The 113092-nt window shown below is 73.1% G+C and carries 102 protein-coding genes (1 of these 102 only partly in view); 50 read left to right on the plus strand and 52 right to left on the minus strand.

Features of this window, described 5'->3' with window-relative positions; translation table 11 throughout:
* Positions 1-238: 238 nt before the first annotated feature.
* Together AB0C84_RS17630 and AB0C84_RS17635 are read left to right on the plus strand one after the other, a co-directional pair.
* Complete coding sequence (locus tag AB0C84_RS17630) at positions 239-1306, plus strand: histidine kinase (RefSeq protein ID WP_361067335.1); 1068 nt, start codon at positions 239-241, stop codon at positions 1304-1306.
* Positions 1297-1944, plus strand: a complete 648-nt coding sequence (locus tag AB0C84_RS17635) for a response regulator transcription factor (protein ID WP_179842613.1) — start codon at positions 1297-1299, stop codon at positions 1942-1944. The genes AB0C84_RS17630 and AB0C84_RS17635 overlap by 10 nt, the downstream gene beginning before the upstream one ends.
* A 9-nt stretch (positions 1945-1953) precedes the next feature.
* On the opposite strand, the gene AB0C84_RS17640 is transcribed toward AB0C84_RS17635, so the two are convergent.
* From AB0C84_RS17640 to AB0C84_RS17650, 3 genes are read right to left on the minus strand one after another with little or no spacing between them, the layout of a single operon-like run.
* On the minus strand, positions 1954-3759 hold the full coding sequence (locus AB0C84_RS17640) for a GMC family oxidoreductase (RefSeq protein ID WP_361066994.1): 1806 nt from the start codon (positions 3757-3759) through the stop codon (positions 1954-1956).
* The gene (locus tag AB0C84_RS17645) at positions 3756-5159 is read right to left on the minus strand and encodes a hypothetical protein (RefSeq protein ID WP_361066997.1); all 1404 of its coding nucleotides are present in this window, start codon (positions 5157-5159) and stop codon (positions 3756-3758) included. Before AB0C84_RS17645 ends, AB0C84_RS17640 begins: the two co-directional genes overlap by 4 nt.
* The gene (locus AB0C84_RS17650) at positions 5156-5848 is read right to left on the minus strand and encodes a GntR family transcriptional regulator (RefSeq protein WP_338742644.1); all 693 of its coding nucleotides are present in this window, start codon (positions 5846-5848) and stop codon (positions 5156-5158) included. The genes AB0C84_RS17645 and AB0C84_RS17650 overlap by 4 nt, the downstream gene beginning before the upstream one ends.
* A 101-nt stretch (positions 5849-5949) precedes the next feature.
* Between AB0C84_RS17650 and AB0C84_RS17655 the strand changes: the two genes are divergently transcribed.
* Positions 5950-6468, plus strand: coding sequence for a YbaK/EbsC family protein (locus tag AB0C84_RS17655; protein WP_338742645.1), 519 nt, complete (start codon positions 5950-5952; stop codon positions 6466-6468).
* 28 nt (positions 6469-6496) lie between these two features.
* The gene (locus AB0C84_RS17660) at positions 6497-7099 is read left to right on the plus strand and encodes an HDIG domain-containing metalloprotein (protein ID WP_179842609.1); all 603 of its coding nucleotides are present in this window, start codon (positions 6497-6499) and stop codon (positions 7097-7099) included.
* Here AB0C84_RS17660 and AB0C84_RS17665 read toward each other — a convergent pair.
* On the minus strand, positions 7063-8166 hold the full coding sequence (locus AB0C84_RS17665; protein WP_361067002.1) for an FAD-binding protein: 1104 nt from the start codon (positions 8164-8166) through the stop codon (positions 7063-7065). The genes AB0C84_RS17660 and AB0C84_RS17665 overlap by 37 nt on opposite strands.
* A 319-nt stretch (positions 8167-8485) precedes the next feature.
* On the opposite strand from AB0C84_RS17665, the gene AB0C84_RS17670 reads away from it, so the two are divergent.
* Positions 8486-9919 (plus strand): trehalose-6-phosphate synthase, encoded by a 1434-nt coding sequence (locus tag AB0C84_RS17670; RefSeq protein WP_361067005.1) that lies wholly within the window; start codon positions 8486-8488, stop codon positions 9917-9919.
* Here AB0C84_RS17670 and AB0C84_RS17675 read toward each other — a convergent pair.
* Positions 9900-10526, minus strand: coding sequence for an ATP-binding protein (locus AB0C84_RS17675; protein WP_361067008.1), 627 nt, complete (start codon positions 10524-10526; stop codon positions 9900-9902). The genes AB0C84_RS17670 and AB0C84_RS17675 overlap by 20 nt on opposite strands.
* Positions 10527-10721: 195 nt before the next feature.
* On the opposite strand from AB0C84_RS17675, the gene AB0C84_RS17680 reads away from it, so the two are divergent.
* Positions 10722-10952, plus strand: coding sequence for a DUF397 domain-containing protein (locus tag AB0C84_RS17680; RefSeq protein WP_179842605.1), 231 nt, complete (start codon positions 10722-10724; stop codon positions 10950-10952).
* Positions 10953-11009: 57 nt separating this feature from the next.
* The gene (locus AB0C84_RS17685; RefSeq protein WP_361067011.1) at positions 11010-12545 is read left to right on the plus strand and encodes an acyl-CoA synthetase; all 1536 of its coding nucleotides are present in this window, start codon (positions 11010-11012) and stop codon (positions 12543-12545) included.
* A 75-nt stretch (positions 12546-12620) separates the two neighbouring features.
* Here the strand turns inward: AB0C84_RS17685 and AB0C84_RS17690 are convergent, their stop codons facing one another.
* From AB0C84_RS17690 to AB0C84_RS17700, 3 genes are all read right to left on the minus strand, one after another.
* Complete coding sequence (locus tag AB0C84_RS17690) at positions 12621-14156, minus strand: DHA2 family efflux MFS transporter permease subunit (protein WP_258941557.1); 1536 nt, start codon at positions 14154-14156, stop codon at positions 12621-12623.
* A 343-nt stretch (positions 14157-14499) separates the two neighbouring features.
* Complete coding sequence (locus tag AB0C84_RS17695) at positions 14500-15447, minus strand: NAD(P)-binding domain-containing protein (RefSeq protein ID WP_361067015.1); 948 nt, start codon at positions 15445-15447, stop codon at positions 14500-14502.
* The gene (locus AB0C84_RS17700) at positions 15440-16204 is read right to left on the minus strand and encodes an IclR family transcriptional regulator (protein ID WP_361067018.1); all 765 of its coding nucleotides are present in this window, start codon (positions 16202-16204) and stop codon (positions 15440-15442) included. Before AB0C84_RS17700 ends, AB0C84_RS17695 begins: the two co-directional genes overlap by 8 nt.
* Positions 16205-16356: 152 nt before the next feature.
* Between AB0C84_RS17700 and AB0C84_RS17705 the strand changes: the two genes are divergently transcribed.
* From AB0C84_RS17705 to AB0C84_RS17740, 8 genes are all read left to right on the plus strand, one after another.
* Complete coding sequence (locus tag AB0C84_RS17705; RefSeq protein WP_361067021.1) at positions 16357-17739, plus strand: amidohydrolase family protein; 1383 nt, start codon at positions 16357-16359, stop codon at positions 17737-17739.
* Positions 17736-18812, plus strand: coding sequence for a membrane dipeptidase (locus AB0C84_RS17710; protein WP_361067024.1), 1077 nt, complete (start codon positions 17736-17738; stop codon positions 18810-18812). The genes AB0C84_RS17705 and AB0C84_RS17710 overlap by 4 nt, the downstream gene beginning before the upstream one ends.
* Positions 18813-18835: 23 nt before the next feature.
* Complete coding sequence (locus AB0C84_RS17715) at positions 18836-20692, plus strand: ABC transporter substrate-binding protein (RefSeq protein ID WP_361067027.1); 1857 nt, start codon at positions 18836-18838, stop codon at positions 20690-20692.
* Positions 20693-20741: 49 nt separating this feature from the next.
* Positions 20742-21689: an ABC transporter permease gene (locus tag AB0C84_RS17720; protein WP_361067030.1), complete on the plus strand. Its 948-nt coding sequence runs from the start codon at positions 20742-20744 to the stop codon at positions 21687-21689.
* A complete protein-coding gene (locus AB0C84_RS17725) occupies positions 21686-22624 on the plus strand; it encodes an ABC transporter permease (RefSeq protein WP_361067033.1) in 939 nt (312 codons plus the stop codon). The genes AB0C84_RS17720 and AB0C84_RS17725 overlap by 4 nt, the downstream gene beginning before the upstream one ends.
* Before the next feature lie 26 nt (positions 22625-22650).
* The gene (locus tag AB0C84_RS17730) at positions 22651-24729 is read left to right on the plus strand and encodes an ABC transporter ATP-binding protein (RefSeq protein WP_361067036.1); all 2079 of its coding nucleotides are present in this window, start codon (positions 22651-22653) and stop codon (positions 24727-24729) included.
* Between the two features lie 70 nt (positions 24730-24799).
* Complete coding sequence (locus AB0C84_RS17735; RefSeq protein WP_361067039.1) at positions 24800-25651, plus strand: tryptophan 2,3-dioxygenase family protein; 852 nt, start codon at positions 24800-24802, stop codon at positions 25649-25651.
* A gap of 11 nt (positions 25652-25662) precedes the next feature.
* Positions 25663-27054: an NAD(P)/FAD-dependent oxidoreductase gene (locus AB0C84_RS17740; RefSeq protein WP_361067042.1), complete on the plus strand. Its 1392-nt coding sequence runs from the start codon at positions 25663-25665 to the stop codon at positions 27052-27054.
* A gap of 90 nt (positions 27055-27144) precedes the next feature.
* On the opposite strand, the gene AB0C84_RS17745 is transcribed toward AB0C84_RS17740, so the two are convergent.
* From AB0C84_RS17745 to AB0C84_RS17755, 3 genes are all read right to left on the minus strand, one after another.
* Positions 27145-28980: a serine/threonine-protein kinase gene (locus AB0C84_RS17745; RefSeq protein ID WP_361067045.1), complete on the minus strand. Its 1836-nt coding sequence runs from the start codon at positions 28978-28980 to the stop codon at positions 27145-27147.
* Between the two features lie 3 nt (positions 28981-28983).
* Entirely contained in the window at positions 28984-30966 is a 1983-nt protein-coding gene (locus AB0C84_RS17750) for a serine/threonine-protein kinase (protein ID WP_361067048.1), read from the minus strand.
* 168 nt (positions 30967-31134) lie between these two features.
* Positions 31135-31542: a DUF4260 family protein gene (locus tag AB0C84_RS17755; protein WP_361067051.1), complete on the minus strand. Its 408-nt coding sequence runs from the start codon at positions 31540-31542 to the stop codon at positions 31135-31137.
* 150 nt (positions 31543-31692) lie between these two features.
* On the opposite strand from AB0C84_RS17755, the gene AB0C84_RS17760 reads away from it, so the two are divergent.
* The 4 genes from AB0C84_RS17760 (at position 31693) to AB0C84_RS17775 (ending at position 34255) form a co-directional block, all read left to right on the plus strand.
* Entirely contained in the window at positions 31693-32169 is a 477-nt protein-coding gene (locus AB0C84_RS17760) for a MarR family transcriptional regulator (RefSeq protein ID WP_361067054.1), read from the plus strand.
* Between the two features lie 83 nt (positions 32170-32252).
* Positions 32253-33230 carry an LLM class flavin-dependent oxidoreductase gene (locus AB0C84_RS17765; RefSeq protein ID WP_361067057.1) on the plus strand — a complete coding sequence of 326 codons (978 nt, stop codon included), beginning with the start codon at positions 32253-32255 and terminating at the stop codon, positions 33228-33230.
* Positions 33231-33239: 9 nt separating this feature from the next.
* On the plus strand, positions 33240-33638 hold the full coding sequence (locus tag AB0C84_RS17770) for a hypothetical protein (protein WP_361067060.1): 399 nt from the start codon (positions 33240-33242) through the stop codon (positions 33636-33638).
* Positions 33635-34255, plus strand: a complete 621-nt coding sequence (locus tag AB0C84_RS17775) for a hypothetical protein (protein ID WP_361067063.1) — start codon at positions 33635-33637, stop codon at positions 34253-34255. Before AB0C84_RS17770 ends, AB0C84_RS17775 begins: the two co-directional genes overlap by 4 nt.
* Here AB0C84_RS17775 and AB0C84_RS17780 read toward each other — a convergent pair.
* Both AB0C84_RS17780 and AB0C84_RS17785 read right to left on the minus strand, forming a co-directional pair.
* Positions 34252-35655, minus strand: a complete 1404-nt coding sequence (locus AB0C84_RS17780) for an alpha/beta fold hydrolase (protein WP_361067066.1) — start codon at positions 35653-35655, stop codon at positions 34252-34254. The genes AB0C84_RS17775 and AB0C84_RS17780 overlap by 4 nt on opposite strands.
* Positions 35652-36563: a zinc-binding dehydrogenase gene (locus AB0C84_RS17785; RefSeq protein ID WP_361067069.1), complete on the minus strand. Its 912-nt coding sequence runs from the start codon at positions 36561-36563 to the stop codon at positions 35652-35654. The genes AB0C84_RS17780 and AB0C84_RS17785 overlap by 4 nt, the downstream gene beginning before the upstream one ends.
* 89 nt (positions 36564-36652) lie before the next feature.
* On the opposite strand from AB0C84_RS17785, the gene AB0C84_RS17790 reads away from it, so the two are divergent.
* Positions 36653-37582 carry a LysR family transcriptional regulator gene (locus AB0C84_RS17790; protein ID WP_361067072.1) on the plus strand — a complete coding sequence of 310 codons (930 nt, stop codon included), beginning with the start codon at positions 36653-36655 and terminating at the stop codon, positions 37580-37582.
* 6 nt (positions 37583-37588) lie between these two features.
* Here AB0C84_RS17790 and AB0C84_RS17795 read toward each other — a convergent pair whose 3' ends face one another.
* The 6 genes from AB0C84_RS17795 to AB0C84_RS17820 all read right to left on the minus strand — a co-directional run bounded on the left by AB0C84_RS17795 (position 37589) and on the right by AB0C84_RS17820 (position 44988).
* On the minus strand, positions 37589-38410 hold the full coding sequence (locus tag AB0C84_RS17795) for an SAM-dependent methyltransferase (protein ID WP_361067075.1): 822 nt from the start codon (positions 38408-38410) through the stop codon (positions 37589-37591).
* Between the two features lie 87 nt (positions 38411-38497).
* On the minus strand, positions 38498-39247 hold the full coding sequence (locus tag AB0C84_RS17800; RefSeq protein ID WP_361067078.1) for an FkbM family methyltransferase: 750 nt from the start codon (positions 39245-39247) through the stop codon (positions 38498-38500).
* A gap of 100 nt (positions 39248-39347) precedes the next feature.
* A complete protein-coding gene (locus AB0C84_RS17805; protein ID WP_361067081.1) occupies positions 39348-40496 on the minus strand; it encodes an acyl-CoA dehydrogenase family protein in 1149 nt (382 codons plus the stop codon).
* A 3-nt stretch (positions 40497-40499) separates the two neighbouring features.
* Positions 40500-41426 carry a hydroxymethylglutaryl-CoA lyase gene (locus AB0C84_RS17810; RefSeq protein ID WP_258941570.1) on the minus strand — a complete coding sequence of 309 codons (927 nt, stop codon included), beginning with the start codon at positions 41424-41426 and terminating at the stop codon, positions 40500-40502.
* Between the two features lie 2 nt (positions 41427-41428).
* Entirely contained in the window at positions 41429-43366 is a 1938-nt protein-coding gene (locus tag AB0C84_RS17815) for a biotin carboxylase N-terminal domain-containing protein (protein WP_361067085.1), read from the minus strand.
* Between the two features lie 8 nt (positions 43367-43374).
* Positions 43375-44988: a carboxyl transferase domain-containing protein gene (locus AB0C84_RS17820; RefSeq protein ID WP_258941572.1), complete on the minus strand. Its 1614-nt coding sequence runs from the start codon at positions 44986-44988 to the stop codon at positions 43375-43377.
* 77 nt (positions 44989-45065) lie between these two features.
* On the opposite strand from AB0C84_RS17820, the gene AB0C84_RS17825 reads away from it, so the two are divergent.
* A complete protein-coding gene (locus AB0C84_RS17825) occupies positions 45066-45728 on the plus strand; it encodes a TetR/AcrR family transcriptional regulator (RefSeq protein ID WP_361067089.1) in 663 nt (220 codons plus the stop codon).
* Here AB0C84_RS17825 and AB0C84_RS17830 read toward each other — a convergent pair.
* Both AB0C84_RS17830 and AB0C84_RS17835 read right to left on the minus strand, forming a co-directional pair.
* Complete coding sequence (locus AB0C84_RS17830; RefSeq protein WP_361067092.1) at positions 45725-47098, minus strand: extracellular solute-binding protein; 1374 nt, start codon at positions 47096-47098, stop codon at positions 45725-45727. The two genes, AB0C84_RS17825 and AB0C84_RS17830, sit on opposite strands and share 4 nt — an antisense overlap.
* 13 nt (positions 47099-47111) lie before the next feature.
* Positions 47112-49052, minus strand: coding sequence for a hypothetical protein (locus AB0C84_RS17835; protein ID WP_361067095.1), 1941 nt, complete (start codon positions 49050-49052; stop codon positions 47112-47114).
* 423 nt (positions 49053-49475) lie between these two features.
* Between AB0C84_RS17835 and AB0C84_RS17840 the strand changes: the two genes are divergently transcribed.
* Positions 49476-51023: an AMP-binding protein gene (locus AB0C84_RS17840; RefSeq protein WP_361067098.1), complete on the plus strand. Its 1548-nt coding sequence runs from the start codon at positions 49476-49478 to the stop codon at positions 51021-51023.
* Between the two features lie 76 nt (positions 51024-51099).
* Complete coding sequence (locus tag AB0C84_RS17845; protein WP_361067101.1) at positions 51100-52425, plus strand: chromosome segregation ATPase; 1326 nt, start codon at positions 51100-51102, stop codon at positions 52423-52425.
* A gap of 110 nt (positions 52426-52535) precedes the next feature.
* On the opposite strand, the gene AB0C84_RS17850 is transcribed toward AB0C84_RS17845, so the two are convergent.
* The 4 genes from AB0C84_RS17850 to AB0C84_RS17865 form a co-directional block, all read right to left on the minus strand.
* The gene (locus tag AB0C84_RS17850) at positions 52536-53222 is read right to left on the minus strand and encodes an adenosylcobinamide amidohydrolase (protein ID WP_361067104.1); all 687 of its coding nucleotides are present in this window, start codon (positions 53220-53222) and stop codon (positions 52536-52538) included.
* Positions 53219-53989, minus strand: coding sequence for an ABC transporter ATP-binding protein (locus tag AB0C84_RS17855; protein WP_361067107.1), 771 nt, complete (start codon positions 53987-53989; stop codon positions 53219-53221). The genes AB0C84_RS17850 and AB0C84_RS17855 overlap by 4 nt, the downstream gene beginning before the upstream one ends.
* Positions 53986-55023 (minus strand): iron ABC transporter permease, encoded by a 1038-nt coding sequence (locus tag AB0C84_RS17860; protein WP_339156661.1) that lies wholly within the window; start codon positions 55021-55023, stop codon positions 53986-53988. Before AB0C84_RS17860 ends, AB0C84_RS17855 begins: the two co-directional genes overlap by 4 nt.
* 286 nt (positions 55024-55309) lie before the next feature.
* Entirely contained in the window at positions 55310-56227 is a 918-nt protein-coding gene (locus AB0C84_RS17865) for an ABC transporter substrate-binding protein (protein WP_258941580.1), read from the minus strand.
* A 279-nt stretch (positions 56228-56506) separates the two neighbouring features.
* Here AB0C84_RS17865 and AB0C84_RS17870 point away from each other — a divergent pair, with 279 nt between their 5' ends.
* Together AB0C84_RS17870 and AB0C84_RS17875 are read left to right on the plus strand one after the other, a co-directional pair.
* On the plus strand, positions 56507-57127 hold the full coding sequence (locus AB0C84_RS17870; protein ID WP_361067112.1) for a helix-turn-helix domain-containing protein: 621 nt from the start codon (positions 56507-56509) through the stop codon (positions 57125-57127).
* Positions 57124-57501, plus strand: a complete 378-nt coding sequence (locus AB0C84_RS17875) for a VOC family protein (RefSeq protein ID WP_361067115.1) — start codon at positions 57124-57126, stop codon at positions 57499-57501. Before AB0C84_RS17870 ends, AB0C84_RS17875 begins: the two co-directional genes overlap by 4 nt.
* Here AB0C84_RS17875 and AB0C84_RS17880 read toward each other — a convergent pair.
* From AB0C84_RS17880 to AB0C84_RS17895, 4 genes are all read right to left on the minus strand, one after another.
* Complete coding sequence (locus tag AB0C84_RS17880; protein ID WP_361067119.1) at positions 57488-58393, minus strand: LLM class F420-dependent oxidoreductase; 906 nt, start codon at positions 58391-58393, stop codon at positions 57488-57490. The genes AB0C84_RS17875 and AB0C84_RS17880 overlap by 14 nt on opposite strands.
* Positions 58394-58564: 171 nt before the next feature.
* On the minus strand, positions 58565-58900 hold the full coding sequence (locus AB0C84_RS17885) for a hypothetical protein (protein WP_361067122.1): 336 nt from the start codon (positions 58898-58900) through the stop codon (positions 58565-58567).
* A gap of 264 nt (positions 58901-59164) precedes the next feature.
* Positions 59165-60448 carry a VOC family protein gene (locus AB0C84_RS17890; RefSeq protein ID WP_361067125.1) on the minus strand — a complete coding sequence of 428 codons (1284 nt, stop codon included), beginning with the start codon at positions 60446-60448 and terminating at the stop codon, positions 59165-59167.
* Positions 60441-61013, minus strand: coding sequence for a sigma-70 family RNA polymerase sigma factor (locus AB0C84_RS17895; protein WP_361067128.1), 573 nt, complete (start codon positions 61011-61013; stop codon positions 60441-60443). The genes AB0C84_RS17890 and AB0C84_RS17895 overlap by 8 nt, the downstream gene beginning before the upstream one ends.
* 88 nt (positions 61014-61101) lie before the next feature.
* Between AB0C84_RS17895 and AB0C84_RS17900 the strand changes: the two genes are divergently transcribed.
* Both AB0C84_RS17900 and AB0C84_RS17905 read left to right on the plus strand, forming a co-directional pair.
* Positions 61102-61902 (plus strand): alpha/beta fold hydrolase, encoded by an 801-nt coding sequence (locus AB0C84_RS17900; RefSeq protein ID WP_361067131.1) that lies wholly within the window; start codon positions 61102-61104, stop codon positions 61900-61902.
* Positions 61903-61985: 83 nt separating this feature from the next.
* Complete coding sequence (locus AB0C84_RS17905) at positions 61986-62897, plus strand: hypothetical protein (RefSeq protein WP_361067133.1); 912 nt, start codon at positions 61986-61988, stop codon at positions 62895-62897.
* A gap of 905 nt (positions 62898-63802) precedes the next feature.
* Here the strand turns inward: AB0C84_RS17905 and AB0C84_RS17910 are convergent.
* The 3 genes from AB0C84_RS17910 to AB0C84_RS17920 all read right to left on the minus strand — a co-directional run bounded on the left by AB0C84_RS17910 (position 63803) and on the right by AB0C84_RS17920 (position 66475).
* Complete coding sequence (locus tag AB0C84_RS17910; protein ID WP_361067136.1) at positions 63803-64156, minus strand: MmcQ/YjbR family DNA-binding protein; 354 nt, start codon at positions 64154-64156, stop codon at positions 63803-63805.
* Positions 64157-64192: 36 nt separating this feature from the next.
* Positions 64193-64558 (minus strand): VOC family protein, encoded by a 366-nt coding sequence (locus AB0C84_RS17915; RefSeq protein ID WP_258941590.1) that lies wholly within the window; start codon positions 64556-64558, stop codon positions 64193-64195.
* Positions 64559-65533: 975 nt separating this feature from the next.
* Positions 65534-66475 (minus strand): alpha/beta hydrolase, encoded by a 942-nt coding sequence (locus AB0C84_RS17920; protein ID WP_361067141.1) that lies wholly within the window; start codon positions 66473-66475, stop codon positions 65534-65536.
* 245 nt (positions 66476-66720) lie between these two features.
* Here AB0C84_RS17920 and AB0C84_RS17925 point away from each other — a divergent pair, with 245 nt between their 5' ends.
* The 4 genes from AB0C84_RS17925 to AB0C84_RS17940 are packed head-to-tail and all read left to right on the plus strand — an operon-like array spanning position 66721 to position 70119.
* Complete coding sequence (locus tag AB0C84_RS17925; protein ID WP_179842575.1) at positions 66721-67365, plus strand: ABC transporter permease; 645 nt, start codon at positions 66721-66723, stop codon at positions 67363-67365.
* Positions 67362-68372, plus strand: a complete 1011-nt coding sequence (locus tag AB0C84_RS17930) for an ABC transporter ATP-binding protein (RefSeq protein WP_361067145.1) — start codon at positions 67362-67364, stop codon at positions 68370-68372. Before AB0C84_RS17925 ends, AB0C84_RS17930 begins: the two co-directional genes overlap by 4 nt.
* A complete protein-coding gene (locus AB0C84_RS17935) occupies positions 68369-69142 on the plus strand; it encodes an ABC transporter permease (protein ID WP_361067148.1) in 774 nt (257 codons plus the stop codon). The genes AB0C84_RS17930 and AB0C84_RS17935 overlap by 4 nt, the downstream gene beginning before the upstream one ends.
* Before the next feature lie 20 nt (positions 69143-69162).
* Positions 69163-70119: a glycine betaine ABC transporter substrate-binding protein gene (locus AB0C84_RS17940; protein WP_361067152.1), complete on the plus strand. Its 957-nt coding sequence runs from the start codon at positions 69163-69165 to the stop codon at positions 70117-70119.
* Positions 70120-70135: 16 nt separating this feature from the next.
* Here the strand turns inward: AB0C84_RS17940 and AB0C84_RS17945 are convergent, their stop codons facing one another.
* The gene (locus tag AB0C84_RS17945) at positions 70136-70651 is read right to left on the minus strand and encodes a cupin domain-containing protein (protein WP_361067155.1); all 516 of its coding nucleotides are present in this window, start codon (positions 70649-70651) and stop codon (positions 70136-70138) included.
* 2 nt (positions 70652-70653) lie between these two features.
* On the minus strand, positions 70654-72051 hold the full coding sequence (locus tag AB0C84_RS17950; protein WP_361067158.1) for a gluconate:H+ symporter: 1398 nt from the start codon (positions 72049-72051) through the stop codon (positions 70654-70656).
* Between the two features lie 137 nt (positions 72052-72188).
* On the opposite strand from AB0C84_RS17950, the gene AB0C84_RS17955 reads away from it, so the two are divergent.
* Complete coding sequence (locus AB0C84_RS17955) at positions 72189-72890, plus strand: FCD domain-containing protein (protein WP_258941598.1); 702 nt, start codon at positions 72189-72191, stop codon at positions 72888-72890.
* Positions 72891-72894: 4 nt separating this feature from the next.
* Here the strand turns inward: AB0C84_RS17955 and AB0C84_RS17960 are convergent, their stop codons facing one another.
* A complete protein-coding gene (locus AB0C84_RS17960) occupies positions 72895-73746 on the minus strand; it encodes a DUF72 domain-containing protein (RefSeq protein WP_361067162.1) in 852 nt (283 codons plus the stop codon).
* A 413-nt stretch (positions 73747-74159) separates the two neighbouring features.
* Here AB0C84_RS17960 and AB0C84_RS17965 point away from each other — a divergent pair, with 413 nt between their 5' ends.
* Positions 74160-76490, plus strand: a complete 2331-nt coding sequence (locus AB0C84_RS17965) for a LuxR C-terminal-related transcriptional regulator (RefSeq protein ID WP_361067165.1) — start codon at positions 74160-74162, stop codon at positions 76488-76490.
* 18 nt (positions 76491-76508) lie between these two features.
* Entirely contained in the window at positions 76509-77174 is a 666-nt protein-coding gene (locus AB0C84_RS17970) for a restriction endonuclease (RefSeq protein WP_361067168.1), read from the plus strand.
* On the opposite strand, the gene AB0C84_RS17975 is transcribed toward AB0C84_RS17970, so the two are convergent.
* The 8 genes from AB0C84_RS17975 to AB0C84_RS18010 all read right to left on the minus strand — a co-directional run bounded on the left by AB0C84_RS17975 (position 77132) and on the right by AB0C84_RS18010 (position 86787).
* Entirely contained in the window at positions 77132-80806 is a 3675-nt protein-coding gene (locus AB0C84_RS17975; RefSeq protein WP_361067171.1) for a CHAT domain-containing protein, read from the minus strand. The two genes, AB0C84_RS17970 and AB0C84_RS17975, sit on opposite strands and share 43 nt — an antisense overlap.
* A 105-nt stretch (positions 80807-80911) precedes the next feature.
* Positions 80912-81259, minus strand: a complete 348-nt coding sequence (locus AB0C84_RS17980) for a barstar family protein (protein WP_361067175.1) — start codon at positions 81257-81259, stop codon at positions 80912-80914.
* 16 nt (positions 81260-81275) lie between these two features.
* Positions 81276-81686: a ribonuclease domain-containing protein gene (locus tag AB0C84_RS17985; RefSeq protein WP_179842565.1), complete on the minus strand. Its 411-nt coding sequence runs from the start codon at positions 81684-81686 to the stop codon at positions 81276-81278.
* A gap of 178 nt (positions 81687-81864) precedes the next feature.
* Complete coding sequence (locus tag AB0C84_RS17990) at positions 81865-82275, minus strand: VOC family protein (protein WP_361067179.1); 411 nt, start codon at positions 82273-82275, stop codon at positions 81865-81867.
* A 106-nt stretch (positions 82276-82381) separates the two neighbouring features.
* A complete protein-coding gene (locus AB0C84_RS17995; RefSeq protein WP_361067182.1) occupies positions 82382-83281 on the minus strand; it encodes an alpha/beta hydrolase in 900 nt (299 codons plus the stop codon).
* Positions 83282-83285: 4 nt separating this feature from the next.
* On the minus strand, positions 83286-83732 hold the full coding sequence (locus AB0C84_RS18000) for a response regulator (protein WP_361067185.1): 447 nt from the start codon (positions 83730-83732) through the stop codon (positions 83286-83288).
* Positions 83729-85513 carry a CHASE3 domain-containing protein gene (locus tag AB0C84_RS18005; protein ID WP_361067188.1) on the minus strand — a complete coding sequence of 595 codons (1785 nt, stop codon included), beginning with the start codon at positions 85511-85513 and terminating at the stop codon, positions 83729-83731. The genes AB0C84_RS18000 and AB0C84_RS18005 overlap by 4 nt, the downstream gene beginning before the upstream one ends.
* A complete protein-coding gene (locus AB0C84_RS18010; RefSeq protein ID WP_361067192.1) occupies positions 85510-86787 on the minus strand; it encodes a SpoIIE family protein phosphatase in 1278 nt (425 codons plus the stop codon). The genes AB0C84_RS18005 and AB0C84_RS18010 overlap by 4 nt, the downstream gene beginning before the upstream one ends.
* Positions 86788-86979: 192 nt before the next feature.
* On the opposite strand from AB0C84_RS18010, the gene AB0C84_RS18015 reads away from it, so the two are divergent.
* Positions 86980-87207, plus strand: a complete 228-nt coding sequence (locus tag AB0C84_RS18015) for a hypothetical protein (protein WP_361067195.1) — start codon at positions 86980-86982, stop codon at positions 87205-87207.
* Positions 87208-87237: 30 nt separating this feature from the next.
* On the opposite strand, the gene AB0C84_RS18020 is transcribed toward AB0C84_RS18015, so the two are convergent.
* The 3 genes from AB0C84_RS18020 to AB0C84_RS18030 form a co-directional block, all read right to left on the minus strand.
* Positions 87238-87606, minus strand: coding sequence for an STAS domain-containing protein (locus AB0C84_RS18020; protein WP_361067198.1), 369 nt, complete (start codon positions 87604-87606; stop codon positions 87238-87240).
* A gap of 67 nt (positions 87607-87673) precedes the next feature.
* The gene (locus AB0C84_RS18025; protein ID WP_361067201.1) at positions 87674-88006 is read right to left on the minus strand and encodes an STAS domain-containing protein; all 333 of its coding nucleotides are present in this window, start codon (positions 88004-88006) and stop codon (positions 87674-87676) included.
* Entirely contained in the window at positions 88003-92178 is a 4176-nt protein-coding gene (locus AB0C84_RS18030; RefSeq protein WP_361067204.1) for a SpoIIE family protein phosphatase, read from the minus strand. The genes AB0C84_RS18025 and AB0C84_RS18030 overlap by 4 nt, the downstream gene beginning before the upstream one ends.
* 280 nt (positions 92179-92458) lie before the next feature.
* On the opposite strand from AB0C84_RS18030, the gene AB0C84_RS18035 reads away from it, so the two are divergent.
* Both AB0C84_RS18035 and AB0C84_RS18040 read left to right on the plus strand, forming a co-directional pair.
* Entirely contained in the window at positions 92459-93778 is a 1320-nt protein-coding gene (locus AB0C84_RS18035) for a GAF domain-containing SpoIIE family protein phosphatase (RefSeq protein WP_361067207.1), read from the plus strand.
* The gene (locus AB0C84_RS18040; RefSeq protein WP_338742686.1) at positions 93775-94134 is read left to right on the plus strand and encodes an STAS domain-containing protein; all 360 of its coding nucleotides are present in this window, start codon (positions 93775-93777) and stop codon (positions 94132-94134) included. The genes AB0C84_RS18035 and AB0C84_RS18040 overlap by 4 nt, the downstream gene beginning before the upstream one ends.
* 42 nt (positions 94135-94176) lie before the next feature.
* On the opposite strand, the gene AB0C84_RS18045 is transcribed toward AB0C84_RS18040, so the two are convergent.
* Both AB0C84_RS18045 and AB0C84_RS18050 read right to left on the minus strand, forming a co-directional pair.
* Positions 94177-94836, minus strand: a complete 660-nt coding sequence (locus AB0C84_RS18045; RefSeq protein ID WP_258941612.1) for a response regulator transcription factor — start codon at positions 94834-94836, stop codon at positions 94177-94179.
* The gene (locus AB0C84_RS18050; protein WP_361067212.1) at positions 94833-95975 is read right to left on the minus strand and encodes a histidine kinase; all 1143 of its coding nucleotides are present in this window, start codon (positions 95973-95975) and stop codon (positions 94833-94835) included. Before AB0C84_RS18050 ends, AB0C84_RS18045 begins: the two co-directional genes overlap by 4 nt.
* Positions 95976-96139: 164 nt before the next feature.
* Here AB0C84_RS18050 and AB0C84_RS18055 point away from each other — a divergent pair, with 164 nt between their 5' ends.
* The 9 genes from AB0C84_RS18055 (at position 96140) to AB0C84_RS18095 (ending at position 104125) form a co-directional block, all read left to right on the plus strand.
* Positions 96140-97591 carry an MFS transporter gene (locus AB0C84_RS18055; RefSeq protein ID WP_361067215.1) on the plus strand — a complete coding sequence of 484 codons (1452 nt, stop codon included), beginning with the start codon at positions 96140-96142 and terminating at the stop codon, positions 97589-97591.
* A 56-nt stretch (positions 97592-97647) separates the two neighbouring features.
* Entirely contained in the window at positions 97648-98085 is a 438-nt protein-coding gene (locus AB0C84_RS18060; RefSeq protein ID WP_361067218.1) for a cupin, read from the plus strand.
* A gap of 34 nt (positions 98086-98119) precedes the next feature.
* Positions 98120-99274, plus strand: coding sequence for an FAD-dependent oxidoreductase (locus AB0C84_RS18065; RefSeq protein ID WP_361067221.1), 1155 nt, complete (start codon positions 98120-98122; stop codon positions 99272-99274).
* Positions 99275-99331: 57 nt separating this feature from the next.
* Positions 99332-99862: an SMI1/KNR4 family protein gene (locus AB0C84_RS18070; protein ID WP_361067340.1), complete on the plus strand. Its 531-nt coding sequence runs from the start codon at positions 99332-99334 to the stop codon at positions 99860-99862.
* Between the two features lie 159 nt (positions 99863-100021).
* Entirely contained in the window at positions 100022-100429 is a 408-nt protein-coding gene (locus tag AB0C84_RS18075; protein ID WP_361067224.1) for a hypothetical protein, read from the plus strand.
* 109 nt (positions 100430-100538) lie between these two features.
* Positions 100539-101219 (plus strand): DUF4389 domain-containing protein, encoded by a 681-nt coding sequence (locus AB0C84_RS18080; RefSeq protein ID WP_361067227.1) that lies wholly within the window; start codon positions 100539-100541, stop codon positions 101217-101219.
* 89 nt (positions 101220-101308) lie between these two features.
* Positions 101309-102349, plus strand: a complete 1041-nt coding sequence (locus AB0C84_RS18085) for a zinc-dependent alcohol dehydrogenase family protein (protein WP_361067230.1) — start codon at positions 101309-101311, stop codon at positions 102347-102349.
* A 20-nt stretch (positions 102350-102369) separates the two neighbouring features.
* Positions 102370-103203 (plus strand): universal stress protein, encoded by an 834-nt coding sequence (locus AB0C84_RS18090; RefSeq protein WP_258941620.1) that lies wholly within the window; start codon positions 102370-102372, stop codon positions 103201-103203.
* A gap of 52 nt (positions 103204-103255) precedes the next feature.
* The gene (locus tag AB0C84_RS18095; protein ID WP_361067234.1) at positions 103256-104125 is read left to right on the plus strand and encodes a universal stress protein; all 870 of its coding nucleotides are present in this window, start codon (positions 103256-103258) and stop codon (positions 104123-104125) included.
* A gap of 117 nt (positions 104126-104242) precedes the next feature.
* On the opposite strand, the gene AB0C84_RS18100 is transcribed toward AB0C84_RS18095, so the two are convergent.
* Both AB0C84_RS18100 and AB0C84_RS18105 read right to left on the minus strand, forming a co-directional pair.
* Positions 104243-104668, minus strand: a complete 426-nt coding sequence (locus AB0C84_RS18100) for a pyridoxamine 5'-phosphate oxidase family protein (protein WP_361067237.1) — start codon at positions 104666-104668, stop codon at positions 104243-104245.
* Between the two features lie 117 nt (positions 104669-104785).
* Entirely contained in the window at positions 104786-107203 is a 2418-nt protein-coding gene (locus tag AB0C84_RS18105) for a glycosyl hydrolase family 65 protein (protein WP_361067240.1), read from the minus strand.
* Positions 107204-107383: 180 nt separating this feature from the next.
* Here AB0C84_RS18105 and AB0C84_RS18110 point away from each other — a divergent pair, with 180 nt between their 5' ends.
* A complete protein-coding gene (locus AB0C84_RS18110) occupies positions 107384-108271 on the plus strand; it encodes a universal stress protein (protein ID WP_361067243.1) in 888 nt (295 codons plus the stop codon).
* A gap of 20 nt (positions 108272-108291) precedes the next feature.
* Here the strand turns inward: AB0C84_RS18110 and AB0C84_RS18115 are convergent, their stop codons facing one another.
* Both AB0C84_RS18115 and AB0C84_RS18120 read right to left on the minus strand, forming a co-directional pair.
* On the minus strand, positions 108292-108816 hold the full coding sequence (locus AB0C84_RS18115; RefSeq protein ID WP_361067246.1) for a CBS domain-containing protein: 525 nt from the start codon (positions 108814-108816) through the stop codon (positions 108292-108294).
* A complete protein-coding gene (locus AB0C84_RS18120) occupies positions 108813-111536 on the minus strand; it encodes an HAD-IC family P-type ATPase (RefSeq protein WP_361067249.1) in 2724 nt (907 codons plus the stop codon). The genes AB0C84_RS18115 and AB0C84_RS18120 overlap by 4 nt, the downstream gene beginning before the upstream one ends.
* A 139-nt stretch (positions 111537-111675) precedes the next feature.
* Here AB0C84_RS18120 and AB0C84_RS18125 point away from each other — a divergent pair, with 139 nt between their 5' ends.
* The 3 genes in view from AB0C84_RS18125 to AB0C84_RS18135 are tightly spaced (each overlapping or abutting the next) and all read left to right on the plus strand, a layout consistent with a single transcriptional unit that may run on beyond the window.
* The gene (locus AB0C84_RS18125) at positions 111676-112560 is read left to right on the plus strand and encodes a universal stress protein (protein WP_361067252.1); all 885 of its coding nucleotides are present in this window, start codon (positions 111676-111678) and stop codon (positions 112558-112560) included.
* Positions 112557-113054: a flavodoxin domain-containing protein gene (locus tag AB0C84_RS18130; RefSeq protein WP_258941628.1), complete on the plus strand. Its 498-nt coding sequence runs from the start codon at positions 112557-112559 to the stop codon at positions 113052-113054. The genes AB0C84_RS18125 and AB0C84_RS18130 overlap by 4 nt, the downstream gene beginning before the upstream one ends.
* A protein-coding gene (locus AB0C84_RS18135) for a universal stress protein (RefSeq protein ID WP_361067256.1) crosses the window boundary here: on the plus strand, positions 113051-113092 show its beginning. It continues 825 nt past the right edge of the window; 42 of the gene's 867 nt are visible here — the first part of the coding sequence; it begins with the start codon at positions 113051-113053; its stop codon lies off the right edge, out of view. Before AB0C84_RS18130 ends, AB0C84_RS18135 begins: the two co-directional genes overlap by 4 nt.

The raw sequence follows: 113092 nt of genomic DNA on the forward strand, positions 1-113092 counted from the left end.
GGTCACCGAGCGGAGGCGAGAGAAGGTCACCGAGCGGAGGCGAGAGAAGGTCACCGAGCGGAGGCGAGAGAAGGTCACCGAGCGGAGGCGAGAGAAGGTCACCGAGCGGAGGCGAGAGAACTTCAACGTGATCGCGACTTTTGACGTGCCGCGCGGCGGCCCGCGCGCGGCGGGGCGGGCCGCGGCGGGCCTGCTGCTGGGCGCGGTGACCGCGGGAGTGGAACTGGTGCTGCTGGCGGTGGCGGCGCTGCTGATGGCGTACTCGATGGCGTTCTCGCGCGGGCGCCGGAAGGTCCCCGGGGCGGTCGCGGAGGGCGCCGAGCTCCTGGCCGAGCTGGAGCTGTGGAGGCTCCGGGTGTTCCTCGGCGAGGACCGGGCCGTCCGGTACGGCCCGCTGAAGGCGCTCGCGTACCTGGTCCTGCGGGTGCCGGTGGGGCTGCTCGGCGGGGTGATCCTGCTGCTGCTCGCCTACGGGGCGGCGGCCGCGGTCCGGCTGGCGGTGGGCTGGTGGATCACGGGTGACCACCTGGACGGCATCCCGCCGACCTGGTGGATCGTCCTCTACACGGCCGTCGCGGGTGTGGTGCTGCTCTTCCTCGCCGTGCAGGGCCTGGTCGGGGTCGCGGCGATGGAGCGGAGCGTGGCCCGGCGCTGCCTCGGGCCGAGCCCGCTGGAGGAGTACGAGCGCCGCATCGCGCAGCTGTCGGTGACGCGGGCGCAGGTCGTGGACGCGGTGGACGACGAGCGGCGCCGCATCGAGCGGGATCTGCACGACGGCGTCCAGCAGCGGCTCGTGGCGCTCGGCATGCTGATCGGGCGGGCCCGCCGCGCCGGCGACGGGGAGCGGGCGGCCGAGCTGCTGAGGCAGGCGCACGAGGAGTCGCAGCGGGCGCTGGCGGACCTGCGGGAGGTCACCTGGCGGGTCTACCCCGCCGCGCTGGACGGCGAGGGGCTGCGGGCGGCGCTGGAGACCGTGGCGGAGCGGTCCGCGCTGCCGGTGGCGATCGACTTCGACGTCCCCGGCCGGCCCCCGCACGCGGTCGAGACGGCGGCGTACTTCGTCGTCTGCGAGGCCGTCACGAACGCCGCGAAGCACTCCGGCGCCGCGTCGGTGCGGGTGGCCGTGGCGGGATCGGCGACAATGATCGGCGTGCGCATCGAGGACGACGGGGGCGGGGGAGCCGACCCGGGCGGCGGCGGGCTCGCCGGGCTGGCCCGCCGGGTCGCCGCGCTGGACGGGACGTTCACCGTGGACAGCCCGCGCGGCGGCCCAACTGTGATCACCGCGGAGCTGCCGTGCGGGTGATGCTGGCCGAGGACTCCACGCTGCTGCGCGAGGGCCTGGTGCGGCTGCTCGCCGAGGAGGGCCACCGGGTGGAGGCGGCGGTCGGCGACGGCGACGCGCTGATCGCGGCGGTGGCCGAGGGCCCGCCCGACGTCGTGGTCGTCGACGTCCGGATGCCGCCCAGCCACACCGACGAGGGGCTGCGGGCCGCGCTGGAGATCCGGCGGCGCTGGCCGGACGTCGGGGTGCTCGTGCTGTCGCAGTACGTGGAGAAGCGCTACGCCGCCGAGCTGATCACCGCGGACACCGCGGGCGTCGGCTACCTGCTGAAGGACCGGGTCGCGCAGGTCGACGAGTTCCTCGACGCCCTGGAGCGCGTCGGCGCGGGCGGCGCCGCGTTCGACCCGGAGGTGGTGCGCCGGCTGCTGGCCGCGCACGGCGCGCAGGGCGATCCGCTGGCGCGCCTCACTCCGCGCGAGCGGGACGTCCTCGACACGATGGCGCAGGGGCACACCAACGCCTCGATCGCCGCGCATCTCCACATCTCGCAGAGCGCCGTCGAGAAGCACGTCAACGCGATCTTCGACAAGCTCGACCTGTCGCACGCGACCGGGTACAGCCGCCGCGTCCTGGCCGTCCTGCGGTACCTGGGCTCCTGACGGCGGCGGCTACCCGATCCCCTCGGCGATGCGCAGCGCCATCGCCATGATCGTGAGCTGCGGGTTCACCTCGGGGCAGCTCGGCAGGACCGACGCGTCGGCCACGTGCACGCCCCGCACGCCGCGCAGCCGCCCGGACGGGTCCACCGGCGCCCGCCCCGCGTCGGCGCCCAGCCGCACCGTCCCGGTGGGGTGGAACCCGGCCAGGTGCAGGTCGGAGGCGGACGCCATCGCGACGGCGCGCGTGAGCTCGGCGTCGTCGCGGGCGGACGGGTGGCGGGGCAGGCCGGTGAGGACCTCCTCGGCCCCGGCCGCGAACAGGATCCGCCCCATCGCGACGAGCGCCCGCCGCAGCCGGGCCGCGTCCTCCCGGGCCAGGTCGTAGCGGACGAGCGCGCGGTGCCGGGCGCCGTGCACGCGGCCGGACGGCGCGTCGGCGATCATCGCGCCGAGCACGGCGAGGCGGTCGGCGCCCTCCAGCGCGCGGCGCAGCGCCCGCCCCACGCCCGGCAGCGGGAACGAGCTCATGCCCGGCGGGCTCGCGGTCGCCTCGATGAGGATCCCGTCGCCGTGCAGCTCCTCGACGCCGACGCTCTGCATCACCCCAGACCACGACACGACCGGCTCGGCGAACCGCCCGGCGATGTTCGTCGCGGGGTGCACGGCCATTCCGCGTCCCACCTCGGGATGCGCGCCGATCCCCGACCGCCTCAGCAGCAGCGGCGTCTCCAAGGCGCCGGCCGCGACGACGACGCGGGGCGCGAGGATCTCGAAGGCCGTGCCGTCCGGGCGGCGGGCGCGCACGCCGGTGGCGGTGCCGCGCTCGACGAGGATCCGTTCGACCCGGGCCCGGGAGACGATCTGCGCCCCCGCCTCGCAGGCCTGGGGGAGCGCGTTCAGGTGGACGCCGTACTTGGCGTTGTGCGGGCAGCCGGCGGCGCACTGCCCGCTTCCCACGCAGTCGGGCGCGTTGCGGCGCAGCGGCTCCGCGCGCCAGCCGAGCCGCTCGGCGCCCTCCAGCGCGAGCAGCCCGTTCCGGCCGAGGGGGCCCATGGGCTGCCGCGCGACCCGCAGCGTGGCCTCGACCTCGTCGAGCCGGTCGCCGAAGTCGCCGACCGGGACGCCGAGCCCCGCCCACCGCCGCAGGACGCGGTCCGGCGTCCGGTAGCAGGTGCCGCTGTTGACGACGGTCGTCCCGCCGACGGCGCGGCCCTGGGGCAGCAGCACCGGCGGCCGGCCGAGCGCGACGGTGGAGCCGCCGTCCCGGTACAGGTCGAGGAACCGGTCGAGCGGCGGGCGGTCGCGGAACTCGGCGACGGTGAACCGGCGCCCCTCCTCCAGGACCACCACCGACATGCCGCTCCGGGCGAGGGTCCGCGCCGCCATCGCGCCGCCCGCGCCCGATCCGACCACGACGGCGTCGGCGGTGGAGCACGCGGGCCAGCCGCCGGACGGCGTGCAGTCCAGGGGCGCGTCGGGGCGCGGGTCGCCGGAGGTCCGGGGGAGCGGCAGCAGCTCGGTGCCGGCCGCCAGCAGCAGGGGGATCTTCAGCGCCTCCACGAGCCGCGCCGCCGGCTCGCGGGAGGTCAGCAGGGCGCAGAACGCGTCGCGGCGGTCGGCATCCAGGCCGTCGAGCGGGTGCCCGGTGGCGAGCCGGGACAGCGCGTCCAGCGTGCCCGCGCCGGCGCGCAGGCCGAGCCGCGCGGGCGCCGGGAGCGCCCGGCCGATGGCCTCCGCGCGGGCGGTCACCCGCGCGAGGTCGGCGGCGTCCTCGATGCCGAGGAGCGCCGCGACCGTTCCGGTCAGCGCGCTCACCGCAGCCCCACCTCCGCGTGCCCGGTGCCGTCCAGCCGCCATGCGCGCTCGGTCTCCCAGCCGCGCCCGGCGCGCCGGGCCAGCACGATCCGGACGTCGGCGCGCTCGGAGTTGTGGCAGACGGCCGGGGCGCCGTCCGGGTCGGCGTAGTCGACCGAGACGGTCTCCCCGGGCGGCAGCGTCACCCGCACGTGGACGCGCCGGTCGCCGATGCGGCCGTGGACCGTCCAGACCGGCAGGCCGATGTCGGCGCGCAGCCGCAGCGCCGCGAGGAGCGGATCGCCGGAGGCCAGGTCGGCGCCGTCCACCCGGAACCGGACGAACGGCAGCGGGGGGAGCCGGTTCATCCCCGGCCGCGTCGAGACCGCCGCCACGATCTCGCACACGTCGCCGCCGCCGAGGTCGGCGTGCAGCCACGCCCAGCGCCGCGCGTTCCCGTGCCCGTAGATGCGGGCGGACGCGCCGGGCGCGGCGTCCAGTTCGAGGACGCGGTCGCCGAACCGCACCGTGCCGTCGTACGTCGCGGCCGGCCTTGGAACGATCTGCGCGGCGGGCAGCACCTCCGACTCCCACGCCCAGCGCGGGAACGTGTAGAGGGGCGGGCCGCCTCCCTTCTCGCGCAGGTCCCAGCCGACGTCCCCGGCCGTGCCGGTGAGACGTCCGTCGGCCTGCTCGACGGGCCCGGCGGCGAACGCGGCGTCCGCCGGGGGACGCCACCTCTCCGGGCCGAACCGGGCGAGCACCGGCGCCTCGCCGGGCGGGAAGACGGCGGCCCACCCGTGCGCCCGCGCAGCGCCCGTGCCCGCGTCCGCGTCCGCGTCCGCCGCGCCCCTGTCCGGCGCGACCAGCTCGTGGTGGATCCACACGCCCGTCCCGGTCGCGGGGTCGGTCAGCGTCGTGTACCAGACCTCCAGCCGCCCGGCTTGGCCGCGCCAGCGCGACCGCATGGGATCGGGTCCGGGGAAACGGAAGCCGCCGAGGAAGCGGACGAGGTCGCGGCGCAGATCGAAGCGCAGCCGTGCCTCACCGACCACGGCTCCGTCCTCGTCGGTCACCGTGAGCGGCAGGAACGTCATCGACCGGACGGGGCGCCGCGGGGTGACTGTCTTCCAGCCGTCCAGGCGCAGCCGCCGCCCGTCGCCGGCGGTGAAGCCCAGCGTGTAGCGGATCCGGCGCGCCGCGACGGGCGCCACCCGCAGCCGCCCGGACGCCGCCGGGTCGTCCGCCCAGTCCGGCACGCGGACGCGTCCGGTCAGCGCCCCTTCCGCATCGCCCCAGGGGCGCAGCACGCCCGGCAGGTCGGCGGTCAGCTCCAGCCGCATCGGGCGGTCGCGGTCCTCTCCGGCGAGCCGCAGGGACCCCTCCATCACCTCGGCGAAGACCGTGCGCCGCGCGCTCATCGCGAGCCCCGCATGATCGCCTCGGTCTCGGTGAAGTACGCGCCCGCCGCCTCGCGCGCCCGCGCGGCGTCGCCGTCGCACAGCGCCTCGACCAGGGGCGCGAGCCGGTCCGCGGCCGCCGCCGGGTCGGCGAAGGCGTGCGTGAAGCCCTCCCGGACGGCGAGGTAGGCGTTGAGCAGGGCGTTGACCATGAACCCGTAGACCCGGTTGCCGGTGGCCGCGGCGATGACCCGGTGGACCTCGCACTCGGCCAGCTGGGCCTCGTCGCCTCCGGCGGCGTCCCTCACCCGCGCGGCCAGCTCCCGCAGCCGGGCCCGTTGCTCGCCGGTGGCGTGGATCGCCGCCTTGGCCGCGACCTGCGCGCCGACCTCGCGCCGCACCTCGAAGATCTCCGCCATCCAGGCCGTCCCGACAGTGCTGACCAGCATCGGCAGCAGTTCGGGCCCGCCCAGCCGCTCGTAGTCGCGGACCCGCGTCCCGACGCCGTGCCGCGTCTCCAGCAGCCCGGCCTGCGCGAGCCGGACGATCGCGTGCTTGAGCGACGTCCGGGTGACCGCGTAGCCGGCGGCGAGGTCCCGCTCCGGCGGCAGGTAGGAGCCGGGCGGGTAGCGGCCGCCGAGCACGTCGTCGCGCAGCCGGTCGACGAGCGCGTCGACGACCGTGTCGCGGGGGATCGGGGAGGACGGCACCGATGGCCTCCAGAGGTCGAGTGGATGAGCCACTGGACCACGAGTGCGGTCCCGCCGTCAAGACCGTGGCAGGGTGGGGGCATCACGAGAGGGGATGAGACATGGTCGGCACGCTCGACTGGGGACCGGCGAACGAACGGAGCGGCCTGCTGGCGGATCCGGTGGCCGCGGCGATCGGCGGCGTTCCCGGCGCGCAGGCCGCCGAGATCGACCCGGACCTCGCCGACACGGCGGCGTTCTGCGAGCGCTACGGCGTCCCGCTCGACGTGAGCGCCAACTGCGTCGTCGTCGCCGCCAAGCGCGGCGGCGAGGTCTCCTACGCCGCCTGCATGGTCCTCGCCACCGGCCGCGCCGACGTCAACGGCGTGGTCCGCAAGCACCTGGGCGCCCGGAAGGTCTCCTTCGCCCCGATGGCCGACGCCACGTCCCTGACCGGCATGGAGTACGGCGGCATCACTCCGGTCGGCCTCCCCGCGGGCTGGCCGATCCTCGTGGACGAGGCCGTCGCCGCCGCCCCGCAGGTCGTCATCGGCAGCGGCCTGCGGAAATCCAAGATCCTCCTACCGGGCAAGGCCCTCACCGGGCTCCCCGGGGCGGAGGTCATCGCGCTGGCACAGTGAGGGGGCCGGGAGGCGCTACGGTGCCGGGATGCCCTCCCCGATCCTGCGCCGCGCGCTGACCGAACCCGGGCTCCGTCCGCTGCCGGAGCGGGCCGCCCGCCTCCTGGAGGATCTCGACGCCCCGCCCCGCCTGGCCGCCCATCTGCGGGCCGTCCACGACGTGGCCGCCGAGCTCGTCGGCTGGGCGCGCGAGCACCACCCCGGCCTGGCCGTGGACGCGGAGGCCGTGCTGTTCGGCGCGGCCACCCACGACATCGGCAAGGCGCTGCACCCGGCCGAGCTGTCCGGCCCGGGCGCCGAGCACGAGCGCGCCGGGCACGCCCTGCTCCGGGAGCGGGGAGTGGAGGAGCGGCTCGCGCGCTTCGCCCGCACCCACGCGTCCTGGGACGAGCCCGGCATCGGCATCGACGACCTGCTCGTCAGCCTCGCCGACGCGATCTGGAAGGGCGAGCGCCTCTCCGAACTCGAACAGCGGCTCGTGGAGGTGCTCGCCGCCGCGTCCGGCCGGGCGGAATGGGAGGAGTTCATGGACCTCGACGACGCCTGCGACCGGATCGCCGCGGGGGCCGACCGGCGCCTCGCCTTCCAGTCCGCCTACCCCGTCGCCGGCGGGACCGAGTCGACGGCGTAGCGGACCCCGCCGACCGCCTCGGCGCGGTCGAGCAGGGCCCGGTTGGCGGCGAGCATCTCCGCAACGGACGCGCATCCCGGCGAGGCGGTGCGCAGCATGCCGAACAGCACGGGGTCGCCCGGCGCCGCGAGCATCGGGACATGGCCGACCCGCAGCGCCTTGACCACGATGAGGCCGCCGAGGCCGATGTCCGCCGCGGTCATGCCGGCGACCGTCGACCCGATCACCGCCGCGGCCGCGGCGCCGGGCAGCAGGACGATGCCCCACGGGTGCGGGCGCGCCCACTCGCCGAGCGCGATCAGCTCCTCCACGTCGGGACGCATCCGGTCGGCGAAGTCGGCGTAGGAGAGCTCCTCGGTCTCCACCGTGCCGGCGGGGGGCTCGCCCGGCCCGTACAGGACGGCCTTGGCCTCGTACGCCCAGCCGTCCTCCGAGGGCTTGACCCGGCCCGCGATGTGCTCGGCCGCCGTCTCGCGCTGGACGCGCAGGAGGTCCGCGGCGTCCCGGCACGGGACCGTGCAGCTCAGCACCCGGTCCGGCGCCGGGACGAGCCGCAGCGTCGCCGCGGTGATGACCCCGTGCCGGCCCAGCCCGCCGCGGACCGCGTCGAACACGTCCGGGCGGACGCCGGGGGAGCAGGTCACGGGCTCCCCGTCCACGACGACCTCCAGCGCGAGGACGTTCTCGGCCTGCGTCCCGTACCGGTGGGACGTCCCGCCGATGCCGCCCGCCGAGACCGTTCCGCCGACGGTGACGTCGAGGTGGTCGGTCAGGACGGGCGGGGTCAGCCCGAGCGGCAGCGTCGCGGCGAGAACCGCGCGCCAGCTCGTCCCCGCGCCGACGACCGCGCGGTCCGGGCCGACGTCGCGCACGCCCGCCAGCCCGCCGAGGTCGAGCGAGACCCCCGAGGTCAGCGACTGCCCGTAGGTGGAGTGCCCGAGGCCGCGCGGCACCGGCTCCAGGCCCTGCGCGGCGGCCTCGCGGATCGCCGCCGCGACCTCCCGCGCCGACTCCGGCCGGACGACCCGCGCGGGCGAGCGTTCGATGATCCCCCCGAAGTCGCGCACAGCGATGCTCCCCCCGGCCGGTGGTCTTCCCCTCCGGTCACGTTAGCCCGGCGCGGCGCCGGGCGCCGGGGCATCCCCGAGTGTGATCTGGGTCACTTCTGACTTCCGCCGCCCGCGCCGCGTGACTCGGGGATCAACAGGGGTCACCTGCCGGGAAAGGAATATGGCCCGATCCAATCCCGCCTCCGGGCCGCCCCGCCCGCCTGACTTCCCCCTTTGCGGGCTTCGGGTCCTTTGCGTCGAAATGACAAGATGTTCCCGTTGGCCGTTTGTGGGCATGAGTGAGCGCTGAGAGTTTCCTGGAGAGGCGGGTCGCAGAGTGTCGCGCGGTAGTGAGTTCGTTGTGGTGGCCAACCGGTTGCCGGTGGACCGGAACGTCGGAGCCGACGGCGTCCCGCGCTGGCGGCGCAGTCCGGGCGGACTGGTCAGCGCGATCGCCCCGGTGATGAGGCGCAGGCAGGGCACCTGGATCGGCTGGACGGGCGCGCCGGACGAGGAACTGGAGCCGTTCGAGGAGGACGGCATGTCGCTGCACCCCATCGCGCAGTCCGCGCGGGAGGTGGAGCTCTACTACGAAGGCTTCTCGAACGCCACGCTGTGGCCGCTCTACCACGACGTCGTCGCCACGCCCGTCTACGACCGGGCGATGTGGGACGCCTATGTCCGCGTCAACCGGCGCTTCGCCGAGGCGGCGGCGAAGGTCGCCTCGAAGGACGCCATCGTCTGGGTGCAGGACTACCAGCTCCAGCTCGTGCCGCAGATGCTCCGCGAACTGCGTCCCGACCTGCGGATCGGCTTCTTCCTGCACATCCCCTTCCCGCCGGTGGAGCTGTTCTGGCAGCTGCCGTGGCGGCGGCGGATCCTGGAGGGGCTGCTCGGCGCCGACCTGGTCGGCTTCCAGCTCCCCGGGGCGGCGGCGAACTTCGTGCGGCTCTGCCGGCGGCTCCTGGACGCCCGCTTCTCCAAGCAGGACGTCTTCTGGGACGACCGCGTCGTGCGCGCCCGGGCGTTCCCCATCTCGGTGGACGTGGGCGAGCTGAACGACCTGATCGGCCGCGAGGACGTCCTGGAGCGGGCGCAGGAGATCCGCACCGACCTCGGTGACGCCACCGTGCTGCTGGGCGTCGACCGCCTCGACTACACCAAGGGCATCACGCAGCGGCTCCAGGCCTTCGGGGAGCTGGTGGCCGAGGGCCACATCAAGCCGGGGCAGGCGGTGTTCGTGCAGATCGCGACGCCGAGCCGGGAGCGCGTCGAGCAGTACCAGCTGCTGCGGGAGGAGATCGAGCAGCTGGTCGGGCGGATCAACGGCGAGCACGGCGAGATCGGCTTTCCGGTCATCCACTACCTGCACAGCTCGTATGACCGCGCCGAGCTGGCCGCGCTGTACCTCGCGGCGGACGTGATGGTGGTGACCCCGCTGCGCGACGGCATGAACCTGGTCGCCAAGGAGTACGTGGCCTGCCGCAAGGACCTGCGGGGAGCGCTCGTGCTCAGCGAGTTCACCGGGGCCGCCGCCGAGCTCAAGCGCGGCGCCTTCCAGGTCAACCCCTACGACATCGACGGCCTGAAGGGGACGCTGATGGCCGCGCTGAACGCCGAGCCCGCCGAGCAGGCGCGGCGCATGCGCGTCATGCGCCGCCGCGTCATCGAGCACGACGTGGACCGGTGGGCGCAGGAGTTCCTCAGCGAGCTGGAGAACCCGGCGCGCCAGGCCGCCGCGGAGCAGGTTCCTAGCGGACTGGAGAGCTGAACCGCAGGTCGAAGGCGGCCCAGACCGCCTTGCCGCCGGTCGCAAGTCGCGCCCAGCCCCACGAGTCGCTGACCGCGCCGACGACGACGAGGCCGCGACCGCCCTCGGCGCAGCGGTCGGGTTCGGTCGCCACCGGCTCGGGCGCGCGAGCGCCCGGGTCGGTCACCGACACGACCAGCCTCCTCGGGTGGCCGATCAGCACGAGCTGGATGGGGCACAGCGGCAGCGGCTGGGGCAGGCCCTCCAGGCCGTGGCGCAGCGCGTTGGTCACCAGCTCCGACACGGCGACGACGACGTCCCCGCTGTCGTCGGCCAGGCCCCACGCGTCCAGGGTGACCTGGGTGAACTCGCGCGCCGACCGGGGTGCGGTGATCTCCGCCGGGAGCACCCGGCGGGCCGTGCGCGGCGTGCCCGCGTGCGGGGCCGGCCAGAGTCCGGCGAGGCCGGGGGTCGCGGCCGGGCCGCGTGCGGCCTCCGCGGGGACGTTCGAGCCGAGCGTCATCGGCGGGGCGTCCGGCCAGGGCGTGCGGACGGCCGAGAAGTGCCGTGGCCGCCCGCCCCCCGTGGCGGCGGGGGCTGCGACGTCGTCTGCCTGGTCAACGGTCATGGTCAAACCTCAGAGGCGTGCGGGTTGGTCACCGGCGAGCGTTCGCTATCTTGCTCCCCAAGTCGTGCAGATGCAAGACCGTCTGCATGAACCAATGCAAGAACGAATGCACGTGCATCTCGTACCATGGTGTGGGGTGGGGCGAGATCGCGGTCTCCCGGGACAGGGGGGCCGAGACGCCTAAAGGGGGCAAAGATGGACGGCCACCACATGTCGGACGTCCGGGTCGGCGGGCTCGTCTGGCAGAAGAGCCGGCGAAGCAACCCGTCCGGCAACTGCGTCGAGATGGCGGAACTCCCCAACGGGGAGATCGCCGTGCGCAACTCCAGGGACCCCGAGGGAGCGATCCTCGTCTACACGCGCGAGGAGGTGGAGGCGTTCGTCGGGGGAGCCAAGGACGGTGACTTCGACCACATGCTCGTCTGATCCGCCGGCAAACCGAACGGGATTCCATTTACCGGTCCGGCCAGGTAGGTTGCGGCCATGCACCTGGGGCAGATCGCCGCTCGGACGCCCGACAAGCCCGCCGTGGTCATGGCGGGCTCCGGGCGGGTCGTCACCTTCCGGGAACTGAACGAGGAGTCCAACCGGCTCGCGCAGCTGCTCCGCGCTGAGGGGCTGCGCCCGGGGGACCACATCGCGTTCATGCTGGAGAACCATCCGCTCTACCTGGCCGTCGCCTGGGCCGCGCAGCGGTCCGGGCTGTACTACACCGCCGTCAGCTCGCGCCTCCAGCCCGACGAGCTCGCCTACATCGCGGCCAACTGCGAGGCGAAGGTCTTCATCGCCAGCGCCGCGATGGAGGCCGCCGCCCAGTCGCCGCCGGACGTGCCGCTGCGCCTGATGCTCGGCGGCACCGCCCCCGGCTACGACTCCTACGAGGAGCGCGTCGCCCGGCATCCGCCCACGCCCATCGAGGACGAGTGCGAGGGCGCGGACATGCTCTACTCGTCCGGCACGACCGGCCGCCCCAAGGGCGTGAAACCGGCCCTGTCCAAGGCGCCGATGGGCGAGGGCGGGACGCTGTACCAGCTCCTGGCGTTCCTCTTCCAACCCGACGCCGACTCGGTCTACCTCTCCCCGGCGCCGCTCTACCACGCCGCGCCGCTGCGGTACTCGCTCAACTTCCACCGGTTCGGCGCCACCGTCGTCGTGATGGAGAGGTTCGACGCCGAGCAGGCCCTCGCCGCCATCGAGAAGTACGGCGTCACCCACAGTCAGTGGGTGCCGACCATGTTCATCCGGATGCTCAAGCTGCCGGAGGAGACCCGCGCCCGCTACGACGTGTCGTCGCTGCGCTGCGCCGTGCACGCCGCCGCGCCCTGCCCCGTCCCGGTCAAGGAGCAGATGATCGCCTGGTGGGGGCCGATCCTGCACGAGTACTACGCGGGCACCGAGGGCAACTGCTTCGTCTACACGAACTCGGAGGACTGGCTCGCCCACAAGGGCACCGTCGGGCGCCCCATTCTCGGCGAGGTCCACGTCTGCGACGAGGAAGGCCGGGAGCTGCCGCCGGGAGAGCCCGGCACGCTCTACTTCGGCAACGGCCCCGAGTTCGAGTACCACGCCGACGAGGCCAAGACCGCCGCGTCCCGCGACCCCTGGGGGCACGGCTGGACCACCCTCGGCGACGTCGGCCACGTCGACGCCGACGGCTTCCTCTACCTCACCGACCGGCGCGCCTACATGATCATCAGCGGCGGGGTGAACATCTACCCGCAGGAGGCCGAGAACGTCCTCGCCGTGCACCCGAAGGTCGCCGACGTCGCGGTGTTCGGCGTCCCGGACGCCGAGATGGGGGAGGCGGTCAAGGCCGTCGTCCAGCCGCCGTCCATGGACGACGCGGGCCCCGCGCTGGAGGCCGAGCTGATCGCGTACTGCCGCGACCGGCTCGCCCACTACAAGTGCCCGCGCTCGGTCGACTTCCGCGCCGAGCTGCCCCGGCACCCGACCGGCAAGCTCTACAAGCGGCTGCTGAAGGACGAGTACTGGGCGGACAATCGCCCTGCCACGGCCTGAGACGGCCCTGAACGGCCAAACCCCGGCCGGAGCCCTTCAGGGACCGGCCGGGGTTTGGAACGCGCCAGGGGCGTTCTAGTGCATCGGCATCGGCGCGTCGACCACGGGGGTCTGCGGCTTCTTGCGCGGCAGCAGCAGCGCCGGCAGGAACGCCAGCAGCAGCAGCCCGGCCGAGTACCAGTAGGTGTGCTGGAACGCGTCGGCCATCGGCCCGGCGATCTTCTGCATGACCGCCGGCGGCACCTTCTCGGTGCTGCCGATCTCGCCGCCGCCCCCGCCGCCGAGCTCCGAGACCAGCCGGTTGGCCAGCAGCACGGAGATCAGCGCGGTGCCGATGGACGCGGACACCTGCTGGATGATGTTCAGCATCGTGCTCGCCCGCGGCACCTCGTCGTGGACGAGCGTCTGGATGGCCGCCGCCATGGTCGGCATCATCGTCATGCCCATGCCGAGGCCCATCACGAACAGGGTCCCGCCGAGGGCCCAGTAGGAGGTGTCGGCCTCCAGGATCGAGGCGAAGCCCGCCACCGACAGCACCACGACGACCATGCCGACCAGCACGACCCGGCCGGGGCCGATCCGGTCGGTCAGCTTGCCGCCGATCGGCATCGTGATCATCGCGCCGAGGCCCTGCGGGGCCAGCAGCAGGCCGGACTGCAGGGCGCCCTCGCCGCGCACGGTCTGGTAGTACAGCGGCAGCAGCAGCATCGCGCCCATGAAGGCGGCCATGAACAGCACCATCGTGCCGGACGCGGCCGCCACCGAGCGCCGCTTGAGCAGCCGCAGGTCGATCAGCGGGTTCTTGGCGTTCAGCGCGCGGAACACGAAGCCGATCATCAGCACGGCGCCGACCGCCCAGAAGGCCAGCGAGCCGGTCTTCAGGAAGTCCTTCATCTCGGCGCCCTTGGCCACGCCGTAGATCAGCGAGGCCAGGCCGGGGGACAGCAGGAGCAGCCCGATGAAGTCGAGCCGCTCGGCCGGCTTCGGCTCGTCCCGCTTGAGGATCTTCGCCGCCAGCGTCAGCGCGATGATGCCGATCGGCAGGTTGATGAAGAAGATCCACCGCCACGAGACGTCGTCGACGAGGTAGCCGCCGATGATGGGGCCGAGGATCGGGCCGAGCAGCATCGGCACGCCGACGATGCTCATCACCTGCCCGACCCGCTGCGGCCCCGCCGCCTGGGTCAGGATCGTCATGCCGGCCGGCATGATCATGCCGCCGCCCAGGCCCTGCAGCACCCGGAAGGCGATCAGGGACTCGGCGGACCAGGCCAGGCCCGCCAGCATCGAGCCGGCGACGAACAGGCCGATGGAGATCATGTAGAGGCGCTTGGTGCCGAACCGGGCCGAGGCCCACCCCGTGATCGGGATCACGGTGGCCAGCGCCAGGGTGTAGCCGGTCGCGACCCACTGGATCGTCGCCAGCGAGGTCTCGAACTCCTTCGCCAGGTCGTTGATCGCGACATTGACGACCGTCACGTCCAGGATGGACATGATCGCCCCGAGGACGACCACCATGGCCGTGGCGAGCACACCGCGGTCCAGTCCTCCTCCGGTGCCGGGTTCCTCCAGCGGGCCGTCCGCCACCTTGGGGGATGCGGGAGCGGTCAACTCTCTTCCAATCGTCAGGCCCGCATGTGGGCACGCGGGGGCCGTGGTCTCGTTGCTCAGGGGGTGTCGGGGCTCGCGCAGGGCTCGCCCCGGGTACTGCCGCAAATTACTGCAGTGACTGACACTTTCGCGAACGATTAAACTTCGAGCGCTCCGGGAGTATTCCAGCGGGGTCCGACAGATCCGCCCTGCTCCGCGCCGTCCGGCCTCCCTCGTGCACCGCGTCCGAGGCCGATCAAGTGTGACGGACGCGACATCCACGTCTCTTCGCGAGCCACGGGGCGGACCGCGGCGGACACCCGGAACTCGCCGCGCCTGAAGAAGTACGCCGCCGCTCGCGGGTTCAGAGGTTGACGGTGATGCCCAGGCCGCGGTCGCGGGCCTCCCGGTAGGCGATCGAGGCGGCCGCGACGTCGAGTGAGGCGTGGCCGGTCGACTTGAAGAGCGTCAGTTCCGTGGCGGAGCGGCGGCCCGGGTGGCGGCGGTCGAGGACGGCGCCGATCAGTGTGGCCGCGGACGGGTCGGTGCCCTGCAGTTCCCAGGCGCCGGCCGGCGGCGGCTCGGTCACGGCGCCCGGCCATTCCACGAACAGCGATGACGACCGCAGGGTCTCGTCGTCGAACTCCGGGCCGTCGGAGCCGCCGACAGAGCTGAGATGCGCTCCGTCGGCGAGCCAGGACCGGCGGACGACGGGCTCCCGGCTGGACGTGCAGCAGAAGACGACGTCGGCCGTCTTGACCGCCGCCTCGATGCCGGCGGCGGAGCCTGCGGACAGGTCCGTGACGAGACGCTCCGCCCTCTCCAGGTCGCGTGCGCCGACCACGACCTCCGCGGAGTCCAGCGCGGCGAGGACGGCGAGTTGGGCCCGCGCCTGCGCGCCGGTGCCGATCACGGCGAACCGGGTGGCGCCGGGCCCGGTGAGGGCCAGCATGGCGGCGGTCGCGGTGGCCGCGGTCCGCACCGCGGTGATCGCCTCGGCGTCCATGATCGCCAGCGGGCGTCCGGTCTCCGCGTCGAAGTGGGCGACGATGCCGCGGTGGGAGCCGCGGCCGCCCGTGGAGAAGACCGACACGAGCTTGGCGGCCAGGCCGAGTTGCGGGACGTATCCGGGCATCGCGCCCAGCAGTCCGTGGGTCGAGTGCGCCGCGACGCGCGCCGGGGCCGAGACGTCGCCCCGGCTGACGGCGACGAGAGCGGTGCGCACCGCCGCCAGCACCGCGTCCGGCGGTGCCGCCGCCCGGGTCTGCTCCCGGTCGAGGACGAGGACTCCGCCGCCCGCGGGTTCAGTCATCGCCGGCTCCGTCGCGCGTGCCGCTCAGCGCGCCCTCCAGTTCGGCCGTGGCGGAGGTCAGGTCGTCCTGGAGTTTCACGAGGGTGTCGTCGTCGAACTCGCTGTCCAGACCGACGATCGTGAGCGCGCAGATGGGCCGCCCGCTTCCGGCCAGCACCGCGCGGCTCACCGAGGCGATGACCTCCTCGTTGCGCCCGCGCTCCAGCGCGAAGCCGGTGCGCCGGGTCCGGTCGATCTCCTTCAGCAGATCGGCCCTGGCGGCCGCCGGGTGCCCCTGCTCCTCCGCGGCGCGCAGGTAGGGGGTCCGGGCGGTCTCGTCCAGTGCGGAGACCAGCGCGAGGGGGCCGGCGAACTTGTGGATCGGCAGCAGCTCGCCCAGCAGATCGTTGATCATCGCGAGCCGCGGCGGCCGGACGACGTCGATCACCCGGCCGCCGTCCGGTTCGAGCACCTGGAGGTTCACCATCATCGCGGTCCGATCGGACAGCGCCTGGAGCACCGGGCGGCTCAGCACCACCAGAGAGTTCGCGGCCGCGGCCTGGGAGAACTGGAGCACCACCGGGCCGGGCAGGTAGCGGTCCTCGCTGCGCATGATCCAGCCGCGCCGTCCCAGCTCGACCAGGATGCGGTAGGCGGTGGCGCGGTGCATCCCCGTCTCGTTCGCCAGCTCGCTGAGTCGAAGCGGGCGGTCGGCCCCGACGACGGTCTCGATGAGGTCCAGGGCCTTGTCCACGGCAGAGCTGGCCGGTCTGGGCAACTTCCCTCCACGGGCGTTGAGCGCGCTTCCGATGCTTGACGCACTTTAGCAGACGTTGCTAATGTTGTAACACTTGTTACGGTGTGCGTAACAACTTGAGGATCCACCCCCCTCACCTCGCGAGGCTCGAGAACGGAGACAGGGCGATCGCCATGGTGGACAGAGACGAACGACCGATCGCCGGCAACGACCCGGCCCCCACCCCCTTCGCCGCCGCCGAACCAGGGCAGGTCGTGCTCTACCGCGACGTGTCGCTGATCGACGGGACCGGCGCTCCCGCGCGGCACGGCATGGCGGTGGTGACGGACGGCCCGACGATCGCGGCGGTCGCGCCCGAGGACGAACTCCGCTCCTCGGACCTGTCCGGCGCCGAAACGGTCGACCTGCAGGGCGCGTTCCTGCTGCCGGGCCTGATCGACACCCACCAGCACCTGTCGACGCCGCCGAACCGCGAGCAGGCGGAGGAGCTGATGCGGCGGCAGGTGTACGGCGGCGTCACCGCGATCCGCGAGATGGCCGGCGACCTGCGGCAGATGGCCGACCTGGCGCGCGCCGCGCTGGTCGGCGAGATCCCCGGCCCGGACGTCCACAACGCGGCGCTGATGGCCGGCCCCGGCTTCTTCGACGACCCGCGCACCTGGCAGGTGTCGCAGGGGGCGGTCCCCGGCGCCACGGCCTGGATGCAGGCGATCGACGACGGGACCGACCTTCGGCTGGCCGTCGCGATGGCCCGCGGCACCGGGGCGGCGGCCATCAAGGTCTACGCCGATCTCGAGCCGGCACTGGTGGCCCGCATCACCGAGGAGGCTCATCGGCAGGGCATGCGGGTGTGGGCGCACGCGGCGGTCTTTCCCGCGATGCCCCGCGACGTCGTCGCGGCCGGGGTGGACGTCGTGTCGCACGCCCACTACCTCGCCTACGATCTCGCCGGCGACCGGCCGGTGACGTACCGGCGCCAGCGCGAGCACCTCGCGGACGCCTACGAGCGCTTCATGGCCGCGCCGGAGGATGCCGTCGACGGGCTGCTGGACGACATGCGGCGCCGCGGCACGATCCTCGACGCCACCGCGAGCCTCACGGCCAGGATCCCGACCAGCGCGCCGGGCGCGGCCGAACTCGCGCCGGACGTCATGCGGCGGCTGATCGGCCGGGCGCGGGCGGCGGGCGTCACGATCTGCACCGGCACCGACTACGAGTCCCCGCCGAGCGACCCTTACCCGTCGCTCCACGACGAGCTCCGCTTCCTGGTGGAGGCGATGGGCATGCCGACGCGGGAGGTGATCCGCGCGGCCACGCTCGCCGGAGCGGCCGGCGTGGGGTTGGAGAACACGATGGGCGCCGTCCGTCCGGGCATGCTCGCCAACCTCCTGATCGTCGCCGACGACCCGCACGACGACATCGACCACCTCCGCGGCGTCATCACGACGGTCAAGCGCGGACGGCGCCACGACCGGGCCGACTACGACCGGGCCGACCACGACCGCGCGTCCGCCACGAGGGCCGGCGCGACCGTCGAAGAGGGGGCGCCGGCGTGAGCGTCGACATCGCGGACTTCATCGTCGTCAACGCGCTGGGCGGGCTGGACAACCCGAACGCCCCGGCGTCGCTCACCGCCTCCGGTGCGCTCGTCCAGACCAGCGAGCAGCTGACCGTCGACGCGCGCACGCTGGCGGACGCGCACGCCTCCGGCGTGACCGCGATCAACGTGACGCTGGGCTACACGATGGGCGACCTTCCGCCCTACGAGCACACGCTGCACGAGATCCGCGCCTGGGACGCGATCATCGGCGCCCACCCGCGGGACCTGGTGCGGATCGACACCGCCGCGGACCTCGCCGAGGCGAAGCGGCAGCGCAGGATCGGCATCATCTACGGCTTCCAGAACGCCGCCGCCGTCGAGGACCGCGCCGAGCGGATCGGCACGTTCGCCGGGCTCGGCGTCCGGGTCGTCCAGCTGACCTACAACCAGGCGAACCAGATCGGCGACGGCTCGATGGCGCCGGAGAACCGCGGGCTGACGCCGCTCGGGCGCGACGTCGTGGCCGCCCTCAACGAGCACCGCGTCATGGTCGACCTCTCGCACAGCGGCGAACGTACCTGCCTGGAGGCGGCGCGGATCTCCGCGCAGCCCGTCTCGATCAACCACACGGGCTGCCGCGCGCTCGTGGACCTGCCGCGCAACAAGACCGACGAGGAACTGCGGCTGGTCGCCTCGCGGGGCGGCTTCGTCGGCATCTACTTCATGCCGTTCCTCAACGCGTCCGGGCACGCCACGGCGGCGGACGTCGTGGAGCACATCGCGCACGCGGTCAACGTCTGCGGCGAGGACCACGTCGGCATCGGCACCGACGGGACGATCACCGCCATCGACGACCTGGACGCCTACCGCGACCGGCTCGCCGAGCAGGTGGCGCGGCGCCGGGCGGCCGGCGCGTCCGCGGCCGGCGAGCGGAGCGACACCTACCCGTTCGTCGTCGACCTGCGGGGCGTCGACCAGTTCCGGGAGCTGGCGCGGCTGCTCACGGAGCGCGGTTACTCCGCGAGCCGGATCGAAAAGATCCTCGGCCTGAACTTTCACAACTACGCGAAGGCGGTCTGGGGCCGATGACACTCTTCACGAGAGGCGGAGCCATGCGGCGCTTCCCGCTCATCGCCGGGGCGCTGGTCGCGCTCCTGCCGCTCGCGGCCTGCAGCGGCGGCGCGACGTCCACCGCCCAGAAACCGGGGGCCAAGACGTTCGGGTCGCTGCCGGCGCAGACGGGCACGCCCAAGGACGGCGGCGCCATCGACATCGGGCAGCAGCCGGGGGCTGGACCGTTCTACATGCTGCCGGTCGTGCCCGGCGCGTTCAATTCGACCTTCGTGACCTACCAGTTCCAGCGGCTCATGTACCGGCCGCTCTACTGGTTCCCGCAGGGCGCGAGCCACAAGGTCGACGAATCGCTCAGCCTGGCCGCCCTGCCGGAGTTCTCCGACGGCAACAAGACCGTGACCATCAAGCTGCGGGAGGGTCACAAGTGGTCCGACGGCAACCCGGTGGAGGCCGATGACGTTGTTTTCTTCATCGACCTGGTGAAGGCGGCGCTCAAGAAGAGCCCGGCCAACTGGGCCGACTACACCCCGGGCCAGTTCCCCGACAGCATCGCCGGGGTGGAGGCGACCTCGAAGAGCACGGTGACGCTGAAGCTCAAAGAGGCGTACAACCCGGAATGGTTCACCGCCAACCAGCTGACCTCCATCATCCCGCTCCCCGCCGACCAGTGGTCCCGCGCTTCGGCCGACGGGCCGATCCTCGACCACTCCTCGCCCGAGAACGCCAAGGCGATCTACGCCTACCTCGACAAGGCGTCGCGGGACCCGGCCACGTTCGCGACGAACCCGCTGTGGCGGACGGTGAACGGCCCGTACCGGCTGAGCAGCTTCGACGTGACCACGAACGCGTACTCGATGACCGCCAACGAGGCGTACGCCGGACCGCAGAAGCCGCACATCAAGACGCTGAACTTCCGGCCGTTCACCTCCGAGACGGCCAAGTTCAACCAGCTGCTCAGCGGCAAGCTGACCGTGGCCACGGTCGACCAGAACAACGTCGGGCAGGTCGCGGCGCTCAAGGCCGCGGGCTACCACGTCTACGGCGCGCCCAGGCTGGGCTTCAGCTTCATCATGCTCAACTTCAAGGACACGACCGGCAACGTCGACAAGCTCTACGCCCAGCACTACGTCCGGCAGGCGCTGCAGCATCTGATCGACCAGCCCGCCTACATCTCCAGCAAGGGGATGTACAACGGCGCGGCTGTCGAGAGCTATGGCCCAGCCCCGGCGAGTTCGCCCTATGTGTCCGGGAACGTCGCCACCGCGCCGTACCCCTACGACCCGGCCGCCGCCCGCAAGCTCCTCGAGGACCACGGCTGGAAGGTGGTGCCGGACGGCGCCACGACGTGCGAGCGCCCCGGCACCGGGCCGTCGCAGTGCGGAGCCGGGATCCCGCAGGGGCAGACGCTGAAGTTCAACCTCTTCTACCGCAGCGAGCCGCAGCTGCACAGCGCGGTGAGCACCGCGTTCGCCTCGGCGGCGCGCAAGCTGGGCGTGACCGTCACGGTCGCGCCGAAGACGTTCAGTTTCCTGATCCAGAACTTCAACGTGCCCGCGGCGCCCTCGAAGGCCGGTGAGTGGGCCATGTCGACCTGGGGCGGCTTCAGCACGAAGCCGTACCCGACCATGTCGGGCGTCTTCGACACCAAGGGTTCGGGCAACGTCGGCGCCTACAGCGACCCGAAGACCGACGAACTGATCCGGAACTCGGTGCACGGCGCGGACCGCAAAGCCGTCCAGGCCGAGATCGAGCATCTGCGGACCGAGCTGCCGGTGCTCTGGCTGCCGAACGCGCACACCATCTGGGCCTGGAAGGACACGCTGTCCGGTCCGTCCGACTCCTTCGCCAACCTGCCGGCCAGCGTGCTCACCCCCGAGTACTGGTACCTGAAGTAGCCGGGCCCGCCGGAGCCGGAGACGGCCATCGAAAGAAAGGAGGCGGGGCGTGGTCCAGTACGTACTGCGGCGGCTGGGGACATCGGCGATCGTGATCCTGGGCGTCTCACTGATCACCTTCCTGCTGCTGCACGGGATGTCGGGTTCCCCGGGCCGGGCGATCCTCGGCGTCCAGGCGAGCGCGGAGGCGGTGGCCGCCTTCGACCGGGAGCACGGCTACGACCAGTCGCTCGTCATCCAGTACTTCGACTACCTGGGCGGGTTGCTCCACGGCGACCTCGGCCATTCCTACAAGCTGAACCAGAGCGTGAACGCGCTGCTGGCGGAGAACGCGGGCCGGACGGCGATGCTGTCGGCGGTCGCGCTCGCCCTCGCGATCTGCGTGGCCGTCCCGCTCGGCGTCTTCCAGGCGGTGAAGCGCAACACCGTCGGCGACAACGTGCTGACCACGCTCACCTTCGTCGCCTACTCGATGCCCGTGTTCCTGCTCGCGATGCTGCTGATCCAGCTCTTCGCGATGGGGCTGGGCGTGCTGCCGGCCCAGGCGGCGCAGTCCAGTTCCAACTTCGTCGTCTTCACCGAGCCGCGCGCCATGCTGCTCCCGGTTCTGACGCTGACCGGGGTCACGGTCGCGATGTACTCCAGATACCAGCGGTCCGCGGCGCTCGACCAGCTCGCGCAGGACTACATCAGGGTGGCGCGGGCGAAGGGCCTGTCCATGCGACTGGTGCTCACCCGGCACCTGCTGCGCAACGCCTGCGTACCGCTGGTGACCCTGATCGGCATGTCGATCCCGCTGCTGCTGGCGGGGAACCTGGTGGTCGAGTCCGTCTTCAACTACCCCGGGCTGGGGCTGCTCTTCTTCAACGGCCTGAACAACCAGGACTATCCCGTCCTGCTGGGCTACACGCTGGTCGCCGCGATCCTGACCGTCCTCGGGAACCTCGTGGCGGACGTGCTGGTGGCGGCCACCGACCCGAGGACGCGGCGCACATGACCGAATCGGTGACCGACAAGACCGGCAAGACCGGGAGCACGGCGGCTCGCACCGCGCGGGACGACCGCGGAGCGCGCCTGCCGGAGACCACGAGCGGATGGCGGCTCACCGCGCGGGCGTTCCTGCAGAACAGGCTCGCCGTCACCGGCCTCGGCATCATCGTCTTCTTCGTCCTGTTCTGCTTCGCCGGGCCGTACCTGTACGCGACCGACCAGGTCACCGTCGACCCGGTGAGCAGCCTGCTGGCGCCCGGCGGCGGGCACCCGCTCGGCACCGACGCGCAGGGATTCGACGTGCTCGGCCGGATCATGCTGGGCGGCCGGGCGTCGCTCCAGATCGGGCTGTTCGCGGCGCTGATCGCCACCGGGATCGGCACGCTGTACGGCACGATCGCCGGGCTGGCCGGCGGTGTCGTGGACGGGTTCATGATGCGCGTCGTCGACACGCTCCTGTCGATCCCGTTCCTGTTCATCGTGCTGATCGTCGCCACCCGGTTCAGCTCCACGGTCCTGTCGCTCAGCCTGATCCTGGGCGCGTTCTCCTGGCTCGCGCCGGCCCGTCTCGTCCGGGCCGAGGTGCTGACGCTGCGCTCGCGCGGGTTCGTCGCGGCGGCGACGGTGATGGGGGCGACCAAGGCGCGGATCGTCGTCCGGCACCTGATCCCGAACGCGCTGGGCGTGGTGATCGTCAACATCACCTTCCAGGTCGCCGACGCGATCATCGCGGTCTCGCTGCTGGGCTTCCTCGGCTTCGGGCTCAACTACCCGGACGTCGAGTGGGGGACGCAGCTCTCCGCGGGGGTGTCCTACCTGCTGGCGGGCTCCTGGTGGCTGATCTACCCGGTCGGCGCCTGCCTGGTTCTGGTGGTCATGGCGTTCAACTTCGTCGGGGACGCGCTGCGCGACTCGATCGACGTACGGCTGAGGCGGCGCTGATGCCCGCCCACGCAGGGAGGTCGCACATGAATCCCGACGCTCGTCCGGCGCCCCACGACGACTGCGTCCTGGCGGTCGAGGGCCTGTCCACCAGCATCCGGCTGCGCAAGTCGGACGTCGGCGTGGTCGGCGGCGTCGACCTGCGCCTGCACCGGGGCGAGACGCTCGGGCTGGTGGGGGAGTCCGGATGCGGGAAGTCGATGACCGGACTCTCGGTCATGGGCCTCCTCCCGCCCGGCGGACGCGTCGCCGGAGGGTCGATCAAGCTCGCCGGGCAGGAGCTGGTCGGCCTCCCGGAGAAGCGCTACCAGCGGATCCGCGGCAACGAGATCGCCATGATCTTCCAGGATCCGATGACGTCGCTCAACCCCACCAAGACGATCGGCGACCAGGTCGCCGAGCCGGTGCGGCTGCACCGCGGCGCGAACCCGAAGGAGGCTCGCGACCGGGCGCTGGAGATGCTCGCGCTGGTCGGCATCGCCCGGCCCGCCGAAAGGCTCGGCCAGTACCCGCACGAGCTGTCCGGCGGGCTCCGGCAGCGCGTCATGATCGCCATGGCGCTGTCCTGCGAGCCGAAGGTGCTGATCGCGGACGAGCCGACGACGGCGCTCGACGTGACCGTCCAGGCGCAGGTCCTCCGGCTGCTGCACGACCTCAAGGACCGGCTCGGCATGGCCATGCTGCTGATCACCCACGACATGGGCGTGATCGCGCAGTGGGCCGACCGGGTCAGCGTCATGTACGCCGGCGGCATCGTCGAGAGCGCCGGTACCGGCGAGCTGTTCACCGGCATGCGGCACCCGTACGCGCAGGCCCTGCTGGCCTGCACGCCGCGGCTGACCCAGCCGCGCGCGCAGGCTCTCTACTCCATTCCCGGCTCCCCTCCGGATCTGGCCCACCCGCCCGCGGGTTGCCGCTACGCCGGCCGGTGCGCGCACGCCACCGACCGCTGCCGGAGCGAGGAGCCGGTGCTCGTCGAGGAGCGGCCGGGGCACGCGCTGGCGTGCTGGAACCCGGTCGACGGCCCGCTCGGCGCGCCCGCGCCGGCCGCGTCCGGCGCGGAGACGGTGCCGGTGGTCGCGGGGGCGCCGCGGCGGCCGGCCGGACCGGTGCTCGCCGCCGACGACCTCGCCAGGGAGTACACGGCGGGCAGGTCGCTGCGGGGCGGTGCGCGGCGCGGCGTCAAGGCCGTGTCCGGGGTGTCGTTCGAGGTCGAGGCCGGCCGGACGTTCGGGCTGGTCGGGGAGTCCGGCTGCGGGAAGAGCACCCTCGCCCGGATGATCGTCGCGCTGGAGAAGCCGTCCTCCGGCGGTGTCACCGCCCTCGGCGCCGAGCTCGGCGGGCTGCGCGGGCGGGCGCTGCGCCGGCACCGCCGCGACCTCCAGATGATGTTCCAGGACCCGTTCGACGCCCTCGATCCCCGCATGCGGATCGGTGCGATCCTGCGCGAGCCGTTCGCCGCCCAGGGGATCGGGTCGGCAGGGGAGCGGACGGCCGCGATCCGCGACCTGCTGGACGAGGTCGGCCTGCCGCACAGCGTGCTGGAGCGCTACCCCCACGAGTTCTCCGGCGGCCAGAGGCAGCGCATCGCGCTGGCCCGCGCGCTGGCGCTCAACCCCCGTGTGATCGTGGCCGACGAGCCGGTGAGCGCGCTCGACGTCTCGATCCGCTCCCAGGTCCTCAACCTGATGAAGCGGCTCCAGGCCAAGCACGGGCTCACCTACGTGGTGATCTCCCACGACCTGACCGTCGTGCGCTACCTGGCGGACACGGTCGGGGTGATGTACCTGGGCAGGCTGGTCGAGATCGGCTCACCGGACGACATCTACCTCCGCGCCGCGCACCCGTACACCGCCGGGCTGATCGCCGCGATCCCCGAGCCGGACCCGGCCGCCGAACCCCCCGGCGACCAGGACGGTATGGACGCCGAGATGCCCAGCCCGTTCGACCCGCCGTCCGGCTGCCGGTTCCGCACCCGCTGCCCGCGCGCGCAGGCCCGGTGCGCCGAGGAGGAACCGGTGCTGCGCGGCTTCGACCCGGGCCATACAGCCGCGTGCCACTTCCCGCTGCGCGAGCCACAGCCCGCAGCAGCCCAGGCCGGCTGACGCAGACCGCCGACCGCAGACCGCAGAAGGGACACCGGTGAACACCGACCTCGAACCCTCGATTTGCCCTGTGACGGAGCAGGAGCGCGTCGACCGCGCGGCCGCCGGCGGGGGAGAGCCCACACTGGCGTTCACCGGTCGCGTGCCGTACGACGCCTACATCCACGCCGGCACCCTGCACACCCTTCAGCAGACGCTGAGCGACGATCCCGGAGAGATGTCGTTCCTGGTGATCAGCCAGGTGATGGAGCTGTACTTCGGGCTCGTCCGCCATGAACTGCGCGAGGGGCAGCGCCTGATCCGGGAGGACGACGTGTGGGGCGCCCTGCCGCCGCTGCGCAGGGCCTCCCTGCACCTGGAGGGGCTCAACGCGGCCTGGCGCGGCCTGCGCTGGATGACACCGACCGACTTCAACCGGTTCCGCGACAAGCTGGGCGAAGGGTCAGGCTTCCAGTCCGCGATGTACCGGCACCTGGAGTTCCTGCTGGGACTCAAGACGGCGTCGCTCGTCCGGCCGTTCAGGCGGCAGCCCGACGTCCACGCGGAACTGACGGAGGCGCTGGGCGCGCCCAGCCTCTGGGACGACGCCGTCGCCCTGCTCGCCCGGAAGGGCCACGACATTCCCGTCGACCTGCTCGGCCGGGACCAGTCCCTGGAACACCAGCCGCACTCGGCGGTCGAGGGCGCCTGGGTGGAGATCTACACGGACACCGGACCCGGCAACCACCTCCGCATGCTCGGTGAGGCCCTGACCGACGTCGCCGAGCGTTTCGGCGACTGGCGCTACCAGCATCTGATGTCGGTCCGCCGCGCGATGGGCGCGAAGGCGGGCAGCGGCGGCTCGAACGGGATCCACTGGCTCCAGCGCAGCATGGCCAGGGAGGTCTTCCCGGAGCTGTGGTCGGCCCGCACGTACATGTAGGGGGAGCAAGGATGACGAAGGTCGACGTCGCCGTGGTCGGAGCCGGCCTCACCGGTTCCCTCCTCGCCTGCTATCTCGCCAGGCGCGGCCATCAGGTCTCGCTGTACGAGCGCAGACCCGACCCGCGTGCCGGCGGCGGTGAGCGCGGACGCTCCATCAACCTCGCCCTGTCCGAACGCGGCCTGGACGCCCTCCGCCGGATCGGCCTGGAGCAGCAGGTCATGGCGGACGCCCTGCCGATGCGCGGACGGATGATCCACCCCGTGGCCGGGCCTCAGGACTTCCAGCCGTACAGCCGGGACGGCGACAAGGCGATCAACTCGATCAGCCGGGGCGCGCTCAACAACGCGCTGATCGACGCCGCCGAGGCCGCGGACGGTGTGACGCTGCACTTCGGCCACCGGCTCACCGGCCTCGACCCCGCGACCGGCGCGCTCCGGTTCGAGACCTCCGGGGGCACGGCAGGCGTCAGCGCATCGGTCGTGCTGGGCGCCGACGGCGCCGGATCGGCCACCCGCGCGCAACTGGTGGCGGCCGGCGTGATCCGGGAGGACGTCGAGTTCCTCGACCACGGATACAAGGAACTGACCATTTCCGCGGTGGACGGCGAGTTCGCCCTGAACCCCGAAGCGCTGCACATCTGGCCGCGCGGGAACGCGATGATGATCGCCCTCCCCAACCCCGACCGGTCGTTCACCTGCACGCTGTTCTGGCCGTACGAGGGCGCGTCGGGATTCGCCTCGCTCGACGGCCCGGCCGCCGTGAAGGAGCATTTCCACGCCCACTACCCGGACCTGCCGCCGCTCTCTCCCGGCCTGGTGGAGGACTACCTCGGTAATCCCGTGGGCCGGCTCGGCACGGTCCGGTGCGACACATGGCACGTGCCGGGCGGCCGGACGGCTCTGATCGGCGACGCCGCACACGCGATCGTCCCGTTCTACGGGCAGGGCGCCAACTGCGCCTTCGAGGACGTCGTCGAACTCGACCGCTGCCTCACCGAAACCGCCGGCATCTGGGAACTCGCCCTGCCTCGGTACGAGAAGCGGCGCAAGCACAATGCCGACGCCATCGCGCGGATGGCGCTTGAGAACTTCATCGAGATGCGCGACAAGGTCGCTTCCCCGGTCTTCAAGGTCACCCGGAAGACCGAACTCGCGCTGCAGAAGGCCTTGCCCGGGGTGTGGGCGTCACGCTACGAACTCGTCTCGTTCTCCACCAAGCCTTACGCACGGGTAGAACGCCGCGCGAAGCGCCAATGGCGCTTCCTGGCAGGGGCGGCGACGGCGGCCGGGATCGCGGCCGCGATCGGCCTGCGGCGCATCGTTCTCCAGGACGCCGCCCCTGTCGGCCGCTCCGGCCGGGTGTTCCAACGGGCGGCCACGGCACGGGGCCAAGAGCTCTGACCGGGCTGTGACCGCACCGCAGCCGGAACCGCCCTGCGCGCGGGACCGCCGGCGCGGGCCCGACAGGTCGGGCCGGCATGCTCCCGGGTGTCAGGCGGGGGCGAAGGTCCAGAGGTGGGTCGTGCCGGCGCCGCTGGTCGTGGCGAAACTCTGGCCGTCGGGGGAGAAGGCCACGGACTGCTCGTCGTCGGAGTCGCCCGGGAGCGTCGCCGTGTTGCGGCCCGTCGGGACATGCCACAGGCGGATGTTCTTCTCGTCGGCGGTGACGAGGGTGTCGCCGTCCGGGCTGAAGGCGAGGGCCTTGACCTCGCCCTTGAGGTCCCTGACGCTGGTCTTGAGCCGTCCGTCGTCCGCGTTGTGGAGTTCGTAGCCGTAGTAGCCGCCGGTGGAGGCCGCGACGACCTCTCCGGCCGGGCTGAAGGCGAGACACGGGACCTCGGTGGCGTTGAGGGGCGAGACCTCGGTCCCGCCGCCGTCCGAGACGTTCCAGAGGGTGAAGCGCCCGGAGTAGGAGCGGGCGCCGGCGAGTCTCCTGCCGTCCGAGGAGAAGGCGAGGGCGTTGGCGTAGTAGTCGGCCTTCATCGGGACGGTCCTCCCGGTGACGGTGTCCCAGATCTGCACGTAGCCGGGGCCGTTTCCGCTGCTGACGGCGAGTGACCGGCCGTCCGGGCTGAACGTGAGCGCCTGGACGCCCCGCGATCCGGTGAAGGTCTTGCGGATCCGCCCGGACGCCGCGTCCCAGAGGTGGACGGCTCCGTCGGTGCCGCCGGTGGCGAGCGTCCCGGCGTCCGGGCTGAAGACCATGGGCCGCCGGTAGGTCTGGTCGGTGTCCTTCATCTCGCGAACGGTGGCCTGGGCGGTGGCCAGGTCCCAGCGCAGGATCGAGGAGAAGCCCGCGCCCCACAGGGACCTGCCGTCGGGGGAGAACGCCACGTCGAAGAGCGCGACCTCCGAGCTCGGCAGGACGACGCCGGTGGGGACGCCGATCGGGGTCTTCGGGGCGTTCCGGTTGCCGGTAGGCGCGTCCGAGGGCCACAGCAGGACGGCCGGGACGCCGGCGGCGGTGGTCGCCGCCACCGCCGCGCCGCCGAGCAGGAACGCGCGGCGGGGCACCCGGCGCGACGGTTCGGCGGTGAGCCCGGTCAGGACCTCCTGGACGGACGGCCGCCGCGCGGGGTCCTTCTCCAGGCAGCGGACGATCAGGTCGCGCAGGGGCGGGTCGGTGAGGCCGGCGACGTCCGGCGGCGAGCCGATGATCTTGTGGACGATCGCGGGGATGGCCGGCGCGTCGAACGGGCCGCGGCCGAGCGCCGCGTAGGCGAGTACGCAGCCGAGCGAGAACACGTCGCTCGCCGGACCGGTGGCGTCGGCGCGCACCTGCTCGGGCGACATGAACGAGAACGTGCCGACGACCGCGCCGGCCGAGGTCAGCGCGGTCGCGTCGGAGGCGCGGGCGATGCCGAAGTCGATGATCCGGGGGCCGTCCGGGGCCATGATGACGTTGCCGGGCTTGAGGTCGCGGTGCACGAGCCCGCACGTGTGGATCGCGGCCAGACCCTCGGCGAGCCCCCGGCCCAGTACGCGGACCGCGGGCGGCGCGAGCGGCCCCTGGCGCGCCACGACCTCCCGCAGGGACGCGCCGGGCACGAACGCGGTCGCCATCCAGGGCGACGCGGCCTCCGGGTCGGCGTCGACGACCTGCGCGGTGTGGAACCCGCCGACCTTGCGGGCGGCCTCGATCTCGCGGGCGAACCGCTTGCGGAACCCGGGATCGGCGGCGTACTCGGCGCGGACGACCTTCACCGCGACCTTGCGCCCGCTCGGCGAGGAGCCGAGGAACACCTCGCCCATGCCGCCGGCGCCCAGCCGTCCGTCCAGCCGGTGGGGGCCGATCTGGCGGGGGTCGTCACTGCGGAGCGGATCCAAGGGTCAGACCTTCCAAAGGGTCACGGTGCCGTCGGCCTTGGCGCCGCCCACGCCGGCCACGGTCCGGCCGTCCGGGGTGAGGGCGATCCGCTCGACGGTCTGGGCGTGGCCGACGAGCGTCGCGGTGAGCACGCCGGTGGCGGCGTTCCAGATCCGGATGGTGCGGTCGGAGCAGGCGGCGAGGACGGACGAGCCGTCCGGAGAGAACCTCGTGTCCTTCACGGTCGCCTCGCCCGCCTTGATGACGCGCACGGCGCGCCGGGACGCGAGGTCCCAGAGGCGGACGGTCCTGTCCGCGCCGCTGCTCGCCAGCCGCTTCCCGTCGGGGCTGAACGCCACGCCGGTCAGGCTCGAGGTGTGGCCGACCAACTGGCCGCGCTTGCGGAGCGTCCGGCCGTCGAGCAGTTGGACGGTGTTGCCGGGCGGCTTGTCGTGGTACCCGTCCACGCCGGCCGCGACGAGCCCGCCGTCCGGGCTGTAGGCGACCGCGTTGACGCCGCTGTTGCGCAGGTCGAACGACGCCAGCCGGCGGCCGGTGGCGGCGTCGAAGAGCTGGGCGTCGGGCTTGACGCCCGCGATCGTGCGCCCGTCCGGGCTGTAGGCCAGCGAGTTCAGGCCGAACTCGCCGCTCCGCACGTTCACCCTGAGGCGGCCGGTGGCGGCGTCCCAGACGAGCAGAAGGCCGGGGGTGTTGCAGGAGCTCGCCAGGGACCGGCCGTCCGGGCTGAACGCCAGCGCGCTCACCCAGCCCGTCTTCTTGATCGTCCGGAGGACGCGTCCGGTGGCGACGTCCCACAGCGTGATCGTGGAGTCCAGGCCCCCGGCGGCGACGGTCCGGCCGTCGGCGGTGATGGCGACCTCGTTGAGGGACTTGACGTCGGGGGCGGTGAGCGACCCGCTGGGCGACACCAGGCCCTTCGGGCGGGGGGCGGGCGCCGGGGGCGCCGCGGCCTCCTGCCTTCCGTCCTCCCTGGTCAGGAACAGCGCGGCCGGGACGGCCACGGCGGCGGCCGCCGTGACGGCGCCCGCGCCGACGAGCAGCACCCGTCGGCCGACGGGGGCCGGGCCGGCCGGCGCGGCGGTCGGGGCCTCCTGCTCCCGGGTCGCGACGCGCGTCGCGTTCGCGTGCGTGACGACCCCGTCGTCGTCCGGGAGGGACGGGCCCGCCGCCGCCGGAGCGGGGGCTTCGATGCTCCCCGGCGCGCTGATGAGCGCGTCCAGTGTGGGCCGCCGCCCGGGATCCTTGGCCAGGCACGCGGCGATCATGTTGCTCAGGTCGCCGGGCAGCCCCGGCAGGTCCGGCTCCTCGTGCAGGACGCGGTGGACGATCGCCGGGATGGACGTCGCGTCGAAGGGGCCGCCGCCGGTCGCCGCGTAGGCGAGCACGCAGCCGAGCGAGAACACGTCGCCGGGCGGGCCGGGCACATCGCCGAGCACCTGCTCCGGCGACATGTAGGCGTAGGTGCCGACGACCACGTTGTGTGAGGTCAGCGCGGTAGCGTCGGTCGCGAGGGCGATGCCGAAGTCGATGATCCGGGGCCCGTCCGCCGCCATGATGACGTTGCCGGGCTTGAGGTCGCGGTGCACGAGCCCGCACGCGTGGATCGCGGCCAGGCCCTCGGCCAGCCCCGCCGCGAGCGCCCGGACCGCGTCCGGATCGAGCGGCCCGCGCTCGGCGACCACCTCCCGGAGGGACGGCCCGGGGATGAACGCGGTCACCAGCCACGGCGGGTCGGCCTCCGGGTCGGCGTCGACGACCTGCGCGGTGTGGAACCCGCCCACCCGGCGGGCCGCCTCGACCTCGCGGGCGAACCGCCGCCGGAACCGCGGATCCTCGGCGTGCTCGGCGCGGATGACCTTGACGGCGACGCTGCGGACGCCGGGCGAGACCCCGAGGAACACCTGCCCCATGCCGCCGGCGCCCAGCCGTGCCTCCAGTTCGTACGGTCCGATCCGCCGGGGATCACCGGGATGCAGGGGTTCCATGTGCCACCCGTCGTTGGGCCTGGAAGCGTCCGGGATTTTCTAGCAGACAGAAGTGTTTCTTCGACAGCGCCTCGAACCCGGTGTGACGCACGGCATGACCCCTACCGGTCGCCCGGCTCTCCGTGAGGGTGATTCCGTCGCCCGATCTTCACCGAACCGGGCCTGCGCTCAGGTGCGCTGGAAGCCTTCCCTGGTGCGCAGGCCGTAGCCGAAGGCGCGGTCGAAGGAGATGTGGGCCAGCCAGCCGCAGAGGCCGGCGAACAGGGGAGGCCAGGTCATCGGCGTGAACGGGTAGACCACCATCAGCGCGAGCGGCACGAGGGCCCGGTGCGCGGCGTTGTAGAACGGCACGGCGCGCGGCTGGAGCCGGCCGCGCTCGACGGTGCGGGCGTCCCGCAGCCCGACGAGGAAGGTCAGGTCGGGGGTGATGAAGAAGGCGAGCGCCAGGAGCGCCGCGAGCCACCCGTGGTTGACGCCTTCGAGGACCGCGAAGGCCGTCCAGAAGAGCGCGCCGGCGAACCACGCGGCGCGCCGGAGGGTGCGGATGCCGGAGTCCCGGACGACGGCTGCGTTCACGATGACGGCCCTTCCGAACGTTGGCTAATGACGTTAGCCAACCGTAAGGCTAAGCATGTTAGCTGTCAAGCTACTGGCCGCCGACCGTGGGGCGGTGTGCGGTGATGGCGCGGTAGTTCGTCGCGCGAACTGCCGGGCTACCCTGGGCGGGTGGGCAAAGAAGGCGAAGGCCGGATCGGTGTAGTGGCGGCGCTGGTGCGAGGCGCGTTCCTCGTGAACGCCGTTTATGGCGAGTCGGCGCGGGAGTACGGCATCACGGCGCAGCAGGGGCAATTGCTGTGCGTGCTGATGGCGCGGCCGCGGGGGATGGGGGAGCTGGGCGCGATGCTGGGGCTGGCCAAGTCGAGCCTCACCGGCCTGGTGGACCGCACCGAGCGCAACGGCCTGGTCCGGCGCGAGCCCGAGCCGCGGGACCTGCGCGCGGTGAGGGTCGCGCTGACCGCCGAGGGGAGCCGGCTCGTCGAGGAGTTCTACGCCGAGACCTGCCGGCGGATCGACCGGCTGCCGGAGGGGCTCAGTGACGCCGAGCGCGGTGCGCTCGCCGATCTGCTCGGCCGGGTCGTGCTGGACAACGAGGTCCCGGTGGTGTTCGCGGAGCCCGGCGAAGGGCATGCCGGGGAGCACTGAGACGGTCGACGAGTGTTGAAGTTCGTGTCACGAACTAATATGGTTCGTGACACGAACTGCAACCTGTCGTGGGAGAGTCCAGAATGATGAGTGCTACGGTTCCGGCCGCCGGTGAAGGCGTGCCCCTCTTCGGGTTCGGCGCGCACACGAGCATCGAGGACGTGCCCGGCCTGCTGCGCATGACCCGGCAGGCCGACCGCGACGGCCTCGATCACTTCTCCCTGTCGGACCACCCCTACCTCGGCGATCGCGTGGACGCCTACGCCGCCATCGGGTTCGTGCTCGGACGCACCGAGCGCATCGCGGGCTTCGCCAACGTCACGAACCTGCCGACCCGGCCGGCTCCGCTGCTCGCGCGGGCGGTGACGTCGCTGTCGGCGCTCTCCGGCGGCCGCGTCGTGCTCGGCATGGGGGCCGGCGGGCTGTGGGATCGGATCTCCGACATGGGCGTCCCGCGGCTGTCGCCCGGCGACGCCGTGGACGCCTTCGAGGAGGCGATCGTCCTGGTCAGGAAGCTGGCCGGCGGCGGCCCGCCCGTCACCCACCACGGCCGCCACCACCGGGTGGAGAAGATCGAGCCGGCTCCCGTGGACGCGCCGCCCGTCTGGACCGGGTCGGTCGGCCCGAGGTCCCTCGCCGCGACCGGCCGGGTGGCCGACGGCTGGATCCCCGGCCACGCGGCGGACTGGCTCAGCGAGCGCTACCGCACGTCGCGGCCGGTGATCGACGAGGCCGCGGCCACCGCCGGACGCGACCCGCGCGAGATCCGCACGATCTTCAACCTCCCCGGGCGCGTGACCGACCGGCCCCTGGCGGCCACGCGCGACCGCGACGGGCGCTGGATCGGCGGCTCCCCCGAGCAGTGGGCCGAGGAGCTGACCGGGGCGGTCCTGGAGCACGGCGCGTCCGGCTTCACCCTCTTCTCGCCCAGCGGCGGGACGCAGGACCTCGCCTCCATCGGCCGCTGGGGGCAGGAGATCGCCCCCGCCGTGCGCGAAGCGGTCGCGAAGGAGGGCGGCCCCTCGGCGGAGGCGCGCCGCCAGGGGCCGGTCCGCCGCTAGCATGATCGGATGTCGCAGACGGTGGGGATCGCGTGGTTCGTCCGGCAGCCGAGTGACCTGGGCGAATGCCGGGCCGGAACCGACCTGATCGGCAGGGACGAGGTGCAGGCGTTCCTGGGGAGCATCACCGATGTCGACGCCGCCATGGCGGAGCTCGCCGCCGCGTTCGAGTCCGGCGACGTCTTCCGCGCGGGGATGATGGCCTTCGTCTGCGGGGTGCTGGTCGAGCGGGGCGGCTCGGTGACCGTCCCGGTGGACGCGGTCATGCGGGTGACGGAACGCTACCTGCACCTGGCGAAGGAGTTCGTGGCGCAGGGCGGGGTGAGCGCCGAGGACCAGCTGTTCCAGGTGTCTCCGACCTTGTCCGGGCCCACCACACCCTGCCGTTCGTCCTCCTCGCGGCCATGACGATGCTCAGCCGCGACGAGGGCGCGCGGCGGCGTCTGCGGGCCCGGCCCCAGGTCGCTCCGCTGGCGGAGGAACTGGAGGACCACTACGAGACCCTCTACTACGTCCGCGAGGTGCTCGCCCTCCTGGACGACCGGGAGATCCTGCTCCTCGACCCGCGCGGCCGGCGCGGCTTCGTCCTCGGCCTGACCGGCGTCCAGGACCGGATGTACCACTTCTTCGCGCTCGCGCAGGACGCTCTCGAACGCCACGCGGGCCCCGGGTACCTCGGAGCCGAGCCGACCGACCCCGCGAGCGTGCGGTACGCGCGGAACCAGGGCCTGACCCCGCAGGAGCACCAGGAGGCCCAAGAGCTGATCGACCACCAGCGGATCGGATTCCACTACCCGGGCGCCGGCGCGAAACCGGCCCTGTTCTTCCCCGGTTCCGCGCTCTTCGAGGCGATTCCCGTGGTCGACGGCCTTCCCACCCTGTTCCTGGACGAGAAATCGATCCATGCCCAGTGGTCCCCGACGAACATGTATCCGGTTTTGCACGAGGCGCTGGAATCGCGGGTCAGCCTCCGCGAGCTGGCCCCCGGCGAGGTGGAGGCGCGGCTCGCGGTCTTCGCGGGCTAAGAGCCGAACAGGGTGCGTTCGACGTGCTGGGTGTCGGTGTACTCCCGGACGCAGGTGATCTTGCCGTTCCGCACCGTGAACACGCCGAGGCACCGGTTGTCGTAGGCGCTCCCGCCGCGCGCCGTCCCCCGTGACGTCCACTCCGCCACGACCTGGTCGCCGTCGGCGACCACGTTGGTCAGGGCGACCTCGGGTTCGCCCCCCGGCAGGAAGAGCCGGCCGGCGCCGCCGAGGAAGTCGTCGACGATCGTGTCCCGGCCCTTCCAGGCTCCCGTCAGAGGAAGGTCGCCGGGGTAGATCCAGGTGGCGTCGTCGGCGAAGCTCCCCTTGATCGTTTCTAGGTCGCCGTTCGCGACGGCCTCGACGTAGCGGATGACGACGGACGCGGGGTCGTGGCCGTGACCCAGCCGGGCGGCGAGCCAGTCGAGGGTGCCGGGAAGCCAGGCCCAGCGGCGGTTCTCCAGGAGGTGGTTGCCCTCGGGTATCAGGACGTACTCGCCGTCCGTCGCCCGGCGGGCCAGTTCCGCGCCGTTGGCGACGCCCGGGATGACGTCCAGCCCGCCGTCTAGGACGCGCAGCGGCTGCGGAACCGCGGGAGCGGTCACCCGTCCGGCGAACTCGCGGGCTGCCGCCTCCCCACCCATGCGCAGGACGAACGACTCCGTCACGTACGGCGGAAGCTCGTCCCAGGTGAGGGCGGTGGGCCCGCTGACGGTGACGACGGCGCCGATCCGCGGTTCGTGCAGCGCGGCGACGGAGGCGAGGAAGCCGCCCATGCTGAGCCCGGCCAGTCCGATGCTGGAAGGCAGACCGTCCACCGCGTCGAGGGCCTGCCGCACGATCCGCTGGTAGTCCGCGACCCAGGGGCCGCGGACGGCGAGCTCTCCCTGCCCGGGCCCGTCGATGGCGAGCACGGCGAGGCCGCGGTGCAGGAGCGCCTCGGCGATCGGCATGAACTCGACCTTTCCGGAATTCATGCCCGGCACCAGGACGACCAGAGGGGCGTCCGGGGACGGGCGCCGCAGGACGCCGGTGAAGTCGGGGCCGGTGAGGTGCTCGGCGTCGGGTGCAAGGCGGGCGAGCGAGCGGCGCAGGGCGTCGGCGGACGCGGCGGCGGCCCGCCCGTGCTCGGCGAGGTCGGGATTCGGCAGCACCGTGGCGAAATGGAACCACAGTGCGGCGTCGCGGAACGCCTCGCCCGCCGAGCGCGGCAGCCGCGCCTCCCCGGCGAGGGCGAGGTGCTCCCGCCCGGTTCGCGTGAACGCGTCCGTCCACTCGCGCAGGGAGGCCAGGCCGGCGGTGACCTCGTCGTACTGGTGGGGGTCGACGCCGGCGGCGACGGCGCGCGACCGGTTGGCGGCGGCGAAGGGCGCGACGGGCTCGTCGAAGAAGGCGGTCATCGGTTCTGCTCCAGGGTGAGGACGGCGTTGCCGCGTACGCGGCGCTCGCGGAGATCGGTGAGGACGGCGGCGGTCTCGCTCCAGTCGGCGACGCGACCGAGCTCGGGGTGCAGGCGCCCGGCCGCGGTCAGCCGGACGAGTGTCGCGAGATCCTCCCCGTACGGGGCGCCCGCGTAGTGGAAGTGCCTGATGGATGCGGATTCGGGGCCGTCGAAGAAGGCGAAGAAGTCGAGCGTCACGGGCCGGCGGCTCGCCTGACCGAACCAGATCAGCGTGCCGCCGGGCTTCACGCGCGCCAGCGCGAGCGGCAGGACGTCCCCGCCCGTGGACTCCAGGGCGACGTCGAACGGGCCGACCGCGTCCCGCACATCGTGGACGACCGTGGCGCCCAGCTCGGCGAGCCGCCGCCCGCGATCGGACGTGGCCGTGACGGCGGTGACCTCGGCTCCCGCGGCGGCCGCGAGCTCGACCAGACAGTGCCCGACCCCTCCGGACGCGCCGGTCAGCAGGACCCGCGTCCCCGCCGTGGCGCCGGACGCGCGCAGCAGGCGCAGCGCGGTGAGCCCGGCCAGCGGCAGCGCGGCGGCCGACCGGACGGACACGGAGGCGGGGATCTCGGCGAGCGACGAGGTGGGGACGGCGACGTACTCCGCCCAGCCCGCCGACGGCGGATGCCCCACGACCCGGCTGCAGGCCGGCGGCCCCGACCCGTCGGCGGCCGCCTGGACGACGAGGCCCGCGACGTCCTTGCCGGGCCGCCAGCCGGGCCGGTCGGACTCCAGCTGGAACAGCTCGCCCCGGTTCACCGAGAACGCCGCGACCTTCACCAGCGCCTCGTCCGGCCGGGGCACCGGCTCGCCGGCCTCGCCGAACGCCACCGATCCCGCTTCGGGAAGGAGTGCTCTCATGCCCGGCAGGAAACCGGACGGGCGGCGGACCGGTCCAACAGCCGCCGGGCGAGGTTGACAACCATCGGTTGTCGCCCACGATGGGAGGCATGGACCTCGACCTCGGCCAGGTGCGCGCGTTCGTCGCCGTCGCCGACCACCTGCACTTCGGGCGGGCCGCCGAGGAGCTGTCGATCAGCCAGCAGGCGGTGTCCAAGCGGGTGGCCAGGCTGGAGGCGGCGCTCGGCGTCGCGCTCCTGACCCGCGGGAACGTGGAGCCGACCGAGGCGGGGCGCCGTTTCCTGGAACCGGCGCGGGAGGCGCTGCGGGCCGCGGAGGCCGCGGCCGGCGCGGTCCACGCCGCCGGCCGGCCGCTGCGGATCGACGTCTGGGGCCACCTGTACGGCCCGTCCCGGACGGTCGCCCCGGTGATCGACGCGCGGCCGGAGCTCGACGTCGAACTCGGCATGAGCCGCGACCTTCCCGCCGCGGCGGCGGCACTGCTGCGCGGCGACATCGACGCCGCGTTCGGGCGCGTGCACCCCCCGCTGCCGGACGGGCTGACGCACCGCGTCGTCCGGCTCGAACCCGTGGACGTCCTCGTCGCCGACGGGCATCCGCTCGCCGCCGCGTCCGGCGTCCGCCCGTCCGACCTCGCCGGACGCGACCTGTGGTTCCCCGCGGCAGCCGACCGGCTCGACTTCATCAGCCGCTTCTGCGACGAGTTCGGCGCCCGCGCCGCGTCCGGCGGAGCCAACCTCGGTGTGGAGCACCTCCTGGCAGGCCTGCTCGCCGAACCGGGACGGATCACGCTGTTCCCCGCCGACGCCCGGCTGCCGGGCGTGCCGGGCGTGCGGGCGATTCCCCTCGTCGACCCCGTCCCGCTCTACGCCTGGTCGCTGATGTGGCCGCGGCAGGCGCCGCACCCGATGATCCCCGCGCTGGTCAGGGGGTTCGCCGAGCACGGGCGGCGGCACCGCTGGCTGGAGTACGACCCGGCCCGCGACTGGCTGCCCGGCGAACCGGGCCCCGCGGACTGACCCGGGTCAGGGTTTGCGGGCCAGCCCGCCGTACATGGACACCTGGCCGTCGTCGATCGCGCGGGCCCTCTCGTCCGGGCGCCAGCGGTGGACGGGGGCCACGCCCGGGGCGAGGAGTTCCAGGCCGTCGAAGAAGGCCGCCACCTGCGCCCTGGTACGGCCCTTGGACCTGATCCCGCGCGCGTTGTACTTCTTCACGGCGTCCCCGACCTCTTCGGGCGCGCTGTCGATGGTGATCGTGGAGAGCGCGAGGAAACTGCCCGGCGCGAGGGGCTCCAGGAGCCGCCGGACGACGTCGTGCGCCCGTTCGTCGTCGTGGACGAAGTGCAGGACGGCGATCAGGCACAGCGCCACCGGCTCGCCGAAGTCGAACGTGGCCCGGACCTCGGGCGAGGACAGGATGGCATCCGGGTCGGCCAGGTCAGCGTGGATGTAGCGGGAGCGTCCCTGCGGGGTGCCGGTCAGCAGGGCGCGGGCGTGCGCCAGCACCATCGGGTCGTTGTCGACGTACACGACGCGGCCGGACGGGTCGACCTCCTGGACGACCTCGTGCAGGTTCGGGGACGTCGGCAGCCCGGTCCCGACGTCCAGGAACTGCCGGACACCGCACTCGGCGGCCAGGTGGCGGGCGACCCGGACCATGAAGTCGCGGTTGGCCCGCACGGAGGTGCGCATGTACGGGGCGACCCTGACGACCTCTTCGGCGGCGTCCCGGTCGGCGGCGTAGTTGTCCTTCCCGCCGAGCAGGTAGTCGTAGACCCGGGCCGAGTGGGCGACGTCCGTTCTCAGGTCGGCGGACGTCGGTTCACGGACGGTCTTGTCCGGCACGTTGGGCCCCCGGTGGCTCGGCGTGCTGGCATGCACCAGCATTAGTAAGTCTTGTTATCTAATCGGATGTCCTTCCCGGCGTCGACGCTATCGGCCGGATTCGCGGAGGCGGGCGTAGATGTCTCCCGACCGCCCGCGCGGCCGGATCCTCTCCAGCCGCCGCCGCAGTTCGGCCGCGTCGAGCCAGCGGGGGCTGGCCAGCCGCATCGTCTCGATGGGGGAGTAGTTGTAGGCGTAGTCGCCCAGCCGGTCCACGAGGTCCAGCGCCTCCAGGGCGGCGTCGTGCGCGGACGGCACGTACTCGAACGACAGGGCCGGCAGCGGCCGGGACAGCCCCGCCAGCACGTCCGCCTCGAAGCCCTCGACGTCGATCTTGCAGAAGGCCGGCACGCCGTGCACGGCGATGAGCTCGTCCAGCGTGGTCACCTCGACGCCGACCGAGCGGTCCCAGCGGACGCGGGCGAAGCCGCGGTCCGTCGTCACCGCCTTGATCCAGCCGGGCGACATCGAGGACACCGTCGGCGTCGCGGTCGACAGGGCCAGGCGCGCCCTGCCGGGCTCGGCGCCGGCCGCGCCCGGGACGAGGGCCACGCCGCGGTCGCGGCCGAAGAACAGGCGCAGGACGCGCAGGCAGTCGGGCTGCGGCTCCACCGCGACGACGCGCGCCCCCAGCCCCCGCCACACGCGCACCCGCCCGCCCACGTGCGCGCCGATGTCGAACCCCACGTCGCCGGGCCCGAGGAACTGCCCGTAGAGGCGCGACGCGCGCCGGTGCCGGCCCGGAACTCCGTGGTACATGACCAGTGAGCGAGCGATCCCGTAGGCGCGCAGCAGCATCCGCCGACCTTACCGCGCCGGGCCCGGCGACCGGCGGAACTCCGCACGTGGCGCGGGGGGCACGTGCGGCCGGCCCGGCGGCGTCCGGGCCGGCCGCACGTCAGGACGGCGGCAGGCCGAGGGCGCGGGCGATCAGCATGCGCTGCACCTCCGAGGTGCCCTCGCCCACCTCCAGGATCTTCGCGTCGCGGTAGAAGCGGCCGACGGCGTACTCGTTCATGAAGCCGTAGCCGCCGAAGACCTGCGTGGCGTCGCGGGCGTTGTCCATGGCGGCGTTGGAGGCGACCAGCTTGGCGATGGCGGCCTCCTTCTTGAACGGCTCGCCCGCCAGCATCCGCGCGGCCGCCGCGTAGTAGGCGAGCCGGGCGGTGTGCGCCCGGGTCTCCATGTCGGCGATCTTGAACTGGATGGCCTGGTAGCGGCCGATCTCCCTGCCGAACGCCTCCCGCTCGCGGACGTAGCGCAGGCACTCGTCCACGCAGCCCTGGGCGAGGCCGACCGACAGCGCGGCGATCGCGATGCGCCCCTCGTCCAGGATCCGCAGGAACTGGGCGTACCCCCGGCCGCGCTCGCCGACGAGGTTCCCGGCCGGGACGCGGACGTCGTCGAACGACAGCTCCCGCGTGTCGGACGCCGACCAGCCGACCTTGGAGTACTTGCGCCCGACCGTGAAGCCCGGCGTCCCGTTCGGGACGATGATCGTGGAGATCTCGCCCTCGCCGGTGAACGCGGTCACGGTCACGAACGCGGTGATGTCGGTGCCGGAGTTGGTGATGAACGACTTGGACCCGTTGATCACCCAGGAGTCGCCGTCCAGCCGGGCCGTGGTGCGCATGCCGCCGGGGACGTCCGACCCGCCGCCCGGCTCGGTCAGCCCGAAGCCGGCCAGCCGCTCGCCGGAGGTGAGCTGCGGCAGCCACCGCTCCTTCTGCTCCGCGGACCCGAACCGGTAGATCGGCATCGCGCCCAGCGACACCCCGGCCTCCAGGGTGATCGCGACGGACGAGTCGACGCGCGCCAGCTCCTCCAGGGCCAGGCAGAGCGTGAAGTAGTCGCCGCCCATGCCGCCGTGCTCCTCGGGGAACGGCAGCCCGAACAGCCCCATCTTCCCCATCGCGGCGACGATCTCGTAGGGGAACTCGCCGCGCTCGTACAGGTCCCCGATCACCGGGGCGACGCTCTCGCGGGCGAACCGCTCGACCGTGCGCCGCAGCTCCTCCTGCTCCTCGCCCAGCGTGAAGTCGATCATTGGCTACTCCGATTCAGGTGACAGGGCTTGCACTACGCGGGACGGGCTGGGACGGCCCAGGCGGCCCGCCATCCAGCGGCTCGTGGCCACCAGCCCGGCGAGATCGACGCCCGTCTCGACGCCGAGGCCGTCCAGCATCCAGACGAGGTCCTCGGTGGGCAGGTTGCCGGTGGCGCTCTCGGCGTACGGGCAGCCGCCGAGGCCGCCCGCCGAGGCGTCCACGACGGTGACGCCCGCGCGGAGCGCGGCGAGGGTGTTGGCCAGTGCCTGCCCGTAGGTGTCGTGGAAGTGGACGGCGAGCCGGTCGGTGCCGATGCCGGCCTCGCCCAGCGCCTCGATGAGCGCGGTGACCTGGCCGGGCGTGCCGACGCCGATGGTGTCGCCGAGGCTGAGCTGGGAGCAGCCCATGTCCATCATCCGGGACGCGACGGACACGACCTGCTCGACGGGGACGTCGCCCTCCCACGGGTCGCCGCACACCATCGACACGTAGGCGCGCACCCAGAGGCCCTCGGCGCGCGCCCGCTCCACGACCGGGGCGAACATCGCGAGGGACTCGTCCACGGTGCGGTTGAGGTTGCGGCGGGCGAACGTCTCGGTGGCGCTGCCGAAGATCGCGATCTCGGTGACGCCGTTGGCGAGGGCCCGGTCCAGGCCCCGCTCGTTCGGCACCAGGACGGGATACCGCAGGTGAGGGGAGCGCGGCAGGATGTCGAGCAGCTGCTCGGCGTCGGCCAGCTGCGGCACCCACTTCGGGTGGACGAAGCTGGTCGTCTCGATCGTGCGCAGCCCCGCGTCCGCCAGCCGGGTCACGAACTCCGCCTTGACCTCGGCGGGGACGACCGCCTTCTCGTTCTGCAGCCCGTCCCGCGGCCCGACCTCGTAGATCGTGACCCGCTCGGGCAGGCCGGAGAGGGGAACCACCGCCACCGTCACGCCTCCTCGATCACGGCCAGCACCGCGTCGAGGGCGACCTGCGCGCCCGCGCGGACCGGCAGCTTCGCCACGACGCCGGCGAGCGGCGCGGTGACCGTGTGCTCCATCTTCATCGCCTCGACGACCACGAGCGGCTGCCCGGCCTCGACGCGGTCGCCCTCGGCCGCCTTGACCGCCAGGACCGTCCCGGGCATCGGGCTGCGCAGCACCCCGTCGCCCGCGGCGCCGGCGTCGGCTCCGCCCTCGGCGCGGACGTGCTCGCCCAGCGCCCACGCGTGCCCGTCGCGGCCGAGCCACAGCGTGCTCCCGTCCCGGGCGCTCGCGAACGAGGTCGTCCTCCCACCGTAGGTCAGCGTGAACGGCCTGGTGAGGGACGCGGCGACCGGCGGCTCGCCGCCGACGGCGACGCGCGCGGACGCCGCCCTGCCCTGCACGCGGACCTCCACCGGGTCGCCGCCGGACGGGGTGATGATCCACGGGGCCCAGGCGTGGGCGCCGGGCCTCCATCCGTCCGGGACGTCCCACGGGTCGTCGCCGGACTCCAGGTCGAGCATCCGCTCCAGCGCGGCGGCGGCGAGGACCTCGGGTGGGACGGCCGTTCCCGCGACCAGGTCGTCCAGGGCGCGCTCGACCAGGCCGGTGTCGAGGTCGCCGGAGACGACCGAGGGGTGCCGCAGCAGCGCGCGCAGGAACGCGACGTTCGTCGGGACGCCGAGCAGCGTGTAGGACGCGAGCGCGCGATCGAGCTTGTGCAGCGCCTCGGCGCGGTCGGCGCCGTGGACGATGACCTTGGCGAGCATGGGGTCGTAGGAGCCGCCGACCTCCGTCCCGACGTCCAGCCCGGAGTCGACCCGCGCGGCCTCGGGCTCGGCGAGGGCGAGCACCCGCCCGCCCGTGGGCAGGAAGCCGCGCGCCGGGTCCTCGGCGTAGACGCGGGCCTCGATCGAGTGCCCGTCGAGGCACACGTCGTCCTGCGTGAACGGCAGCGGCTCTCCCGCGGCCACCCGGAACTGGAGCTCGACCAGGTCGAGCCCCGTGACGAGCTCGGTGACGGGGTGCTCGACCTGGAGCCGGGTGTTCATCTCCATGAAGAAGAACTCGTCGGGGCGGTCGGCCGAGACGATGTACTCGACCGTCCCGGCGCCCACGTACCCGACGGCCTGCGCGGCGGCGACGGCGGCGGCGCCCATCCGCTCGCGCGCGGCGGCGTCCAGCAGCGGGGACGGCGCCTCCTCGACGATCTTCTGGTGCCGGCGCTGGAGGCTGCACTCGCGCTCGCCGAGGTGTACGGCGCCGCCGCGGGCGTCGGCGAAGACCTGGATCTCGATGTGCCGCGGGTTCTCGACGAACCGCTCGGCGAGCAGCGTGTCGTCGCCGAACGAGCCGCGCGCCTCCCGCCGGGCGGACGCGATCGCCTCCGGCAGGTCCGCGGCGTCCCGGACGAGCCGCATGCCCTTCCCGCCGCCGCCCGCGGACGGCTTGAGCAGCACCGGCAGCCCGACCTCCAGCGCCGCGGCCTCCAGTTCGGCGTCGGACAGGCCGGGCTCGTCCCGCCCGGGGACCACGGGGACGCCGGCCGCCGCGACGGTCCGCTTCGCGCGGATCTTGTCGCCCATCGCGTCGATCGCGCCGGGCGGCGGTCCGATGAACACCAGCCCCGCCTCGCCGCACGCCTTCGCGAACGCCGTGTTCTCGGCGAGGAACCCGTACCCGGGGTGCACCGCCGACGCGCCGGCGTCGCGGGCGGCCGCGATGACGGCCTCGATGTCCAGGTACGAGGGGATGAGCAGTGCCTCGTCCGCCTCCCGTACGTGGCGCGCCAGGGCGTCGGCCCCGGTGTGGACGGCCACGGACCGGATGCCGAGCCGCCGCAGCGTGCGGAACACGCGGACGGCGATCTCCCCGCGGTTGGCGACCAGGACGCTGTCGAACATCAACACCCTCACATCCGGAAGACGCCGTAGCCGACCGGCTCCAGCGGTGCGTTGGCCGCGACCGACAGCCCGAGCCCGAGCACGCGCCGGGTGTCGAGCGGGTCGATCACCCCGTCGTCCCACAGCCGCGCCGTGGAGTAGTACGGGTTGCCCTGTGCCTCGTACTGCTCGCGGATCGGCGCCTTGAACCCTTCCTCGTCCTCGGCGGGCCACTCCTCGCCGCGCGCCTCCATCTGGTCGCGGCGGACGGTGGCGAGGACGCTCGCCGCCTGCTCGCCGCCCATGACCGAGACGCGGGCGTTCGGCCACATCCACAGGAAGCGCGGCGAGTACGCCCGGCCGCACATCGCGTAGTTGCCGGCGCCGAACGAGCCGCCGATCACGACGGTGAACTTCGGGACGCGGGCGCACGCGACGGCGGTCACCATCTTCGCGCCGTGCTTGGCGATGCCGCCCGCCTCGTACTCGCGCCCGACCATGAACCCGGTGATGTTCTGCAGGAACACCAGCGGGACGCTGCGCCGGTCGCACAGCTCGATGAAGTGCGCGCCCTTCTGCGCCGACTCGCCGAACAGGATGCCGTTGTTGGCGACGATCCCGACCGGGTGCCCGTGAATGCGCGCGAACCCGGTGACGAGCGTCGCGCCGTACTCCTTCTTGAACTCCTGGAAGCGGCTGCCGTCGACGATGCGGGCGATGACCTCGCGCACGTCGTAGGGGGTGCGCGAGTCCGGCGGGACGATCCCGTACAGCTCGGACGGGTCGGCGGCCGGCTCCTCGGGCGGCGCGACCTCCCACGGGCGCGGCTCGCGCGGACCCAGCGTGGCGACGATGTCGCGGACGATCCGCAGCGCGTGCGCGTCGTCCTCGGCGAGGTGGTCGGTCACGCCGGACGTGCGCGAGTGCAGCTCGCCGCCGCCGAGCTCCTCCGCCGTCACGACCTCGCCGGTGGCGGCCTTCACCAGCGGCGGCCCGCCGAGGAAGATCGTTCCCTGGCCGCGGACGATGACGGCCTCGTCGCTCATCGCCGGGACGTAGGCGCCGCCCGCCGTGCAGGAGCCCAGCACCGCCGCGATCTGCGGGATGCCGCGGCCGGACATGGTGGCCTGGTTGTAGAAGATGCGGCCGAAGTGCTCGCGGTCGGGGAACACCTCGTCCTGGCGCGGCAGGAACGCGCCGCCGGAGTCGACCAGGTAGAGGCAGGGGAGGCGGTTCTGCAGCGCCACCTCCTGCGCCCGCAGGTGCTTCTTCACCGTGACCGGGTAGTACGTGCCGCCCTTGACGGTGGCGTCGTTGGCGACGATGACGCATTCGCGGCCGGAGACCCGCCCGACGCCGGTGATGATCCCCGCGCCCGGCGCCTCGTCTCCGTACATGCCGTTCGCGGCCAGCGGCGACAGCTCCAGGAAGGGCGAGCCGGGGTCCAGCAGCGTGTCGACCCGGTCGCGGGGCAGCAGCTTGCCGCGCGCCACGTGCCGCTCGCGGGCGCGCTCGGGTCCGCCGCGGCCCGCCCGGTCGACGCGGTCGCGCAGCTGCGCGACGAGCGCCTCGTTGTGCGCGGCGCTCGCCTTGAACGCCTCGCCGCCGGCGTCGGCGTGCGAGCCGATCTCGGGTCCGCTCATGACCCCCCTTCCCGGTTAACGCTCATTAACAATGCTGATGTTAACGGTCGTTAACAACTCTAGTCTAGACTGGGCGCATGACGTCGCATCCGGCCGAGGCGCCGCCGGGCCCGCCCAACCCGCGCCGGGCCGAGATCCTCGGCGCCGCCGCCGAGCTGTTCGCGCGCCGCGGCTACCACGGGGCGTCCATCGGCGACCTCGGCCGGGCCGTCGGGCTCACCGGCCCCGCCCTCTACCGCCACTTCAGCGGCAAGGAGGCCGTCCTCGCCGAGATGCTCCTCGACATCAGCGAGCGGCTCCTCGCCGAAGGCCTGCGGCGCGCCGCCGAACCCGACCCGGGGCGCGCCGTCGACGCGCTGCTGAGCTGGCACATCGCGTTCGCCCTCGACAACCCCGCGCTGATCACCGTGCACGAGCGGGAACTCGACAACGTCCCCGAGCCGCAGCGCCACCGCATCCGCCGCCTCCAGCGCGCCTACGTCGAGGAGTGGGTCGCCGTCCTGCGCCGCCTCAGCCCGCGGCTTCCGGACGAGCGCATCCGCGCCGCCGTCCACGCCTGCTTCGGCCTGCTCAACTCCACCCCGCGCAGCGCAGCGCAGGGCCTCGACCGCGCCGCGATGGCCGACCTCCTGCACGGCATGGCCCGCACGGCCCTCGCCGCCGCCGCGGACTCTCTCCTACCGGAGAGCGCCTCTCCGGACGGCCGGGCGGGGACGGCGCCTGCCGCCGACCGGGGCTAGCAGGAGGCCGTCTGGCCGTCCAGCGAGCGGCGCACCGCGCGGGCGAACGTCCGCTCACCGACGGGCTTGTTGTTGATCATCTTCACGACGCAGCCGCGGAACGTGCGGCTGAACGTGCTGTAGTGAGCCGTCACCGGCCGCGGTGACGCGCCGGGCAGCGCGGTCACGATCGCCCGGCCGAGCTCCTGGAGTTGTTCGTGGTCGAGGACATGCGTCTCATCCAGGCCGGTCATGCTCCTGTCGAGTTCCGAGCATTTGGCGATCGGCCAGTTCTCGGGCACCTTCTGGCCGGGCCGCAGGCCGAGCGCCGAATAGCGGGCGGGGGCGAGCCCACCACACGCGAAGAGCTCTTTCTGGTTCTTCACTTCGGTGAGGAACTTGACCAGCCTCTCGGCATCCGCGGCGTGGGGGGACCGCTTCGCGACGGCGAGGTTCTGCCCGCCGAGAACGGTGCGGCCGGGCAGGGCGCTCACCTCGAACCTCAGACCTCCGTCCTTCTGCATCTGCGGCTCGGCGGCGAGCGTCGAGAACGCGTAGGGCCAGTTGCGCATCAGGCGCGCAGTGGAGGAGCGGGCCTTCTGCGAATTGGAGGCGAACGCGTCGATGCTCTCTCGCTCGTGATACTTCCGTGCCTCGAGATCGGGCTTGGCCCTCGTAGCGAATTCCTCCAGCGCCTGGTAGACGTTCTCACGGAGGTACTTCTCACCCCGACCGCCCTCTCCCGTGAAATCGGCGCCTCCGCTGTTCCACACCCTTTCGAGTGCGTTCACGGTCAGGCCTTCGTAGTCGGCGAGTTGCATGATGACAGGGGAGTCGATGAGACGAGCCCATGAGTCGGGCTGTTCCGTTTTCGTCGGCATGTCGGTGCGGCGGTAGAGCAGCCCGACGTCCACGTTGAACGGGACGGCGTAGAGATCGCCGTGCCACCAACCGGTCCGGAGCGCGTTGGGGAAGAAGTCCTCCGGGTCCTCGGGATCGTCGAGGGGACGCAGGTACCCGCTCTCGGCGAACTGCGCGGTCCACGTGTTGTCCATGATCAGTACGTCGTAGGCGCAGCCGCCGGACTCCTCCATGGCCTTGATCTGGCTGTGCTGCAGGTCCGTGGAGTCCGACACCTCGACGAGCGTGGCGTGCCGATGCTCCTCGTTCCACTGCGAGATGAGCCTGCGTCGCTCGTAGTTGAGGCTGATGTCCGTGCCGCCCACGACGAACAGTTCGCTGTGCTCGCACTTCGAGGACAGCGGGGTGTAGGAGGAGGCCGGGTAGAGGAGTCCGGCGGCCCCGGTGAGCAGCGCGACCACCGCCCCGCCGGTGAAGAAGATCCAGGACCGGCCGTGCGGCCGGACGGGGAAGCGCGGCCAGGAGGTCATCCTCATGCTCCCCTCATGCTCGCCCGCCCCATCTGAGGTCCGACAGGATTCTCGCGGCCTGGGTCGCCTCCGGCGCGTCGTCGAGCTCCACGCAGGTCCCCGCGCGGTCCGGAAGCGAGGCGACGATCTCGCGGACGGGGGTGTCCCCGCAGGTGGCCGGTCCCGTGAGTACCACGGTCAGCCGCAGGCGCCCGTCCGGAGCGTGCCGGCGGAAGAAGTCGGACAGGCGTGCCGTGCGGGAGTCGAGCCCCGGGGTGCTCTTCGGCCCTTGCCCGTCGGTGAGCAGGACGATCACCTGCTTTCCCCGGGCGAGATCGGTCGCCCGGGCGATGTCGTCGAGCGCCGTGTCCCTGCCGGTCGCCGACATCGCCTGGAGGTTCCTCATGATCGTTTCCTTGTTCGCGGAAGCGGCGTTCTGCTCGACGCGGAAGCCGCCGAGCCCGATCGAGGGGGACGTGGCCGAGAACTGGAGGTCCACACGATCGGTCGACTGGAGCTGGGACACCAGGTTCTGCAGGACGGCCGCTCCGCGACCGAGCCGCGAGCCGCCGTTCCCGCCGGAGGCGCTGCCCATCGACGTGGACGCGTCCACCATGAGATGGATCGAGCTCTTGGGGCGCGCGTTCTTGATCCGATCCAGGATCTCCTGAAATCCCGTCCGTCCGGGGTAGGGCACTTTCTTTGGCAACTTACTGTATTCCAGGAAAGTCTGAATGTTTGGCAGCGTGTCGTTTTCCTTGTCCTCCGCGGATGCCGAGGGCGCCTTGCCGGAACGGTCCCGGAACCCGCGCATGGTCAGGGGATTGTCCTTCAGCCAGCGCCGGAACTCGTTGACGGCGGCGTTCCGCTCCTCCGAGTCCTGCCCCTGCCAGCGGACCTTGACGAAGGGGTAGTCGAGCAGTGGCAGGTCACTTGCGTAGTGCGGATACAGCTGCCATTTCTTGTACTTCGGATCCCGGTCGAGGAGGTCGACCCGGTGGCAACGGTCGTCATCGCCGAGCGTGAAGCCCATGTCGTAGTCGAAGAGCACCTGTTCGGGAGCGATCACCGCGACGTCGTCCGGAGGCCCGTCGCCGGACGCGGCCATCTGGAGCCGGAAGCGGCACAGCAGCGACACCGCGTCCGGGGTGACGAGGTCCGCGGGCTCGGCGAACCGTTCGGCCTCCGCGGCCTCAGCGTCCCCTGCGCTTCTCGGGCCGTACAGCACGGGCGTCACCGCCAAGGCGGCTCCCGAGGTCTCCGGGACGGGGCGGGCGATATTGCGGAGCCGAACGCCGGCATCCGAAATGGTTTTCAGCAGATCCTCGGTCGAGGAATTGATGGGATCCGTACGCGAGTCGGCAACGGGCGCGTTGGCCTTGGGGAACAGCGCGAGTACCAGCGGTGACGTTCCGAGCGAACCGCAGAGTTCCAGGCTGTGGGTATCGTCATCGGGATGCTTCGCCGTGGGCGGACAGGACTGGGTCAGGCGTCCACTCTCGGAGACGGCGGCGTGCGAGACGTACTCGTACTCGGCGGTTGACGACGGGATCCAGATATCGGGCTGCGGGCCGAAGAGCTGCTCGTTCTCCGCCGACACGCTGCTCCGCCACAAGCGGGCGAATCCATCGGAGAGCGCGACCGGGCCCGGCTCCGGGACGACGGTCACGCTGTACTTGCGGCAGCCCCGTTTCCCCGTGTCGCGCTCGAAATCCTGGGCCGCCCCGCGCAGCGCCGTAAGCGAGTCCTGGCCGGTCAGCATGCGCAGTTCCAGCGGCTGGCCGCACGGCCGCGCGCCGTCCCACAGGTTGTACGCGCCATAGCCCGCGAGAAGGACCAGGGCCATCGTTGCCGCCCCGGCCAGCGTCCACGCGGTCGCGGGCGCGGTCAGGCGCAGCGCCTTCCACGTCCACTCCAGAACGCCGTGCATCGTGCCGGGAAAGACCACGAACAGCAGGACGGTCGCGAGCATCACCGTGGCCATTGTCGCGAGTGCGTTCCACCAGGAGAACGCGTCGAAGACTCTCAGGCCGCCGCTGATGACGAGGGTGCAGCAGAAGTCGATCAGCAGACCCTGGAGTATCCGCTCGGGCCACTCCTGCGGCTCGTCCCGGCGTCCGGAATTCCGGGACCCGTCACCGTCGTACGGTCCGCTCATTCATGCCCCATCGCCGCGCAGGTATCGACTTGTCGGCCCCCCGGCAAACGCGACCTCATGATACGTAGCCCGATGCGGGGCGTCATGGAATGTGACTGACCGGGGTCGGCCGATCTTGGTGGACCGCCGCCGGGGCGGACGCCGCCGTCGGCCCCGGCGGCCTTGACTGGGCCGGCGGAGGATCGGTCATATGGAACCGAAGACCATTCGGTCGTCGGGCCCGGACCAGAGGAGAGCCGTATGGGCGTCGAGGGTGTCGGCTTCTACGAGATCGCGCGCCACGACCCGGACCGTCCCGCCGTGCTGGCCCCCGGCGTGCCGATGTCCTACGGCGAACTGCACGCCGAGGCGAACCGGCTGTCCAACGCCCTGGCCGGGCTCGGGCTGGGTCCGGGCGACACTCTTGCCACCGTCCTCGGCAACCGGCCCGAGTTCCTCACCGTCCTGCTCGCCGCGCTCCAGTCGGGCCTGTACCTGGTTCCGGTGAGCCGCCACCTGACCGCGCCGGAAATCGGCTACATCCTGGGCGACAGCGGCGCGAAGGCCGTCATCACCGAGAGCGCGCTGGCCGAGGCGGTGGCCGGCGCGGCCGGCGAGGCGGGCGTCCCGGCCGAGGGACGGGTGAGCGTCGACACCGGCGACGGGTACCGGTCGATGGCCGCGCTCTGCGCGACCGGCAGCGCGGAACCGCCCGCCCGGCGGCGCATGGGTTCGGTGATGCTCTACACCTCCGGGACGACGGGACGGCCGAAGGGCGTCCGGCGGCCCCTGCTCGACATCGCGCCCGAGGTGCTGATGGACATCATGCGGCGGACGCTGGCGCGGCACCTCGGGCTGGAGCCCGGCGACGAGGTGCACCTCGCCGTCGGGCCGCTCTACCACTCCGCGCCCTGCGTCCACGCGATGATGGCGCTGAACCTCGGCCACGCCGTCGTCGTCGCCCCGCGCTTCCACCCCGAGCACACCCTGGAACTGATCCAGCGGCACGGCGTCACCAACACGTTCATGGTGCCGACGATGTTCCACCGGATGCTGGCCCTGCCGGCCGGCGTCCGGGCCCGGTACGACCTGTCGACTCTGCGGCAGGTGTACCACAGCGCCGCTCCCGTACCCGTAGAGACGAAGCAGAAGATGATGGAGTGGTGGGGGCCCGTCCTCTACGAGTACTACGGCTCCACCGAGAGCGGCCCGGTCGTCGTCGCGACCCCGCACGAGTGGCTCGCCCGTCCGGGGACGGTCGGGCGAGCGGTCGACGGTGTGCAGATCAAGATCCTCGATCCCGAGGGGGCCGAGCTGCCGCCGGGGGAGACCGGCCTCATCTACGCGGCCGGGCAGCCCGGCTTCGAGTACCACGGCGACCCGGCCAAGACCGCCGCCGCCATGCGGGACGCCTACTACACCCCCGGCGACCTCGGCCGCCTCGACGAGGACGGCTGGCTCTACATGAGCGACCGCCGCACCGACCTCATCATCTCCGGCGGAGTCAACGTCTACCCCGCCGAGATCGAGGCCGTCCTGCTCCAGCATCCGGCGGTCGGCGACGTCGCCGTCATCGGCGTCCCGGACGACGACTGGGGGCAGCGCGTCGTCGCGCTCGTCGAACCCGCCGGGGACGCCGAGCCGGGTGAGCGGCTCGCCGCCGAACTGCTCGCGCACTGCGGGCCGCGGCTGGCGAAGCTGAAGCACCCCCGCCGCCTGGAGTTCCGCGAATCGTTGCCGCGCACGCCGTCCGGCAAACTCAGCCGCCGCCGCGTGCGGGAGGCCTACCTGCGCGAACACGGGGACTGAGCCGCCGGGACGGCCGGGGCGCAACTCGTCGCCGAGACCGTCGAACGCCTCCGGGCCGCCGTGCGTACAACGGCACATGGAAGACCAGAAGGTCGCCCCGTTCGACAACGTCGCCCCGACCCCCGCCGCCCCGACGCAGACCGACCTTCCCGTCATCACCGACCCCGCCTCCTACGCCGAGCGAGAAGATCCGGCGGGCCCGCGCGGGTCTTCCGCCGCGCTGCCCGACGCCCCGCCGGCCGGCGCGGCGGGGCCGCCGGCCACCGAAGACGACCGTGCCGGGATCGCATGCCTCGGTGACCCGGTCGCGGTCTGGCCGTGCGCCGGCTGCGGACGGCCCGTGCCGCAGCCGGTGCGCGGCGCCCGCACCGTCCGCTACTGCCAGGACGGCGACGGCGCGTGCGAGCGGGCCGCGCGCGAGAGCCGGGAGCGCGGGCTGGAGTCGCCCGGCCTCACCGGCCAGGTCGCCTGGACGTGGGAGATGGTCGACCGGCTGGAGGGCCTCGCCGACCGGCTCGCCGGGTCGCTGATCGCCGAGCTGAGCGTCGCGGGCGTCGAGCGGCGGATCGCCGAGGCCCGCGCCGAGGCCGCCGGGCTCGTCGCGCTCGCGCAGCGGGAGCGCGACGCGTCCCAGCGGCAGGCTGAGGTGGCGTGGCGCGAGACGGCCACCGCCCGCGCCCGCGCCGAGGCCGCCGAGCAGGAGGCGGCGTCCGCCCGCGCCGAGGCCGAGCGGCTCGCGGCCGAACGGGACGCCGCGCGGCGGGAGCGCCAGGAGGCCAGGGACGACGCCGACGGCGCGGGCGCCGCCCGCCTCGCCGCCGAGCGCGAACGCGACCGCGTGGCCGCCAGGGAGGGTGAACTGCTCGCCTCCCTGGAGAGCGCCCGCGCCGAACTCGTCACCCTGCACGGGCGGCTGTCGGAGGCCGAGACCCTCGTCGAGGGGCAGCGCGTCGAGGCCGCCGCCGCGACCCGCGCCGCCGAGGACCTGCGCTCCGCCGTCCGCGACGCCGAGGCCAAACGGGGGCAGGCCGTCGCCGACCGCGACCAGATCCAGGCGCGGGCCCGCGAGCTGGAGCAGCACAACTGGCAGCTCGGCCGCGCCACCGAGGAGCTGCGCGCCGCGGTGCGGGCGCTGACCGCCGAGCGGGACGCCGCCCGCGCCGAGGCCGATCGCGCACGCCGCCGCGTCGACGCGCTCACCGCCCTGTCGGAGGGGCGCGCGGACGGCCCGGCCGGGCCGCGCCCGGTCGTCGACCGGGAACCGCCGACCGGGCTGCACTCCCTGCCGCCGATGAACGGGTCCCTGCTGGACGGCGGCGACCCGCTCGCCACCGACCCCCTGCGCCGCAACGGATACGGACACGGGGGGCACAACGGGCATCGTCTTCCTCACGCCGGCTGACCGTCATGCCGGCCGCGCGACCCACAGGGAGGAGGTGAGGCCCGACCCCCCAACTGCACTGGCCCTGAGACCGGCCGCCGTACCGCACCGGGGTGGTACGGCGGCCGGCCCTAGCCGCGCGCCTCCAGCCGGGCGGCGTAGTCCAGGGCCCCGGCGTTGACGGCGGCGTGCACGGTCCGGGCGATCCGCGCGCCCCAGGTGGAGCGGGGCCCGGCGAAGACCTCCGGCGCTCCGCCGGTCGCGGCCGCGACGCAGATCGCGTCGGACGCCGTGCCCGTGCACGGGAAGCCCGCTTCGAGCAGCGCCTGCGTCTTGGCCTCGGTGGCGGTGACGACCGCGTTCACCAGTGCCGCGTCGCTCATCGCGACGGGGACGGCGACCACGATGTTGATCGTCCCCGGCCTGTAGGCCCGCGTCCCGTCCCCCTCAAGCGGGGCCAGTTCGGCGTCGGGCGTCCCGGCGGGGGAGGCCGCCCAGGTCGGGACGCGCAGCCCGACCGTCGCCGACACGCTCACGCCCTCGCCTTCCCGCCGCACCGTGCGCGCCACCGAGGCCGCCGTGAGCATCCCGACGCCGGGGCCCTCCAGGCCTTCCGCCGCCGCGAGTTCGGCGAGGTGCGCGACCGGGTCGGTGCGCGCGTAGGCACCGGGCACCTGGGCGTTCAGCACCCAGCGGGCCGGGCCGATCCCGCCGCCCAGCATCGCCGAGGAGATCATCCGATGGCCGGGGCCGGCCCGCCACACCGTCGAGGCGAGCCGCCTGCCGTCCTCCACCCGCCACACCGTCTCGAGGTTCACGGACGCTCCAGCGACAGGATCGGCCGGCCGCCCGGCCCGGGGGTGACGCTCACACGGGCGTCGAAGTGCTCCTCGACGGCGTCGCGGGTGAGGACCAGGCCGGGCGGGCCGGACGCGGCCACCCGCCCGCCGGAGATCAGCACGAGCCCGTCGGCGTACTGCCCGGCGAGCGTCAGGTCGTGGATCGTGGTCACCACGGTCAGCCCGTCCGACAGCCGCAGCCGGTCGATCAGCTCCATCACCTGCTGCTGGTGACCGATGTCGAGCGCGGTCGTCGGCTCGTCCAGCAGCAGCACCGAGGTCTGCTGCGCGAGCGCGCGGGCCAGCACCACCCGCTGCCGCTCACCGCCGGAGAGGTGGTCCAGGGGGCGGTCCGCGAAGGGCGTGAGGCCCAGCCGGTCGAGGACCTCTCCGGTGATGGCCCGGTCGCGGGCGCTCTCCCGGCCCAGATGCGGCACGTAGGGGGAGCGCCCGAGCAGCGTGTAGTCGTACACCGTCATGCCCACCGGAAGGTTCGGGCTCTGCGGGGCGTAGGCGACGAGCCGGGCACGCTGCCTCGGCTTGAGCGACTGCAGGTCCGCGCCCGCGAGGGTGATCTCGCCGCGGGACGGCACCAGGCCGAGGACCGCGCGCAGCAGCGTCGACTTGCCCGCGCCGTTCGGCCCGATGACGGCCGTCCACGAGCCCGCCGGGACCTCCACCGACACGCCCTCCAGCACCTGCCGCCCGCCGAGCGAGACGTCCAGGCCCCGCACCGAGACGGTCACGTGTCCACCTGCCGGCGGGACGCGCGCAGCACCACGACGAAGAACGGCCCGCCGACGAACGCCGTCACCACGCCGAGCGGGAGCTCCCCGGGCCTGATCACGGTCCGCGCCACGAGATCGGCCACCTCCAGGAACGCCGCGCCGCCCAGCAGCGACAGCGGCAGCACGATCCGGTACGACCCGCCTGCCAGCCGCCGCACCACGTGCGGGACCACGATGCCGACGAACGCGATCAGCCCGCTCACCGCGACCGCCGACGCCGTCGCCAGCGACGCCGCCACCAGCACCGTCAGCCGGACCCGCGACGCCGACAGGCCGAGCGAGGCCGCCTCCTCGTCGCCGACGCTCAGCACGTCCAGCAGCCGGCCGTGGGCGAGGAGCACCACGGTGGACACCAGCGCGTACGGGAAGACGAGCGCCAGCTGGTGCCAGTCGGCCGACCCGACCCCGCCGAGGATCCACGAGTAGATCCGCTGCAGTTCCTCCGCCCTCATCTGCTGGATCAGCGTCTGCACCGCGGCGAGGAACGACGACACAGCGACGCCGGCCAGCACCAGCGTCGCCGTCCCGTTCCCGCGTCCCGCCGCGGCGCTGCCGAGCAGGTACGCCAGGGCGACCCCGCCGATCGCGCCGACGAACGCCGCGAGCGGCACCGCGTACCCGGGGTCGCCCGGCACCAGCGCGATGACCATCGTCGCCCCGACACCCGCCCCCGCCGCCGCGCCCAGCAGGTACGGGTCGGCGAGCGGGTTGCGGAACACGCCCTGGTACCCGGCGCCCGCGACGGCGAGCATCCCGCCGACCAGCGCCGCCATCAGCGCTCGCGGCACCCGCAGCTGGAACAGCACGTTCTCGTCGATGACGCCGAGACCACTGTCGACGTGCACGAACGGGATCCTGTCGGCCAGCGCCTTCAGGACCCCGCCGACGGGCAGCCCGGCCGACCCCACCAGCACCCCCGCCAGCAGCGTCGCGCCGAGCAGCCCGACCGCAACGGCCAGCGGCAGCGGCCGCAGCCTGGCCTGGCCCCGCAGGCCGTGCGGCGCGCCGGCACCGTCCAGAGCGGCGACGCCTGCGAGACGCGTCCGTGCCTTGGCGCGGCCGCCGGAGGTCTCGGCCGCCTGCCCGGAGACGTCCTCGGAGTCCGCGCGGGCGACCCGGAGATTCGCGCTCTCGCCGTCGCCCGGCTCCCGACCGGAGACGTCCTCGGGACCTGTGCGGACGTCCGGGGACGTCCCGGCCGCGTCCTCAGGATCGGCCGGGACGTCCCCGGTGTGCGGTCGGCGCCTGCTCACGGGCGGGCGCCCTCGGCGGCAGCGGTCACTGAACCTTCTGGACCGCGTCGCCGATCGCCTTGACGAACTCCGTCAGGCGCGGCCCCCAGCGGGAGGCGATGTCGTCGTCCAGCTCCACCACGCCGTCGTGCCCGACCGCGTCCAGGTCCGACCAGCCGGGGCGCTTGGTGAGGGCGGCGGCGTTCTGCCCGCAGCACTTGGTGTCGGCCAGGAAGATCAGGTCCGGGTCCTGCTTGAGCAGGTACTCGCGGGACAGCTGCGGGTAGCCGCCGGACGCCTTGTCCGCCTTGTCGGCGATGTTCTGGAGGCCGAAGAGCCCGTACACCTGGCCCACGAAGGTCTGGGAGGTCACCGAATGGAGCTGGTTGTCCAGCTCGTGGTAGTACGTGAGGCCCTTGGCCTTGGACGACGCGGCGACCGTCTTCTGGATGTCCGCGCGCATGCCGTCGGTGACCTTCCTGGCCTCGGCCTCGTGCCCGGTCGCCTTCCCGAGGTCGCCGATCTCGTCGTAGGCCTCGTCCAGGTTCTTCGCCGCCGGCTCCAGCAGGACCGGGACCTTCACCTTCTCCAGCGACTTGACGATGCCGTCCATGTCGTCGGACAACACGACGAGGTCCGGCTTGTGGGCGATGATCGCCTCGGCGTTCGGCTTGAAGCCCGACAGCTTCGTGCGCGGGGTGCCGGCCGGATAGTTGGAGTAGTCGTCCACCGCGACCACCTGCGGCCCGGCGCCGATGGCGAACAGCGTCTCGGTGTGGGTGGGGGAGAGGGAGACGATGCGCTTCGGCTTGGCCGGGACGTTCACGGCCCCGTTGGCGGCCTGGACGGTGACGGCCTTCCCGTCCGGCGTGCCGCCGGACTTGCCGTCGTCGCCGCCGCATGCGGCGGCGAGCGTGACGACGCCGATCGCCATCACCGCGCCCAAGGTGCGTACGGGTCTCACAGGAGCCTCCTGGCTGGTGCAGGGAAGCCGCGGCCCGTCATGACGGATCGCCCTTCCACGAGGTCGACAATCGTCGGCGCGCGAGGAGGCGACCTGGCTCGGCCACTTCGAGAGGGGCACCACAGTTGCGGGACAGCGCCGGATTTTCCACCGGACTTCGCTCCTGGCGCGCAGCATCGCAACGGTATCAGCCACCGTATGCTGATCTGTCGGGTTGTGCGGAGTGAGTACTCACTTCGGTGTTGACGGAGTGAGTACTCACTCCGTACCGTGGCGGGCATGGAGGACAAGAGCCGCCGGCGCGCCCCCGGAATGAGCCCGGAGCAGCGCCGCGAGATGATCATCCGGACGGCCCTGCCGCTCGTCGCCGAGCACGGCATGGCCGTCACCACCGCGCAGATCGCCCGCTCCGCCGGCATCGGCGAGGCGACGATCTTCCGGGTGTTCGCCGACAAGGACGAACTGCTCGACGCCTGCGTCGCCGAGGCCCTGCGGACCGACCACGTCCTCGCCGAGATCGGCGCCATCCCGCTCGACCAGCCGCTGCCCGCGCGGCTCGCCGAGGCCGCCGCCGCGATCGACGCCTACCTCGCCCGCATGGGCCTGGTGATCGGCGCGCTGCACGCCACCGGGCGCCGCGAGCGCCGCGAACCCGGCGCCGGCGAGCCCGGCCCCGACCGCGCCGCCGCCATGACCCGCACCCGCGAGGCGCTCGCCGAGCTGTTCGAACCCGAACGGGACCGGCTGCGCCTGCCCGTCGAGCAGATCGCGGGCCTGTTCATGGGCTTCGTGTTCAGCCGCGCCCGGCCCGCCGCCGGCCCCGAGACGCAGCCCCTCTCCGTCGAGGAGTACCTGGACGTCTTCCTGCACGGCGCGCTCAAGGAAGGAACCGCCGCATGACGATCACCCTGAACCACACCATCGTGACGGCCGCCGACAACGACGAGGCCGCCCGCTTCTTCGCCGCCGTCATGGGCCTTGAGTACACCGGCCCGCACCCGCACGCGCGGCACTTCGTCCCGATCCGCGTGAACGACGGCCTCACTCTCGACTTCATGACCGTCGCCTACCCGCAGGGCCACCACCTGGCCTTCGACGTGGACGCCGTCACCTTCGACACGGTCGTGGACCGCCTCGACGCGCGCGAGATCCCCTACGGCGACGAACCCGCCCACGCCGACAACGGCCGCGTCGACGAGAACCACCCGCTCGGCGGCCGCGGCCTCTACTTCTCCGACGCCAGCGGCAACCTCTACGAGCTCATTTCGCCGTGACCGTCTTCAGGAACTCCCGGGTGCGCCGGTCGCCCGGCACGTACTCGGCGGCGACGAAATCGGTGACGCCCGCCTCGGACAGCTCCTCCAGCTTCGCCGCGACCGCGTCCTCGTCCCCGACGACGGCCATGTCCTTCGGCCCCTCCACGCCTTCCCGGTCCATCATCGCCCGGTAGGACGGCAGCACCCCGTACACCTCGAACGTCTCCCCGGCCTGCTCCCGCGCGCGCTCCACGTCACCGGTGACGCACACGGGCAGGACGCACACGACCCGCGGCGCGCCGCGTCCGGCCGCCTCGGCCGCCGCCGTGATGGTCGGCACGATGTGCTCGCGGACGGTGACGGGGCCGGTCATCCACAGCACCGTCCCGTCCGCCCGCTCCGCCGCCAGCTTCAGCATCTTCGGGCCGAGCGCCGCCAGCACCAGCGGAACCCGCCCCTCGTTCGGCACGCTCAGCCCGATGTGGCCTCGCAGCGTCTCGCCCGTGAAGGCGGCGTTCTCCCCGTTGAGCAGCGGCGCCAGCACCGACAGGTACTCGTCCATGTGCCGCAGCGGCCTGCCGAAGTCGTACCCGTACATGTCCTCGATGACGATCTTGTGGGACAGCCCGACGCCGAGCGTGAACCGCCCCCGCAGCGCCAGCGCGGTCGTCCTCGCCTGCTGCGCCAGTACGGCCGGATGCCGCGGATACGTCGGCACGACCGCCGTCCCCAGCTCGATCCCGGGCACGCCGCTCCCCGCCACGGCCAGCGCGGTCAGCGCGTCCACCCCGAAGATCTGCGACATCCACGCCGAGGAGAACCCGTCGTCCGCCGCGCGCCGCACGTCGTCGGCCAGCTTGCCCAGCGCCTCCGCGCCGCCCCGCTCGTTGAGCAGAACCCCAACCCGCACAAGGACCTCCCAGAGAGCCTTACATGACCTTCCTACCTAAGCGCCCCGCCCCCGACGGCCACAATGCGGACACCCGGCAGGCCCGGCACCGCGGGAGATGCCGGGCCTACCACGGGCGCTCAGGAGCGGGCGGGAAGGCGGTCGGCGACTTGCCTGAAGGACGGTGGTCTTCTAGGGAGCATCGGGTTTGTCGCCGTGGGGTGCGTGTTGTCGGGCCAGCTTTCTGTCATTGTCGGCCCATCGGCGGTGCCGTGCCGCTGACTGGAGGTGCAGCTCGGCCTCCTCGGGATGGACCGTGGCCATCTCCTCCAGGAGCAGCGCTGCGCGGTCGTGGGCTCGCGCCGAAGAGACCATCGCCTGCTGCGCGTACTCCCCGGCCTCACGCCTGCACGCCGAGGCCGCCGCAGAGGCTTCGGGAACGTCCGGCAGCCGCGCTGTCGCTCCGCCCTCGCCAGCGCGCCGCGTACGGCGTGCCTTCACCTGCAGCGTGCGCTCTTCGCTGTCCATACCAGCCAATCCGACGCCAAAGCCCGTCGACCAACCAGCCCACCAGACACGTTCGATTTCTACCCAGCACCCTGTCCTTTCAGCCCACTCCGGCGGACACATACCTAAACCGTCATTTCCCTATGGGTGGCCATGGGGTCGCTGATGCACGGGACCACGCGCTGGGCGTGATGCGGGCTGGGGCGGCCGTAAGGAGGATGTTGACGTCCGTCGCCCTCGTGACCGTGGCGGGGGCCGGAGAGAAGCCGAGTTTGGTGTGGAACGTCAGTGCTGGCCCAGGTAGAAGCGGCTCCCTTGGTCGTCGGTGCATTCGGAGGTGATCCCGTAGGGCTGCCGGGCAGGGGCGGTCGCGGTGCCGCCGGCCTCCCGGACGCGGGCGACGGCGGGCTCGATGTCGTCGACCGTGTACATGGGGATCACCACGGGACGGTCGGCGCCGCCGTACATTCCGGTCATGGGGCGGACTTCCGTTCCGCCGAGGCGGACGCTCCAGCCGCCCGGTGTGTGGCCCGGCGCGAACTCCCAGTTCAGCACTTCGCCGTAGAAGGAACGCGCGCGGGCGATGTCGGGCACGCCGATGGTGAGGTAGGAGATCTCACCGTGGTGAGCGGTGAGGCCGGGCTCTTCCGCCTGCCCGCTCTCGACGGGGCCGACCGCCTCCGCAGGCTGGTAGACCGAGAAGCGCAGATCCTGGTCGTCGGTGCACGCGGCGCTGAGGCCGAAAGGCTCGTCGGTCGGCTCCTGGGCGTCGCCGCCGGCATCGCGGATACGCCGGACCGCTTCGTGGACGTCCTCGACCGCGAAGGCCAGATGAACGGTTCGGTGCTCCTGCCCGCCGAAGAGACCGATCTGCTGTTCGGGCAGTCCTTCAACGCGACGACCGGCCGCCACGCCTTCGGGAACCGTGTGCCAGCCGAGGACAGAGCCATAGAAGGCGGCGGCGCGGTCCACATCCGGAACCTGGACCGAGGTGTATCCGACATCGCCGTGCCGTAGCCGTGGATGTGCGGGCACCAGCGGGCTCGAAATGACCCAGCGGTGGCCGAACGGGTCCATGACGACGCCATTGCGCCCGTAGGGGTGATCTGCCACGGGACGGTGGGCCACGGCACCCATCTCGACGGCGTGGGAGAAGACGATGTCCACGTCGGGGACCTTCAGGTAGAGCGACTGGCTGGGGCCGCCACGTGCCTTCGGGCCGAGCAGACCGTTCTCCGGCCATTCGTCGGCGAGCATCAGGACGGAGTCGCCGAGGACGAGTTCGGCGTGGCCGATACGTCCGTCTTCCATCACCATCGGTTCGCCCCGGAGTTCAGCACCGAACGCATCCGCGTACCAGCGCAGGGCGCGCCGTCCGTCGTCGACGCACAGGTAGGGGGTGAGTGACCGTACCTCGGCCTGCGTCTCCTGGATGGTGGCCGTCGCCATGATGTCTCCTCTGGGTTGCAGCAGCGCATGCCGCAGGCGTTCACGCAGCCGCGCCGCGAAGGCGGGGTCGGGATCGACCGGGACGACCGGTGTGCGGAGAGCCTCCAGCGGATCAGTCATCGTGGCCCTCCTTTCCGCCGGGTTGCCGGGGGACCCGATTCCCTGATGGACAGTGGTCTGTGTAGGCCTGGCGAAAGGCCTTGCGCGCCCGTGTCAGCAGTGCCTCGGTGGCGTGGAGCGTCCGGCCGAGGTGCTCGGCGACCTGCGGGACGGGCAGCCCGTCGAGGTAGCGCAGCGTCAGAGCCGCCCGATGGTGAGGTGCCAGCGTGCCGAGGACGTCTCGGGCGACGAGCGCGTCCAGGCGTTCGTCCCACGGGTCCGCCGCGGGGTCTGAGACGCCCCCGTCCAGGGCCTGAAGGCCGCGCTGCTCCCGGGCCGCCCGCCTCCAGTGGTCGGCCAGTTTGTGCCGCGCCACGCCGACGAGCCACGCGACCGACAGCGCCGGGGGCGGCTCCTTGCGTACCGCCTCCACGGCGGCCAGGAAGGTCTCGGCCGTGAGGTCCTCCGCCAGGGCGCGCCGGCCGCACCTGGGCAGCAGGTAGCCGTAGACCTCGGGCAAGGCCGTGTCATAGAGAGCGAGCAGGGCCGGCCCCGGGTCGGGCTCCAGCTTTCCCGGGTGGTTCATACCCCTCCATCGTTCGGCGGGCCGCTTCTCCAACGGGCCGGGGCAAAGTTTTTTCGAGCCGCCGCAGCCGATGCGCGATCATTGAAGCGTGGGGAATCCCGAACCGCTCACCCTCTACACCACCGATGGTGTCCGGATCGACGCAGGTCACACGCCCTTCGGTGGCGAGGTCTGCTTCATCTTGGCGCACGGATTCACCTGCTCGTGGCGCCTGCCCGCGCTTCGCCGCATCGCCGCGGCCCTCGGCCGCCACGGCGGTGTCATCGCGCTCGACTTCCGCGGCCACGGCCGGTCCGGCGGTCACTCAACGGTGGGTGACCGGGAGGTGCTCGACGTCGACGCGGCGGTCGCGGCAGCCCGCCGACGGGGATACGAGAGAATTGTCCTTACGGGGTTCTCCATGGGCGGCGCCATAGTCGTCAGGCACGCTGCGCTGTACGGCGGGGTGGACGCGGTGGTCTCGGTCAGCGCGCCCGCGCGCTGGTACTACCGCGGAACGGTGCCGATGCGGCGCGTGCACTGGGCGATCGAACGGCGCGCGGGCCGAATGGCGGTCCGCATGGCACGCGGCACACGGATCGCGCCCAAAGGCTGGGACCCGGTTCCAGAGGCACCGCACGAGGTCGCCGGACGGATCGCGCCGGTGCCGCTGCTGGTCGTCCATGGGGCCGCGGATCCGTTCTTCCCCGTCGAGCACGGCCACCAGCTCTATGAGGCGGCGTCCGACCCGAGGGAACTGTGGATAGAACCGGCCTTCGGCCACGCCGAGGTGGCGGCCACTCCCGACTTGATCAACCGCCTGGCCGCGTGGGCGACGAAGGCGGTCTCCGCAACGCCGGCCCCCTCGGCGCCCGATGCGGAACCGCCAGACCACCGAACTCGCGACTAGCTCACTGACCTGCGAAAACTCGGAGTTATCCACATTCTTGCGGTCGCCTTCCTGGAACCGCCGGGCAAGGCATCCTCGATCCCATGGACGGATTCACCCTCACCTGGAAGCGAACAGGCGCCGACTCGATCATCCCCATCGGCCCGGACGCATATCTCGTCCCCGTCAAGGGAGCCGGTCTCGCCGCGCGTGCCGCGGCGTTGAGCAGCCTCCTTCCCCAGGAGGTCGTCATCGCGCGGCGCACGGCCGCATGGATATGGGGCCTGGACGTATTACCTCCGGGGGTGAACGAGCTCGACTGGGACGTCGAACTCATCGCCTCCCGAACCTCCGAGACTCCGCCGGCCCCGTCTCCGATCACGCCCGACAGTGTCGAACTGCCACCCGAACACGTAGTGAGGGAATCCGATGTACGCCTCACATGCCCGGCCCGCACCGCACTCGACTGCGCCCGCTGGCTCCCTCGCTACGAGGCGGTCGCGGCCCTGGACCAGTTCCTGCGGCGAGACGTGGACGTCGGGGAACTCACCGCGATGGCCCGGACGCTGCGTGGATACCGCGGCAACAATCGGCTGCGTCAGATCCTCCGACTCGGTGACCGTGGCGCGGCCTCCCCCGGCGAGAGTTGGGTTCGCGTCGCCGTCGTGGATACGGGCTTCCCGCTCCCTGAAACACAGATCCCCGTGCAGGGCCCGCAAGGCCACTCGCTGTACATCGACCTCGGCTACCGCGAGTTCCGCGTCGGCCTCGAATACGACGGCGAACGCCACCACACCGGCCGAGAGGCCAGGAACCACGACGCACGCCGCCGAGACTGGCTCGCCAAGGAGATGGGCTGGGACGTCATCCCCGTCACCAAGAACTTCTTGACCCGCCCGGCCCCTTACCTGGGCGCTCTCCTGACAGCGCTGCTCCAGCGCGGCTGGCAACCCGGCAACGCCACGATGGAACATATAGCCGCCCGCCTAGCACGCCTAGAACGCCGACCACATTGAACGCCAAGAGCTGCCGGCGTGCCCGCGAGAGGAGGTGCCATGCGCGAGCCAGCCGAAGAGTGATCGCGGGCGGTCGGCGGTCCCAGAACGCGCGAATCGAGCAGCCGGACCGCACCGCCCCGAACGCACCCAATCCACCCCGGCCAACGGGCTCGGCCCCCTCCGGCGGCCCCGGCCCCCTCCGGCGGGCGTTCAAGACAGCTCCGGCACCCCCACCTCGTCCAGCGCCGCCTCCACCTCCAGACGTTCGCTCCTACAGCACCGTCGCCAAGATCCGCCCCGCCTTGTCCGGCTCCGGTACGGCTGCCTCGTTCAGCGCCGCCTTGTCCTTCAGACGTTGGCTCTTGCAGCACCGCTGCCAGGATTCGCCCTGCCTTGTCCGGCTCCGGCACGCACCCCCAGGTACGCCGGCCTCCGGCCGTGGCCGACTTGCCCTGGCGGTACGGGGGCGGGCCGCTGCGGGGCGCGTTGGAGGAGGAGGCAGCGTCGGTGGCGCTGGGGAGTTCGCGGTGTTCGGGGGGTCTTGTGGGACATGGGGTTGTGGCTGCGGGGCTGGGTGCTGCACGAGCGCTGCCGGACAACGCCCCGACGTCCTGCTAGCCGGGCGGCCATCCGGACTCACGACCTCCGAGTTGCCCTGCCGGATGCTGGACGCCAGGGCGAGTCACGGGAACGAGCTGTTCGGCCAACGGCGCCGAGCCTGGCGACGAGCCGTGCTGGTCGGGTTCGCGCTGCCTGGCGACGACGGCGAGCTCTACCCGGTGGGCGTGTGCGCGGGCGCGACCAGTCCCAGCATGGCCCTCGGCGACCGCGTCGGGGGCATCGGACGATGCCGTTGCGGGGCAGGGGCGTGCTCCATCAGATCCGCTGCTTGGGCGACTCGGTGCCGTTGGGCTCGACGGGGCTCAGTTGTCGAGGAGATTGGCCAGGCGCTTGGGGGCGACAAGCCTGTAACTGTCCTCGATCAGCTCGGCCATCTCGTCCCAGTCGTGGTCGACGTCGAGTCGTGCGCCGACCCACCCCTTAACGCCCACGTACTTCGGGACGAAGAAGCGCTCGGGAGCCTCTGCGACCAGGGCATCCTGCACACCGGGCCCGGCCTTGAACGTCAAAGACAGGCCGTCCTCGGAGGTCATTGCGAACAGCTTGTCGCGAACACGGAAGGAGGGTGCCGTGTGGCCGCCGAAAGGCTTCTCCGTCGCCTCTGGAAACGACATGCATATTTCTCGTATCCGAACCAGAGAATCCAAGTCGCTCATCGCCGGTTCCTCTTCTGTAGCAGGGTCGCAAGAAAATTATTCGATGAGGGAGGTGTGAGGCCGCAACACGCAGAATTCGTTGCCCTCGGGATCCGCAAGCACGACCCACGACACGTCGGTGGACTGGCCGATGTCGGCGCGACGGGCGCCCAGGGCGAGTATGCGCTGCACCTCGGCCTCTTGGTCGTCCGGGTCGAGGTCTATGTGCAGCCGGTTCTTCGTGGTCTTCGTGCCGTCGTCACGGAGGAAGCACAACCCGGGATAGACGTGAGGGTCCGCGCCGACGATGACTTCGTCGTCCGAGCGGTAGAGGACCGGCTGATCGAGGACGGCCGCCCAGAACTCGGCGAGCGCGGACGGCTCCCGAGAGTCGATGACCAGATGATAGAAGCGCGATGCCATGCGCAGAGGCTAGCCGCAGGGCCTGACACCGCGAGGGGAGGGCAGCGCGGTCGCGCCCCTCCGAGAGCGCATGCCAATGCGCGGTCCCGGTGTCACCGCTGCATGGCGGGTGGGAGGGGTGGCGGGTTGAGTTGTGCACGATCCGGGGTGGTGACTGCTGGTTCTTGGTCGACTTCGTGTCATGCGTGCCCGAGTTGCCCGCCGCTGGGGATGTGTTCGCTCGGCTTCATGTTGCTTGGGGTTTGGTGGGTGGGGATGGGCGCGGCCCTGGGAAGCGGGGGGGCCGCGTCCATCCCGGGCTCGGTGACGGAGCCTGCTGCTTGTCAGCGGCTACCGCGTTGACGGTGGAGGTGCGGGGGGCTTGGGCACGGAGCTCTCGGTCATGCGGGGGACTCGAATTTTTGCGGGTTGGTTGGCGTGGGAGGGGGTGTTTCTTCCGCTCTGCGGAAGGCGGCTAGCGCGGAGATGGGGGCGCGGGCGCTGATTTCGGTGTGTGGCTGCAGGTAGACGGCGGCCAGGGGCGGCAGGAGGCCGAGGAGTCAGAGGCGTTCGGGTGCGTCTGGCGCCTCGGCGCGACGGCGGTGACCACCCCATGACCCCGGCGCCTGTCCCCCGCCGAGGAAGCGGGCGGGCCGATGGCGCCGGGGAGGGACACAGTGCGTCAGGTCAGGCTTGCGTGCTGGCGCAGGGGCGCTTCGCCGGGGTGGTGGGTTGGCTGATGGCGTCGGGGAGGGGCGCGGTGCGCTAGGTCAGGCTTGCGTGCTGGCGCAGGGGCGCTTCGCCGGGGTGGCGGGTCGGTCGATGGCGTCGGGGAGGGGCGCGGTGCGTCAGGTCAGGCTTGCGTGCTGGTGCAGCGGCGCTTCGCCGCCTGCGGCCTTGCCTTGTTCGCCGGGCGCGACTACGTCCTGCCCGGCTGCGTCCGCGCCGTCGTGGCGGGGCTGGAGGGGCGGGGCCCTGTTGTGTGGATGTGGGGCGTTAATGGGTGGGGTGTAGAGCCTGGCGGAGGGCGGTTGTGCGGTCGGCGGCCATGCGTTTCGTTATGGGGGCTTCCGTGATCATCGTGGAGCCGTGGAAGGTGCCGGGGTAGTGGTGCAGTTCGGTCGGGACGCCTGCCTGGATCAGTCGTTGTGCGTAGGTCAGGCCTTCGTCGCGCAGCGGGTCGAACTCGCAGGTCGTGATGTAGGCGGGCGGTAGGCCGGAGAGGTCGTCGGCGCGGGCGGGGGCCGCGTACGGGGAGACGGCGCCGGTGCCGCGCACGCCCTTGCCCAGGTAGTAGTCCCAGCTCAGTTCGGCGTTGGGGCGGTGCCAGATCGGTGTGTCGGTGAAGGCGCGCATGGACGGGGTGTCGAGCCGGTCGTCGAGTTCGGGGACGCCGAGGAGTTGGAAGCACAGTGGGGGGCCGCCCCGGTCGCGGGCGAGGAGGGCGACGGCCGCGGAGAGGCCGCCGCCCGCGCTTTCGCCGCCCACGGCCAGCCGGTCCGGGTCGATTCCGAGGGCGGCGGCGTTCGCCGCCGTCCAGATGAGGGCGGCGTAACAGTCATCGAGTCCGGCTGGGAAGGGGTGTTCGGGGGCGAGCCGGTACTCGACGGACACCACCACGGCGTTCACTTCGGCTGCGATGGTGGTCGCGTCGTCCGACGACATGTCGACGCTGCCCAGGACGAAGCCGCCCGGATGGAAGTAGACGAGTCCTGGGAGGGTGCCCGCCCGGTTGGCCGGTGCGTAGATGCGGAGGGGGACGTCCGGGGGTCCGGGAATGGTGAGGTCGCGGGTCTCGACCGGGGCGGGAGGGACGTATTTCGGCAGGCCGTCGAACAAGTCCTTCTCGTCGCGGCGGGTCTGCTCGATGTCGGCGATCGACAGCCGCGGGACCTGCGGGATCCAGGGGAGGAGTGCCGGGTCGTAGGCGTAGGGCACCTCGGGGCTCCTTTCTGCTGTGGGATCAGTGTCGGACGATTCCCTCCGCCTGCCCAGCCGATGCCCACCGCCGCCGGCTGTGGAGACGGTGTCAAGGGCGGTGCGGATGCGTCGGAGGGTGCGGTCTCACCGAATCCGTTATTGCCAGACTGATCATCCGTAGGCAGCCTCTGAGGTATGGGAGACGCGAACCCCACCGTCCTTGCCCGGGCTCCCGCCGCCGCGCGCGGCGACGGGAGGCGGCGATGAGCTTCTCCGAGTACCTCTCCGAACGCTGGCCCACGATCGCCCGGATGATGGGCGAGCACGCCGAGGTCGTCCTGATCGCCGTCGCGATCGCGGCGGTGGTCGGGGTCGGGCTCGGCGTCGCGGTCGAGGGGCGGCCGAGGGCGAGAGGGCTGGCCCTCGGCGTCACCGGCACCATGCTGACCGTCCCGTCGCTGGCGCTGTTCGGGCTGCTCATCCCGCTGTTCGGGCTGGGGCTGACCCCGACGATCACCGCGCTGGCGCTGTACGCGGTGTTCCCGATCCTGCGCAACACCATCACCGGGCTGGACGGCGTGCCGAGCGCGGTGGAGGAGGCGGCGCGGGGGATGGGGATGAGCCCGCTGAGCCGGATGCTGCGGGTCAGGCTGCCGCTGGCCTGGCCGGTCGTGCTCACCGGCGTCCGGGTCGCCACGATCATGACGGTGGCGATCGCGGCGATCGCCGCGGCCGTGGCCGGGCCCGGGCTGGGCGAGCTGATCTTCGGGGGGCTGTCGCGCATCGGCGGCGCCAACGCGCTGAACGACACCCTCGCCGGCACGCTCGGCGTCGCCGTTCTGGCGCTCGTCCTGGACGCGCTGTTCGTCCTGCTGTCCAGGCTCACCACCTCCAGGGGGCTGCGATGACCGAACCCGCCGCGACCGAGACCGCGCAGGCCGCCCCGGCCGGACGGGAGATGATCCGGCTGGAGGGCGTCACCAAGCGGTATCCGGGGCAGGACGCCCCCGCCGTCGGCGACCTCACGCTCAGCGTCCGGGACGGGGAGATCGTCGTGCTGCTGGGCCCGTCCGGCTGCGGCAAGACGACCACGCTGCGACTGATCAACCGGCTGATCGAGCCGACCTCGGGCCGCATCCTGCTCGACGGGGAGGACGTCACCCGGGTCGACCCCGACCGGCTGCGCCGCCGCATCGGCTACGTGATCCAGCAGGTCGGGCTGTTCCCGCACATGACGATCGCCGCGAACGTCGGGCTCATCCCGCGGACGCTCGGCTGGGACGGCAGACGCGTCCGCGCCCGCGTCGACGAGCTGCTCGACATGGTCGGCCTCGACCCGGGCACGTACCGCGGCCGGTACCCGAAGGAGCTGTCCGGCGGGCAGCAGCAGCGCGTCGGCGTCGCCCGCGCCTTGGCGGCCGATCCGCCCGCGATGCTGATGGACGAGCCGTTCGGCGCGCTCGACCCGATCACGCGGGAGCGGCTGCAGGACGCGTTCCTGGAGCTCCAGGCCCGGATCGGCAAGACGATCGTGCTGGTCACCCACGACCTCACCGAGGCGCTGAAGCTCGGCGACCGGATCGCGATCCTCGGGGAGGGGGCGAGGCTCGTGCAGTACGACACCCCCGCGGCGATCCTGGCCGAGCCGGCCGACGGGTTCGTCGCGGAGTTCGTCGGGGCGGGCGCGGCGATGCGGCGGCTGCGGCTGGTCGAGGTCGGCTCGATCGAGTTGCTGCCCGCCGGGGAAGGCCCCCCGGCGGCGACCGTCCGCGCGGAGCAGTCCCTGTACGAGGCCCTCGACGCGATGCTGCGCGCCGGGGCGGAGACCGCCACCGTCCTGGACGAGGACGGGCGGCCCGCGGGCGCGGTCTCGTGGTCGGCGATCGTCCGGCGGACCCCGGAGCCGCGGCCATGACCGTCACGGCGGTGCCGGAGCGGACGAGGCCGGGCGACGAGACCGCCGGACGCTCCCTTGCCGGGCTCCTCGTCACGCCCGTCTTCCTCGTCGCCGTGTCGGCGGCGCTCTACCTGTACGTGCGCGGCCTGGATCTCGACGCGATCGAGCGACGCTCCCTCAACCGGTCCGAGATCACCCACCAGTTCCTCCAGCACATCAGGCTGGTCGCGGTGTCCACGGCGCTCGTCCTCGCGATCGCCATCCCGCTCGGCGTGCTGCTGACCCGGCCCCGGCTGAACCGGCTGTCGGCGCCGTTCCTCGCGCTCGCCAACGTGGGCCAGGCCGTCCCCTCCATCGGGGTCCTCGTCCTGCTCGCCGTCACGGTCGGCATCGGCTTCCAGAAGGCGGTGGTCGCGCTCATCCTCGTCTCCGCGCTGCCGGTGCTGCGCAACACGATGGTCGGCCTGCAGGGCGTCGACCGGTCGCTGATCGAGGCGGGCCGCGGCATCGGCCTGTCCAGGGCGGCGGTCCTGTTCCGCGTCGAGCTGCCGCTCGCCGTCCCGGTGATCCTCGCCAGCGTCCGGGTCGCGGTGATCCTCAACGTGGGCAGCGCGACGCTCGCCGCGTTCACCAACGCGGGCGGGCTCGGCGATCTCATCAACACCGGCATCTCCCTCAACCGGACCCCGATCCTGCTCACCGGAAGCGTCCTGACCGCCGTGCTCGCGATGGCCGCCGACTGGCTGATCGGCATCGTCGAGTCCGTTCTGCGCCCTCGCGGCCTCTGAACCCCTTGAGGAGAGTTACCATGCGCAAGCTCCCCGTCGCCGCGTCCCTCGCCGCCGTCGCCCTGACCGCCGGATGCTTCAGCTCGGCCGGCACCGACGCCAAGGCGGGGAGCCTGGCCGAGGGCAACTCGCTGAAGGGCGTCACGCTCACCGTCGGGTCCAAGGAGTTCACCGAGCAGCTCGTCCTCTGCCAGGTCACCGCTCTCGCGCTGCGCTCGGCGGGCGCGACCGTCAAGGAGAAGTGCGGGCTCCAGGGCAGCAACACCACGCGGGCCGCGCTGACGTCCGGCAGCATCGACCTCTACTGGGAGTACACCGGAACCGCCTGGATCAACTACCTCAAGCAGACCGAGCCGATCGGCGATCCGGCCAGGCAGTACGCGGCCGTCGCGCAGCAGGACCTCGCGAAGAACAAGGTGAAGTGGCTGGCCGCCGCGCCCGCCAACAACACCTACGCCCTCGCGGTGAAGACGACGACCATGCGGCAGCTCGGGATCGCGGACCTGTCGGGCTACGCGAGGCTGGCGAAGAGCGACCCGGCGAAGGCGTCCACGTGCGTGGCGAGCGAGTTCGCCGGACGCAGTGACGGGTGGCCCGGCCTGCAGAAGGCCTACGGGTTCAGCCTGCCGAAGTCGGACGTGGCGACACTTGCCGAGGGCGCCATCTACGACGCCATCGGCAAGGGCAAGCCGTGCGCCTTCGGCGAGGTCGCCACCACCGACGGGCGCATCAAGGCGCTCGGCCTTACCCCGGTACCGGACGACAAGAAGTTCTTCCCCGTCTACAACCCCGCCCTCACCGTCCGGGAGTCCGTCCACAGGGACGACCCCGCCATCGAGAAGATCGCTAACCCGATCGCCGCGGCGCTCACCGACGCGGTCCTCCAGGAGCTCAACGGCGAGGTCGACATCAAGGGAAAGGAGCCCGCGGAGGTCGCCGAGACCTGGCTGAAGTCCAAGGGCTTCATCGGCGGGTAGCAGCGGCGACCCGGCGTCACACCATGTACTGGTCGTGGCGCCGGTACAGGTCCGTCCACTCCTCGTCGCTGAGCCGCCGCCCGGTCGCGGCGATCTCGGCGAGCTCCTCGAAGTAGGCCTCGCGGGGAGCGCCCGGCGTGAAGAGCAGGAGCATCGCCGCCGGTTCGCCCGACTCGTTGCGGAACCCGTGCACGCCGCCTTCGGGGACGAAGAGGAAGTCGCCGGCCGAGGTGTCCTTCCACCCCGTCCCGTCGTGCAGCCGGACCGTCCCGGACAGGATGTAGAACGACTCGGTGATCGTCCTGTGGAAGTGCGGCATCGGGCCGGACGGCTTCGGCCCCATCTCCCAGCGGTAGAGGCCGAAGGCGCCGTCGGTCGAGCCGCCGGTGCCGAGGTAGTGAACCCGCGTCCCGCGGTGGACGTGGTCGCTGTCGGCGGCGCCGATGAGGAGGTCGGGCGCCGCGCCGGCGGGACGGAACGTCCCGCTGCTCTCGCCGCCGTCCCCGAAGTAGCGGGCGTCGGGATAGGTCATGGCTACACCACCAGGTTCAGCAGAAGGACGAACACGAGGCCGCAGACCGAGATCGCGGTCTCCATCAAGGACCATGTCCTGATGTTCTGCCCCACGCTGAGCCCGAAGTACTCCTTGACCAGCCAGAAGCCGGCGTCGTTGACGTGGGAGAAGAACAGCGAGCCGGCCCCGATCGCGAGGACGAGCAGCGACGTCTGGCTGCTGTCGAGTGTTGTGGCCAGCGGCGCGAGGATCCCGGCCGCGGTGACCGTGGCGACGGTCGCCGAGCCGGTGGCGAGCCGGATGAGGACGGCGACCAGCCACGCCAGGAACAGCACCGACAGGTCGCTGTCCTTGACCCAGTCGGCGACGAGGTCGCCGATCCCGGTGTCGACGAGCGTCTGCTTGAAGCCGCCGCCGGCGGCCACGATCAGCAGGGGGCCGGCGATGGGCGGCAGCGATCCGGCCAGCGAGGAGGCGATCGCGTCCCGGTCCATGCCGGAGCCGCGGCCGAAGGTGAACATGGCGACGACGACCGCGATGATCAGCGCCACCAGCGGGGTGCCGAGATTGTCCAGGACGGTGCGCACCCGGCCGCCCTCGTCCAGGGCGATGTCGGCGACGGCCCTGCCCAGCATCAGCACGACCGGGAGCAGCACGGTGCACAGGGTGACGGCGAAGGACGGGCGGCGCCGCGACTTCAGGTCCACGGCGTCGTCCTCGGCGTCCCGCTCGTCCGCGCCGGTGACGTAGAGCTCCGGCGCCGGGACGTCCACCCAGCGGGACGCGAACCGGGCGAACACCGGGCCGGACAGCGCGATGGTGGGGAGCGCGACGACGATGCCGAGGGCGAGCGTGAGGCCGAGGTCGGCCTTGAGGTTGTCGATCGCGACGAGCGGCCCCGGGTGCGGCGGGACGAGCCCGTGCATCGCCGACAGGCCCGCCAGCGCGGGGATCCCCACCGCGATGATCGACATCTGCGCGCGGCGCGCCACCAGCAGGATGACCGGCACCAGCAGGACGAGCCCGATCTCGAAGAACATCGGCAGCCCGATCAGCGCGCCGGCGAGGGCCATCGCCCACGGCAGGAACCGGCGCCCGGTGCGCCCGATGATCGTGTCGACGATCTGGTCGGCGCCCCCGGAGTCGGCCAGGAGCTTGCCGAACATCGCGCCGAACGCGATCAGCGCGCCGACCCCGGCGGCGGTGTCGCCGAACCCCTTGACGAAGGCGTCGACGGTGTCGGCGACCGGCAGGCCCGCGCCGATCCCGACCAGCAGCGAGCCGAGGGTCAGGCTGAGGAACGGGTGCACCTTGAAGTAGGTGATCAGTACGACGATCAGGGCGATGCCGGCGAGCGCGGCCGGGACGAGCCTCCCGCTCGACGCCGCCGGCGCCGCGGCCAGCACGATCGGGTGCATGCGTCATCCTCCTGGGAGCCGGAGCGAACGATGATGGTCGCCCGAGTGTGGCGCCTATAACCTGCCGTTAACAAGGGATAGCGCCGTAAAATCATATCTTTGTCGGAAGTTGTCTAGCTTCGTGTGATGATTAGCGCATGGTGGAGACGCCCTCGGCGGGCCTGCACGGCAGCGTCCTCGACCGCCTCGGCATGCTGATCACGTCCGGCGCGCTGCCCGCGGGCGAGGTGCTGCGGATCGAGGAGTTGGAGTCGCGGTTCGCGGTGTCCCGGTCGGTGATCCGGGAGGCGATCCGCGTCCTGGAGTCCATGGGCATGGTCAGGAGCCGCCGCCGGGTCGGCGTGACGGTCGCCGCCCGGTCGGGCTGGAACCTCTTCGACCCGCAGATCATCGGCTGGCGGCTGGAGGGCGACGGCCGGGCGGAGCAGCTGCGCTCCCTCGGCGAGCTGCGCCGCGGGCTGGAGCCGGTGGCCGCCGCGCTCGCCGCCCGGCACGCGACACCGGACCAGTGCGGCGTGCTGACCGGCGCGGTCATGGAGATGGCGGTGCACGGCAGGTCCGGCGACCTTGAGGCCTACCTGGCCGCGGACATCCGCTTCCACCGGACGCTCCTGGAGGCGTCCGGCAACGAGATGATGGGCGCGCTGAGCGGCGTGGTCGCCGCCGTCCTGGCCGGGCGCACCCACCACGACCTGATGCCCGCGCACCCCGAACCGGCCGCGATCCGCTGGCACGCCGAAGTGGCGCAGGCGGTGCAGGCCGGCGACGCCGACGACGCCGAACGCGCCATGCGCGACATCGTCGAGGAGGCGACCCGGGCGATGCTGGAGCCCGGCTGACCGATCAGAACAGGGTCGGCGGCTCCGCCGGGACGGGCTCCGGCAGCGGCTCCACCCCGGGGACGCGGGCCCTCACCTCGTCGTGGAAGCGCCGGGCGAGCTCGGGCGCGTCGGCGTTGTCCGGCGTGTGGACGAACACGGTCGGCGAGCGTCCCTCGGCCAGCCATCCGGCGACGCGGCCGACCCAGAACCGCCAGCCCTCGACGGTGCGCTCGGTGTCGTCCCGTCCGAGATAGCGGACGATCGGACGGTCCGTGAGCGCCGTCGCCCTGCGCGGCACCCGCGGCTTCTTCGTCCAGGCGTCCCGCTCGGCGTCGCTGGTGGGACGGTCCTGGAAGAACGCGGTCGTGTCGAACGGCACCCACTCGGCACCGGCGCGGGACAGGAGCCGCTCGAGGTCGCGCACGGATCCCGCGTCCTCGAAGAACGCGCGGTGCCGCACTTCGACGGCGTACCTGTGCGCCGAGGGCAGCCCGCGCAGGAACGCGGCCAGCGAGCCGAGGTCGCCGGGGCCGAAGGAGCCGGGGAGCTGTACCCACAGCGCGTGCGCCCGCGACCGGAGCGGCTCGATCGCGTGCAGGAACGCCCGCAGTTCCTCCTCGCCCCCGGCGAGCCGCCGCTCGTGCGTGATCGTCTTCGGCAGCTTGACCACGAAACGGAAACCGGGGCCGGTCTGCTCCGCCCACGACTCCACGGTGCTTCGCGCGGGCGTCGCGTAGAAGGTGGTGTTGCCCTCCACCGCGTTGCACCAGCTCGCGTAGGCGCGCAGCCGTTCGCCCGGAGGCAGCGACGGCGGGACGAAACGCCCCTGCCACCGCGCGTGAGCCCACATCGCGCACCCCACGTGAAGCCGCATGCCCCGACGCTACCGGTGATCTGGAACGGCCGTGCCCCTCACCGGTGCGGGCCTCCGGGGGCGCACGCCGGAGTTCCGGCGGCCGAGGGTCCCCCAAGAGCCTCGGCCGCCGGCCGGCGAACCGTCGCGGATCGCCGGCGGACGGGATCCGGGCCGCCGCGGAATCGCGGGAGCCGCGCTCACTCCACCCGCCCCCGAAGGGCGAGAGCCCCCCGCGAGACGACCTTCCCCCGTCCGGCTGTAGATCATCCTGTCGGCCGGCCGGGGCGCGCGCATCGGTAGATGAACCGATCCGCGTACCGATCCGCGGTCCGATCGGCTTTGGGAAAGTCATAGCGGTACGTATTGGTGTGACTACAATCCAGAAGACCCTCTGGAGCCGGAGACCCCGGCGGTAGCTGACTGGAGACGCCGTGCCGCTGACCGCGACGCTGGAACGACAGACGGGGCGACTGCCCGCGGAACTCACCAGCTTCATCGGCAGACAGGCGGAACTGGAGCAGGCGCGGCGGCTGATCGACGGTCACCGGCTGGTCACCCTGACCGGGGCGGGCGGGGTGGGCAAGACCCGGCTCGCGGTCCGGGCGGCCGGGCTGGCGCGCGCCGCCTTCCGCGACGGCGTGTTCTTCGTCTGCCTCTCGGACCTGACCGAGCCGTCCCTGCTCGCGCAGGCGATCTGCGAAGCGCTGGGAGTGGGGGAGCGGGGCGACCGGCCCGCCGCCGCCTGCCTCGCCGACCATCTCGACGACCTGCGGGTCCTGCTCGTCCTCGACACGTGCGAGCACATGGTCGACGAGTGCGCGGCGCTGAGCGAGGCACTGCTGCGGTCGGCGCCGGAGCTGCGGGTCCTGGCGACCAGCCGGCAGCCGCTGGACGTCATGGGCGAGTACACGTTCACGGTTCCACCACTGGGCGGGCCGCGAGCCCCCCGCGACACCGTCGCGGACGGCCGGGAGTGCGACTCGGTCACGCTGTTCGCCGAGCGCGCGGCGGCGACCGTCCAGGGATGGACGCTCACCCGCGCGAACCGCGACACGGTGGTGCGCTTGTGCGATCGCCTCGACGGCATCCCGCTGGCGATCGAGCTCGCCGCCGTGCAACTGCGCACGTTCTCGCTCGACCAGGTGCTCGCCCGCCTCGGAACCCATCTGTTCCGGGCCGGCGGGCGGCGCACGGGCCTGCAACGCCATCAGACGCTCCGCGCGACGGTCGACTGGAGCCACGCGCTCTGCTCGCCTGAGGAACGGCTCCTGTGGGCGCGGCTGTCTGTGTTCGCGGCCGACTTCGACCTGGCCGCGGCCGAGAACATCTGCTCCGGGGACGGCCTGGACGCCGAGCACGTCGCCGAAGTGCTGACGGGGCTGCTGGAGAAGTCCATCGTGCAGCGCGCCGACCGCGGCGCCCGGGTTCGCTACCGGATGCTCGACACGCTGCGGGAGTACGGCGCAGAACGCCTCGCCGCGCGGCACGGCGGCGAGGCGGGCCGGCTGCGGTCCCGCTGCTTCGAGTGGTACGCCGGTCGGCTGGAACGTGCCCGCAAGGAACTCGCCGGCCCCGAGCAGGTCCAGTGGCTGGAATGGTTCGACTGCGAACGCGCCAACGTCCGCGACGTGCTGGGCAGGGTGCTCCCGACGGCCCAGCCCGACACGGTCCGGGGCGCGATGGAGACTCTCGGGCGGTTCTGGGTGCTGAAGGGCGTGCTGGGCGAGGGCCGCCATTGGATGGACCGGCTGCTCGAAACCCGCGACACGACGGGTCCCGGCTGGTCAGGGATGCTCACGATGGCCGCCCTGGCGAGCACGATGCAGAACGACCTCGCCGGAGGCGGCGCGCTGCTGGAGCGGGCATTGGCCCAGGCCCAGGCGGAGGGCGATCGGGCGGCGGTCGCGGACGTCCGCTTCTGCCAGGGCGTCGCCGCCCTGTTCGCAGGCGACTTCGACCTGTCGCTGGAAGGGCTCGACAGGGCGGACGAGCTCTACCGGGAGACCGGGTGCGACGACGTGCTCAGCCTGCTCGTCGAGGTCTTCCGCGCCGCGGTGCACCTGTTCGAGAACGACTTCTCCGCCGCCGTCGAGCACGCCGACCGGGCCGTCCGGTTGGGCGAGGAGCGCGAGGAGTTCTGGGTCCGCTCCTACGGGATGCTGGTGGGCGGGCTCAGCCTGTGGCTCGCCGGCGACCTGGACGGGGCGGTGCGGAGGCTCCGCCGGGCACTGCGGACGAAACGCGACCTCGGCGACCGGCTGGGCATCACCCTGGGCCTCGAAGCGCTCGCCGGCTGCCTGTGCAGCGGAGGCGACCACGTCCGGGCCGCCCGGCTGCTCGGCGCCGCGGACCGGATGCGCGAGTCCACGCGGACGTCCTGGTTCGGCCCCTACCACGCCGTCCTCCGGGACCTGCACATCGACAAGACCGTGGAGGCCCTGGGCGAGGCGCGGTACCGCGCGGCGTTCGAGGAGGGCGAGCGGCTGCCCCTGGCCCTCGCGATCATGGAGGCGCTGGAGGAGCCCGCGCCCGCCGTGTCCGCGGCCGCGGACGGGATGGACGGCGACGGCGCGTCCCCGCTCACCGAGCGCGAGCGGCAGGTCGCGGAGCTCGTGGCCGAGGGACTGTCCAACCGCGGCATCGCCGAGCGCCTGACGATCGCGAAACGCACCGCCGACTCGCATGTCGAGCACATCCTCGCCAAGCTCGGCTTCTCCTCCCGCGCCCAGATCGCCGTGTGGATCAGCGAGCGGGACCGGTGACCCCGTAGGATCCGGCACGTGAGCGAGGAGGAGACCCGGGTGGCGCCGCCGGCCGCGTCCCGTCCCGGCATCACCCCCGCGGAATTCGAGGAGTTCGTCGCCGAACGGCTCCTCGGATCGGCCGCCCCGCACGTGAGCGGGCTGAGCGTCACCTTGCACGAGAAGGTGGCCGGCTCCGACGGGACCTACGACCTCGACGCGACCGTCCGCTACCGGTTCGCGGGCATGGACTTCCTGGTCGTGGTCGAGGCCAAGCACCACCGGAATCCGATCAAGCGGGAGCTGGTGCAGGTGCTGCACCAGAAGGTCCAGAGCGTCGGCGCGCACAAGGGCGTCATGGTGTCCACCGCCGCGTACCAGAGCGGTGCGGTGGCGTTCGCGCGGGCGCATGGCATCGCCCTCGTGACGGTCACCGACGCCCGGTTCCTCTTCGAGACGAGGGACGCCACGCCGGTCGAGGGGGACGCCGGTCCCGGTCCGTCCTCTCTCATCGTCCACTGCCATGGCCTTCCCGGCCGGCGGCCGGGCACGTCGCGGACCCTGCTCATGGTGCCGGACGACGACGACTACCCCCGGCAGGCGGCGGAGACCCTGCTGGGCTGCCCCTCCGAAGGGTGCGCGCCGGAGCACGGACGGCTCGGTCAGGCACCGACGTGGACGTGCGACGCCCACACCGAGGGATAGTCCGGCCACCGGTCCCGCATCTGGCGGGTCGCGGCGTGGACCGCGCCGGCGACGTCTCCGCCGCCGGTGACGGCCGTGTAGACGAGGTCGGCGATGTCGACGGCGTGCCGGTCCCCGATCGGCCACAGGGTGCCGATCACGTGCCGGTAGCCGGCGAGCTGGAACGCCGACGCCAGGTGGATCGCCTCGTCCGCGAGGCGCGCCCCCGGCCGGGCGGTCGAGCAGGCCGACAGGAAGGCGAGTTCGGCGCCGTCCATGCGGAGCCCGGCGAGGTCCGCCACCGTCAGCGGCCGGGTCCGGTGGTCGGCCAGGAGCAGATGGCTGGACGACGGGTCGGCCAGGTCGCTGTGCCCGTGGCAGGCGAAATGCGCCCACCGGGCCTTCGGCAGCGCCGCGAGCACCGCCTCGTGGGTGGCGGACGAGCCGGTGAGGACGTCCACCGGGCCCGGGAAGCGCCGGCCGACCAGCGCCGCCTCGGCCTCCGCCCCCGGCAGGTCGGACCGGGCGCCGGGCGTCCGGGGCATCGCCACGGCGACCGCCCGGCCGTCGCCCGGCCGCACCGCGTCCGCCGCGCCGCGCCGCGCGTGGGCCAGGGCACGGACGGTCGGGGTCGTCGAGCACACGACCCGGTCGATCACCGTTTCCGGAGCGGCGCCGGCCATGGTGTCGTGGTATCCCGCCGCATGCACCGGGAGGAACGACAGCAGCCCTGACAGGCACCACCACAGCCGGGGCCAGGGTTCGCCGTCCCGGGGCGGCCCGCCGGCACCGGCGTGATCGAGCACCGGGCCGGCCACCGCGTCCCACAGCCATTCGAGCGTCCGCGAGATCCGGCGCTGCCCGGCCGCCCACGATCGGGCCTGCCGCGCGCCGGTCTCCTCGACCGCCGCCAGGAACGCGCCGACCTCCGCCGTCACCGCGGCGGGGGTGAGCGCGGGCAGCGGCACGACCGTGGCGCCGGCACCGGCGCGCAGGACCAGCGCGTGCGACCCGAAGTCCGACACGTTGACGATCACGACGTGGCCGCCGGGCGGTACGAGGTCGCGGACGGCGGGCGGACGCAGGAAGCGGTCGAAGCCGGGCAGTTCCCTGATCTCGGCGACGAGCCGGTCGAACTCCGCGGCCGCAGCGCGGCGCTCCACCGACGCCTGGGGCGCCGGGGCGGCGCCACTGCCGGGGACTCCCGCCGCGGGCGCGGGACGGTCGAGTTCCGCGCAGAGGGCGGTGAACCGCGCGGCCCGATCCGGGTGCCGTCCGGAGAGCGCGGTGAGGTCGGTGCGGGTGTCGAGCGCCTGGCCGAGCAGCAGCCCGCGTCCCTGCTCGAACAGTTCGACGCCGTACTCGGCCTGTCCGGCGCGCACGCAGCAGGCGGCGGCGTCCGATCCGATGCCGCCCATATCGCTGAGGAGGATCTCCTGGCCGCGGCGGTCGAGGCCGCGCGGGACCGTGCGTCCCATCAGGTCCACGACCGTCGCGTAGCCGGACACGGCGTCCTCCCACCGTCCGGCCCTGGCGGCGAGCCTCGCCCAGCGGGCGGCCGCGACCGCGCGGACGCGGGGCGGGGCGGCTTCGGCGCCCGCTCCTTCCCGGCACGCGGCGAGCGCCTCGTCCAGGTCGAGGACGGCGCCCGCGCGGGCGAACCGGGCGCCGAGCGCCTGGCCCAGATTGGCCAGGTGGCCGGCGCGGTCGGGATGGTCGGGGGCGACGGCGGCGACCGCGGCGCGGGCGGCGCCGATCGCCGCGTCCACGTCCGCGGCCTCGCCGGTGTGCTCGAACCGCCGGTGCAGCACGATCGCGCGGTTCGACAGGACCGAGGCGCGGCGCGGGTGGCCGTCGGGGACGGCCGCCGCGGCGGCCTGGACGGTCTCGGCCGCCTCGTCGATGTCGGCCCGCTCTCCGCCGACCGAGAACCGGGCGTGCAGGGCCGTGCCGAGGTTGGACAGGCGAGCCCCCCGGCCGGCATGCCCCGCCGGGGTGGCGAGCACCGCCTTCCGGCAGGCGTCGACGGCCTCGTCGATGTCCTCGCGGCGCCGCACGGAGTCGAACCGGCTCTGCAGCGCGCCGCCCAGGTTCGCCAGCATCGTCCCGCGGTCGGGGCTCGCGTCCGGGGCGGCCGCCACCGCCATCCGGAGCGCGTCGACCGCCTCGTCCAGGTCCGTCTGGGAGCCGCAGCCGCGGAACCGGGAGAACGAGGCCGCCCCCAGGTTGCCGAGGTAGGCCGCGAGGTGCGGATGCCCGGGCGGCGCGGCGGCCACCCCGGCGCGCCCGGCCTCCACCGCGGCGTCGATGTCGGCCTCCTCCCCGGTGCGCTCGAACCGCACGCGGAGGATGTCGCACAGGTTCGACAGGCGCGAGGGGCGGTCGGGATCGTCCGCCGGAGTGGCCGCCTCGGCCTGCCGGGCGAGCGTGACCGCCTCGTCCAGTTCCCTCCGGCCGCCGGTGCGCCGGTGCAGCTCGCACAGCGCGTTGGCGAGGTTGGACCGGCGACCGGGCAGGCCGGGATCGCCGGCGGGGGTCGCCGCCACCGCGGCCCGTCCCGCCTCGACCGCGTCGGCCAGGTCTTCTTCACCGCCGGTCTGGACGGACCGGATCCGCAGGACGTCGCTGAGCTCGGACAGGTGGGCGGGACGCCCGGGGTCGTGCGGCTCGGCGACGGCGGCCGCCTCCCGATGGGCCTCGACCGCCTCGTCCAGATCCGCCGGGTCCCCGGCGCGGTCGAACCGGGCCAGCAGCGCCCGGCCGAGCTGGGCCAGCTGCGCGGCGTGCGCGGGGTGGTCGGGCGCGGTCGTGGTCACCGCGTCCCGCGCCAGGCCGATCAGCTCGTCCACCTCGGTCACCCGGTGGACCAGCGCCTCCTTCGTCCGTAAGGCGAGGTCGAGGTTGGACGCCATGGCGGCCCGGTCGGGGTGGTCGGGCCAGCCGGTGACCGCGGCCCGCCCGGCCTCGATCGCGGCGTCGAGGTCCGGCTCGCCGCCGAGGTACTCGAACCGGGTCAGCAGGGCGTTGCCGAGGTTGGACAGGTAGAGGGCGCCGTCGGGCTCGCCCGGTCCGGCGCTCTCGGCCGCCGCCAGGCCGGACGCGATCGACTCCTCCAGGTCCGGCGGCGCCCCCGTCCGCTCGAACCGGGTCAGCAGCGCACTGCTGAGGTTGGTCCGGCAGCGGCCGTACTCGGCGTGGCCCGGCCCGGTGGCGCCGGCCGCCAGCCGGAACAGCTCGACGGCCCGGTCCAGGTCGCCGGCGTCCTGCGAGGCGAGCGTGTCGCGGTAGAGCATGCGGCCGAGGCGGGCCAGCAGCCCGCCGCCGTCCGGGGCGGCCGGAGGCTCGCCGTCGAACAACTCGCCGATCAGCGAGGGGACCCCGGCCGGAACCAGCCGGTACACCGGATTGAGCAGGTCCAGGGCGACGGAGAGGTCCGGCTCGCCCTCGGCCGAACCGCGGGCGGCGAAGCGCAGCCAGAACAGCCATCCGGCGGCCTGCGCGACCTCGACGTCGTCCAGCGGGTCCCGGACCGAGCAGATCAGATCCACCGCGTCGGCGACGGCTCGGGGGGTCAGGACCAGGGTCGCGTCATGCCCCGCGTTGAACCGGTCGACCCGATCACGCACCTGTGCGAGCAGACGCGTTCGCACCACCGACGCTCCAACCATGTCGACAGCCGGGAGAGCAGCAGTGAGGAACCATATCCGTTCCGGCGGTGGGAGGTTCCCGCGCTCTTCGCCTTCCCGGTCGGGTGCGGATCAGGGGAGGGCGGCGGCCAGGCGGGTGCGCAGGGCTGGCATGCGCTCGGAGGCGGCGGCGAGGGTCGTGGGCACCTCCCACTCGGCCAGGATCTCCAGCAGGATCGCGAGCTGCCGGAGGTCTTCCTCGGCCAGGAGTTCGTCGGCGTGCGCCACGGTGAGGGCGGGACGGTCGAGGTCGCGCAGGCAGTCCAGGAACGCGTCCCAGTTGTGCCCGAAGTAGTCCGGGAAGCCGAGGGCCCGCGCCGCCGCGCGGAAGAAGGCGGCGCGGGTCCGGCACGCGTGCCCGTCGACGGCCGCCCGCACCGGATCGCTGGTCAGCGTCAACCAGGGAGGCAGCGAGATCATCGGACGGGTCCCGTCTCTAGGAGAGCTTGTAGAAGTTGGAGTAGTGGTCCGGCGAGAAGTAGACGGTGCCGGTGCTGCTGTGCACGATCCGGTAGGCGTCGCGCGAGGAGCCCTTCGTCCGCGAGTAGACGTCGTACTCGTGGTAGGTCGCGCTCGCCGGGAGCTGGCCGTCGTAGTTGTGGTAGACGCCGCCGGTGTAGTTGTACAGACCGTCCGGCCAGGAGTACCAGCCTGAGCTGGACGGCCATCCCTTCCCGGCCCACACCGAGGCGGCGTACCGGCCGTCGGAGCAGCGTGAGATCGTGCAGGAGCCGTAGACCGTCGCGCCGGCCGGGACGGTGGCGGTGACGCCCGTCGCGCACGTCGCGGCCACCAGGGTGACGGCGGCTCGTTTCGTCCAGGACGGCCGGGAGCGCTGCTTGAGCACAGGTACCTCCTACGAACGAGTGCGTCCCGAAGGGGACGATTTCCCCCGGACCCGGACCGCGCCGGAATCGGGGGCGACCAGCCGCCATGATGACCTCGCGTCAAGGCTTAGTCGATACAGAGCCGACAAGTTTCTATGAACAGCTCCCGACCGTTCATCTCGGCAATTTCGTCAGGAATTAGCGCAACTCCTGGATACGGATCAGATTGCCCGCGGGATCCCGGAACGCGCAGTCGCGCATCCCGTACGGCTGCTCGATCGGCTCCTGGACGACCTCGGCCCCCGCGGCCTGCACCCGGTCGAAGGTGTCGTCGAGGTCGGGGGAGGCGAGCAGGATCCAGCCGTAGGTCCCCTTGGCCATCATCTCGGCGATGGTGCGGCGCTCGTCGTCGGTGATGCCGGGATCGGTGGCCGGCGGCGCCAGCAGGATCGAGGTGTCGGGCTGCTTGGGCGGACCGACCGTGATCCAGCGCATCCTGCCGCCGCCGACGTCGTTGCGGACCTCGAAGCCGAGCGTGTCGCGGTAGAAGGCCAGCGACGCGTCCGGGTCGTCGTGCGGGAGGAAGCTCGTGTGAATGGTGATGTCCATGCCGATCACGCTAGCCCCGGCTTCTTCATCCGCGCTTCTCGATTCCTGACCGGTCTCGCCACGGGCCGCAAGGGCATCGCAATCGCGGCGGCACGGCGACCGTCTCTCAGGGCGGCGGGCCTTCCGTCCGGTCCCGGCGAACGTGACGGTCGAGGAAGCCGCCGATCGCACCGGCCACGGATTCGGGTGCCTCCTCGGCCATGTGGTGGCCGGAGTCGATGGGACGGCCGCGGACGTCGTCGGCCCAGGCCCGCCAGATCCGCACCGGATCGCCGTAGAGCTCCTCCAGGTCGTCCCGGGCGGACCACAGCACCAGCGTCGGGCACCGGACACGGCGGCCGGCGCGGCGGTCGTCCTCGTCGTGCCTCCGGTCGATGCCGAGACCGGCCCGGTACTCCTCCAGCATGCCGTGCACGGTCGCCGGGTCGTGGATCGCCTCGCGGAAGTCGGTCCATGCCTCGGGGGCCATGTGCTCGTCGGACGCGAGGTACCAGGCGTCGGGGTCGGCGCTGATGATCCGTTCTGCCGGTTTGTCCGTCTGCCCGAAGAACCACCAGTGCCACCACCGCGCGGCGAAACGGGCGTCGCAGCGCTCCAGGTGCTCGACCACCGGCAACCCGTCCATCGGGACCAGCGCGGTGACGGCGGCCGGGTGGTCCATCGCCGTCCGGAACGCCACGAGGGCACCGCGGTCGTGGCCCGCGACGGCGAACGACTCGTGGCCGAGCGCCCGCATCAGGGCCACCATGTCCCCGGCCATCGCGCGCTTGGAGTACGGCGAGTGGTCGGCGTCGGTCGGCGGCTTGGACGACTTCCCGTACCCGCGCAGGTCCGGGCACACCACACTGAACCGGTCGGCGAGGAGCGGCGCGACCCTGTGCCAGGTGGCGTGCGTCCGGGGATGACCGTGCAGCAGGAGGACGGGCGGCCCCGCCCCGCCGTGCCGCACCCTCAGCGTGACCTCGCCGACGCCCACCCGGTCCAGCGTGAAGCCGTCGAAGAACACGCGGTCAGCGGCGGGTGGGGAGGCGGACGACGGTGACGAAGAAGTCGTCGATCTGCCGGATGGCCTTGATGAACTGGTCGAAGTCGACGGGCTTGGTGACGTAGGCGTTGGCGTGCAGCTTGTAGCTGCGCAGGATGTCCTCCTCCGCCGACGACGTGGTCAGCACCACCACCGGGATGGAGGCCAGCTCCGGATCGGACTTGATCTCTTCGAGGACCTCGCGGCCGTCGCGCTTGGGCAGGTTGAGGTCGAGCAGGACCAGGTCGGGGCGGGGCGCGCCGACGTGCTCCCCCCGCTTGTACAGGAAGTCCAGGGCCTCCGCGCCGTCGCGGACGACCTGCAGGGTGTTGCCGACCTTGTTGTGCTCGAAGGCCTCGCGGGTCATCAGCTCGTCACCGGGGTCGTCTTCGACCAGCAGGACGGTGATGGGCTGCACGGCGGTGCTGGTCACGAACTGGCTCCTTGGAGGTCGGTGGTCGAGGAGGGAACGTCTCCGCCGGCCGCTTCGGCGGCGGACGCGCCGGAGCCGTCCGGTGCCCCGCCGGCCGGGGCCTCGTCGGAGGCCTCCGCGCCGTCGGGGGCGGCGGACAGGGCGTCGGCCGCGAGGGTGAAGTGGAAGCGGGAGCCTTCCCCGCGGTCGGGGTCGAGCCAGATCCGGCCGCCGTGGTACTCGACGATCTTCTTGCACAGGGCCAGGCCGATGCCGGTGCCGGCGTAGGCGTCGCGGCTGTGCAGCCGCTGGAAGATGACGAAGATCTTGTCGGCGTACTCGGCGGGGATGCCGATCCCGTTGTCGGTGACGGTCAGGTGCCAGTGCCCGTCCTCCCGCTCGCAGGTGACGCGGACGACCGCGTCCCGGTCGGGGGAGCGGAACTTGACCGCGTTGCCGATCAGGTTCTGCCACAGCATCACCATGAGGGTGGGGTCCGCGGTGAGCTCCGGCAGGTCGTCCGGTCTCTCGACGCGTGCGCCGGCCTCGGTGAGGGCGCCGTCGAGGTTGGCCAGCGCCTGGTCGAGCGGCTCGCCCAGCGAGAGCGTCCGCTGGTGCTGGTGCAGGCGGCCGACCCGGGAGAACGTCAGCAGATCGTTGATCAGCACCTGCATGCGCTTGGCGCCGTCCACCGCGAAGGCGATGTACTGGCGGCCCCGGTCGTCGAGCTGGTCGGAGCAGCGGCGCTCCAGCATCTGGCAGAACGAGGCGACCTTGCGCAGCGGCTCCTGCAGGTCGTGGCTCGCGACGTAGGCGAACTGCTCCAGCTCGGCGTTGGAGCGGCGCAGCTCCACGGTCTGCGCGTCCAGCTCCGCGGTCCGGCTCTGCAGCAGGCGCTCGCGCTCGGTGGACTCCTCCAGCGCCATCGTGATCCGGCCGCGCATCGCCTCCACGGCGAGGGCCACGTCGCGCACGTCGGCGGGGCCGTGCGCGCCGATGACATGGGTGAAGTCGCCGTCGGCGACCCGGCGCGAAGCGGAGCGGAGCATGCGCAGCGGCCGGTCCACGGCGTAGTGCAGCAGCATCGCCAGCAGCGCGGCGGTCACCAGCAGCGCGATGAACAGGGCCGTCAGCGTCCAGTCGCGCATCGTGCGGGTGTGGCGCAGGTCGGCGCGGCTCTCGGCACGGACCTGGCTCAGGTGACGGTTCTGGGTCGCCCAGGTGGCGCGGACCTCGTCGAAGGCGGGTTTGCCCCGCGCCGCGGTGGCGGCCGCCTCGCCGCCGGGCCCCTGCTCGGCGACCTGGTCGATGACGACGCCGCCGTAGTCGCGGCGCCACACGTCGACCGCCCGCTGGATCGCGTCGAGGTCGGCGCGCAGCTCGGGCTCGTCGGCCAGCAGCCGCCGCAGCCGCGCGAGGGACGCCTGCTCGGTGGCCAGCCCGTCGGTGTAGGGCTGCAGGAACTGCCGGTCGCCCGCCAGGGCGTAGCCGCGCACGCCGGTCTCCTGGTTGAGGATGGCCATCTGCATCCGGCTCGCCTCGACCTGCGCCGGTGCGATCCTGTCCACCAGCCGGTCCGAGGCCCGCGCGGTCTCCTCCAGCAGGCCGTGGACCACCACGGCGCCGGTGACGGTGAGCGCGACGATCAGCAGCGCGGCCAGCATGAACCATGTCCGGACGGCCAGTCCCCTCCGTCGCGGGGGCCCGGTCGTCGGCGCCCGTGCGGCGGGATCGGCGGATTCGGCCGGCTCGGCGGATTCGACCGTCTCGGCGTTCCGCACCGGCTGGGGCGGTGTGCTCATGTGGGGGTCCATCCAAGGTGTATGACGGCGACGTCGTCGGCCAGGCCACCGTGCTGGAGCGAGGCCGCCTCGACGTCGGTGATGAGTGTGTCGACGAAGTCGCCGGCGGGGAGCGTGCAGTGGCCTTGGGCGAGCCGGAGGAGGCCGGTCAGGTCCAGGCGCCGGCCCTCGGTGTCGATCTGGCCTTCGAACAGGCCGTCGGTGAACAGGACGAGCGAGGACCCCGGCGGCAGCGGGACGTCGTGCTCGCGCCAGCCGGCGAGCCCCGGCACCATGCCCACGCCCAGCCCGCCCGGCGGCTCGACCAGCTGCACCTCGCCGTTCCCGTGCATCAGGAACCCGGGATGCCCGGCGCGCACCACCCGCGCCACGGGCCGGTCGGGGAACAGGGTCGCCGTGATGAGGGTGACGAACATCTCCGAGCCGCCGTGCTCCCCGGCCAGCAGCTCTTCCAGGAGCTCGACCACCCGCGCTCCGCGCGCTCCGGCCAGCACGAACGACCGCCAGGCCACCCGCAGGCTGACGCCCAGGGCCGCCGAGGCGGGGCCGTGCCCGGCCACGTCCCCGATCACCGCGTGCACCAGGCCGTCGCCGGTCTCCACCACGTCGAAGAAGTCCCCGCCCAGCAGGGAGTGGGCCCGCCCCGGCCGGTACCGCGAGAGGACCCGCAGGCGAGGGTTCGACACCCTCGGGCGCGGCAGCAGGCCGCGCTCCAGCCGGGCGTTCTCCTGGGCCATCATCTGCTGGACCTGCAAGGCCGCGACCGCCTGCTGGACCTGGCGCCGCTGCACCGCGTACCGGATCGCCCGGCCGAGCCGATCCGCCTCCAGTTGGTCCTTGGACAGGTAGTCCTGCGCGCCGGCGGCCACCGCCGCGGTACCCGCCTGCGACTCCGCGAGCCCGGTCAGCACCACCACCGCGGCGCCCGGCGCCCACTCCAGCACCTGCCGGAGCACCGCCATGCCCTGCGACTCGCCCAGATGCAGGTCGAGCAGCACGCAGTCGGGCATGGGATTCGCCGACAGGGGGCCCCGCGCCTCGGGAAGCGAACGCACCCACTGCAGCGACGCCCGCAGCCCGGTGTCGGCGAGCGTGTCCTCCACCAGGAGGGCGTCGGCGGAATCGTCCTCGACCAGCAGCACGCGCAGCGGCCCGAGTTCCGGTCCGCCGTCGGCGGCGCCGGTGATCGCGACCGGGACGCGCGGACCGGGCGGCGTGGAGGAGGTCGCCTCAGGGCCGGTCGTGCCGAGACCGTGCGACATCAGTCCGTCCACCGCCCTTCCCCTCTCCGCCCCGCCGGTGCCGCGCCGATAGTAGTTGCCTTATGGCAAATACGCATACGCGGCTCACCGCTCCGTGACGCATCCGAGTCCTGCGTGACCTGCCAGACCGCGACCGTAACGCACCGGTGGCCGTGGCCCGCCGGCCGGTCCGCCACCGCGCCGGCGGAAGCACCACGGCCGGCCGTGGACTTCCTGGACGACCACGCGCGGATCTGGACCGTCCTCGCATGCGACCCCGACCTGCGGATCCGCGACATCGCCCATGACATCGGCACCACCGGGCGCGCGGCCCAGCTGATCACCACGGATGAGGAGGGAAGGTCGGCCGGGGCCGCCCGGGAGAGGGGCCGTGCTCAGAGCGTCATCATACGAGCATTCGTTACGGAACGAAATTTCCTGGACCGAACGTGACGCATCGCTTTTCGGCGCCTTCCCCCGGGCTCAGCCGTTCCGCAGATCGGCGCCCGGCGGCAGCGGCTGGGCCAGCGCGTCGTCGAGGGTGGGATGGATGGTCAGGCGCTCGTCGACGTGCGTGATCTGCAGGACGCGGCGGACCGCTTCCTGCAGCGGGCCCGCCAGCACGGCGCTGCCGCCGCGTCCCTCGGCCGCCAGGTAGAACCGCATCAGCAGGCTGAGACCCACCGAGTCCAGGTACCGCAGGCCGCTCAGGTCGAGCACCAGGTGCTCGCCGTGCTGGCTGCGCAGCCGGCGCATCCGCTGCTCGGCCTGCTGTGCGGAGTCCAGCGCCAGATCCCCGGTCATCGTGATCACTGTCCGGCCGTCACGCGCGCGACCGGTCACCTCGGCCATGGCGTTGCCTCCACGTCGTTCCGCTTTCTGTGGGTCGGGGTCCTGCGCCGCCGGCGCGCCGGGGACGTCAGGGGGCGTCGGCCGCGGGCGGCGCGGCGTCGGACGGGGCGAGGTGGACGGTGGCGAGCTCCGGGAGCCCGGAGAGGGTCAGCACCGGTTCCAGGAGTTGCGGAGCGATCAGTTCGAGATGGTCGGCATGGGCGAACAGGACGCTCAGCCCCGCGCTATCAAGGTACTGGACCGCGGTGAGGTCCAGGACGAGTTCGCCGCCGTTCTCGCGCGCGGTGCCGAGCGCGTCGGCGAGGGCCCCGCTGTTGCTCATGTCGATCTCGCCGACGGCCGTCACGAGCGCCCTCCCGTCCGGGTGCCGGGCGGTCGTGAGGGTCAGGGGTGTGCTCATGAGCCAATCCTGGTGTGCATGTGGACGGTGGTGCCGTCCGGTCCGGGCGTGATCGTGAGCTTGCTCATCAGCGCGCGCATCAGCGCGGTGCCGCGCCCGCGGTTGAGGTCGGCGCCGCCTCCGGGCGGCTTCCAGCGGCCGGTGTCGGCGATGGTCAGGTGCACCTGGTCGACCAAGGCCTCGGCGCGCAGCCGGACGGTGTGCACGCCGCCGCCGGGCCGGCCGTGCTCGACGGCGTTCGCGCAGGCCTCGCCGGCGGCGACCAGGACGCCCTGCGCGGTGCGGCGGGGGAGCTGGCACTGGGCGAGCCAGCCGCGCAGCGCCTCCCGGAGCGGGGCGAGCTGCGAGGACTCGGCGGGGAAGCTCACGTCCAGCGGCGCGGGGTGCCGGTACAGCATCAGCGCGACGTCGTCGTCGTAACCGTCCGGCGGGGCCATGGTCGTCATGACGTGGGTGGCGAGCTCGTCCACGCCCCGCTCGCCGCCGTCCTGGACGGCGTGGCCGACCCGGTCGATGCCCTCGAGCAGGGAGCGCCGGCGGCGTTCGATGAGCCCGTCCGTGTACAGCAGCACGGTGCCCCTGGCGGGGATGGTGGTCGCGGCGTCCGGCCGGGGCCGCGGGGGGCCGGCGGCGATCGGGACGGACCGGCCGCCTTCGAGCAGCTGGGTGGTGCCGTCCGACCGGGCGAGGATGGCGGGCGGATGCCCGGCGCTGGAGTAGGTGAGGTCGCCGGTCGCCGGGTCGAGGACGCCGCAGAAGACGGTGGAGCACCGGGCTCCGGGGATGCCGGCGGCGAAGCGGTCGAGGGCCGTGAGGGTCCCCGCGGGGCCGGCGTCCTGGAGCAGCAGGGCCCGGCTGGCGCTGCGCAGCTGGCCCATGACGGTGGCCGCCTCCAGCCCGCGGCCGACGCAGTCGCCCACGATGATGCCGATGCGGCCGTCGGGGAGGGCGAAGATGTCGTACCAGTCGCCCCCGACCTCCAGCGGCCGCGCCGCGGGCTCGTACCGGACGGCGAACCCGTTCGGCAGCTCGGACGGGCCGAGGATGGCGCGCTGCAGGGCCAGGGCGGTCTCGCGCTGCTGGTCGATCAGGTTGGCGCGGGACAGGCCCTGGGAGAGGCGCCCGGCGAGCAGGGACAGCAGCAGCCGGTCCTGGTCGGTGAACGGGCGCCGCTCGCTCAGGTCGATCCAGAGGACGAGGGTGCCGCGGGGGTGTTCGAGCGTGATCGCGGTGGCGTGCCCGGCGATGGGGGTGAGGGTCGGGTGCTCGCGCAGCGCGGTCAGCTCCCCGCGGCGGTCCTCCGGCAGGCTCTGCCAGGTCTGCCCCGGTTCGGTGGAGGTCAGCTCGGGCGGTCCGCCGCCGAAGACGGCCGCCAGCACCCGCTCGGCGTGCCAGAGGTCCCGGAGCTCCTCCAGCGCGCCCGCCAGGGTGTCGGGCAGGTTCACGGCCTCGGTGAGGCGCATGCTGAGGGCCGCGAGGGCGCTCTCGCGCTGGATGGCGTAGTGGTCGGCGGTGACGTCGCGGAAGGTGCCGACGATGACCCGCCGCCCGGTCTCGGGGTCGTGGACGTGGTTGAAGGCGACGCTGACCCAGACGCGGTCGCCGTCGCGGTGCCTGACGGGGATGTCGAAGGTGCCGCGTTCCCGCAGGAGCATGCCGTCGAACGCCTCGGCGACCTGCCGGTGCGCTTCGGGGTCGCTCTTCTCGTCCGGCCACCAGGGCGGACGCGGCGGGTAGGGGAGCCCTGCGGCGTCGTAGCCGAGGATGTCGGTGAAGGCGGTGTTGAACTCGACGACGACGCCGTCCTCGTCGCAGACGAAGAACGCCTCCTGCAGGGAGTCGACGAGCGCGGCGCGCCACCGGGCGTGGTGCCCGCGCAGCCGGGCCAGCTCCACGTTCGCCCGCACGCGGGCCAGGAACTCGGCGGCGGCGAAGGGCTTGAGCAGGTAGTCGTCGGCGCCCGCCCGCAGGCCCTCGATCGAGGCCTCCTGCCCGGCGCGGGCCGACAGCAGCAGGACCGGCAGGGCGGCGGTGCGCTGGTCGCCGCGCAGCGCGGCGACCAGCTCCAGCCCGTCCACGTGCGGCATCATCACGTCGCTGACCACCATGTCGACCGCGGTCTCGCGGACCGTCTCCAGGGCGGCCCGGCCGTCGGCGACCGTGTCGACCTCGTAGCCGGCGCCGCGCAGCAGCCGGGAGAGGTACTCGCGCATGTCGGCGTTGTCGTCGGCGACGAGCACCCGCGCCGCCGCCTCGGGCGCGGGCGCCGCGACCGGTTCGGCCGGCGTCGGGTCGGTCGAGTTCGGGTCCCCGCCGGGATGCTCGGCGGGCAGCCAGCGCAGCGCCTCCTGGACGTAGGGGTCGGCGGTGACCGACGCCGCCGTGGAGGGGCGCGCCGGGGCGACGGCGCCGGCGGGCAGGTGGTCGGCCCCGAACGGCAGCCGGACGGTGAAGCGCGTGCCCTCGCCCTCGCTGCTCGCCGCGGCGATGGTCCCGCCGTGCAGGCCGACGAGCTCCTTGACCAGGGCCAGGCCGATGCCGCTGCCCTCGTTGGACCGGGCGCGGGTGTTCTCGACGCGGTGGAACCGCTCGAACAGGCGCGGCACCTCGTCCGCGGCCACCCCGACCCCGGTGTCGGCCACCGTCACCTGCGCCAGGCCGTCCTCGACCTCCACCCGGACGTGGATCGCCCCGTCGAAGGTGAACTTCAGCGCGTTGCTGAGCAGGTTCAGGATCACCTTCTCCCACATGTCGCGGTCGACGTACACCGGCTGGGGGAGCGGGTCGCACTCGACGACGAAGGCCAGGCCGGCCCTGTCCACGGCGGAGCGGAAGACGCTGGCCAGCTCGGCGGTGACCTCGGGCAGGTCGACCGGCTCGAAGCGCGCCTGCATCCGCCCGGCCTCGATGCGGGAGAAGTCCAGCAGGGAGTTGACGAGCCTGCCGAGGCGCAGCCCGTTGCGGTGGATCACGTCCAGTTCCCGGTGCACCTGCTCGCCGGCGCCCTCCAGCCGCGCGCGCAGCTCCTGCACCGGGCCCATGATCAGAGTGAGCGGGGTGCGGAACTCGTGGCTGATGTTGGAGAAGAACGTCGTCTTGGCGCGGTCGAGCTCGGCGAGCTCCTCGGCGCGCCGCCGCTGCGCCTGGTAGCCGCGGGCACTGCCGATGCCCGCCGCGACGTGCCCGGCGGCCAGTTCCACGAAGCCGCGGTAGGCCTCGTCGAGCCTGCGGTACGGGTTCAGCGCGGCCACCAGGAACCCGTAGGGCGCACGGCCCTGCCGCAGCAGCGGCACCACCAGCGCCTGGTCGGGGGGCTGGGGCCAGTCTCCGGAGGGAGGGACCCCGAACTGAGGATCGTCGAGCTGCATCAGGACGGATTCTCCCCGCGCGAGCGCCGCCGCGGGCCAGATTCCGTCGGGTTCGTCCGCCGCCAGCTCCGCGGGGGCCGCCGGATGGTCGCGGGGGACGCCGGTCGCCCCCGCGAGCCGTGCCGTGCCGCCGTCCTCGAACAGGTAGGTCAGCGTGAAGGGGAGGTCCTTGCGGTTGCGGTCGAGCTGCCCGCCGGCGAAGGCGAGCGTCTCCTCCTCCGTCCGGATCATGCTCGGATCGGATCCCAGGTCCCGCAGCGTCGTCATGCGCCGCTCGCCGATGACCCGCTCGGTGTCCTCGTTGACCACGCACAGCATGCCGACCACGTCGCCGGCGTCGTCGCGCAGCGGGCTGTAGGAGAAGGTGTGGTAGGTCTCCTCGGGGTACCCGGACCGTTCGAGGAACAGCAGCAGCCCCTCGTCCCACGTCGCCTCGCCCGTGCTGAGCACGGTCTCGATCCTGGGGGAGACGTCGTTCCAGGCTTCGGCCCACACCTCGCTCGCGGGCCGGCCGAGGGCCCACGGGTACTTGCGGCCGAGCGTGTCGCGGCGGTAGGAGGCGTTGCAGAAGAACGTCAGCTCCGGGCCCCAGGCCATCCACATCGAGAACCGGGACGAGAGCAGGATGTCGACGGCCGTCCGCAGGTTCTGCGGCCAGGCGTGCGGGGGGCCGAGCGGCGTCGCCGCCCAGTCGACGGCGGCGAGATCGGGGCCGATCTCCCGGTCGGCGGCGAAGACGCCCGCCTCCGCCCGCGGCTCGCGTCCGGCCTTCTCAGAACGCCCGGCGTCCTCCGAAAGCGCCACCGCACCCCTCTTCCACTCTGGCGATCACCCACCGCATCCGGCGGACGCCCGCACACGCCCGCACCCCGCATGGCCAAGCCTTTACCCCGGAAAACCCGGAGGCAACAACCGTTTCCACGGCATCTGGGCGGCCGTCGCGCCGTGCGGCCGCGGCGTGGCACCCCTCTCCGGCTCCGCCGTCCATCCTGGTCAATGGCCGAGGTGATAAGTAGACCAAACAGGGTAAAGCCTTCCTTCTGGCGGGACTGCCGCCGCCCGGTCCCGACCAGAGGAGGTGACGGTGACGGAGCCTGCCCGCCACCTCGAATCCGTGCCCGCACCCGCCGCCGAACGGGAGCGGCTCGCGGCCGTCCGCCGCTACCGGATACTCGACACCCCACCCGACGGCACGTTCGACACCATCGCGTCCCTGGCCGCTCGCTGCTGCGACGCGCCGATCGCCACCGTGGCCATCGTGGACAGGGACCGTATCTGGTTCAAGGCGGCCCATGGTCTGCACGGCGTGTCACAGATCGACCGCGATCCCGGGCTGTGCGCCTCCGCCATCCTCCATGACACCCCCTACGTCGTCACGGACGCGCTCACCGACCCGAGGACGGCCGCCAACCCCCTCGTCCACGGCGAGCTGGGCGTGCGCTTCTACGCGGCCGCCCCCATCACCACCGCGGACGGCCACCGCCTCGGCACCGTCAACGTGCTGGACACCCGTCCCCGCGACGCGTCCGAGGCGCAGCTGGACATCCTGGGCGACCTGGCCGCTCTGGTCGCCCAGGAGCTGGAGCGGCGACTGTCGTCGATCTGCACCATCACCGCCGAGCGGACCATGCGCACCGGGGCCGAGCGCCTGGTGCGCACCCTCCAGCGCACCCTGCTGCCGCCCGCCCTGCCGAAGGTGCCGGGCCTCGACGCCGCCGCCGCGTACCATCCGGTCTCCCAGGACGAGGTCGGCGGCGACTTCTACGACCTGTTCCCCCTGAACGACGGCCGCTGGGCTTTCTTCCTCGGCGACGTGTGCGGCAAGGGCGCCGAGGCCGCCGCCCTGACCTCCCTGACCCGCTACACCCTGCGCGCCGCCGCCATCTACGAGCCCGACCCGTGCGCCGCGCTAGGCAACCTCGACGCCGTCCTCAAGGGGGAGTACCAGGGCGACCCGCGCTTCTGCACCGCGCTGTTCGGGGTCCTCGCCCCCGAGCCGGACGGTTCCTTCGCCGTCACGCTGGCCGGGGGCGGCCATCCGCCCGCCCTGGTGGTCCGCGCGGACGGGACGGTCGAATCCGTCGACACACCCGGCGGGCAGCTCATCGGGATACTGCCCGACCCGGTCTTCGGGCAGGCGGAGGTCCGCCTCGCCCCCGGCGACGCCCTCCTGCTGTACACCGACGGCCTCACCGAGGCCCGCACCCCGGACGGCGCGATGCTCGGCGACGAGGGCCTCACCGCCCATCTGACCAGCGCGCCCTATGAGGGAGCGGATAATCTGCTGGCGAACGTCCATAAACTGCTCACGGAACTGGGCGCGGGAGTCAGCGACGACACGGCTCTGCTGGCTCTGTCCGTGCCTCGCCGTGCCGAATCGTCCGGACAGGAGCCACTTCGGTGACCGACCACACCTTCACCGTCAGCCTCCCGTCCGAGGGGGCCGAGGTCCCCGTCCTGCGCGTCGCGGGAGACCTCGACTACCACACGGCCCCGCGCCTGCGGGAGGCCCTCGAAGCCCTGCCGCTGGCCTCGGGCGGCGGCGCCGTGCTCGACGTGACGGAGCTGAACTACTGCGACTCCACCGGCATCACCGTGCTGATCGCCGGCTACCGCAGGGCGCAGGCGGCCCAGAGCAGGATCGTGCTCGCCGGGCTGAACCCCGACCTCACCCGGGTCTTCGAGATCACCGGACTCGACCAGGTCTTCGCCTTCCACCCCACCGCCGACGAGGCCGTCAAGTCCCTGGGCGAGCGGTGAGGCGACCGCGCCGAGACCGCGGGGCGAGGCCGCCGGGCGGGGTCAGCCGCGCCGCGGAGTGACGAGGCCGGACTCGTACGCGAACACGACGAGCTGGGCGCGGTCCCTGACGTGCAGCTTGGCCAGCACCCTGCTGACGTGCGTCTTCGCGGTGGCCGGGCTGATCACCATGTGGGCGGCGATCTCGTCGTTGGACAGGCCGCGGGCCACCAGCACGAGGACCTCCCGCTCCCGCCTGGTGAGCATGTCGAGCCCCTCGGGGGCGGGGTCGGGACGGCGCGCGACGTACTCGCCGATCAGGCGCCGGGTGATCGCGGGGGACAGCAGCGCGTCGCCGCGGGCCGCGACCCGCACGCCCCGCACCAGGTCCTCGGGCTCGGTGTCCTTGACCATGAACCCGCAGGCGCCGGCGCGCAGCGCGTTGAAGACGTACTCGTCGAGGCCGTAGTTGGTGAGGATCACGACGTGGACGCCGCTCAGCCGGGGGTCGGCCGCGATCAGCCGGGTCGCCTCGATGCCGTCCATCACCGGCATCTGGACGTCGACGAGCGCGACGTCGGGCCGGTGCTCGGCGGCGAGCGCGACGCCCAGCTCGCCGTTCGCGGCCTCGGCCACCACCTCGATGTCGTCCTCGATCTCCAGCAGGGCCCGGAAGCCGCCGCGGATGAGCGCCTGGTCGTCCACGAGCAGTACGCGGATCACGAGGGTTCCCCCAGGGGAAGTTCGGCGCGCACGGTGAAGCCCCCTTCGGGCCGGGGCCCGGCCCGCAGCCGGCCGCCGAGCGCGGTGACGCGCTCGCGCATGCCGAGCAGGCCGGTGCCGGGCACGGGCGGCGCGTCCGGGTCGGCCTGGCCGTCGTCGTCGACCTGCACGACCAGTTCACCGCCCGCGTAGTCGACCCGCACCGCCGCGGCCGCGCCGCCCGCGTGCCGGGAGACGTTGGTGAGCGCCTCCTGGACGATCCGGTACGCGGCACGGTCCACTTCCGCGGGCAGGTCGCACCGCGTACCGGAGATCGTCACCGTGGCCGGCAGCCCGATCGAGCGGGCCCGCTCCACCAGGTCGTCGAGCCGGTCGAGGCCGCTGGCGGGGGACTCGCCGCCGGAGCGGTCGTCGTCGCGCAGCACCTCCAGCGTGGCGCGCAGCTCGCGCATGGCGTCGCCGCTGGCCTCCTGGATGGCCAGCAGGGCGGGCGGGACGTCCTCGCCGCGTCTGCGCGCCAGGTGGACGGCCACCCCCGCCTGGACCTTGATGATCGAGATGCTGTGCGTGAGGGAGTCGTGCAGCTCCCTGGCGATGCGCAGGCGCTCCTCGCCGGCGCGGCGCAGGGCCGCCTCCTCGCGGGTGCGCTCGGCCTCGGCGGCCCGCCGCTCGGCCTCCTCGAGGTAGGCCTGCCGGTGCCGGGTCACCGTCGCCGTCACGCCGGCCGCCACGAACCATCCGACCAGCAGCGAGAGGCTCTGCAGGTCGCGCAGGGAGCCGTCCGCGCTGGGCAGCCGCACCATCAGGCCGGCGCCGAGGAAGGCCGCGCCCACCAGCGCGGTGGCGAGCCGGTGGCCCGCCCTGAACGCGGCGAACACGGCCACGATGACGGGGAAGGCGGCCGCCGGGCCCGGCCGGACGTGCGCGGCGAGCGCCAGCATGCAGCCCGCGCTGACGACCAGGGCCGCCAGGGGCGCCCGCCGCCAGGCGACGAGCGCGAGCGAGCCGGCCAGGGCGGCGGCGAGGTCGAGCGCGCCCGCGTGCGGGGTGATGGCCACGACGACCGACAGGAAGAGGGCCATCGCCACGGCGAGCAGGCCGTCCTGGGCGAGCGGCCGCCACCGGTTCATGGAGCTCATCCGTGCAGATTAGGACCGTTTTCCCCGAGATTCCTCGGCGGCATGGCGGAGAAATCACTACATCCTGCGGTGTAGTGCCACTGATCGTACGCCGCGGGCGTCAGCGCGAAAGGCCATCTCCCGAGCGATGTGCGCTGACCTGCTCGAACATCACCATTTCAGGCATGCAAACGATCGAGGAGAAGGCCGGGGCCCGCCCCGGGATGACACTGGCGGTGGTGGCCGTCGTGCAGTTCATGGTGTCGCTGGACCTGTCGGTGGTGAACGTGGGCCTCCCGCGGATCGCCTCCGGCCTCGGGTTCGGCGCGGTCGGCGTGACCTGGGTGATCCACGCCTACGCGCTCTCCTTCGGGGGGCTGCTCCTGCTGGGCGGCAAGGCCGCCGACCGGTACGGCCGCAAACCCGTCCTCCTGCTCGGGCTCGGTCTGTTCGGCCTGGCCTCCCTCGCCGGCGGCCTGGCTCAGGAACCCGGCCATCTCGTCGCCGCCCGCGCCGCCCAGGGCGTCGGCGCGGCGGCGCTGGCACCGGCCGCGCTGGCGCTGCTGACCGCGACGTTCCCCTCGGGCCGGGCGCGGGTCCGGGCCTTCGGGATCTGGAGCGCGACGAACGCCGCCGGAGGCGCGCTCGGCGTCCTCATCGGCGGCGTGCTCACCGAGTACGCCGGCTGGCGCTGGGTGATGCTGGTGAACGTGCCGATGGCCGCCGGCGCGCTGGCACTGGCCTGGCGCGGAGTCGCCGCCGGACCGCCCCCGGACCGCGGCGGCCGCCCGGACGTCCTCGGCGCCGTCCTGGCCACCGCGGGCATGAGCCTGCTGGTGTTCGGGATCGTGCGCACGGACCGGCACGGGTGGACCTCGCCCGTCACCCTGACGACCCTGGCCGTCGCCGCCCTGCTGCTGGCCGCGTTCCTCCACCTGGAGCGGACCACCGCCCGCGACCCGCTGATCAGACTCGGCCTGTTCGCCAACCGCTCGGTCGCCGGCGCCAACGCCTTCAACCTCCTGGTCGGCGCCGCGATGGCCTCGTCCTTCTACTTCATGTCCCTCTACCTGCAACGCGTGCTCGGGCACGGAGCGGCGCTGACCGGGACCATGTTCCTGCCGTTCGCGCTGGGGGTCGTCGCCGGATCGTTCCTGGCCGTCAAGCTCGGCTACCGGCTGGCCCCCCGGACCCTGCTGGTCGCCGGCGGGCTGCTGGCGGCGGCGGGGTTCGCCTGGTTCGGCCTGATCAGTTCGGACGGCGCCTTCGGCACCGACGTGCTGGGGCCCTCGATCGTCGCGAGCGTGGGCTTCGGGCTCTGCCTGGCGCCGGTCGTGTCCATCGCCACCGCCGGGGTCGCGGCGCGGGAGACCGGCACCGCCTCGGCGCTGCTCAACAGCTCGCGCCAGATCGGCGCCTCCCTCGGGCTGGCCGCCCTCGGCACCGCCGCGCAGCACCGCAGCGGCGACGTCCCTACTCCTCAGGCCCTCAACAGCGGGTACGCGCTCGGCCTCACCCTCGGCGCCGCGCTCCTGGCCGCCGCCGCCCTGGTCGCCTTCACCGTGCTGCCCCGGACCGCCCCGCCGTCGCCGGCCGGGCAGATCGACGACCGCGACCCGCTGACCGTTTCCGGTTGACCGGACCGGCGAGACCCTCGCCGCCGAGCAGCCCACCCCAGAAAGGACGTCCCGGCATGACCGTCGCCCCGATCGATCTCTTCTCCTGCTTCCTCCACCTCCGCCAAGGCGGCGGGATCGAGGCCGCCCCGCGCGCCCTCGACGACGAGCGCGACGGATGGCGGCTGACGGCCTTCCACGCGAAGACCGACGCCGACGTCCACGCCGACCACTGGGAGGTCCACCCCGAGGCCGAGGAGGTCGTGTCCTGCCTCATCGGGAAGCTGCGCCTCTACCTCCGTCCCGAGGAGCCGGGCCTGCAGGAGGAGGAGATCAGGCTGACGGCCGGAACCGCCGCCATCATCCCGCGCGGACGATGGCACCGCATGGAGCTGGACACGCCCAGCAGCATCATGGCCCTCACCCTGCCCCGCGGCAGCCGCCTGGAGAAGCGGACCGCCGGCCGTCCCCGCGGCCCGGAACCTACCGCCGTCCACCGCGCCGCCCTACGGTGATGAACCTGGTCCAGGGTGGGAAGGAAGCATCGCGATGGGCACGTACGTCGTCGTCGGAGCCGGGCTCATGGGCGCCGCGACCGCCTGGCAGCTGGCAAGGCGCGGGCACGAGGTGACGGTGCTGGAGCGTCGCGCGCCGGCCAACGCCGAAGGCAGTTCCCACGGATCCGCGCGGATCCTCCGGTACGGCTACGCCGACCCCTTCTACGCCCAGATGGTCGTCGACGCGCGGCGCGAATGGCGGGAGCTGGAGCGCCTGTCCAGCGAGCGGCTGTTCACCCGCACGGGTTCCCTGGACGCCGGAGCGGCCCGGGATCCGGCGGCCCTGGCCGAGGTGTTCGCGAAGGTCGGCGTCGATCACGAGCTGCTGACCGGCGCCGAGGCGGCCGCGCGCTGGCCGCGGTTCCGCTTCGGGGAAGGCGACGTGCTGTGGCATCCGGCCGCCGGCGTGGTCGACGCGGAGGCCTCGGTGGCGGCCATGCTGCGGCTGGCGCGGGCCGAGGGCGCCCGGGTCGAGACCGGCCGTCCCGTGTCGTCGGTCGAGCGGGCGGGCGGCGGCCACCGGATCGTGGGCCCGGACGGGCGGGCGGAGGAAGCCGAAAAGGTCGTCGTCGCCGCCGGTGGCTGGCTGCCCGACCTGCTCGGCGGCCTCCCGCTGCCGGACTCGTTCCTGGCCGCGTTCCCGCCGCTCCAGGTGATGCAGGAGAACGCCTACCACTTCCCCTATCGCGACGCTCCGGAGGAACCCTGGCCGACGTTCATCCACAAAGAGTCGGACGCGCTGGTCTACGGCCTTCCCGGCGGCCGTGACGCAGACCTCCCCGACGGCCGGAGCGGCCAGAAGGTGGCCGAGTTCAACGGCGGGCGGCCGATCCGGAGCGCGGCCGCGCAGACCGGCGCGATCGACCCGGCCAACCGCGAACGGATCGTCGCCTACGTCCGGCGGGCCCTGCCCGGCGTCGTCCCCGAGCCGTACGCGGAGACGACCTGCCTGTTCACCAACACCCCCACCGAGGACTTCGTGGTCGACGGCGCGGACGGGATCACGGTCGTCTCGCCGTGCTCGGGGCACGGCGCGAAGTTCGCGCCGCTCCTCGGCCGCATCATCGCCGAGGCGGCGTCGGGGGAGCGCCCGGCCCCGGACCGGTTCCGGGTGCGGGCCGGCCGCGCGGCCCCGCCTTCGCGCTGACCCGCGGCCGCCGCCCCGGTACGGGTGAAGATCGCCTAGCCTGCCCGGGTGACGAACATGCCTGAGGATCTCGCGCTGCCCGCCGCTCTCACCGAGGTGGCCGCGATCGGCTTCGAATGGGAATGGGACGACGAGACCGACGAGGCGCGCGGCTGCGACTTCGAAATGTACGACCACTTCGAGGACCCCGCGAAGACGGCGTGGTGGTTCCGCCTCTGGACCGGCAACCCGGACGCGGACGGCGGCGTGTTCCGGTTCTTCGGCTCGACCGGGGCGGGCGACTACGCCGGTTTCTGGCTGGTGCGGCCCGGCGCGCCGGTCACCGGCCAGCCCGTGGTCTACCTCGGTTCCGAGGGCGACCGCGGCGTGATCGCGCGCGATCTCGGCGACCTGCTGTGGCTGTTCGCCGCCGGCCTCGGGCCCGGGGAGGCGTTCGAGGACCCCGAGTCCCCCGAGGAGCCGAACGACGCCTTCCGCGCGATCGCCGAGCGCCACGCCCCCGGCCGCCGTTCGCCTGCCGAGATCGTGGCCGCCGCGCGGGCGGAGTTCCCGCACTTTCCGGACCTCATCGCCGCGCTGTGCCGCTGACCCCGTAGGCGCCGGGCGGTTCGGGACCTTCGTCCCCCGGACCGGGACCTCCCTCCCTACCCGTCCCTCGCCGGGGGCGGGGATCGTCGATGTGCGCGACGGCCATGCCGCACGGCTGGGCACGACGGGGCCGGCGTGCCGCCACGAACGGGAGGGAACATGAGCGGCACTGGGACGGGTGTGGCCGATCCGGCGCTCCTGGAGGACCGGCTGCGCCGGCACCACCGGCGCTGCCTGCCCGCGCTGAGCAGGCTCAGGCTGGTGGCGAGGAGCGGCCTCGGAACGGGCGTCGACGTGCGCGCCGCCACCGCCGAGGTCATGGCCGAGCTGCGCGCCGCCGAGGCGATCCTGCTCGACACCCTGTCCGGGAGCGTGCGCCGCGAGGCGCTCGCCCACTTCCTGGCGTGCCGCGTCAACCGGCTCACGATCGTCGCCGAGCACGCCGCCGCGACGGCGTCCGCCGGAGACCTGCCCGCCCTGCGGCGCCTGCTCTACCAGTTCCACGCGCTGGCCGAGGCCATGTGGAAGGTGCAGCTGGGCCTGCGGACCCCTGACCTTGGTCCCTGAGGGGCGCGGACGTTCCTCCCTACGCCGCCGAGGCGCGAAAGCCGACCGTGGTCCTAGGACATGCCCGGTGACCATCAGGTCGCCGGACGCTCGGCTGAGGGAGGACGAGATGGACGGCCGAGACACGCCGGTCCACGTGGAGGGACGGCTGGAGGAGCCTCTGTCGCGGTGGCTGTGGCTGGTGAAGTGGCTGCTGCTGATCCCGCACTACATCGTGCTGTTCTTCCTCGGGATCGCCTTCACCGTGCTCACGGTGGTCGCGTTCTTCGCGATCCTGGTCACCGGCCGCTACCCGCGGCCGATCTTCGAGTTCGACGTCGGGGTGCTGCGCTGGGCGTGGCGGGTGGCGTTCTACGGCTACGGCGCCCTGGGCACCGACCGGTACCCGCCGTTCACGCTCGGAGACGTCCCGGACTACCCGGCCCGGCTGCGGATCGACTACCCCGAGCGCCTGTCGCGGGGGCTGGTGCTGGTGAAGTGGTGGCTGCTGGCGATCCCGCACTACCTGGTGGTCTCGCTGTTCACCGGCGGCGGCATGGGCGGGGAGAACTGGAACTCCCCGGGCGTCGTCGGGCTGCTGGTGCTCATCGCCGCGATCGCGCTGCTGTTCACCGGGGGCTACCTGCGGGGCGTCTTCGCGTTCGTGATGGGGATGGACCGGTGGGTCCTGCGGGTGGCCGGCTACGCCTTCCTGATGACCGACCGCTACCCGCCGTTCCGGCTGGACATGGGCGGCGCCGAGCCCGGTGCCGAACCGGTGCCCGCGGCGCCGGACGCGCCGGGACGTTAGGCCCGCGCCCTGGGACGTTAGGCCCTGCCGCCGCCGTCGCCCCCGTTCGACCCTGGTAGCGAACCTGAGGACGACGAGGGAGGCTCGCCATGCGGGCGCTGGTGTACCACGGACCCGGCCGGAAGTCCTGGGAGGACGTGCCCAAGCCCGAGATCGTCGCGGACGGCGACGCGGTGGTGCGGGTGGACGCGGTGACCATCTGCGGCACGGACCTGCACATCCTCAAGGGAGACGTCCCGGCGGTGACCGAAGGGCGGATCCTCGGGCACGAGGCGGTCGGCACGGTCGAGGCCGTCGGTTCCGGCGTGCGGACGGTCGCGCCGGGCGACCAGGTGCTGGTGTCGTGCATCACCGCGTGCGGCACGTGCCGGTTCTGCCGCGAGTCCCGGTACGGGCAGTGCCTGGGCGGCGGCGGCTGGATCCTCGGCCACAAGATCGACGGGACGCAGGCCGAGTACGTCCGGGTGCCGTTCGCCGACACCTCGGTGCACCCGCTGCCGTCCGGCGTGCCCGCGCAGGACGTGCTGATGCTGGCCGACATCCTGCCGACCGGCTACGAGGTCGGCGTGCTCAACGGAGCCGTCCGTCCCGGCGACGTCGTGGCGGTGGTGGGCGCCGGCCCGATCGGGCTCGCGGCGATCATGGGGGCGCGGCTGTTCAGCCCGAGCCACGTCGTCGCGATCGACCTGGCCGACAGCCGGCTGGAGGCGGCCAAGCAGTTCGGCGCCGACGCCACCGTCAACAACTCCCGGCAGGACGCCCTGGCGGCGGTGCGCGACATGACCGGCGGCCTCGGCGCCGACGTGGCCATCGAGGCCGTCGGCGTCCCCGAGGCCTTCGAGCTGACGGTCGCGCTGGCCCGCCCCGGCGGCCGGATCGCCAACATCGGCGTGCACGGCGCCCCGGCCGCGCTGCACCTGGAAGAGCAGTGGATCCGGGACATCACCATCACCACGGGACTGGTGGACACCTTCTCCACGCCCACCCTGCTCAGGCTCGTCGCCGGGCACCAGCTCGACGCCGGGCGGTTCGTCACCCACCACTTCGCGCTGGAGGAGTTCCCGAGGGCCTACGAGGTGTTCGCCGACGCCGGCCGCACCGGCGCCCTCAAAGTCGTCCTGACCCGCTGAACCCGAACCGAGGAGAGGCCATGCCGACCCAGATCATCGTGGGCGTCGACGGCTCCGCGCACGCCTGGCGGGCCCTCGACTGGGCCGCCGACTACGCCGTCCGGCACCGCAGGCCGCTGGAACTGGTGCACGCCTCCCGCGCGCTGGTGGACGACGGGGCGATCCCGAAGGACGCGCTGCGCCGGCTGGTCGCCGAGCGGGAGGACCTGCTCGCCGAGGCGCGGCAGTACGCGCTGAAGGTGAATCCCGACCTCGACGTCGCGACGCGGCTGGTCCGGACGGACCCGGGCGGCGCGCTGGTGGAGGGCAGCGAGCACGCCGCGCTCGTCGCCGTGGGGTCGCGCGGCATGGGCGGGTTCGAGGGCCTGCTGTTCGGGTCGGTCGGGCTGTACACCGCCGCGCACGCCCGGTGCCCGGTGCTGGTGGTGCCGCGCGAGGCGCCCTACCCCGCCGAGGCCCCGGCACGGATCGTGGTGGGGATCGAGGACCGCCCCGGCGAGATCGCCATGGCCGGCTGGGCCTTCGAGGAGGCCGCCTCGCGCGGCGCCGGGATCCTGGCGCTGCACGCCGTGGGCGGGGAGTTCGGGTCCCCCCGCCGGCGGGTGATGGAGGACCTGGAGCTGTCGGAGGCCCTGGCGGGCCTGCGCGAGCACCACCCGGACGTCCGGGTGGAGCAGCTCGTCTCCGACCGGGCGGCGGGCCAGGCCCTCGTCGAGGCGTCGCGGTCGGCCGCCCTGGTGGTGGTGGGCGCCGCCCGCCGGACGGGCCGGATCGGCATGGCGCTGGGCCGGGTCAACCACGCGGTCCTGCACCACGCGCACTGCCCCGTGGTCGTCGTGCCCATCGACAGGTGACCGGCGCCGCCCCGGCGGGACGTCCACCGGGGGAAGCGAAGAGGAGTTGACCATGTCCGATCCGATCATCGTCGGAGCCGACGGCTCCGTCCCGTCCGAGCGGGCCGTCGCCTGGGCCGCCGACGAGGCCGCCCGCCGCGGCCGCCCCCTGAAGATCCTGCACGCGGTGGAGCGGTGGGGGTTCGACATCCCGCTCAACACCGCACCCGGCGAGGTGGTCTCGCTGAGGCGGGAGGGCGAGGAGGTGCTGATGGCCGCGGAACGCGTCGCGCACGCCCGGCGGCCGGAGGTGCCGGTGAGCCTGGAGCTGGCGTCCGCGCGCACCGTCCGGGCGCTGGCCGAGCACTCCGAGGAGGCGTTCGAGGTGGTGGTGGGCAGCCGCGGTCTCGGCGGGTTCGCGGGCCTGGTCCTCGGCTCGGTCGGGCTGGGCGCGGTCCGGCACTCCGCCTGCCCCGTCGTGGTGGTGCGCGGCGAACCGGCCGCCGAGCGCCGCGAGATCGCCGTGGGCATCGGCCTCGGCGACGACGACTCCGCCGTTCTGGAGTACGCGTTCCGGGCCGCCGCCGCACGCGAGGCCAGGCTCCGCGTCGTGCACGCCTGGCCGTTCCCTGCGGCCCTGGACGAGCCCGGAGCGGGCCTCGACATCCGCCGCGTCGAGGAGCGGGCCCGGTGGCGCGTCATCGAGGCGCACGCGCCGATGCGCAAGAGCTTCCCGGGAGTGGAGGTCGTGGAGGACCTCGTGCAGGACAACCCCGCCGCCGCGCTCGTCGCCGCGTCCCGCGACGTCGATCTGGTGGTCGCCGGCTCGCATCCCCGCGAGGGCCTGACCGTGCCGCGCAGCCGCGCGGTGATGCACGGCCTCCTGCACCACGCGCACTGCCCGGTCGCCGCCGTTCCCGCCGTGACCGCCCCCGCACCGTGAGCGCGACACCGGACATGGTCGCCTGGACATGACCGCCGCATTCGAAAGGCCCGGCAGCCGCCGGGCCTTTCAGCGATGAGAGGGCGGGCGCCGGTCCGAGCGGTGCGCCCCGGCCGTTCAGGCCGCGGTCTCGCGGTCGCCGGCCATGACGACCCCGACGCGTTGGCCGCTGATCCGCCCGCAGGAGACCAGGATGAACTCGGCGCCCGTTCCCGCCGTCCAGGGCCGGAGGGCCTCGCGGGCGCGGTCCCCGGGATCGCGGACGACCCGCGCCCGTCCGACGACGGTGACCGACCACCCGATGCGGTCGGCGGCGTCCAGGTCGTCGGCCTGGAAGGCCACGATCGCGCCGCGGGTCGCGGCGACCAGCCCGGAACCGCGCGACACCGGGATGACGACGTCCTCGCCGTCGACGACGAAACCGACCGGAGCCACGGCGGGCAGCGCCTGCCGGGTGAAGACGATCCGGCCGACGGCGGCGGTGCCCATCAGGCGCAGGCACTCCGCTCGCGTGAGGCCCGCCGCCTCGTCCGCGCTCCTCATGGCTTCCTCCCTCATGACTCCATGCTCCGCGCCGCCCGCGGCGGGCGGGAGGGGCCCTAGGTCACCGCGCCGGTCGCCGTCCGTCCCCTTCCGGCCGGGCCCTTCGAACGGCCCGGCTCAGCCGCCGGCCGGCGGCGGCCTGCCGGCGAGCAGGGGACTCTCCCAGGACGCGCCGGGCTGGATCTCGATGTCCTCGGCGCCGTAGGAGATGCGGATGGGGGAGGCCGCGCCGGGGCGCAGCGCGACGCGGACCAGGTCCTGGCGGCAGGTCAGGTCGATCCCCCAGTGGCCGCGGTAGCGCAGCCCGAGGCGCAGCTCGCCGATCGCCGAGGGCAGGCGCGGCTCCAGCCGCAGCGCGCCGCCCCGGGTGCGGACCCCGGCGTGGCACCGCTGGACGAGGTCGACGGTGCCGGCCATCGCCCCCAGGTGGATCCCCTCGGCGATGGTGCCGCGCTGGATGCCGGTGATGTCGGTGAACAGCGAGTCGAGGAAGACGTCCCAGGCCTCGTCCCCGTCGGTGTAGGCGAGGAGCCAGGCGTGGACGAGCGAGCTCAGCGTCGACCCGTCGCAGGTGCGCGGCAGGTAGTAGGCGATGGTCCGGGCGGCGATTTCGGGCCCGTGCTTGTATCCGAGGTTCCGCAGGACGGCGTCCAGCTCGCCCGGCGAGAGCACGTAGAAGAGCATGAGCACGTCGGCCTGCTTCGAGGCCTTGTAACGGTTCGGCGAGTCGCCCTCGGCCTCCAGGATCCGGTCCAGCCTGCGGATGTCGCCGTAGCGCTCCCGGTAGCGGGCCCAGTCGAGCTCCTCCAGGTCGCCGTAGCCCTCGAACTGGCTGATCACGCCGGAGTGGAACGGGACGTACATCTTGCGCGCCACGTCCTCGAAGCGGGTGATCTCCTCGCGGGTCAGCGCGAGCCGCTCGCGCAGCTCCCCGCGGCGGTCCTCGGGGAGGACCGCGAGCGCCTCCAGCGCGCGCTCCAGCAGCCAGGCGGCGAGGACGTTGGTGTAGGCGTTGTCGTCCAGGCCGGGCCGGTCCCGTCCCGGGTAGGCGTCGTGGTACTCGTCCGGGCCCATGACGCCGCGGATCCCGTACCGGTCGGTGGAGTGGTCGTAGACCGTCAGGTCGGCGAAGAACCGGGCGACCTCCAGCATGATCTCCGCGCCGTACTCGGCGAGGAACTCGGCGTCGCCGGTCGCCTCGTAGAAGCGCCAGACGTTGAGCGCGATGGTCAGGCCGACGTGGCGCTGCAGGTGCGTGTGGTCGGGCAGCCACCGGCCCGACCGCGGGTTGAGGTGGACGAGCTGGGTCTCCTCGCGGCCGTCGGCGGCGCTCTGCCACGGGTACATGGCGCCGCGGCGCCCGGCGTCCGCCGCCGCGCGCCGGGCGGCGGGCAGCCGCCGCCACCGGTACATCAGCAGCGCGCGGGCGATCTCGGGGAACCGCATGGTCAGGAACGGGAGGATGAACACCTCGTCCCAGAAGACATGGCCGCGGTAGGCCTCCCCGTGCAGGCCGCGTGCGGGGACCCCGACGTCCAGGTCCACGATGTGCTCCGACACGGTCTGCAGCAGGTGGAAGATGTGCAGGTTGAGGACGCGCTGGACCTCGACGTGATCCACGCTCAGCTGGCAGCGCCGCCACAGCCGGTTCCACGCCAGCGTGTGCCGCTCCAGCAGGGCGTCGAAGCCGCCCGCCCCCGCCGCGGCCCCGAGCGCGGCCTCGCCGGCCTCCTCGACGGCGCGGTCGCGGGAGGTGAACACCGCCGCCACCTTCTCGACCGTGACGTGCGCGCCCCGCTCGGCGTCGACGGTGAGGTCCTGGGCGGCCCAGCCGGCCTCGGTGAGCCGGGATGCCTTGGCGGGGACGGACACGCGGGTGCGGGCCGCGACCCCGATGCCGATCTTCGATGAGACGGTCGAGGCGCGCAGCAGGAGCAGCTCCGGGTCGCTCTGCGGCGGCGGCTCCTCGCGGGTGAGGTGGGTTCCGGGCAGGCCGCGGTACCGCTCGACGCCGGCGTTGGCGACCCGTCCGTCCAGCGCGGACCGGATATGTAGGGCGCCGCTCCAGTCCTCGGCGACGATCGTGGTCTCCAGCGCGGCCAGGTGCGGGTCGTCCATGGAGACGATCCGGCGCTGGGCCAGGCGGAACGTCCGCCCGGCCCGGTCGCGCACGCGGACGAGCCGGGTCAGGACGCCGCGCCGCAGGTCGAGTTCCTGCCGGTAGGACAGGAGCCGGTCCTCCCTGAGGGCGGCGTCCGGATCGAACCACTCGCCGTCCTCGGCGCGGAAGGTCAGCGGCAGCCAGTTCGGCATGTTGACGAGGTCGGCGTTGTCGGCGTGCAGCCCGCCGATCTCGGCCTGGAGCCGGTCGTAGCAGCCGGCGACGTAGGTTCCGGGGTAGTGGACGCCGTCGGCCGGCGACTCGGGAGCGGCGCCCCGGGTGGCGACGTAGCCGTTGCCGAGGGTGCACAGCGCCTCCCGCAGCCCCTCCGTCGCGGGATCGTAGCCGTCATAGGCCAGGACCCACCGGCTCATGGCGTCTCCTCACACCGTCGAGGCCTCCGGGGGACGTTCCCTCCACCCACGCTGTCATCGGCCCGCCGCCGTCCGGCAGTACCGGACGACCCGGCGCGGGGGGACCTTCGGCCCCTGCCTCGCGCGTTCCGGCGGGCCGAGACTGTAGTCGGGACCCTGTTGGAGGAAGGGGGCGGGCGGATGGCGGCGCTGACGAGGGCCCAGAGGTCCAACGTCCTGTTCGGCTACGACGGGACCAAGGAGAACGACCCGGCGCTGCGCTGGGCGGTGGAGGAGGCGCGGCTCCGCGGGCTCGACCTGATGCTGTGCTACTGCTGGCACTGGCCCTACCCGAGCGGTCACGTGGACGCCGGCGTGCAGGCGGTGCTCCAGCGGGCGGGCGAGAACCTCCTGCGCAAGGGAGCGCGCCGCGCACGCGCCCTGGGCGCGCAGGGGAAGGTGCGCACGCTGCTGAGGCGGGAGCCCGCCTGCGACACGCTGGTGTACGAGTCCGACGACGCGGAGCTGATCGTGGTCGGCTCGCACGAGCGGCACCGGATGCCCGCGGGCTCGACGGCGACGGAGCTCCCGTCGCGGACCCGCCGTCCCGTGGTGGTCGTCCGCGGCGCGGACGGCGGTCACGGTCTCGTCGTGGCCGGCGTCGACGCGTCGGAGAGCGCGGACGCGACGGTCGGCTTCGCCATCGAGGAGGCCGCGCTGCGCGAGTGCGACCTGCGCGTGGTGCACGGGGCGTGGGAGCCGGGCGCCGTCCCCGAGAGCGACCTGCCCCTGTTCGCCGACAAGGCCAAGCTGTTCCAGGCGCGGGCCGCGATGCTGGAGAAGGTCGTCCATCCCTGGCGGCGGCGTTACCCGAAGGTCCATGTGGACGTCATGCCGCTGCTGGAGCGTCCCCGTGAGGCGCTGCTGGACGCCGCCGGAACCGCCGACCTGCTCGTGGTCGGGGACCGCGGCACCGGAAGCCTGGACCCGCTGCTGCTGGGGGCGACCAGCTCGGCGATGCTGCACCACGCCCCCTGCACGGTCGCCATCGTCCCGGCGCCCCGGTACGCCGCCCAGAACGCCGCGTGAGGAGCGCCCGCCGGATCGGATCAGTCGGGGCCGATGCTGCTCCGCCCGGGATGGGGGGCGGGCGTCGCGCGCGGGAGCACGGGTTCGATCCGGTACAGCGACGGCATGCCTCCGGTCCGCGCCGGGATCTCGCGGTGCACCCCGGCGAGGGCGCAGACCAGGTCCCGTGCGGTGACGAGGCCCGCCAGGGCGCCGTTCTCGTCCGTCACCGCCACGTAGTCCCTGTCCGACTCCAGCATGGCCAGGGCCGCTTCGGCGACGGTGGCCGACGGGCGCACCGTCGCGGGCGGCCGGGACGGCAGGAGGGCCGTGACGGGGCGGCGGGCCTCGCGGGGGACGGCGGCGTTCCAGGACGAGGTGAGGGTCTGGGCGTCCAGGACCCCGAGGAAGCCGCCCTCGACGTCGGTGACCGGCAGGTGGTGGATCTCGGCCCGGCACATCAGCTCCCAGGCCATGATCACGGACTCGTCCGCGGCGATGGTGAGCAGGTCGCGGCTCATCAGCTCGGTGACGGCGCGCTGCTCCAGCGGTGGGCTCGACGTCATGGCTCCTCCTCCGGGCTGGACGGCTTACCTCCGCCTCCAGACTCCTCGCGGGCGCCGGCCGCCGGCAGGGGCGAACGTCCCGCGCCGCCCTGCCGGAGGGCCGGATCAGCGCGCCGCTGGACGTACTTGAGGATCTCGACCACCACGTAGGAGACGGCGGCGATGACGACGATCCGCGCCCAGGCGGCGGCGCCGAGCGGGGCGGAGCGGAACAGGTCGTTCATGAAGGGCGCGTAGGTGTAGAGCGCCTGGATGGCGATCAGGGCCAGGACGCTGGCGCCGACCCAGGGGTTGCGGCGGACGCCGTGCCACAGCAGCGGCCGGTCCAGCGACAGGCAGTTGAAGAGGTAGGTGAGCAGCGTCAGCGCGAAGACGTTGACGACCACCGTCTGCGCGACCGCCGGTGTGGCGCCGTGGGCGCGTTCCCAGTGCTGGAGGCCGAACGCGCCGGCGAGCAGGATCGCCGAGACCGCCAGGATCCGCAGCGTCATCGCGCGGGTGAGCAGCGGCAGGGACGGGTCGCGGGGCGGGCGGCTCATGATGTGCTCGTCCTTCGGCTCGACGGAGAACGGCAGGCCGAGCACGAGCACCGCGGTCATGTTCAGCCAGAGGACCTGCAGCGGCAGGACGGGCAGCGCCGTGCCCGCGACGATCGCGGCGACCAGCACGAGCCCGAGCCCGATGTTGGACGGCAGCGCCCAGACGATGAACTTCACCAGGTTGTCGAAGACGCCGCGCCCCTCCTCGACGGCCTTCTCGATCGAGGCGAAGTCGTCGCCGGTGAGGACCATGTCGGCCGACTCCTTGGCGGCGTCGGTGCCGGTGCGCCCCATGGCGACGCCGATGTCGGCCTGCTTGAGCGCGGGCGCGTCGTTGACCCCGTCCCCGGTCATCGCGATGACGTGCCCGCGGTCCTGCAGGATCTGGACGAGGCGGAGCTTCTGCTCGGGGGAGACGCGGGCGAAGACCGTGGTGGCCTGGACGCGTTCGGCGGAGACGTCGCCCGTGAGCTCGGCGCCCGTCATCACCTCGCCGTCCAGCCCGACGCGGGTGCCGACGGCGCGCGCGGTGGCGGCGTGGTCACCCGTGATCATTTTGACGTGGACGCCCGCGTCGTGGCAGGTCCGGACGGCCCGGGCGGCGTCCTCGCGGGGCGGGTCGAACATGGCCTGCAGGCCGAGGAAGGTCAGCGGGGGCGGCTCGTCCAGACCGGCGCCGCCGGCGTGCCCCCGGGCGAAGGCCAGCACGCGCAGCGCCTGGCCGCCGTAGGCCTCGGCGCGCGCGGTGACCGCCGCGCGGTCGAGCGGGACGGGCGTGCCGTCCGGCCCGGCGGCGGTCTCGCACAGTTCCAGGATCCGCTCGACGGGGCCCTTGACGTAGACGGTGCCGTCCTCGTGCAGGGTGGCCATGTAGCGGCGTTCGGCGGAGAACGGCAGCGTTGCCGTGCGATCCGGCACCGCGTCGACGCCGGCCTTGGCCGCGCTGGTCAGCAGGGCCCCTTCGGTAGGGTCCCCGGTGATCTGCCAGCCGTCCCGCCGGTGCAGCTGCGCGTCGTTGCAGCCGAGGCCGGCCCGGAGCGTCTCCCTGAGCGCGGGGTGGCCGGCGAGGTCGATCTCCCGGCCGTCCCGCCGGATCGTCCCGTCGGGCGCGTAGCCGGCGCCGGTGACGGTGTAGTCGCGCCCTCCGGCGGACACGGCGGTGACGGTCATCTGGTTCTGGGTGAGGGTGCCGGTCTTGTCGGTGCAGATGACGGTGGTGCTGCCGAGCGTCTCGACGGCGGGCAGGTGCCGGACGATGGCTCCGCGGCGGACCATGCGCGAGACGCCGAGCGCGAGGGTGATCGTGACGACCGCGGGCAGCCCCTCGGGGATCGCGCCGACCGCGAGGGCGACCGCGGCCGTGAGCATCTCGGTCGCGCCGCGCCCGCGGAGCACGCCGATGAGGAAGGTCAGCGCGGCCAGCGCCAGGATCGCCACCGTCACGATCTTGCTGAAGTGGGTGATCTTGCGGGTGAGGGGCGTCTGGACCGCGCCGGTGCCCTCCACCAGCCGGTGGATGCCGCCGAGCTCGGTGTCCGCGCCGGTCGCCACCACCAGACCCGCGGCGCTCCCGGCCGTCGCCAGCGTGCCGGAGAAGGCCATGCCGGTGCGGTCGGCGAGGGCCGCCTCGCCCTGCGCCGCGGTGTCCTTGGCGACGGGCACCGACTCGCCGGTGAGCGCCGACTCGTCCACGGCGAACTCGTCGGCCCGCAGCAGCCGCAGGTCGGCCGGGACCTTGTCGCCGGCCTCCAGCCTGACCAGGTCGCCGCGCACCAGCTCGGCCGACGGCACGCGCCGTGCGGCGCCGTCCCGGACGACCAGCGCCGCCGTCCGGGCCATTGCGGCCAGGGCGCCCAGCGCCTTCTCCGCGCGCGACTCCTGGACGAACCCGACGACGGCGTTGACGACCACCACACCGAGGATCACCAGCGCGTCCACGTGCTCGCCGAGCAGCCCGGTCACCGCCGCCGACACCAGCAGCACGTAGATCAAAGGACTGTTGAACTGGAGGAGGAACCGCGCCACCGGGCCGCGCCCGCGTGCGGCGGGCAGCGTGTTGGGCCCGTCCCGCTCCAGCCGCCGCGCCGCCTCGTCGGACGCCAGCCCGTCGGAGGCGTCGCCGCCGAACTCGCGCACCACGTCTTCGGCCGTCCGCCGGTAGGGCGCCGGAGCCGTCGTCATCGTCGCACCTCCTGCCGCCCTCAGCATGGCGGCACGCGGCGACGCGGATCAGGGCCGAAGGTCCCGGCGTCGGCGGACCCACGCCTCTGACCGCCCGCCGCGGGGGTTGTGAGGCTTGGACATCTGGAGGTGGAAGACGATGGACGGACCACATGTCCTGGTCGGGTTCGACGGTTCCCCCGCCGCCGGGCGCGCCCTGCGCTGGGCGGCGCGGGAGGCGTCCCTGCGCGGTGTGCCCCTGCGGGTCTGCCACGCCTGGAACTGGCCCTATCCCGCGGGGCCGCAGGGGGACGAGGCTCTGGAGATCGTCCGCGGTATGGGCGTCATCGCCCTGGAGGACGGGGTCCGGATCGCCCAGGAGACCGCCCCCGGTCTGGACGTGCGGTCGCTGCTGTCCAAGGGAACGCCGCCCGCCGCGCTGCTGGCGGCGTCGCGGGACGCCGAACTGATCGTGGTCGGCGCCCGCGGGGCGGGCGGGTTCGACCGGCTGCCGCTCGGCTCGACCGCCGTCCACGCCCCCGCGCACGCCGACCGCCCCGTCGTCGTGGTGCCCGCCCACGAGCCGGCGCCGTCCGGGAAGCGGATCGTCGTCGGCATCGACGGGTCGCCCGCGAGCCAGGCCGCGCTGAGGTTCGCCCTGTGCGAGGCCGCGCTCTGGCACGCGTCGGTGACGCTGGTGTGCGCGTGGTGGGACCCCGCCACCCTCCCGGGCCCGGACCGGCTGCCGTTCAGCGATCCGCAGGCGCTCAAGGAGCAGGCCAAGGCGCGGTTCGCCGCGGCGGTCGCGCCCGCCCTCGCCGCGCACCCCGAGATCGCCGTCGAGCGGCGCTTCGTCCTGGAGCGGGCGGGGCGCGTCCTCGCCGACGAGGCCCGGGACGCGATGCTGCTCGTGGTCGGCGTCCGCGGGATCGGATCGTCCCCCAAGACCATGCTCGGCGCCGTCACGCGGTTCGTGCTGCACGAGGCGCCGGGTCCGGTCGCGGTCGTCCACGACCGCGACCCGCACGCGAAGGAGCCGTCATGATCCGGGTACTGGTGGCGTTCGCCTCCGAGCGCGGAGGGACCGCCGAGATCGCCGAATGGGTGGGCGCCGCGCTGCGCGATGCGGGCGTGACGGCCGACGTGCGCCCCGCCGGAGAGGTCGAGAGCCTCGACGGGTACGACGCCGTCGTCGTCGGCGGCGCCCTGTACGTCGGGCGCTGGCACCGGGAGGCGCGCCGCTTCGTCCGGCACCACGCGGACGGGCTGGCGCACCGGCCGGTGTGGCTGTTCAGCAGCGGCCCCCTGGACCGGAGCGCGCAGGAGCGCGCGATCGATCCCGTGCCCGGCGTCGCCAAGTTCGCCCGCCGGGTCCACGCCCGGGGGCACGCGACCTTCGGCGGGCGGCTCGCTCCCGACGCCCGGGGCTTCATGGCCGCCAAGGTCGCCCGGACGGCGTCCGGGGACTTCCGCGACCGCGACCGCGTCGGCGCGTGGGCCGCCGGCATCGCCCGCGACCTGCGGAGCGTGACCGTATGAACAGGATCATCGTCGGGGACGACGGTTCGGAGCCGAGC

It is taken from the genome of Actinomadura sp. NPDC048955, from assembly GCF_040649435.1.
In the GTDB taxonomy this organism is placed as follows: Bacteria; Actinomycetota; Actinomycetes; order Streptosporangiales; family Streptosporangiaceae; genus Spirillospora; species Spirillospora luteofluorescens.

Excerpts from the sequence above, each read along its gene's own strand:
- AB0C84_RS17645 (WP_361066997.1), bottom strand. The coding sequence starts at position 5,159 with ATGAGCGCGCGGCGCACGGTCTTCGCCGAGGTGATGGAGGGGTCCCTG.
- AB0C84_RS17655 (WP_338742645.1), top strand. The coding sequence starts at position 5,950 with ATGGTCGGCACGCTCGACTGGGGACCGGCGAACGAACGGAGCGGCCTG.
- AB0C84_RS17660 (WP_179842609.1), top strand. The coding sequence starts at position 6,497 with ATGCCCTCCCCGATCCTGCGCCGCGCGCTGACCGAACCCGGGCTCCGT.
- AB0C84_RS17675 (WP_361067008.1), bottom strand. The coding sequence starts at position 10,526 with ATGACCGTTGACCAGGCAGACGACGTCGCAGCCCCCGCCGCCACGGGG.
- AB0C84_RS17680 (WP_179842605.1), top strand. The coding sequence starts at position 10,722 with ATGGACGGCCACCACATGTCGGACGTCCGGGTCGGCGGGCTCGTCTGG.
- AB0C84_RS17685 (WP_361067011.1), top strand. The coding sequence starts at position 11,010 with ATGCACCTGGGGCAGATCGCCGCTCGGACGCCCGACAAGCCCGCCGTG.
- AB0C84_RS17695 (WP_361067015.1), bottom strand. The coding sequence starts at position 15,447 with ATGACTGAACCCGCGGGCGGCGGAGTCCTCGTCCTCGACCGGGAGCAG.
- AB0C84_RS17705 (WP_361067021.1), top strand. The coding sequence starts at position 16,357 with ATGGTGGACAGAGACGAACGACCGATCGCCGGCAACGACCCGGCCCCC.
- AB0C84_RS17715 (WP_361067027.1), top strand. The coding sequence starts at position 18,836 with ATGCGGCGCTTCCCGCTCATCGCCGGGGCGCTGGTCGCGCTCCTGCCG.
- AB0C84_RS17725 (WP_361067033.1), top strand. The coding sequence starts at position 21,686 with ATGACCGAATCGGTGACCGACAAGACCGGCAAGACCGGGAGCACGGCG.
- AB0C84_RS17730 (WP_361067036.1), top strand. The coding sequence starts at position 22,651 with ATGAATCCCGACGCTCGTCCGGCGCCCCACGACGACTGCGTCCTGGCG.
- AB0C84_RS17740 (WP_361067042.1), top strand. The coding sequence starts at position 25,663 with ATGACGAAGGTCGACGTCGCCGTGGTCGGAGCCGGCCTCACCGGTTCC.
- AB0C84_RS17750 (WP_361067048.1), bottom strand. The coding sequence starts at position 30,966 with ATGGAACCCCTGCATCCCGGTGATCCCCGGCGGATCGGACCGTACGAA.
- AB0C84_RS17765 (WP_361067057.1), top strand. The coding sequence starts at position 32,253 with ATGATGAGTGCTACGGTTCCGGCCGCCGGTGAAGGCGTGCCCCTCTTC.
- AB0C84_RS17770 (WP_361067060.1), top strand. The coding sequence starts at position 33,240 with ATGTCGCAGACGGTGGGGATCGCGTGGTTCGTCCGGCAGCCGAGTGAC.
- AB0C84_RS17775 (WP_361067063.1), top strand. The coding sequence starts at position 33,635 with ATGACGATGCTCAGCCGCGACGAGGGCGCGCGGCGGCGTCTGCGGGCC.
- AB0C84_RS17780 (WP_361067066.1), bottom strand. The coding sequence starts at position 35,655 with ATGACCGCCTTCTTCGACGAGCCCGTCGCGCCCTTCGCCGCCGCCAAC.
- AB0C84_RS17785 (WP_361067069.1), bottom strand. The coding sequence starts at position 36,563 with ATGAGAGCACTCCTTCCCGAAGCGGGATCGGTGGCGTTCGGCGAGGCC.
- AB0C84_RS17790 (WP_361067072.1), top strand. The coding sequence starts at position 36,653 with ATGGACCTCGACCTCGGCCAGGTGCGCGCGTTCGTCGCCGTCGCCGAC.
- AB0C84_RS17800 (WP_361067078.1), bottom strand. The coding sequence starts at position 39,247 with ATGCTGCTGCGCGCCTACGGGATCGCTCGCTCACTGGTCATGTACCAC.
- AB0C84_RS17805 (WP_361067081.1), bottom strand. The coding sequence starts at position 40,496 with ATGATCGACTTCACGCTGGGCGAGGAGCAGGAGGAGCTGCGGCGCACG.
- AB0C84_RS17815 (WP_361067085.1), bottom strand. The coding sequence starts at position 43,366 with ATGTTCGACAGCGTCCTGGTCGCCAACCGCGGGGAGATCGCCGTCCGC.
- AB0C84_RS17820 (WP_258941572.1), bottom strand. The coding sequence starts at position 44,988 with ATGAGCGGACCCGAGATCGGCTCGCACGCCGACGCCGGCGGCGAGGCG.
- AB0C84_RS17825 (WP_361067089.1), top strand. The coding sequence starts at position 45,066 with ATGACGTCGCATCCGGCCGAGGCGCCGCCGGGCCCGCCCAACCCGCGC.
- AB0C84_RS17830 (WP_361067092.1), bottom strand. The coding sequence starts at position 47,098 with ATGACCTCCTGGCCGCGCTTCCCCGTCCGGCCGCACGGCCGGTCCTGG.
- AB0C84_RS17840 (WP_361067098.1), top strand. The coding sequence starts at position 49,476 with ATGGGCGTCGAGGGTGTCGGCTTCTACGAGATCGCGCGCCACGACCCG.
- AB0C84_RS17845 (WP_361067101.1), top strand. The coding sequence starts at position 51,100 with ATGGAAGACCAGAAGGTCGCCCCGTTCGACAACGTCGCCCCGACCCCC.
- AB0C84_RS17870 (WP_361067112.1), top strand. The coding sequence starts at position 56,507 with ATGGAGGACAAGAGCCGCCGGCGCGCCCCCGGAATGAGCCCGGAGCAG.
- AB0C84_RS17875 (WP_361067115.1), top strand. The coding sequence starts at position 57,124 with ATGACGATCACCCTGAACCACACCATCGTGACGGCCGCCGACAACGAC.
- AB0C84_RS17885 (WP_361067122.1), bottom strand. The coding sequence starts at position 58,900 with ATGGACAGCGAAGAGCGCACGCTGCAGGTGAAGGCACGCCGTACGCGG.
- AB0C84_RS17890 (WP_361067125.1), bottom strand. The coding sequence starts at position 60,448 with ATGACTGATCCGCTGGAGGCTCTCCGCACACCGGTCGTCCCGGTCGAT.
- AB0C84_RS17895 (WP_361067128.1), bottom strand. The coding sequence starts at position 61,013 with ATGAACCACCCGGGAAAGCTGGAGCCCGACCCGGGGCCGGCCCTGCTC.
- AB0C84_RS17905 (WP_361067133.1), top strand. The coding sequence starts at position 61,986 with ATGGACGGATTCACCCTCACCTGGAAGCGAACAGGCGCCGACTCGATC.
- AB0C84_RS17910 (WP_361067136.1), bottom strand. The coding sequence starts at position 64,156 with ATGAGCGACTTGGATTCTCTGGTTCGGATACGAGAAATATGCATGTCG.
- AB0C84_RS17915 (WP_258941590.1), bottom strand. The coding sequence starts at position 64,558 with ATGGCATCGCGCTTCTATCATCTGGTCATCGACTCTCGGGAGCCGTCC.
- AB0C84_RS17925 (WP_179842575.1), top strand. The coding sequence starts at position 66,721 with ATGAGCTTCTCCGAGTACCTCTCCGAACGCTGGCCCACGATCGCCCGG.
- AB0C84_RS17930 (WP_361067145.1), top strand. The coding sequence starts at position 67,362 with ATGACCGAACCCGCCGCGACCGAGACCGCGCAGGCCGCCCCGGCCGGA.
- AB0C84_RS17935 (WP_361067148.1), top strand. The coding sequence starts at position 68,369 with ATGACCGTCACGGCGGTGCCGGAGCGGACGAGGCCGGGCGACGAGACC.
- AB0C84_RS17940 (WP_361067152.1), top strand. The coding sequence starts at position 69,163 with ATGCGCAAGCTCCCCGTCGCCGCGTCCCTCGCCGCCGTCGCCCTGACC.
- AB0C84_RS17945 (WP_361067155.1), bottom strand. The coding sequence starts at position 70,651 with ATGACCTATCCCGACGCCCGCTACTTCGGGGACGGCGGCGAGAGCAGC.
- AB0C84_RS17950 (WP_361067158.1), bottom strand. The coding sequence starts at position 72,051 with ATGCACCCGATCGTGCTGGCCGCGGCGCCGGCGGCGTCGAGCGGGAGG.
- AB0C84_RS17955 (WP_258941598.1), top strand. The coding sequence starts at position 72,189 with ATGGTGGAGACGCCCTCGGCGGGCCTGCACGGCAGCGTCCTCGACCGC.
- AB0C84_RS17960 (WP_361067162.1), bottom strand. The coding sequence starts at position 73,746 with ATGCGGCTTCACGTGGGGTGCGCGATGTGGGCTCACGCGCGGTGGCAG.
- AB0C84_RS17980 (WP_361067175.1), bottom strand. The coding sequence starts at position 81,259 with ATGATCTCGCTGCCTCCCTGGTTGACGCTGACCAGCGATCCGGTGCGG.
- AB0C84_RS17990 (WP_361067179.1), bottom strand. The coding sequence starts at position 82,275 with ATGGACATCACCATTCACACGAGCTTCCTCCCGCACGACGACCCGGAC.
- AB0C84_RS18005 (WP_361067188.1), bottom strand. The coding sequence starts at position 85,513 with ATGAGCACACCGCCCCAGCCGGTGCGGAACGCCGAGACGGTCGAATCC.
- AB0C84_RS18020 (WP_361067198.1), bottom strand. The coding sequence starts at position 87,606 with ATGGCCGAGGTGACCGGTCGCGCGCGTGACGGCCGGACAGTGATCACG.
- AB0C84_RS18025 (WP_361067201.1), bottom strand. The coding sequence starts at position 88,006 with ATGAGCACACCCCTGACCCTCACGACCGCCCGGCACCCGGACGGGAGG.
- AB0C84_RS18050 (WP_361067212.1), bottom strand. The coding sequence starts at position 95,975 with ATGAGCTCCATGAACCGGTGGCGGCCGCTCGCCCAGGACGGCCTGCTC.
- AB0C84_RS18055 (WP_361067215.1), top strand. The coding sequence starts at position 96,140 with ATGCAAACGATCGAGGAGAAGGCCGGGGCCCGCCCCGGGATGACACTG.
- AB0C84_RS18060 (WP_361067218.1), top strand. The coding sequence starts at position 97,648 with ATGACCGTCGCCCCGATCGATCTCTTCTCCTGCTTCCTCCACCTCCGC.
- AB0C84_RS18065 (WP_361067221.1), top strand. The coding sequence starts at position 98,120 with ATGGGCACGTACGTCGTCGTCGGAGCCGGGCTCATGGGCGCCGCGACC.
- AB0C84_RS18070 (WP_361067340.1), top strand. The coding sequence starts at position 99,332 with ATGCCTGAGGATCTCGCGCTGCCCGCCGCTCTCACCGAGGTGGCCGCG.
- AB0C84_RS18075 (WP_361067224.1), top strand. The coding sequence starts at position 100,022 with ATGAGCGGCACTGGGACGGGTGTGGCCGATCCGGCGCTCCTGGAGGAC.
- AB0C84_RS18080 (WP_361067227.1), top strand. The coding sequence starts at position 100,539 with ATGGACGGCCGAGACACGCCGGTCCACGTGGAGGGACGGCTGGAGGAG.
- AB0C84_RS18085 (WP_361067230.1), top strand. The coding sequence starts at position 101,309 with ATGCGGGCGCTGGTGTACCACGGACCCGGCCGGAAGTCCTGGGAGGAC.
- AB0C84_RS18090 (WP_258941620.1), top strand. The coding sequence starts at position 102,370 with ATGCCGACCCAGATCATCGTGGGCGTCGACGGCTCCGCGCACGCCTGG.
- AB0C84_RS18095 (WP_361067234.1), top strand. The coding sequence starts at position 103,256 with ATGTCCGATCCGATCATCGTCGGAGCCGACGGCTCCGTCCCGTCCGAG.
- AB0C84_RS18100 (WP_361067237.1), bottom strand. The coding sequence starts at position 104,668 with ATGAGGAGCGCGGACGAGGCGGCGGGCCTCACGCGAGCGGAGTGCCTG.
- AB0C84_RS18105 (WP_361067240.1), bottom strand. The coding sequence starts at position 107,203 with ATGAGCCGGTGGGTCCTGGCCTATGACGGCTACGATCCCGCGACGGAG.
- AB0C84_RS18110 (WP_361067243.1), top strand. The coding sequence starts at position 107,384 with ATGGCGGCGCTGACGAGGGCCCAGAGGTCCAACGTCCTGTTCGGCTAC.
- AB0C84_RS18115 (WP_361067246.1), bottom strand. The coding sequence starts at position 108,816 with ATGACGTCGAGCCCACCGCTGGAGCAGCGCGCCGTCACCGAGCTGATG.
- AB0C84_RS18120 (WP_361067249.1), bottom strand. The coding sequence starts at position 111,536 with ATGACGACGGCTCCGGCGCCCTACCGGCGGACGGCCGAAGACGTGGTG.
- AB0C84_RS18125 (WP_361067252.1), top strand. The coding sequence starts at position 111,676 with ATGGACGGACCACATGTCCTGGTCGGGTTCGACGGTTCCCCCGCCGCC.
- AB0C84_RS18130 (WP_258941628.1), top strand. The coding sequence starts at position 112,557 with ATGATCCGGGTACTGGTGGCGTTCGCCTCCGAGCGCGGAGGGACCGCC.